The organism is Mycobacterium sp. UM_WGJ (assembly GCF_000455125.1).
Lineage (GTDB): Bacteria > Actinomycetota > Actinomycetes > Mycobacteriales > Mycobacteriaceae > Mycobacterium.
Genome location: NZ_AUWR01000030.1, coordinates 1 through 82,216, shown reverse-complemented (window position 1 = coordinate 82,216; position 82,216 = coordinate 1). Strand labels below are relative to the sequence as shown.

Annotated in this window: 76 protein-coding genes, 3 tRNA genes and 1 pseudogene; 43 read left to right on the top strand and 37 right to left on the bottom strand. The window is 68.2% G+C overall.

Annotation, left to right across the window (positions count from 1 at the left end; translation table 11 throughout):
• Positions 1-399: 399 nt before the first annotated feature.
• Together N416_RS23540 and N416_RS0110950 are read left to right on the top strand one after the other, a co-directional pair.
• Positions 400-1,491 carry a DUF5631 domain-containing protein gene (locus tag N416_RS23540; RefSeq protein WP_231384153.1) on the top strand — a complete coding sequence of 364 codons (1,092 nt, stop codon included), beginning with the start codon at positions 400-402 and terminating at the stop codon, positions 1,489-1,491.
• Positions 1,488-2,444, top strand: coding sequence for a hypothetical protein (locus N416_RS0110950; protein ID WP_024442149.1), 957 nt, complete (start codon positions 1,488-1,490; stop codon positions 2,442-2,444). The genes N416_RS23540 and N416_RS0110950 overlap by 4 nt, the downstream gene beginning before the upstream one ends.
• A 65-nt stretch (positions 2,445-2,509) precedes the next feature.
• Here the strand turns inward: N416_RS0110950 and N416_RS23220 are convergent, their stop codons facing one another.
• Positions 2,510-2,785: a hypothetical protein gene (locus tag N416_RS23220; RefSeq protein ID WP_125079435.1), complete on the bottom strand. Its 276-nt coding sequence runs from the start codon at positions 2,783-2,785 to the stop codon at positions 2,510-2,512.
• Positions 2,786-2,833: 48 nt separating this feature from the next.
• On the bottom strand, positions 2,834-3,778 hold the full coding sequence (locus N416_RS22125) for a DUF4226 domain-containing protein (protein ID WP_024442148.1): 945 nt from the start codon (positions 3,776-3,778) through the stop codon (positions 2,834-2,836).
• Positions 3,779-3,927: 149 nt separating this feature from the next.
• Here N416_RS22125 and eccB point away from each other — a divergent pair, with 149 nt between their 5' ends.
• The 12 genes from eccB to eccA all read left to right on the top strand — a co-directional run bounded on the left by eccB (position 3,928) and on the right by eccA (position 20,715).
• Entirely contained in the window at positions 3,928-5,427 is a 1,500-nt protein-coding gene (gene eccB / locus N416_RS0110940) for a type VII secretion protein EccB (protein ID WP_024442147.1), read from the top strand.
• Between the two features lie 4 nt (positions 5,428-5,431).
• Entirely contained in the window at positions 5,432-9,571 is a 4,140-nt protein-coding gene (locus tag N416_RS0110935) for a type VII secretion protein EccC (protein WP_024442146.1), read from the top strand.
• 99 nt (positions 9,572-9,670) lie between these two features.
• Complete coding sequence (locus tag N416_RS0110930) at positions 9,671-9,976, top strand: PE domain-containing protein (protein ID WP_024442145.1); 306 nt, start codon at positions 9,671-9,673, stop codon at positions 9,974-9,976.
• Positions 9,977-9,979: 3 nt separating this feature from the next.
• Positions 9,980-11,164 (top strand): PPE family protein, encoded by a 1,185-nt coding sequence (locus N416_RS0110925; protein ID WP_024442144.1) that lies wholly within the window; start codon positions 9,980-9,982, stop codon positions 11,162-11,164.
• A gap of 115 nt (positions 11,165-11,279) precedes the next feature.
• Entirely contained in the window at positions 11,280-11,597 is a 318-nt protein-coding gene (locus N416_RS0110920) for a WXG100 family type VII secretion target (protein ID WP_024442143.1), read from the top strand.
• 36 nt (positions 11,598-11,633) lie between these two features.
• A complete protein-coding gene (locus N416_RS0110915; RefSeq protein WP_024442142.1) occupies positions 11,634-11,927 on the top strand; it encodes a WXG100 family type VII secretion target in 294 nt (97 codons plus the stop codon).
• 101 nt (positions 11,928-12,028) lie between these two features.
• Positions 12,029-12,877 (top strand): ESX secretion-associated protein EspG, encoded by an 849-nt coding sequence (locus N416_RS0110910; RefSeq protein ID WP_024442141.1) that lies wholly within the window; start codon positions 12,029-12,031, stop codon positions 12,875-12,877.
• Positions 12,878-12,971: 94 nt separating this feature from the next.
• Positions 12,972-13,988, top strand: a complete 1,017-nt coding sequence (locus N416_RS0110905; RefSeq protein WP_024442140.1) for a MinD/ParA family protein — start codon at positions 12,972-12,974, stop codon at positions 13,986-13,988.
• A 5-nt stretch (positions 13,989-13,993) separates the two neighbouring features.
• Positions 13,994-15,592, top strand: a complete 1,599-nt coding sequence (gene eccD, locus N416_RS0110900) for a type VII secretion integral membrane protein EccD (RefSeq protein ID WP_081654531.1) — start codon at positions 13,994-13,996, stop codon at positions 15,590-15,592.
• Between the two features lie 38 nt (positions 15,593-15,630).
• A complete protein-coding gene (gene mycP / locus N416_RS0110895; RefSeq protein WP_051190242.1) occupies positions 15,631-17,256 on the top strand; it encodes a type VII secretion-associated serine protease mycosin in 1,626 nt (541 codons plus the stop codon).
• Positions 17,253-18,812 carry a type VII secretion protein EccE gene (gene eccE / locus N416_RS0110890; protein ID WP_024442137.1) on the top strand — a complete coding sequence of 520 codons (1,560 nt, stop codon included), beginning with the start codon at positions 17,253-17,255 and terminating at the stop codon, positions 18,810-18,812. Before mycP ends, eccE begins: the two co-directional genes overlap by 4 nt.
• Positions 18,813-18,915: 103 nt before the next feature.
• Positions 18,916-20,715 carry a type VII secretion AAA-ATPase EccA gene (eccA, locus tag N416_RS0110885; protein ID WP_125079035.1) on the top strand — a complete coding sequence of 600 codons (1,800 nt, stop codon included), beginning with the start codon at positions 18,916-18,918 and terminating at the stop codon, positions 20,713-20,715.
• 10 nt (positions 20,716-20,725) lie between these two features.
• Here eccA and N416_RS0110880 read toward each other — a convergent pair whose 3' ends face one another.
• Positions 20,726-21,043 carry a DUF2710 family protein gene (locus N416_RS0110880; protein ID WP_024442135.1) on the bottom strand — a complete coding sequence of 106 codons (318 nt, stop codon included), beginning with the start codon at positions 21,041-21,043 and terminating at the stop codon, positions 20,726-20,728.
• A gap of 50 nt (positions 21,044-21,093) precedes the next feature.
• Positions 21,094-22,530 (bottom strand): DUF5631 domain-containing protein, encoded by a 1,437-nt coding sequence (locus N416_RS0110875; RefSeq protein ID WP_024442134.1) that lies wholly within the window; start codon positions 22,528-22,530, stop codon positions 21,094-21,096.
• A gap of 145 nt (positions 22,531-22,675) precedes the next feature.
• Between N416_RS0110875 and N416_RS23535 the strand changes: the two genes are divergently transcribed.
• Positions 22,676-22,834: a hypothetical protein gene (locus tag N416_RS23535; protein ID WP_196805128.1), complete on the top strand. Its 159-nt coding sequence runs from the start codon at positions 22,676-22,678 to the stop codon at positions 22,832-22,834.
• Here N416_RS23535 and N416_RS0110870 read toward each other — a convergent pair.
• From N416_RS0110870 to N416_RS21540, 5 genes are all read right to left on the bottom strand, one after another.
• The gene (locus N416_RS0110870; RefSeq protein ID WP_024442133.1) at positions 22,831-23,145 is read right to left on the bottom strand and encodes a DUF2694 family protein; all 315 of its coding nucleotides are present in this window, start codon (positions 23,143-23,145) and stop codon (positions 22,831-22,833) included. The two genes, N416_RS23535 and N416_RS0110870, sit on opposite strands and share 4 nt — an antisense overlap.
• Positions 23,142-23,459: a type VII secretion target gene (locus tag N416_RS0110865; RefSeq protein ID WP_024442132.1), complete on the bottom strand. Its 318-nt coding sequence runs from the start codon at positions 23,457-23,459 to the stop codon at positions 23,142-23,144. Before N416_RS0110865 ends, N416_RS0110870 begins: the two co-directional genes overlap by 4 nt.
• Before the next feature lie 15 nt (positions 23,460-23,474).
• Positions 23,475-24,653 (bottom strand): DUF4226 domain-containing protein, encoded by a 1,179-nt coding sequence (locus tag N416_RS0110860; RefSeq protein ID WP_024442131.1) that lies wholly within the window; start codon positions 24,651-24,653, stop codon positions 23,475-23,477.
• Between the two features lie 68 nt (positions 24,654-24,721).
• Positions 24,722-25,555, bottom strand: a complete 834-nt coding sequence (locus N416_RS0110855; protein WP_024442130.1) for a C40 family peptidase — start codon at positions 25,553-25,555, stop codon at positions 24,722-24,724.
• 2 nt (positions 25,556-25,557) lie between these two features.
• Complete coding sequence (locus N416_RS21540; protein ID WP_036457684.1) at positions 25,558-26,328, bottom strand: helix-turn-helix domain-containing protein; 771 nt, start codon at positions 26,326-26,328, stop codon at positions 25,558-25,560.
• Between the two features lie 149 nt (positions 26,329-26,477).
• Here N416_RS21540 and N416_RS0110845 point away from each other — a divergent pair, with 149 nt between their 5' ends.
• Together N416_RS0110845 and N416_RS0110840 are read left to right on the top strand one after the other, a co-directional pair.
• The gene (locus tag N416_RS0110845) at positions 26,478-26,894 is read left to right on the top strand and encodes a WhiB family transcriptional regulator (RefSeq protein ID WP_024442129.1); all 417 of its coding nucleotides are present in this window, start codon (positions 26,478-26,480) and stop codon (positions 26,892-26,894) included.
• A 70-nt stretch (positions 26,895-26,964) separates the two neighbouring features.
• Positions 26,965-27,942 (top strand): pirin family protein, encoded by a 978-nt coding sequence (locus N416_RS0110840; RefSeq protein WP_024442128.1) that lies wholly within the window; start codon positions 26,965-26,967, stop codon positions 27,940-27,942.
• 55 nt (positions 27,943-27,997) lie between these two features.
• Here N416_RS0110840 and N416_RS0110835 read toward each other — a convergent pair whose 3' ends face one another.
• Genes N416_RS0110835 through N416_RS0110815 form a run of 5 tightly spaced genes read right to left on the bottom strand, consistent with a single transcriptional unit; the run spans position 27,998 to position 33,755 of the window.
• Positions 27,998-29,023 carry an alcohol dehydrogenase catalytic domain-containing protein gene (locus N416_RS0110835; RefSeq protein WP_024442127.1) on the bottom strand — a complete coding sequence of 342 codons (1,026 nt, stop codon included), beginning with the start codon at positions 29,021-29,023 and terminating at the stop codon, positions 27,998-28,000.
• A gap of 1 nt (position 29,024) precedes the next feature.
• Positions 29,025-29,861 (bottom strand): SDR family NAD(P)-dependent oxidoreductase, encoded by an 837-nt coding sequence (locus N416_RS0110830; RefSeq protein ID WP_024442126.1) that lies wholly within the window; start codon positions 29,859-29,861, stop codon positions 29,025-29,027.
• On the bottom strand, positions 29,858-31,468 hold the full coding sequence (gene fadD1 / locus N416_RS0110825; RefSeq protein ID WP_024442125.1) for a fatty-acid--CoA ligase FadD1: 1,611 nt from the start codon (positions 31,466-31,468) through the stop codon (positions 29,858-29,860). Before fadD1 ends, N416_RS0110830 begins: the two co-directional genes overlap by 4 nt.
• 8 nt (positions 31,469-31,476) lie before the next feature.
• Positions 31,477-32,394, bottom strand: coding sequence for an alpha/beta hydrolase (locus tag N416_RS0110820; protein ID WP_024442124.1), 918 nt, complete (start codon positions 32,392-32,394; stop codon positions 31,477-31,479).
• Complete coding sequence (locus N416_RS0110815; RefSeq protein ID WP_024442123.1) at positions 32,391-33,755, bottom strand: NAD(P)/FAD-dependent oxidoreductase; 1,365 nt, start codon at positions 33,753-33,755, stop codon at positions 32,391-32,393. The genes N416_RS0110820 and N416_RS0110815 overlap by 4 nt, the downstream gene beginning before the upstream one ends.
• Before the next feature lie 79 nt (positions 33,756-33,834).
• On the opposite strand from N416_RS0110815, the gene N416_RS0110810 reads away from it, so the two are divergent.
• On the top strand, positions 33,835-34,512 hold the full coding sequence (locus tag N416_RS0110810; protein WP_051190240.1) for a TetR/AcrR family transcriptional regulator: 678 nt from the start codon (positions 33,835-33,837) through the stop codon (positions 34,510-34,512).
• A complete protein-coding gene (locus N416_RS0110805; protein ID WP_024442121.1) occupies positions 34,509-35,348 on the top strand; it encodes an LLM class flavin-dependent oxidoreductase in 840 nt (279 codons plus the stop codon). Before N416_RS0110810 ends, N416_RS0110805 begins: the two co-directional genes overlap by 4 nt.
• Before the next feature lie 19 nt (positions 35,349-35,367).
• On the opposite strand, the gene N416_RS0110800 is transcribed toward N416_RS0110805, so the two are convergent.
• Complete coding sequence (locus tag N416_RS0110800; RefSeq protein ID WP_024442120.1) at positions 35,368-35,853, bottom strand: helix-turn-helix domain-containing protein; 486 nt, start codon at positions 35,851-35,853, stop codon at positions 35,368-35,370.
• 95 nt (positions 35,854-35,948) lie between these two features.
• Here N416_RS0110800 and N416_RS0110795 point away from each other — a divergent pair, with 95 nt between their 5' ends.
• Positions 35,949-36,650, top strand: coding sequence for an SDR family oxidoreductase (locus N416_RS0110795; RefSeq protein WP_024442119.1), 702 nt, complete (start codon positions 35,949-35,951; stop codon positions 36,648-36,650).
• A gap of 26 nt (positions 36,651-36,676) precedes the next feature.
• Complete coding sequence (locus N416_RS0110790) at positions 36,677-37,102, top strand: tautomerase family protein (RefSeq protein WP_024442118.1); 426 nt, start codon at positions 36,677-36,679, stop codon at positions 37,100-37,102.
• Between the two features lie 10 nt (positions 37,103-37,112).
• Here N416_RS0110790 and N416_RS0110785 read toward each other — a convergent pair whose 3' ends face one another.
• Complete coding sequence (locus N416_RS0110785; RefSeq protein WP_024442117.1) at positions 37,113-38,060, bottom strand: YafY family protein; 948 nt, start codon at positions 38,058-38,060, stop codon at positions 37,113-37,115.
• 62 nt (positions 38,061-38,122) lie between these two features.
• On the opposite strand from N416_RS0110785, the gene N416_RS0110780 reads away from it, so the two are divergent.
• From N416_RS0110780 to N416_RS0110770, 3 genes and pseudogenes are all read left to right on the top strand, one after another.
• Complete coding sequence (locus tag N416_RS0110780) at positions 38,123-38,767, top strand: TIGR03086 family metal-binding protein (RefSeq protein ID WP_036457683.1); 645 nt, start codon at positions 38,123-38,125, stop codon at positions 38,765-38,767.
• Between the two features lie 220 nt (positions 38,768-38,987).
• Positions 38,988-39,293 (top strand): annotated as a pseudogene (locus N416_RS0110775) (DUF1778 domain-containing protein); the annotation flags it as partial.
• Positions 39,290-39,799, top strand: a complete 510-nt coding sequence (locus tag N416_RS0110770; protein ID WP_024442114.1) for a GNAT family N-acetyltransferase — start codon at positions 39,290-39,292, stop codon at positions 39,797-39,799. The pseudogene N416_RS0110775 and the gene N416_RS0110770, both read left to right, overlap by 4 nt.
• Before the next feature lie 256 nt (positions 39,800-40,055).
• On the opposite strand, the gene N416_RS0110765 is transcribed toward N416_RS0110770, so the two are convergent.
• Positions 40,056-40,138 (bottom strand) — tRNA-Leu (locus N416_RS0110765).
• Between the two features lie 257 nt (positions 40,139-40,395).
• Between N416_RS0110765 and N416_RS0110760 the strand changes: the two genes are divergently transcribed.
• The 7 genes from N416_RS0110760 (at position 40,396) to pknB (ending at position 50,000) form a co-directional block, all read left to right on the top strand.
• On the top strand, positions 40,396-41,874 hold the full coding sequence (locus N416_RS0110760) for a DUF3662 and FHA domain-containing protein (protein WP_024442113.1): 1,479 nt from the start codon (positions 40,396-40,398) through the stop codon (positions 41,872-41,874).
• 154 nt (positions 41,875-42,028) lie between these two features.
• Positions 42,029-42,496 (top strand): FHA domain-containing protein, encoded by a 468-nt coding sequence (locus N416_RS0110755; protein WP_024442112.1) that lies wholly within the window; start codon positions 42,029-42,031, stop codon positions 42,494-42,496.
• Complete coding sequence (locus tag N416_RS0110750) at positions 42,493-43,938, top strand: PP2C family serine/threonine-protein phosphatase (protein ID WP_024442111.1); 1,446 nt, start codon at positions 42,493-42,495, stop codon at positions 43,936-43,938. Before N416_RS0110755 ends, N416_RS0110750 begins: the two co-directional genes overlap by 4 nt.
• A 74-nt stretch (positions 43,939-44,012) precedes the next feature.
• Positions 44,013-45,422 (top strand): FtsW/RodA/SpoVE family cell cycle protein, encoded by a 1,410-nt coding sequence (locus N416_RS0110745; RefSeq protein ID WP_024442110.1) that lies wholly within the window; start codon positions 44,013-44,015, stop codon positions 45,420-45,422.
• Positions 45,419-46,900, top strand: coding sequence for a D,D-transpeptidase PbpA (gene pbpA / locus N416_RS0110740; protein ID WP_024442109.1), 1,482 nt, complete (start codon positions 45,419-45,421; stop codon positions 46,898-46,900). Before N416_RS0110745 ends, pbpA begins: the two co-directional genes overlap by 4 nt.
• Positions 46,897-48,129: a protein kinase gene (locus N416_RS0110735; protein ID WP_024442108.1), complete on the top strand. Its 1,233-nt coding sequence runs from the start codon at positions 46,897-46,899 to the stop codon at positions 48,127-48,129. The genes pbpA and N416_RS0110735 overlap by 4 nt, the downstream gene beginning before the upstream one ends.
• Entirely contained in the window at positions 48,126-50,000 is a 1,875-nt protein-coding gene (gene pknB, locus N416_RS0110730; protein WP_024442107.1) for a Stk1 family PASTA domain-containing Ser/Thr kinase, read from the top strand. The genes N416_RS0110735 and pknB overlap by 4 nt, the downstream gene beginning before the upstream one ends.
• 18 nt (positions 50,001-50,018) lie before the next feature.
• Here the strand turns inward: pknB and N416_RS0110725 are convergent, their stop codons facing one another.
• Together N416_RS0110725 and N416_RS0110720 are read right to left on the bottom strand one after the other, a co-directional pair.
• Positions 50,019-50,699 carry an aminodeoxychorismate/anthranilate synthase component II gene (locus N416_RS0110725; RefSeq protein WP_024442106.1) on the bottom strand — a complete coding sequence of 227 codons (681 nt, stop codon included), beginning with the start codon at positions 50,697-50,699 and terminating at the stop codon, positions 50,019-50,021.
• 48 nt (positions 50,700-50,747) lie between these two features.
• A complete protein-coding gene (locus N416_RS0110720; protein ID WP_036457681.1) occupies positions 50,748-51,500 on the bottom strand; it encodes a DUF881 domain-containing protein in 753 nt (250 codons plus the stop codon).
• A gap of 101 nt (positions 51,501-51,601) precedes the next feature.
• Here N416_RS0110720 and crgA point away from each other — a divergent pair, with 101 nt between their 5' ends.
• Both crgA and N416_RS0110710 read left to right on the top strand, forming a co-directional pair.
• Positions 51,602-51,886: a cell division protein CrgA gene (gene crgA, locus N416_RS0110715; protein WP_024442104.1), complete on the top strand. Its 285-nt coding sequence runs from the start codon at positions 51,602-51,604 to the stop codon at positions 51,884-51,886.
• A gap of 129 nt (positions 51,887-52,015) precedes the next feature.
• On the top strand, positions 52,016-52,459 hold the full coding sequence (locus N416_RS0110710; protein WP_231384144.1) for a PH domain-containing protein: 444 nt from the start codon (positions 52,016-52,018) through the stop codon (positions 52,457-52,459).
• A 19-nt stretch (positions 52,460-52,478) separates the two neighbouring features.
• Here N416_RS0110710 and N416_RS0110705 read toward each other — a convergent pair whose 3' ends face one another.
• On the bottom strand, positions 52,479-53,027 hold the full coding sequence (locus N416_RS0110705) for a peptidylprolyl isomerase (protein ID WP_081654534.1): 549 nt from the start codon (positions 53,025-53,027) through the stop codon (positions 52,479-52,481).
• A gap of 40 nt (positions 53,028-53,067) precedes the next feature.
• On the opposite strand from N416_RS0110705, the gene cwsA reads away from it, so the two are divergent.
• The gene (cwsA, locus tag N416_RS0110700) at positions 53,068-53,493 is read left to right on the top strand and encodes a cell wall synthesis protein CwsA (RefSeq protein WP_024442101.1); all 426 of its coding nucleotides are present in this window, start codon (positions 53,068-53,070) and stop codon (positions 53,491-53,493) included.
• A gap of 32 nt (positions 53,494-53,525) precedes the next feature.
• On the opposite strand, the gene N416_RS0110695 is transcribed toward cwsA, so the two are convergent.
• From N416_RS0110695 to dnaA, 9 genes are all read right to left on the bottom strand, one after another.
• Positions 53,526-53,598, bottom strand: a tRNA-Ala gene (locus N416_RS0110695).
• 12 nt (positions 53,599-53,610) lie between these two features.
• A tRNA-Ile gene (locus N416_RS0110690) sits at positions 53,611-53,684 on the bottom strand.
• Between the two features lie 73 nt (positions 53,685-53,757).
• Positions 53,758-54,606: a DUF3566 domain-containing protein gene (locus N416_RS0110685; protein WP_024442100.1), complete on the bottom strand. Its 849-nt coding sequence runs from the start codon at positions 54,604-54,606 to the stop codon at positions 53,758-53,760.
• Positions 54,607-54,662: 56 nt separating this feature from the next.
• Positions 54,663-57,158, bottom strand: a complete 2,496-nt coding sequence (gene gyrA, locus N416_RS0110680) for a DNA gyrase subunit A (RefSeq protein ID WP_024442099.1) — start codon at positions 57,156-57,158, stop codon at positions 54,663-54,665.
• A gap of 82 nt (positions 57,159-57,240) precedes the next feature.
• Positions 57,241-59,292: a DNA topoisomerase (ATP-hydrolyzing) subunit B gene (gyrB, locus tag N416_RS0110675; RefSeq protein ID WP_125079025.1), complete on the bottom strand. Its 2,052-nt coding sequence runs from the start codon at positions 59,290-59,292 to the stop codon at positions 57,241-57,243.
• A gap of 199 nt (positions 59,293-59,491) precedes the next feature.
• Positions 59,492-60,070 (bottom strand): DUF721 family protein, encoded by a 579-nt coding sequence (locus tag N416_RS0110670; protein WP_024442097.1) that lies wholly within the window; start codon positions 60,068-60,070, stop codon positions 59,492-59,494.
• Positions 60,067-61,227: a DNA replication/repair protein RecF gene (recF, locus tag N416_RS0110665; RefSeq protein WP_024442096.1), complete on the bottom strand. Its 1,161-nt coding sequence runs from the start codon at positions 61,225-61,227 to the stop codon at positions 60,067-60,069. Before recF ends, N416_RS0110670 begins: the two co-directional genes overlap by 4 nt.
• Before the next feature lie 39 nt (positions 61,228-61,266).
• Positions 61,267-62,463 (bottom strand): DNA polymerase III subunit beta, encoded by a 1,197-nt coding sequence (gene dnaN, locus N416_RS0110660; RefSeq protein ID WP_024442095.1) that lies wholly within the window; start codon positions 62,461-62,463, stop codon positions 61,267-61,269.
• Between the two features lie 534 nt (positions 62,464-62,997).
• Complete coding sequence (gene dnaA, locus N416_RS0110655) at positions 62,998-64,467, bottom strand: chromosomal replication initiator protein DnaA (protein ID WP_024442094.1); 1,470 nt, start codon at positions 64,465-64,467, stop codon at positions 62,998-63,000.
• A gap of 628 nt (positions 64,468-65,095) precedes the next feature.
• On the opposite strand from dnaA, the gene rpmH reads away from it, so the two are divergent.
• The 9 genes from rpmH (at position 65,096) to N416_RS0110610 (ending at position 71,520) form a co-directional block, all read left to right on the top strand.
• Positions 65,096-65,239 carry a 50S ribosomal protein L34 gene (gene rpmH, locus N416_RS0110650; RefSeq protein WP_024442093.1) on the top strand — a complete coding sequence of 48 codons (144 nt, stop codon included), beginning with the start codon at positions 65,096-65,098 and terminating at the stop codon, positions 65,237-65,239.
• Between the two features lie 17 nt (positions 65,240-65,256).
• On the top strand, positions 65,257-65,655 hold the full coding sequence (gene rnpA, locus N416_RS0110645) for a ribonuclease P protein component (RefSeq protein ID WP_024442092.1): 399 nt from the start codon (positions 65,257-65,259) through the stop codon (positions 65,653-65,655).
• Entirely contained in the window at positions 65,655-65,969 is a 315-nt protein-coding gene (gene yidD / locus N416_RS0110640; protein WP_036457680.1) for a membrane protein insertion efficiency factor YidD, read from the top strand. The genes rnpA and yidD overlap by 1 nt, the downstream gene beginning before the upstream one ends.
• Positions 65,970-66,012: 43 nt before the next feature.
• Positions 66,013-67,053, top strand: a complete 1,041-nt coding sequence (gene yidC / locus N416_RS0110635) for a membrane protein insertase YidC (RefSeq protein WP_231384164.1) — start codon at positions 66,013-66,015, stop codon at positions 67,051-67,053.
• 73 nt (positions 67,054-67,126) lie between these two features.
• Positions 67,127-67,675, top strand: a complete 549-nt coding sequence (locus tag N416_RS0110630) for a R3H domain-containing nucleic acid-binding protein (RefSeq protein WP_196805130.1) — start codon at positions 67,127-67,129, stop codon at positions 67,673-67,675.
• A gap of 79 nt (positions 67,676-67,754) precedes the next feature.
• Positions 67,755-68,480, top strand: a complete 726-nt coding sequence (rsmG, locus tag N416_RS0110625; RefSeq protein ID WP_369797595.1) for a 16S rRNA (guanine(527)-N(7))-methyltransferase RsmG — start codon at positions 67,755-67,757, stop codon at positions 68,478-68,480.
• Complete coding sequence (locus N416_RS0110620) at positions 68,477-69,475, top strand: ParA family protein (protein ID WP_081654529.1); 999 nt, start codon at positions 68,477-68,479, stop codon at positions 69,473-69,475. The genes rsmG and N416_RS0110620 overlap by 4 nt, the downstream gene beginning before the upstream one ends.
• A gap of 43 nt (positions 69,476-69,518) precedes the next feature.
• On the top strand, positions 69,519-70,520 hold the full coding sequence (locus tag N416_RS0110615) for a ParB/RepB/Spo0J family partition protein (protein WP_024442086.1): 1,002 nt from the start codon (positions 69,519-69,521) through the stop codon (positions 70,518-70,520).
• A 223-nt stretch (positions 70,521-70,743) separates the two neighbouring features.
• On the top strand, positions 70,744-71,520 hold the full coding sequence (locus tag N416_RS0110610) for a hypothetical protein (RefSeq protein ID WP_024442085.1): 777 nt from the start codon (positions 70,744-70,746) through the stop codon (positions 71,518-71,520).
• 68 nt (positions 71,521-71,588) lie between these two features.
• On the opposite strand, the gene N416_RS0110605 is transcribed toward N416_RS0110610, so the two are convergent.
• The 8 genes from N416_RS0110605 to N416_RS0110570 all read right to left on the bottom strand — a co-directional run bounded on the left by N416_RS0110605 (position 71,589) and on the right by N416_RS0110570 (position 82,152).
• Positions 71,589-72,809 carry an N-acetylmuramoyl-L-alanine amidase gene (locus N416_RS0110605; protein WP_024442084.1) on the bottom strand — a complete coding sequence of 407 codons (1,221 nt, stop codon included), beginning with the start codon at positions 72,807-72,809 and terminating at the stop codon, positions 71,589-71,591.
• A gap of 167 nt (positions 72,810-72,976) precedes the next feature.
• Positions 72,977-73,306, bottom strand: coding sequence for a thioredoxin (gene trxA / locus N416_RS0110600; protein ID WP_024442083.1), 330 nt, complete (start codon positions 73,304-73,306; stop codon positions 72,977-72,979).
• Positions 73,303-74,304, bottom strand: coding sequence for a thioredoxin-disulfide reductase (gene trxB, locus N416_RS0110595; protein ID WP_024442082.1), 1,002 nt, complete (start codon positions 74,302-74,304; stop codon positions 73,303-73,305). The genes trxA and trxB overlap by 4 nt, the downstream gene beginning before the upstream one ends.
• Positions 74,305-74,402: 98 nt before the next feature.
• A complete protein-coding gene (locus tag N416_RS0110590) occupies positions 74,403-74,912 on the bottom strand; it encodes a hypothetical protein (RefSeq protein WP_024442081.1) in 510 nt (169 codons plus the stop codon).
• A 28-nt stretch (positions 74,913-74,940) separates the two neighbouring features.
• Positions 74,941-75,564 carry an RNA polymerase sigma factor SigM gene (gene sigM, locus N416_RS0110585; protein WP_024442080.1) on the bottom strand — a complete coding sequence of 208 codons (624 nt, stop codon included), beginning with the start codon at positions 75,562-75,564 and terminating at the stop codon, positions 74,941-74,943.
• A gap of 86 nt (positions 75,565-75,650) precedes the next feature.
• Positions 75,651-79,049: a murein biosynthesis integral membrane protein MurJ gene (gene murJ, locus N416_RS0110580; protein WP_024442079.1), complete on the bottom strand. Its 3,399-nt coding sequence runs from the start codon at positions 79,047-79,049 to the stop codon at positions 75,651-75,653.
• Positions 79,025-81,391, bottom strand: a complete 2,367-nt coding sequence (locus N416_RS0110575) for a hypothetical protein (RefSeq protein ID WP_051190236.1) — start codon at positions 81,389-81,391, stop codon at positions 79,025-79,027. The genes murJ and N416_RS0110575 overlap by 25 nt, the downstream gene beginning before the upstream one ends.
• Complete coding sequence (locus N416_RS0110570) at positions 81,388-82,152, bottom strand: NUDIX hydrolase (RefSeq protein ID WP_196805127.1); 765 nt, start codon at positions 82,150-82,152, stop codon at positions 81,388-81,390. The genes N416_RS0110575 and N416_RS0110570 overlap by 4 nt, the downstream gene beginning before the upstream one ends.
• Positions 82,153-82,216 lie beyond the last annotated feature (64 nt).

Here is an 82,216-nt window from a genome sequence, read left to right as displayed (position 1 = left end):
ACCAACGGCCAAAGCGGATCGCGCGTGACCATCACACCCGCAGCTGCTACGGCCGGCGATACCTTAATCGGCCAGAACGCGGCCTCAAGCGGCGCAGTGGCGCCACCACCCGGAGGTGGCGGAGGTGGCGGCATACCCGGCGGAGTGCCGCCAGTCGGTGGTGGAGGCGGCGTCCCCTCCCCCATGGCCTCCGGCATGTCCGGCCTGGGCAGCCCCGGCGGCGGTGGAATGCCGCCCGGCCTCCCGGGCGGCGGGCCGGCCCAAGCGCTTGCCACGGGCATGCCAGGTGGTGGATCTCCCGGACCGGGCGGACCACCACCGCCTATACCGCCGGGTGGAGCCGGCACCGGAGGATTCGGTCAGCCGTCGCAGATTCCGCCCTCACCGTCGGTGACACCGATGGCGGGCGGTGCGCTCGGCAATATGGCCCAGTTGGCCAGCCCCAACACCGAGATCGCCCCGCCCGCTCCCACGGGTGGCGCGACACCGGCAGCACCCGCGGCACCGCCGGTGACAGCGAGCCCGGCCTCCGTGTCGTCGGGGCCGATCAGCGCCGGTCCGGTGGCCCCGTCGGGCCCCTTGCCCGGCTACGGGACGGATTTGCGCCCGGCCGCTGCCGCCGTCCCGGCCGCACCCACGGCACCCGCAGGTCCTGCGGGCCCGACTCCCCCGCCCGGTGGCACCACCACGCCGACGTCCGGGGGACCAACCGTGGCCTCCACCGGCGATCGTCCGGCACCGGGCAAACCCACACCCGGCGCCGCCAATCAGTCCGGCGCATCGGTGGCCGGCAGCATGGGCGCCGGGAGCACGGCCGGAGCCGGAGCCGGTACGGCCGCCCGGCGCCTTGCCGAACACCAGGATCTGCAGCGCAAAGTCGACGCGGTGGCCCGCCAGGCGCCGGACCTGGCCTGGGCGGCCGGGCTTCGCGACGACGAGACCACCACCGTGCTGGCCACCGACTTGGCCGGCGGCTGGATTCCGCCCACTGTCAAACTCCCGCCCGGGCTGACGTTGCTGGACCCGGCCCACCGTCGCCGCGATACCAGCGCGGTCGATCTGCTGGGTGCGGTGATCGCCGCCGCCGCCCATCAACCGAACACCTATGTCACCGATGCCGGTCCGAACGATCCGATTCCCGGCAGCGGGGAGCGCGCCCGCTATGGGCAGCACGTCGACGAACTCGGTCCCACGCTCATCGACATCACCGGCACCAACGACCGCCTACCGCGGATCGTGCAGACCGTGGCACGCGCCGTGGCCCGCAGATCCGGTGTCGCCGACAACGAAATCGAGCTGTTCCGGCAGGTAGTCACCGCGACACAGGCGCGCGTACTGTCGGCATATCCGCAGCATGCTCCGCGGGATGTCGCCGACTGGATGCTGTTGGCGGCCATCGACGCCCTGATCGATGGAAGCGAAGAGCTCGCCCGCTACCACCTGGCCTGGTATCTGGCAGTGGCCGTACGGCATGGAGGTGTTAGGCCATGACAGACGACTTCGTGAAGCATTACGGTGCGGACTTCTTGCACATCGCGCTCTCACAGCCCCCGACGGCAATCCCTCCGGGACCGGTCCATCCGGGCGGATCCTCCCCGGTCGACGCCACGATGGCCGCCTTCGGCGCCGCAACCAACTTGAACCTGGTCGAGACGAACACCGAACTCGCCAACGATCACCGGGACCGCACCGGCCACGCCGCCGATGCCGTGCGCAAGTTCGCCGAGCACGAGGCGGACGCGGTATCGAAGTTCCAGAACGTCGCCTCGCAGGGCGACGCCCTGATGGCGCAGCAATCACCGCAGGAAGCCATGGGCGGGGCGATGCAGGGCGTCAACGGCGCGATGCAGGGCATCACCAGCGCACTCAGCGGGGCCCTCGGCGCGGTGACCAAGCTGCCCCAGGGCTTGATGCAAGCCGGCCAGGGCGCGTTGTCACCACTGATGAGCGCCGCGTCGTCGCTGGGCAAGGCCGGCCTCGGCGGCACCACGCTGGCCTCAGACATCAGTCCCGACCCCGGCTTGGGCGGTGGAGATTTCGGCTCCGGCGGAAGCGGCGGAGGACTGGGTGTGGGCACCACGCCGGCCAGCAACCTCGGTCCGCCGCCGGTTCCAGGGACCTCAACGCCGACAACGCCCGCCAGCTCCCTGGCCAATACCGGTGCGGCCGGCCCCGCTGGCGGTGCGCCCACCGCGGGTGGGGGCGGCGGCGGGATGATGCCGATGATGCCCGGCGGGGCTGGCGCCGGCGGCAAGGGCGGCAAAGACGACAAGACCGACGCGAAGCGGATCGCCGCTCCGGGCGTGGCCAACGGCCAGCCCGTCAAGGGTCGCACGACGGCCCCGCCCAATGTGCCGGTGACCAAGTCCGTCGCAAAAGATGCCGGGCACCCTGGCATCACGCCGCTCAAGCGCATCGTGGACACGAACGACTCGTCGAAGTGACAGACCCTTCGCCGCGCTGATCGAAGCGGCGACTATGCGCCGCCGTTGTGGCGCACCCGGCCGAATTATTGGTCCACTTCGCGTCGCGAAAGATGAACCCGGACCAGCAGATAGACGCCTCCGAGTAGGCAAGACACCATGCGCAGCGCAGCCAGCCAGACCTTTCCACCCGCCGAAGACAGCTCGATCATGAGGAGAGGAACACAGAGCACCGCAAAAACGAGGAGTGCTACGCCGAACGCTCTTACCCGGCGGGGGTTTTTATCCAGTAACGGCAACGTCCCTGCCGTCACTAACAATGGCAGCAGTACTTGGAACAAATCACGGAACAAATTGATCACCTAGCACTCGAAGGATGTCTAGCTCGACACCAAAGGAAGCCGTCCGCATTACGTTGATCCGCCCAAGCACCGGATAATGTCGCCGATATTCAGCACACCGTCTCCCAGCGCCCCTGCAGCAGCGACAATCGCGATCGGCGGAGCCTCAGCAAGCGGTACCGCGCCGGCGACCCCCAAACCATCCAATCCGAGCGCGAAAAGGCTTCTAGCTGCGTCGTCAACGCTACATTGGCCCGCCTGCGCCGCTTGCAGCACGCGGATCGCCTGCTCCTGCTGACCCTTCGCGTAGCCCGCTCCTAACGTGTCGGACAATGCCTGCGTCCACTCCGCTGGAGTCCGGTTTGGAACATGGCTGTTAACCCATTGGGTCCCTGCTTCTGCGACTTCGGGGGGAACCCAATACGGCCCAAATTTCACCGGTGGAACCTGAGGGGACTCACCCGACGGTCTGCCGCCGAGTTCAGGCGGCAATTCCGAAAGCGGATGCCCGGTAGGGGGTTGCGGCATCGGCGGATCAGACGGGTCTGGCTTGAGCGGAGGTGTCTGCGGATTTCCAATACCGTGCCTAAAGCCGACCATTTGCGCCGACTCGTTCGCGCGGTCCGGGCCTGTTGACCCCTTCGGCCCACTCGACGCCAGATCGTCACGAGCCCGGTATCGCTCGGTCAGCGCCTGCACCTGCGCACTCCGCTGCTGACTGTCCGCTGCGGCATCGGAGATGACTTGGTGGACTTCCCGAGTCTTGCCCACGAGAGGGGTCTGGAACTGACGGGCCCCGGCCGGGGTGTCCAAGCCTGGCCAACTGGCGGCGGCCTGGTGGATCGCGGCCTCGATCGCATCCAAACGCTGCCGCGCCTGCACGTTGTGCTGGTGGGCTCCGCGCAGGATCCCCTCAAAAGACCGGTCGAGCTCAACCGCCATCGCCAACCGTTGCACCAACTGCTCTTCGCGTGCCCGGGCGGCCTCAGCGAACGCCCCCAACTGCTCCGGCATAGCTCAAAAGCTACGCCCGACGGCGTCATCGCGTGTTCCCAAGTGACTGGTTCCCGCTGGCCAAGGCCAGTAATGTCGTCGCGGTGCGCTTTGTCGCCGCAGGGGGCGGCGCAGCATCACCGAGCGTGCGCCGTTAGGGGTAACAGAGCATGCCGCTGAGTCTGTCGAACCGGGACCAGAACTCCGGTCACCTGTTCTACAACCGACGACTGCGCGCCGCCACCACTAAATTCTCGGTGCGCATGAAGCACGACGACCGCAAGCAGACCGCCGCGATCGTGCTCTCGGTCGTGCTGATCTTCATCGGCATGGGCTGGATGCTGTTGCTGAATGTGCTGCGTCCGGCCGGGATCGTGCGGACATCGTCGATCGTCGGCGACCGCGACTCCGGTGCGATCTATGCGCGCATCGACGGGCGACTGTACCCGGCGCTGAACATCACCTCGGCTCGACTGGCGGTCGGCAACGCGCAAGTGCCCACTTGGGTCAAGCCCGCGGAGATCGCCAAGTACCCCACCGGCCCGATGATTGGCATCCCGGGTGCCCCGACCTCATTGGTCGCCAACACCGGCGCCCCCTCGGCCTGGGCGGTCTGCGACACCGCGGGCTCCCCGCGCCGCGCCGAGCCCCCCGTGGTGACCTCGATCGCGGGCCCGTTGAGCACGGCCGGCCGTGCCGCGCCGCTGGCCCCGGGCGCGGCCGTATTGACCCGCTTCCAGGGCGCCACCTACGTCATCTGGGGCGGCAAACGGTCCCAGGTGGATCCCGCCGACCGGGCGGTCACCCTGAGCCTCGGCATCGATCCGGGCATCACCGCTCCGGTGGAGATGTCGCGGGCACTGTTCGACGCGCTGCCCAGCACGGAGCCGCTGCGGGCCCCGGTGATCCCCCTGGCCGGCACGCCGTCGCAGTGGGTGCCCGGCTCCCAGGTCGGGGCGGTGCTGGAGACCCGGACGGCCGGCGGCGGCTCCCAGTTCTATGTACTGGTGCCCGACGGGGTCCAGAAGATCACCAGTTTCGTGGCCGACCTGATCCGCAGCGCGAACTCATTCGGGTCCGTGGCGCCGCTGGTGGTCAGCCCGGACAAGCTGGTCAACATCCCGGAAGTCAGCACGCTGCCCGTGGAGTACTACCCCAACAGCAGGCTCACGTTCGTCGACACCACCGCCGACCCGACCACGTGCGTGGGCTGGGAGAAGGCACCCGGCGACCGGCAGGCACGGATCACCCTGTACAGCGGGCGAGGCCTGCCGGTGTCGCCCGCGATGGACAACCGGATCGTCCGGTTGGTGCGCGATGACCGCAGCCCCACCTCGGTGGTGGCCAACCAGGTCTTGGTGCTGCCGGGCGCAACCAACTTCGTCACCTCGACCAGCGAACTGCTCGACTCCGATTCCCGCGAAACCCTGTTCTGGGTGTCGCCCAACGGTGTCCGGTTCGGCATCGCCGGTGAGAGCGAGACCCTGCGGGGCCTCGGACTGGATCCCGGCTCGGCACAGCAGGCGCCGTGGCCGCTGCTGCGCACCTTCGCGACCGGTCCGGAACTGTCGCGGCATGCCGCGCTGCTGGCCCGCGACACCGTGGCGTCGGCCGGCGCGGTGCAGCCGGTAGTCCCCACCAATCAGCAGGGCGTCCCAGGAGGGCACTGAGGCGATGTCAAAGCGCGCATTCGTTCCGGTCCGTCTGCAGGTCCCCGAGCCCAAGCCGGTGCGGGTCGCGCCCCGCGCGCCGGACGCCCTCCCCGAACGCGAGCCACGCAACCTGTGGGTGATGATCGGCATGCCCGCACTGATCGTCGCGCTGATCGGCACCATCGTCATGCTCTACGTGTCCGGGGTGCGCAGCCTGGGTTCGGGCATGTTCCCGATGGTGGGCATGGCCGGCCTGGGCATGCTGATGTTCTCCGGGCGATTCGGCCGGGCCCGCAAGATCAGCTGGGGTGAGCAGGAGAAGAACCGGCGCAGCTATCTGCGATCCCTCGACAGCGAGCGCGACGAGATCCAGAAAGCGGTCTGCGCCCAACGCAATTCCCAGGAGTTGGTGCACTCCAACCCGCAGGACTTGGGCGCTGTCATCGGCGGACCGCAGATGTGGGAGCGTCGCCGCTCGGATGCGGACTTCCTCGATGTGCGGGTGGGTGTCGGTGTGCAGCACGCCCCGGACTCGGTGTTGTCGGTGCAGTGGCCGGAGATCCCGATCGACGAGGAGCTGGAGCCGGTCACCGGCCAGGCGTTGCGCGACTTCATTCTCGAACAACGCAAGATCCGCGACATCGCGAAAGTGGTCAACCTGCGCGCCCGCCCGGGCTTCAGCTTCGTTGGCGAGGACCTGGACGGGGTCCGCTCGTTGCTGCGTTCGGTGCTGAGTGGGTTGGCGGTGTTTCACAATCCGCTGGACGTCAAGTTGATGGTGGTGACCCGGCACCCCGAGCTGTGGTCGTGGATGGTCTGGCTTCCGCACAACCAGCACGACGAGCTGTTCGATGCCTGCGGGTGGCGGCGCCTGGTGTTCACCAGCCCGACCGAACTCGAGGCGACGCTCGGCGCCGACCTGCACATGAAAGGCAAGCGCGGCGCCTGGCGGCCGCCGTCGACGCCCAGTCCCACCACCATGGGCTCGGCGCTGGAGACCGGCACGGACGGGCACGATCTTGGTCCGCACTGGGTGATCGTCGATGACAACACCGGCAGCCCCGAGGCCTGGGAGAGCGTCGTCGGGCGCGTCGGCAAGGAGGGCATCACGGTGCTGCGGGTCGCCTCCCGGCTCGGCAATGGTGTCGGGTTCGCCCGCGATGAGATCTTCGAGGTCACCGGTAATCCGCCGCGTCCTATGCTGCGCTCCGGCGGCAAGTTCTTCGCCCACGCCGACCAACTGTCGGTGCCGCGCGCCTACCGCTACGCGCGGGCGATGGCGCGCTGGTCCCCGACAGCCAGTGTCGACGTCGCCGACGCGGGCAGCGGCGCCCTGGAACTGTTGCGCGCGCTGGGCATCGAGGACGCGCGCGAGCTGAACGTCGACCGGCTGTGGGCCGAGCGGCGCAGTCGCGGCGACGAACGCTGGGCGGAGATCCCGGTCGGCGCCAAACCCAACGGCGAACTGCAGAACGTCGTACTGCGCGCAAAAGACTTCGGCGGCTTCGGTTTCCACTCGGTGGTGATCGGCACCAGCGGCTCGGGCAAATCGGAGTTCTTCCTTTCCCTGGTGTACGGCATCGCGCTGACCCACTCGCCGGAAACCTTCAACGTGATCTTCGTGGACATGAAGTTCGAGTCCGCGGCCCAGGACATCCTCGGCATCCCGCACGTGTCGGCGGCCCTGTCCAACCTCGGTAAGGACGAGCGGCACCTCGCCGAACGGATGCGCCGGGCCATCGACGGTGAGATCGCCCGGCGCTACCGCCTGTTCAACTCCGTCGGTGCGCGCGACGCCAACGACTACGAGGAGATCCGGCTGGCCGGCCGGGACCTGGAGCCGGTGCCGATCCTGCTGGTGGTGATCGACGAATACCTGGAGTTGTTCCAGAACCACCCCAAGTGGATCGACCTGATCATCCACATCGGTCAAGAAGGCCGCGGCGCCAACGTCTTCTTCATGCTCGGCGGGCAACGACTGGACCTGTCGTCGCTGCAAAAGGTCAAGTCCAACATCGCCTTCCGGGTGGCTCTGCGCGCCGAGTCCGGTGACGACAGCCGCGAGGTAATCGGCTCGGACGCCGCCTATCACCTGCCCTCGAAAGAGAACGGCTTCGGGCTGTTGAAGGTCGGCCCGCGCGACCTGGACCCGTTCCGCTGCTTTTACCTGTCGGCGCCGTTCGTCGTCCCCAAGCGCAAGACGTCGACGGGCAAGACGCTCGACATGACCTTGACCAAACCGCGGCTCTACACCTGGCAGTACCAGCCGCTGGACGAGGCGGACGCGCAAGCGCTGCAGGATATGTCGGCCACCGATGCCGAGCCCGACGAATTCCTTTTGCACGCCGACGGGTTCAAGAAGAAGAAGATCGTCGATGTGCTGCGCGAGTCCCTGATTGCCGCCGACCGCAAGGCACCGCACCTGCCGTGGCTGCCCCCGTTGGAGATCTCCGAGTCGGTCGATCAGCTGGTGGCCCGCTACCGGGGCAAGCCGTGGAACGTCGACTACGGCCGCAACCCGGGACTGGTGTGGCCGCTGGCCGTCAAAGACATCCCCGAGGATGCCCAGCAGTTGGTGCACTGCGTCGACGTGTTGCGCAGCAACGTGATGGTGGTCGGCGCCAAGAGCCGCGGCAAGACGACGACGCTGATGACGCTGATGTGTTCGGCGGCGCTGATGTACACCCCGGCGCGGTTGACGTTCTTCTGTGTCGGCGGCGCCACGCTGGGCTACGCCGAGACGCTGCCGCATGTGGCCGACATCGTCTCGCCGGCCGACCGCGAGGGCGTGGAGCGCACCGTTGCCACCATGGCCGCGCTGATCAGCGCCCGCCAAGACACCTTCCGCCGCGACAAGATCGACATCAACGAATTCCGGGAGCGGCGCTTCGGGTCCGGTGGCGACAGCCTCGCGGGCACCGATCCAGGCGATCCCTACGGCGACGTGTTCCTGGTCATCGATGACTTCTCCGACCTCTACGCCGCCGACACCATGCTCGGCGACCGGATCATCGCGCTCAGCGGTGTCGGTCCCGAGTACGGAGTGCACCTGATGACCAGCGCTTCCGGCTGGATCCACGGCCAGCGTCAGACGTTGCTGCAGAACTCCGACGTACGCATCCAGTTGCGGCTGCAGAACCCGGGCGAGAACGAGATGGGCACGGCGTCGCTGGACGCCCGCGATGCCGCCAAGCGCACCGTGAACCGGCCCGGTTTCGGTCTGACCGAGTCGTTGCACGAGATGCTCATCGGGGTGCCGGAGCTGGCCACCGAAGACGGCGCCCGGATCGGGACCCGGGAACTGGGCGCGCGAGTCGCCGAGGTCGCGGGCGTGACCAAGCACACCACGCTCAAGCGGCTGCCGCCCGCGGTGGCGCTGTCGGAGCTCCTGGCCTACGACGTGGCCCAGCGGCCACCCGCCCGGACCGCTCCGTCGATCGCGTTCATGATCGGCGAGCAGCACGATCTGCTGCCGGTGCCGCTGATGCTGTCCGAACATCCCGGGATGATGATTCTGGGGCGGGCCCTATGCGGCAAGAGCGCCACCCTGGCCGCGATCGGCGAAGCGGTGATGGCGCGGTTCAGCCCGCAGGAAGCCCAGATCACCATCGTCGACCCCAAGACCGGACCGCTGCGTGACCTGCAGGGCGCCGGCTACGTCAATGCCTACGCCTACGACCAGGACGAGATCGACGAGGTGCTGACCACGCTGGCGCAGCAGGTGCTGCTGCCCCGGCTGCCCGCCAAGGGCCTGAGCCAGGAGGAGCTGCGCGCCCTCAAGCCGTGGGAGGGGCCGCGCCATTTCGTGCTGGTCGACGACGTGCAGGATCTGCGTCCGGCGCAGATCCATCCGGCCAAGCCCCCGGTGGGCGCGGCGTTGTGGAAGCTGATGGAGCGGGGCCGCCAGATCGGGCTGCACGTGTTCGCCACCAGGAACTCCTCCAACTTCGGCCAGCTGGAGATGGACCCCTGGGTCAAGACGCAGCGCGCCGCCAAGGTGCCCACTTTGTTCATGGACAACGACCCGCAGAACAAGGTCAATCGGATGGTGCGCGCACAGGCGTTGCCCGCGGGCCGGGGATTACTGGTCAACGATTCCGAAGTGGAAGGTGTGCTGGTCGGAGTGCCCTCGTCGATGATCCACGATTTCGAGCGGCAGTAACCGGTATTTACATCGTGAAGTGACGGGGACCGAATATCGGTTTACGATCGACTCCGACTTGCCAACGTCGGCACATCAGCGATGAGGCATGGGGAGGAAATTATGTTCTCTGTAGAACCGGAAGCGGTCTTGGCGTCATCGGGCGTCGAAGCCGCAATCACCGCCGAGACAGAGGCGGCCGCCTCCGCGGCCAGCCCGGCCCTGCTGGGCGTTCTGCCGATGGGTAACGACCCCGATTCCATCGCGTTCCAGGCCGCCCTGCTGGCATCGGGAACTCAATACCTGGGCATCGTCGCCGAGCATTCGGCGCAGCGCGGGCTGTTCTCCGGTGCGCAGGCCACCGCCTCGGGTGTCTACGGCGCCACCGAAGCGCTGCGAGCCGCCACCGTCGCACTCGGCGGCTAATCAGTGGCCGACCCGGGGTGGGCCGCCCGCACACCGGAGACCAACGACATGTTGATCAAATCCGGCGCGGGCGTTGCGACCATGCTGACCAATGGGGCGGCATGGACATCTCTGGGCGTGGCCCACCACGCGTCGGGAATCGCCTCGGCAGTCAACACCGCATTGACCTCGATCGGTTGGATCGGCGCCGGATCGGAGGGGTCGGTTCTCAACGCGACCCTGCTGAACGTGGCGTTGCACGGGCTGGCGGGCTGGGTGGATGTCAAGGCGCCGATCGTCGCGGCCGCGGTCGAGGCCTACCAATTGGCCTACGGCAGCATGCGCACCACTGCGGAGTGCGAGGAGAACCGGATCGAGACGGCCACCGACTACGGGATCAACCCGTCGGTACTGGGGGCCTTGACGCCGCGCATCACCTCGCTCGAATTCGAGTACTTCGGCCTGTTCTGGCCCAACAACGCCGCGGTAGGCGCCTCCTATGGGGCCGTGCTGACCGCGCTCATCTCCAGCCTGTCGGTCCCGGCACCGGTGGCCGGGATGGGCGCTTCACCCGCGGCTCCGGCGGCGGCGGCCAGCGCGGTCGGCGAAGCGGCATCGCAGGCCGCGGCCGGCGGTGCCATGCGCGCCGCCTACACCGGTACCTCGACGGCAAGCAATGCCGCCGGCCAGGGTGCCAACGCCGCCCAGGGCATGGGCTCGCAGATGAGTTCGATGCTGGGACCGGTTCAGCAGATCGGCTCGACGCTCATGCAAGCGCCGCAGTCGCTGATGCAGATGCCCCAATCGATGATGAGCCCGATGCAGTCTCTGATGGGCATGTTCATGAATCCGAGCATGCTGGGCGGCGCTCTGAATCCGGCCGGGGCCGGCGGGATGCCGGCCACGGCGATGCTGGCCAATGCGACGTCCACACCCGGTGCGGGCGGCTTTGGGGGCGGCGGGGCGGGCGCGCCGATGTCGGCGTTCACCCGACCGGTGAGCGCATTCGAGTCCGGCGGCGGCCGTCCGGTGGGGTTGCGGCCCAGTGGCGCGCTGGGTTCCGTCGAGTCGCAGCGGGTGACCACCACCAGCGCCGGCGGCATGGGCGGCATGCCGATGGCCCACGGCGCCGGAGCGGGCGGAAAAGGCCAAGGCGACCGGACCAATGACCGGACCAACACCGTGCGAGTTGTCGACGACCGGGTTTGACCTGGGCGTTTGCTGAATACAGGGTGAATCGACACATCCGAGAGGAGCAAATACACTACCGCCAGCTACATCCCGCCGAACCCGGGGGGGTTGTTCTACAACCGAGGAGGAACCGATGGCAGCAATTGTCGTCACGCCCGAACTGATGCGGAACACCGCGTCGAAGTTGGCTCAGCACATCGAACACGCGCAGGCGATCGCCAACCAATACCTGGCCGACCACGAGAACATCCTGGGGGCTGGCACGTGGGACGGTGGCGGCTCCAAGGCCTCGTATGCCACCGCCGCGCAGATCCACGAAGACGTCCAGAAAGTCCTCACCGGCGGCCACCGCCTGACCGAGGGCCTCAACCAGGCCGCTGCCCTGATGGAGTCGCACGAGTCCCACTCCGAGCACGCCTTCCACTCGCTCTTCGGCGGACAGTCCGCCTAACCCCCCACCCCCGTACTCGAAAGGACATCGATCCCCATGGCAGACAGTGGCGGTATCACCTACAACCCCGGGCCCGTCTCCGATCACGCCCACAGCGTGGTCACCAGCGCCGGCACCCTCGACCAGATCCACCAGGACTCCCACCAGCTCACCCAGATGCTGACCGAGTACTTCGCCGGCCACGGTGCCACCGGCTTCTTCGAAGCCCAGGCCCAGATGCTGTCCGGCCTGCAGGGCCTGATCGAGACCATCGGACAGCACGGCTCCACCATCGGCTCCGTGCTGGAAGGCGCCATTTCGACCGACCAGACGATCCAGTCCCTTTTCTGATCGCCCCCGATCGTCACCGAGGTGGGGTATCTGCGCGGACGGCGCAGATACCCCACTTCGTGTGTCAGGCCGACCACCGCAACCACTGAGACGAGGGTGACGTGCTGACTACGACGCTCGACGGGCTGTGGGTGCTGCAGGCCGTCACCGGCATCGAAACGCTCTGCCCGGAACTGGGGCTTCGTCCCCTGCTGCCCCGCCTGGACACCGCCGAACGGGCGCTGCGGCACCCGATCGCCGAGGAACTCACCGCGATCGGGGTGCTCGATGAGCAGGGCGAAGTGGACTCGATGGTCCGGGAATGGCTGACGGTGATCCTGCGGCGCGACATCGCGCTGATGCTCAACCTGCAATTCCCCGGGCGGCCCTCCGGCGACCCCCAGCACCTGACCCGCGTCTCGATCAGCCGGTTCGCCTCCTGGTGGGTGGTGCTCGAACGCCATGACCAAGAGGTGCGGCTCTACCCCGCCGGCAGCGCCACCGATCAGGCGGCCGCGAGCGATCTGCTGGTCGGCCAGATCGAGCGGTTGTGTGGCATCACCGAGGCTGCCCAACTGCGACCGGTCACCCTGGACACCAAGGAGCTGCTGGAGCGGGTCCGCGACCAGGACAGTCTGCGCCGCTACCTGGCCGCACAACGACTCGACATCGACCAGCAGCAGATCGTGGCGCTGGCTGCCGACCCACAGCAGTCCGGGCAGGCCAGCATCGTCGCGATCCAGCCCGGCGCCGGACCCGAGGAGCTGGCGCGGATGGCGATCGCGGACACCGCGGTGCTGATCTCAGACACTCCGTCGGGCCGCGTCTGCGTGGAGAACATCGACAACGGCGGCCGCCGCTACCAGATCGTCTCCCCCGGCACGCGTGGCGACGTCGCCAACGCGATCCTGCGGCTCATCGCTCGACTCCCGGCCGGCGCGGACTGGCATTCACACCGGCGGGTTGTGTGACAGTGAATTCACATCTTCACCATTACCGTGCATTACTGTCCACCGTGAGAAACATTGCAAACGTGGAATCAGCAGCCGTGTTAACATCACGCACGTGACGAGCCCATGGAATAGCCAGAATATGCCTGACGAAGGCTCATCCGGGCGGTGGGATCCGGCATCCAGCCACCGCTACCGGGATTCCGTATCGGACTCCATGCGCATTTCCGACCTGGCGACACCACGCAAGATTCCGCCCGGCTCGGGCTGGCGCAAACTGATCTATGTGGTATCAGCGAAAGTTATTAATCCCGGCGAATCTCCGCGCGAACGTCATTACCGTGATTTGCGTAATCGAATTCGCCGGCACATCCGGCGTCAGTACGTGATCACGTTGGTGTCCGGAAAAGGCGGCAACGGTGTGACGACGATGACCGCCGCCATCGGCAGCGTGTTCCGGGAATGCCGACCGGAAAATGTGATCGCGATTGACGCCGTTCCGGGCTTCGGAACACTGTCCGATCGCATCGACGAACACCCGCCCGGCGACTACTCGGCCGTTCTGAGCGACACCGACGTGCAGGGCTATTCCGACATCCGCGAACACCTCGGGCAAAACGCCGTCGGCCTCGACGTCCTGGCCGGCAACCGGACATCGGACCAGCTGCGCCCGCTCGTTCCGGCCATGTTCAGCGGAGTGTTGTCGCGGCTGCGGCGAACGCACAACGTGATCCTGGTGGACACCGCGGCAGACCTGGAGCACCCGGTCATGAAACCGGTGCTGGAGAACACCGACACGCTGGTCTTCGTCTCCGGGATCACCGCAGACCAGTCCCGCCCGGTGCTACGGGCGGTGGACTACCTGGCCTCGCAGGGCTACCACGAGCTGGTGTCGCGGTCCACGGTGATCCTCAACCACTCCGCCCCGGGCGAGGACAGTGCCGCGGTGGCCTATCTGACCGAACGGTTCAGCAAAACCGGCGCCACCGTGGAGGTAATGCCGCATGACGCCCACCTGGCAAAGGGCGGAATCATCGACGTCCACAACGAGGTAAAGAAGAAGACCCGGCTGCGGTTATTCGAAATAACCGCCGGTCTGGCCGACAAGTTCGTGCCCGACACCGAAAGGTAAGCGCGGTGACTTCTCCGACACCAGCTAAAGTCGCGTTTCCGGCACGCTGTGCGGTGAGTCTCGCATACGATAAACACCTCGTGTCGCAGGTCTTCCCGGCCGGTATTCCGGTGGAGGAATTCTTCGAGGGAATGGTCGAGCTGCTCGACGAGGATCTGCGGCACCACGGTTTCGACGGGGTGGCCCTGCCTCCGGGCAGCTACGAACTGCACAAAGTCAACGGCGTCCGGCTCGACATCACTCGAAGCCTCGACGACTTGGGCGTACAAGACGGCGACACCCTGGTTCTGGTCCCGGCGGTAGGCGGCGACTCCTTCGAACCGCAGTACGAATCGCTGTCGAGCGCGCTGGCCGCGACGGCCCGCCGACTGGGCGCCCAACCCGAGATCAAGTGCCAGGAGTGTGGGCACCGAGCCGACGAGCAGACCGTGACACGCCTGCTCAACTCCCGAGTCGATCGGATGTTCGCGCCGGTCACCGCGATGACCGCCGCGCACACCGCGATCGGGCTGATGGCGATGGCGGTGGTCGTGCTGTCGACGCTGGCGGTTCGCGCCCGGATGTTCAGCGACAGTTGGCCGCCCGCGACGGTCCTGGCCGGCCTCGGCGCACTGCTGGCCCTGGGAGCCACGGTGATCCGGCGGAACTGGCCGGCACGCGATGACCTGTTCAGCGGATTCGGCTGGCTGGCCGTGCTCGCGCTGTCCTGCGCCGCACTGTGCGCGGCACCCGGTGCGCTGGGCGCCCCCCACCTGCTGATCGGGGTGACGGTCCTGGCGTTGGGCGCGATCGGTCTGAGCGTGCTGCTGCGTTCGCAGACCGCGGTGGCCACCGCGATCGTGACCGCCGCGGGGATCGGCGGGGCGGTGGCGGCAGCGCGGATGTGGCATCCGGTATCGCCGCAGGTGATCGGCATCTGCATGTTGTTGGGCCTGTTGATCCTGTTGCGCATGTCGCCGACGATCGCGCTGTGGGTGGCGCGGGTGCGGCCACCGTACTTCGGTTCGATCACCGGGCGCGACCTGTTCGCCCGCCGCGCCAATATGCCGATCGACACGGTCTCTCCAGTCGGCCCGGAGGACGGTGACGACGACGAGGACGATCTGGTCGACATCTCCGCGCGCGGTGCCGCGATCGCGGCCTCGGCCCGGTTGATCAACGCCGTGCAGGTCGGGATGTGCCTCGCGATCGCCACGGCGCTGCCGATCGCGGTCTGGATGGTGCTGGATCCGGGCGGGGCCCACCCGCGTGGCGCGCTGGCGCTGTGCGGTCTGGTGGCCGGCCTGTTCATCACCCAGGGCCGCGGCTTCGCCGGCCGCGTCCAAGCGATCGCCCTGGTGGGCGGGGCGTGCGCGGCCGTGCTCGCCGGAATAGTCAAGTACGCACTGGCCAACCCGGGTGACACCGCCGGCGGGTTCTTGTGGCCATCCGCCGCGATCGCGGTCTTCGCCGGACTCGGGGTGGCCGCCGGCCTGCTGGTGCCCGAGACCAAGTTCGTGCCCTGGATCCGGCTGGCCGTCGAATGGCTCGAAGTACTGGCGTTCATTGTGGTGGGGGTGCTTGGCGCTTGGCTGGGAGGACTGTTCGTGTGGGTGCGCAACTGAGCCGCGTGCACGCCCGCACAGCGGCGGTCGCCGCGGTGATGCTGTTGGTGAGTATGTCCAGCGGCCCGCCGATGGCGCAGGCCATCGAGCCGCCGTCCGTCGATCCGGCCCTGGTGCCGGCCGACGGCGTGCCCGGGCCGGACCAGCCGATGCGGCGGTCGAACTCATGCAGTGTGCCGATCACCGTCGCCAACCCCGACGTGGCGCAGCTGGCACCCGGATTCGACATGCTCGGAATCGCCGCGGCGTGGCAGTACTCCACCGGCAACGGCGTTCCGGTGGCCGTCATCGACACCGGCGTGACGCCGAATCCCCGGTTGCCGGCGGTCGCCGGCGGCGACTACATCATGGGCGGCGCCGAGGGCCTTGGCGGTTTGCAGGACTGTGATGCGCACGGCACCATCGCCGCGTCGATCATCGCCGCGGCCCCGCTCGGCGTGCTGCCGATGCCCCGCCCGATGCCGGAAGTTCCGGCGTTCCCCCCACCGGCCGGTCCCCCGCCGAGCATCGGCGAACCGCTGCCGCCGGCTGATCTTCCCGGCCCGCCGGCACCGCCGCCGATCCCGGCACCAGTGACCATCACTCAGGTGACTCCGCCCCCACCCCCACCGCCGCCACCCCCTCCGGAGGGTGCGGTGGCACCGGCCTCGGGGCCGGCCGATCCGCAGACCGAGGACGAGCCGGCGGTCCCCCCGCCCCCGCCCGGCGCCCCGGACGGGGTCGTCGGCGTTGCCCCGCACGCCAGCATCATCTCGATCCGCCAGTCGTCGCGGGCGTTCGAGCCGGTCAACCCGCAACGGTTCGGCTACGACGACGAGCGGGTGAAGGCCGGCACGCTCGCCACGCTGGCCAAGGCCGTCGTCCACGCCGCCGACATGGGCGCCAAGGTCATCAACATTTCGGTGACCTCCTGTGTCCAGGTGGCGGCCGGACTTGACCAACAGGTGCTGGGGGCAGCCCTCTGGTACGCGGCGACGGTCAAAGACGCGGTGATCGTCGCGGCCGCCGGCAATGTCGGCGAAGCCGGCTGCGCCGACAACCCGATGTTCGACCCGCTGAACCCGAGCGATCCGCGGGACTGGAACCAGGTCAAGGTGATCTCGAGCCCGTCGTGGTTCTCTGACTACGTCTTGTCCGTCGGCGGTGTGGACGCCACCGGGGCGCCGATCGACAAGAGCATGACCGGACCCTGGGTGGGGGTGGCCGCACCGGCCACCCACGTGATGGGCCTGTCTCCACAGGGCGGTGTCCCGGTCAACGCCTACCCGCCGATTCGGGTCGGCGAGAAGAACATGCCGTTCTGGGGCACCAGCTTCTCGGCCGCCTACGTCAGCGGCGTCGCTGCCCTGGTCCGGGCCAAATACCCTCAGCTCACCGCGCATCAGGTCATCAACCGGATCATGCAGACCGCACACAATCCGCCCGCCGGCGTCGACAACCGGGTGGGCTACGGACTCATCGACCCGGTCGCGGCGCTGACGTTCAACGTGCCGGCGGGTGACCCGCTGGCGCCGGGCTCGCAGCAGCGGGTGATCACCCCGGCGCCGCCACCACCCCCGCCGGACCACCGGGCCCGGACCGTGGCCCTGGGATTCCTCGGCGTGATCGCCGTGACCGTCCTGGCGGCCGCGATCACCGCGCGGATCCGGCGGGCCACCAAGTGAGTCCGAACCGGGTCCGGCTGACCGGGTTCACGCCGTCGAGCAACCGGCGGCTGCTGTGCGCGACGACGATCGCACTGTGCGGTCTAGCGGGTTGGGCGCTGGGTGGACTGCTCGGTGCCGCGGTGGCGGTCCCGCTGGCGGTGCTGGTGGTGCTGGTGCCGTGGTGGGGGCAGCCGGCGTGGTCGTGGGCGCTGCTGTGGTTACGACGTCCGTCCAAGGCCGCTTGGAGCGAGCCGATCACGGTGGCCAACAACCGCGCCGGCGGCGGGGTTCGCATCTCCGGCGGTGTGGCGGTGGTGGCAGTCCATCTGCTGGGCCGGGCGCATGCGGCCACCGTGGCCACCGGCTCGGTGAACGTGGAGACCGACAACGTCGTCGATGTCGCCGAGCTGCTGCCGATGCTGCGGCACGCACTCGGGCTGGTCCTGGAGTCCATGAGCGTGATCAGCATCGGAGCGCGCCGCGCCACCACCGGCGACTACCCACGGGTCTACGACACCGAGATCGGCACCCCGCCGTACGCCGGCCAGCGCGAGACCTGGCTACTGCTGAGACTGCGAGTCATCGACAACACCGCTGCGCTGCGCTGGCGCACCACACTGGGTGCCACCGCGGTCGCCGTCGCGCAACGGATTGCCGGCCTGCTGCGGTGCGAGGGGCTGCGCACCCGGGTGGCCACCGCCAGCGACCTGGTCGAACTGGATCGGCGCCTCGGCGGTGGCTCGCTGGTGGCCGGCGCCGAGCGCTGGAAGACGCTGCGCACCGAGGGCGGCTGGGTGACGACCTACGCCTATTCGGCCCGCCAGATCAGTGCCCAGCTGCTGGCGCAGGCGTGGACTCTGCCGGTCGATGAGGTGATCCAGAACGTCACGGTGTTTCCGGACGGGAGGTGTACGGCCACCGTGACCCTGCAGACTCCGCAGCCAGCGCCGACTCCCCCGTCGGTGGTGCTGCACCGGCTCAACGGGGAGCAGGCCGCCGCCCTGGAGGCCAACATGTGCGCGCCTCGCCCCCAGCTGCGCGGCCTGCGGCCCGGCCGGTTACCGGCCAGCCTGCCCCTCGAGATCGGTCCGTCGGGCGTGCTGATCGGCAAGCTGGCCAACGGCGATCGGCTGATGGTGCCGCTGACCGACTCCGGTGAGTTGAGCCGGGTGTTCATCGCCGCCGAGGACCTGATCGCCAAGCGCATCGTCATCCGGGCGGCCGGTGCCGGCGAACGGGTCTGCGTGCACACCCGGGACAAGGCCCGCTGGGCCAGCGTCCGAATGCCCGAGGTGGCCGTGGTCGGCGAATCCCGGCCCACCCCGCGCACCACCGTCAGCGTGGTGGACGGGCCGATCGCGCCGTCACCGCGGCCGGCCACCGTGATCACCGTGGCGCCGCCCGGGACACCGCCCCCACCAGCGGACGCGGTCGAGGTGAGTATCGAGCAGATCGACCGGAACGCGGTACGGGTTGCGGCCGGCGGAAAATCTTGGCTGGCTACGGTGGAGTTGTTCCGGGCGGAAAACCGGTACTGCAGCCCGGAGGCGCTGACCCCGATGTCGTCGCGATGACACCGCACCGCATCGGTTGTCAGCGAAGAGAACCTGGACGCGCGACAGAGGACGACAGACATTGAGTGACTTGCTGGCGGCCCGTCGACACTTCGACCGGGCCATGGTGAGCATGGACGGCCGCTACGGCTCCCCCGACGCGTTAGCCGACTTCGTCGCCGCAACCGAGGCTGATCCGTCCATGGCCGACGCCTGGCTGGGCCGTATCGCCTGCGGCGACACCGAGCTGGACACCCTCAAGCGTCTGTACGCCAACAGCGACTGGCTGCACAAGGAGACCACCCGACTGGGCCGGCACCTGGCCGCCCAGATCCCGTTGGGACCGTATCTGTCGATCACGGTGACCGATGCCTCGCATGTGGGTTTGGCCCTGGCATCCGCACTGACCGTTGCCGGTGAGTACGAGCGTGCCGACGCCCTGCTGGCCGACCGGGGCTTGCTGGACAGTTGGATCAACCACCAGTGGCACCAGCTCGGGCGCGCGTACCTGATGTTCGTCACCCAGCGCTGGCCGGATCTGCTGACCGTCGCCGCCGAAGAGCTCCCCGACCGCGCGATCGTCATGCCCGCCGTCACCGCATCGGTGTGCGCCCTGGCCGGCTATGCGGCCGCCCACTTGGGCCAGGGACGGGTGGCACTGGACTGGCTGGATCGCGTCGACATCACCGGACAGACGCGGTCCTCGGAGCGCTTTCCGGCAGGGGTGCTCACCGCGTCGATCAACCCCAGCGAGATCCCTTTGCTGGCCGCGGATCTCGCCTATTTGCGGGGCATGGTGCACCGCCAGCTCGGTGAGGAGGACAAGGCGCAGGTCTGGCTGTCCAAAGCCGCCATCAACGGTGTGTTGACCGAACCGGCCAAGGCTGCGCTGGCCGAACCGAATCTGCGCCTGGTGGTCACCGAGGAACAGATCATCGACAGTCGCACCGACCGTTGGGATGCTGCTTCGGCGATGAGCCGCGCGGAACTCGACGAGCACAACGCGCTGGACCGCCGGGCGGAGCTCTTGGAGCAGGGTCGCGCCGAGCTGGAGAAGCAGGTCGGCCTGGCCGAGGTCAAGCGTGCGGTCAAGGCGTTGGAGGACCAGCTCGAGATCCGGGCCATGCGACTCGAACACGGCCTGCCTGTGGAAGGCCAGACCAACCACATGCTGCTGGTGGGCCCGCCCGGTACCGGCAAGACCACCACAGCCGAGGCGCTGGGCAAGATCTACGCCGGCATGGGCATTGTGCGCAACCCGGAGATCACCGAGGTGCGTCGTTCGGACTTCTGCGGCGAGCACATCGGGTCATCCGGCCCCAAGACCAATGAGCTGATCGAAAAGGCTTTGGGTGGAATACTTTTCATGGACGAGTTTTATTCGCTGGTGGAGCGTCACCAGGACGGGACTCCGGACATGATCGGTATGGAGGCCGTCAACCAGCTGCTGATCGCGCTGGAGAAACACCGCTTCGACTTCTGCTTCCTCGCCGCCGGCTACGAAGACCAGGTCGACGAATTCCTGACCGTCAACCCCGGCCTGGCCAGCCGGTTCAACCGTAAAATCCGGTTCGAGTCCTACAGCCCCGAGGAGATTGTCGAGATCGGTGAGCGCTACGGATCCAGCCGGGCAACCGTACTGAATCCCGCAGCACGCCAGCGGTTCCTGGCGATGGTGACCACTATCCGTGGCTACGTCAGCCCGCGCGGAGAGCACGGCATCAACGTTATGCACAACGGCCGGTTCGCCAGAAACGTGATAGAGGAGGCCGAACTCGCCCGCGATACCCGGGTGGCCGCCCAGAAGCGGTCCGGGCAACCGGTAACGATCGACGACCTCAAGACCATCACTGCCGCTGACATCGACTCCGCCGTGCGCGCCGTGTGCGACACCAAACGCGAGATGGCCGCCCTGAACTGGTAGGACGTCACTGTCAGACCGGGCTGGTGCCGTACCGCGTCTCGAAGTCGGACTGGGCTTCCTCACGCAGCGCGGTGAAGACGAGGTTGAGCCGATCCGCCAACTCGCTGTGGGTGTAGTCGCTGACCACACACGGGTGCAGCGTCAACTCCAGAAGCCGGCCGTCGGCGTTGGCCACGGCACGGATATCACCGAGATCGACGCTGTAGGTTGTGTTCTCGGCCTCCGCGACCAGCGCTTCCCATTTCTCGGCGGCCTCGCGCAGATCCCGCAACACCGACTCCACGAGGTCCTTGTCGCTGAGTTCCGCGTGGCTCTCCGCCCCCGACATTGGCTAAGTATGTCCAGCCGGTGTGAACAGCGTCAATTCATCGACGCTCGTTAAAGCTGTGAATCCCACTGGCTGGCGGCAGGGGCGCTGAGCTTGCGAAACCAGCTGTAGTGGTAGTTGGCCGAAACGGTGTCTCCGGTGGCGATGCCTTCGGTGGCGGCCAACAGCATGCAGTTCAGCGCCACGGCGAGGTCGGAGTCGGGATACTGTGCCAGCAGCTGGTAGCGCGTGGTGTCCAGATGCACACGCAATAAGTCGATTTCGGCGTCGACCACGCCGGTGCCGGCCGCTCCCGCCTTCACCAGGGTGTTGGCCATTCGCGGCAGTCCTTCACGCCAGTGGGTGGCCTCGCTGAGCCGCCAGCCGAGGTCCTCGATGGGCGCCAGCATGCGCGGCTGTACCGAGGTGTGAGTCTCCGCGAAATCACTCGCCCAGCCCAGACGATCGCCGGGACTGTAGCTGGCCGACTCAATCGGGCTGCCCAGCATCTCGGCGGCGGTGCCATTGCGGCGGTCGGGTTCCAGCAGTTGCACCCCGTCTGGCAGCTCGATTCCAGACGGAATCCATCCGTTGGCGATATCGGTGGCCAGTCGGGTGGTGCCGTCGGCGAAGATACCGATCGCCCAGCGCAGTCCGGGCTCCTGACGGGCGACGAAAGCCAGCAAACGTTGCAGCCGCTGCTCGTCGGATTCGGCGACCGGCGGGGCGAGGGGTGGCGGCGGGGCCGGGTCGGGCTGGACCGCCGCGAATGGTTCCGGAGCCACGGGAGCCGGTTCAACCGGCGGTACGAAGACCGGCTCGACCACCGGTGCGACGAAAACCGGCTCGACCGGCGGCACTACGACCGGCTCGGCGGGCTCTGGTTCCACTGCCTGCGGCGCCGCGGCAGCCTCGATGACCTCCGGTACCGGCGGGGGCGGGTCCAGTGGTACCGCCTCAGTCGCGGCGGCGGCGGATTCGGGCAGCCGATGACGCGCCCGTGGGGCAGGTGCCTCCGCAGGCGGCAGGGGCGGTTCGGGCGAGCGAGGCGGCGCGACGGGTTCGGCCGGAACCCCGGCGGCCGCCGACACCGGGGCCGAAGCGGGAGCCGGGGCCGGCGCCGCATTGAGGCTGATGTACTCCCCGCCGAAGTCCAGGGCTTCCTTGTGGAGCTGGCGCACCGTCGACTCCACCCGGAGCACGGCGAAAGCTCTGGCGACGTTGATAACCCGCGTCTCCGCGGCCTGGCGAGCCGGGCCGGTCAGATCTGATCGACTGATGACGTGCAGCTTCTCGTTAGCCGAATGCGCGATGCGCTGCAGATCGGCCTTGAGATAGTCGGCAAGCGGTGCCGTCTCCGGGGTGATCGTCGCCAGCTCGGCGGGCCACAGGCCGCCGAGCACCCAGGAACTACAGTCGACCGGAGCGCTGAAGGCCGGGATCGTCAGCGATTCCCGGGCCGCGTTCCGGAGGCGCTGGCGCGCCGACCGTCGACCGAAGAGTGCCACCGCGCAAGCCTACCGTTGCCGTCCCGGCGCTCTTGTCCGAATTCGTCCGCATCGCGTCGCGTCGTCGACGGCATTCAGGCGGCCCTCCACAGCCACTGCGCGCGGTGAATTGTCAGCCCCCGGCCCGGTGGGTAGCGTGCAAATCGTGGCTGATGTCGGGTCCCCGGGCACGGGGTGTGCAGCGCAGTTGAGCGAGGTACTCGCCTTGCTGGAGCGGGCCCGAAAACTGTTCGGCGACACGGTGATTGATCCCCCGGCAGACATCGCCCCCAACGCGGACGCTGCCGGAAGATGGGTACTCTAGTCCCCTGGATTCGTGCCCGGGTGCAGGTGGTGGGCCAGCAGCCGATCGGTTGCGACCCGCAGATCATCATTGGTGGGTACCGCGGCCGAGGGCACCTGGCCGGTCGTGACGATCTCGCCCCGGATCTCTAACACCGCCTTGAGAAACGAGACGTCCGCGGTGAGGACGATGGCCTCTGCCAGCCGGTGCGCATCGGTGTCCATGACCGATTCAGTGAGCACCACACTGTGCAGATAGCCGCCGCGGCAAGACCGGAACAGCACTTCGCCACTGGGGTGGATCGTGTCGAAAGCCGGATTCGGCTCAGTCATCGGTGCCCATCGGTTAGGCGCCCGAAGGCGGTGGCGGCATCGTCTTCATTCTTGTTCCACGTCGCCACCGCGCGGTGCAGATTGTCGGAGACCATCGAATGCTCGCTGGACTGGTCGTCGTAGCAGTCCTTGCGTGCGTCCAGCAGTGCAGCGGCCGCCTGGCGAAAGTCGCCGTAGATCGGCCCGAGCGAGTTCAGCGTCGCCTGGATTCCCGCGTGCGAGGCCGCGACCGTGGCCAGATAGTCCGACGCCTCTTGATGGTTTCCAGCCGCCTTGGTCAGAACGTCCTGGTTGACGTGGATCTTCTCGGGCATATTTCACCTTCCTGGCTAATCGACGATGACGGTTCGAGCCGCCCTTTTCAAGCTCGCAATGCCCCCGAGCGCGCTCGCCGGCCTGGTCGCAACCGGCTCAGCGGGCGGCGCCGGCTCCTGGACCAGGGCCGGCGGGTGCTGCCAACCCAGAAATCCGGGACCGCGCAGGTTCTCGACCAGGTGGATCTGCCCGTCGAGAAGTGCCTTGCCGGCGCCGACGGCGAGGGCATGGCGGTCGGTGAACACACCGATGTCGCCGGGCCGCAGGCTGACCACATCGACCGCTGCCACCACCGGTGTTCCAGGCGGCGGGATGTGGATGCCCTGACTGCGGAACGCCTCCACGACTGGCTGTCCGTCGGCGACGGCCTGCATCGCCGCAGCCAGTTGCGGATTGGCCACGGTCGTGGTCTCGCCGTCGGGCAGTCGTACGGCGACCGGTCCCGCCTCCCCCGGGTCCTGCGCCGGGGTATCGCCGTCCGCCCCGTCGGCGTCGGCGCCATCGGACGCCTCGGCGGTAGCCGCTTCCTCGGACGGGTAATCGTCATCGGCGGGCAGGCCATCAAGGCCGAGACCAGACGCCGGACCGGTCAGCGGAAATCCGGAGGGCATCGCAGCCGGCATCGCACCGAATCCCGGACCGTCGGCGCCCATGCCCGGAAACATCGGCGTCGCCAACTCCGGCGGCAGCCGTTGGGACGCCGCCAGGTGATCGGCCATCGGCTCGTCATCGGCCAGGAGGTCCGGGTACGCGTCGGTATCGGGATCCACCGAAAGCGACTGGTCGTCCCCGCCGGGCGCCGACTCCTGGCAATCCGATTGCGCCGCGGGGTACAGCCGTGTCAGCGCGGCGGCGAGCGCTTGCTTGGAGGCGTCATCGTCGTTGGCCTCTTCAACCACCCTGATGATCTGCCCGAGCCTGTCGATCAGGAATCTCTGGAACTCGCGCGCGCCGGCGGCGGTGCTCAGGTCCCAGGCCCCTGCCGCGCCGGCGATTTCGGCCTCGATGTCGTCGAGGCGGCGCCGGCCTTCCAGCGTGGTCTTGTGCGCGTGGCGCAGCGCTTCGATGATCTGCCTGTCGAAGTCCGCGGCAGTCGACAGTTGCTGCGCCAGAGCGGCTTCAGCCTGCCTCATGGCTTGCGCCGCCCGGCCCTGCTGTTGCTCGCCGGACGCCGGATAGCCCGAGCGCTCCATGGCAGGTGACTGTACTGAGGGCCACCGATGCCGACAATTCACCCGGGCACCCGCGGGGGACAGCCCGATCACGGCAGCGGACGGCGGATCGCCACATCCGCGCCCAGGGGGCTGATCTGCACGGTTGCCCCGGCGTGCGGGGCTTCGATCACCCGGTTTCCCCCGATCGCCAGCTGCACATGCCCGGTGCTGGGGAAGACCAGGTCGCCCGGGCGAATCTGGGAGCGCGGCACCGGGATTCCTTCGTGGATCTGTGTATAGGTGGTACGTGACAGCGGGACGCCGGCCTGCTGATACGCCCACTGCGTCAGCCCCGAGCAGTCGAACCGGTCGGGGCCGGTCGCACCCCAGACGTAGGGCCTGCCGAGCCGCGACAGTGCGGCCCGGACCGCCAGTCCGGCACGAGTGTTGGGCAACGGCAACCGATCCAGCCCCACTGGCCTGCGCCGCAGCCCCCGGTATCGCAGCCGCCGCAACCGCGCACGGTGGACCAGCGCGCGATGCTGCGCCGACACGACGTGGGCGTGTTGAGCGCGCAGCCGGGCCTCGCGGCGACGCAACGCCTCCCGGTGCGCCATAGGCGTATCCGGGGAGACCACCGAATCGGCTCGGGCGGCGGAAACGACACCGTCGGTCTGCCGGCGCGCGTGAGCGTGGTCGGCGACCACGGCGGCCAGCACCGTCGTGGCCAGCGCATCGGTACGTGCGTTGGCCAGCAACAGGTCCCGTTGCGCAAGCACTGCCATCCGGTAGCGGTCATGCCCAGCGCCGGTATCGGTGTTGGCGTTGCGCTCCAACAACTCGGCGTAGCGTTCCAGCCCGGACTCCAGTGCCGCGGGCCGTGGATTGCCCGCGAACAGATCATTGGCGCGCGTCAGTAGCTCCAATTCACCGTTGCTCACCGTTATCCCCCTTCGTCGCCACCAGCTGTCGCGTCCATGGACCCGTCGGCGAAGGCGCGGACTCGCGCCAGCGCGCCGGGCGGGATCACTCCCCTGTTGCGGATGTCCCACATCTCTTCGGGGCCGACGCCGATCAACGCCGCAATCACCGGTTCGGGCAGTGACGACTGTGCGCACGCCCGGTCGAAGCGAGCGGTCAGGCTGCCGGGCATCCGTTGCAGCAGGTCAGCGCGAATGGCCTCCAGCGCCTGGAGGTGCACCATCAGTCGGGCGGCGTGATCGGCGCCCGCGTTGACCGCCACCCGCCAGGAGCTGGCCGCGAGCATCTCCGCCTTCACGCACTGCGTGATCACGGAAAGAATATACGTCTCGTATTCGTCTGATGCTTCCGACGGCAGTCTCGCGATCACCGAACGCAGGGCATCCAGCTGCGCCTCCGCGTAGCCCTCCAGCACTTCGGTGTCGCTGTGCCGGTCGACGACGATGGCTCCGGCGGGACGGGCGGCCGCCGCCTGCGATCCGGTCGCGGCGATCAATTGAGCCAGCTCCGCCTCGGCGTCGTCGGCGACCAGGAGCCGCGAATAGGTGCCCGGCGGCAGACCGAGCCCATTCTCAACCTTCTGAACTGTGCCTTTGTGGGGCTTCCGGGCGCCGCGCTCAAGGTAGCTCAGCCCCATGATGCTCACGCCGGTGGCCGCGGCGAGGTCGGCCAGCGACCAGTCGCGCGCCTCTCGCAGAGCCCGGATGGCCGCGCCCGCCGCTTCGCGGCTCATTGTTGCGCCCCGGCCATGGACGGATAGTACACAGCCTGGCCCTGCACTACTTACATATATGTTTTTATCACCATCTGTTGCGTCCTTCGTATTCGATCGTATACGTTTCTCTCTACGTTATCCGGTCTGCCCACGAGGAGGTCCTTCCGATGGCACCCCCCTGCTCCGCAAACCCCGAGCTGTGGTTCGGCTACCCCGACGCCGACGGCGCTGACGGGGCCGCCAAGGCGCGGGCCTATGAACAGTCCTCCACCGAGGCGCGGCTGCAATGCCTGCGGCGCTGCCCACTCGCGCAGCAACGCCAATGCGCGGCGCTCGCTGTGGAACGCGGCGAGGAGTACGGCGTGTGGGCCGGCGTGAAGCTCCCCGGCGGCCAGTACCGCAAGCGGGCCGAGCTCGCCCGGGCCCACGCGCTGCTGCGCGCGATCGCCGCCGGCGAGATCAACGCCCGCGAGCTGCCCGACAACCAGACGCTGCTGACCCACCACGAGCGCGACCAGCTGCCGGTGACAGCAACGGTTTTTCATCTGCCCGCCGGGCAACTCGGTCCGCGGTCGGCGGCCTGAGCAGGCCCGTCCACGGCACGAGTCGGTAGGATCGCGCCAGTGGCACGGCAGCCGGCCCGGAGGTGAACCGTTGAGCAACCTGGAGACCACCTCGGCTGAATTCGCCTGTGCGGCAACTCCCGAAGACCACATCGAGGTGCTGCACCCGCGCGAGGTCCCGCTGGGCGGAGCGCGCGCCATCGGGGTACGTCGCACCCTGCCGCAACGAGACCGCTCCCTGATCGGCGCCTGGTGCTTCGTCGACCACTACGGACCGCAGGACGTCGCCGCCGACGGCGGGATGGACGTGCCCCCGCACCCGCACACCGGTCTGCAGACGGCGAGCTGGCTGTTCAGTGGGCGGGTCGAGCACCGCGACAGCGCCGGCGTGCACGCGGTGGTGCACCCCGGCGAGTTGAATCTGATGACCGCCGGCGCCGGAATCTGCCACTCCGAGGTCACGGTTGAGCCGCAGTCGGCTCCCCTGCTGCGCGGCGTGCAGCTGTGGGTGGCCCTGCCCGATACGGCCCGCCATAGCGCCCGCGACTTCAACCACTTTGCCCCCGAACCCGTTTCACTGGCCGGCGCATCGGCGCTGGTGTTCCTCGGTGAGCTGGCCGGGTACCGCTCCCCCGTCCCGTCGTTCACTCCCCTGCTGGGCGCTCAGCTCGACCTGGATCCGCGCACCGAACTGGCGCTCGACGTTGATCCCGCATTCGAACACGGCGTGCTGTGCGACCAGGGCGCAGTCAGGCTGGGCGGCACGGGTCTGGACATCGGGGCGCTCGGCTATCAAGGCCCCGGCCGTTCGGTACTGCTGCTGCGCAACACCGGTGACTCCCCCGCCCGGATCCTGGTGCTGGGCGGGGTGCCGTTCAGCGAGGAACTGGTGCTGTGGTGGAACTTCATCGGTCGCACCCACGAGGAGATCGTCGAGTTCCGGCGCCGCTGGCAAGACGGGGACGACCAGTTCGGACAGGTCAGCGGCTATCAAGGCCGCCTGCAACGGCTGCCCGCCCCAATGATGCCACCGCTGCGGTTACGGCCGCGTCGTCCGCGCACCGGGTAGGCGGCAGCGCTCTCAGCGGAACTTTGGCGATCTCGTCCCCCGCCGTCGCGTCAGGCTACGGCGTGAGCAGTACTTTCACCACGTCGCCGGACCGGGCCGCCACGGCACGGTAGGCGTCGGCCGCGTCGTCCAAGGCCATCTCGGTGGTGAAGATCCCGTCCACCGACAGTCGCCCGGACTGCAACAGCGGCACCAGCTGCGGCCACGTCTGTTGCACGGGTGCGGTGGTCATCCGCAGGGTGACACTGCGCAGTAGTGCCGGCAGCGCCGGGAAGGGGAAGGGCTGCAGGTCGTGCACTCCGACCACCGATACGGTGCCGCCGGGCCGCACCGCGGTCAGCGCGTCGGACATCGTGGTGTCCGAGCCGACGGCGTCGATCACCGCATCCACACCGCGCCCGTCGCTGAGCTCCATGGCCGCGGCCGTGGTCGGCGGCTCTGCCGGGGTCACACCCATCAGGGCAGCCCGCTCCCGGCGCTGACGCACCGGATCGATCCCGAGAACCGTTGCTGCGCCGAGGAACAGCGCGCTGCGTGCCGCACACAGACCGACCGCGCCCAACCCGATGACCGCTACCGTGCCGCCGACCGGGGTGTCGGCCCGCAGCGCCGCCGCCCATCCGGTGGCGAGGTTGTCGGTGAGCAGCAGCGCTTCGGCGTCAAGGATCCCCTCGGGGATACGGGCAAGCTGAAAGTCGGCGCCCGGCACCGCAAGCAGCTCCGACTGCGCACCCCCCAACAGACCTGATCCGAAGATCTGCGGGCCCGAATGGCACCGGATGGGATCGAGGGTGCCGCACCCGGCGCACCGCCCGCAGCCCGCGACCGAGGACACCATGACCCGGTCACCGACCCGCACGGAGTGCACCTGCGACCCGACCTCGACGACGGTGCCGATCGCCTCGTGCCCCAGCGGAACCGGGTCGGCGATCGGGTAGTCGCCTTCGTAGAAGTGCAGATCGGAACCGCAGATCGCGGTCGCGGTCACTTCGACGACGGCGCCGTCGGCTCCCGGCAACTCGGGGTCGGGGCGGGTGTCGACTCGGATCGACCCGGGCCCATCGATGACGACACTGCGCATGTCACGATCCTTCAGCTAGCGCTTGTACTTTGCCGAGCACGTCGGGGTAGCGCTTCAGATGCGCCCCACCGTTGACGTCGAAGGCGGATCCGGTGATCCAGCCGGCACGTTCGGAGGTCAAGAACTCTACGGCCTGCGCGATGTCGTCGGGAATGCCGGAGCGCCCGAGCGGGGTGTTCTCGATGTACTCGTCGGTGAGCCCCGGCACCATCGCCAGGCCGGCGACCAGGGGAGTGTCCACCAGGCCGGGGGAGACCGCGTTGACCCGGATGCCGCGGGCGCCCAGCTCCAGTGCGGCCACCTGGATCAGCATCAACACGCCGGCCTTGGCGCTGCAGTATGCGGCCATGGAGCTGCCGGGCTGGCGCCCGTTGAGCGAGGAGATGGCGACCACGCTGCCGCCGTCTTCGAGGGTGCGGGCCGCATGTTTGATCACCAGCATGGTCCCGGTGAGGCAGACGTCGATGGTGGTCTGCCAGCCGGACAGCTCGATGTCCGCGATCGGACTGATAATCGACAGGCCGGCGCAGCTGACCACCGTGCGGACCGGCCCGAGTTCGCGGGCGGCCACGAATGCCGCTGCGACACTGGCCTCGTCGGTCACGTCTGCGACGACGGCGGTGGCCGTGCCGCCGGGTCCATGCGCCGGTCCCAGCTTCGCCGCTCCTCCGTCGAGCCTCGCTGAACCGGCGATTTCGGCTGCGCGGGCGTGCGCGGCGTCTCCGTTGATGTCGGCGATCACCACATGGTCACCCCGCGCGGCCAGAGTGTGCGCGGTGGCCAACCCGATTCCCGAAGCGCCGCCGACTATCAGGGCCACGGGTTTTTGAGCCGTCATCGCCCCACTCCCGTCATGGTGGTGGTGCGGTAGGTGCACTCTCGTCCGGGCCGCTCCCACAGCGTGTCATCACCGACATCGGTACCGTCGGCGGCCAACACCCGTTTGAGGACTTTGTTGGTTGCCGTCGCGGGCAGCTCTGCGGTCACCCGGACATAGCGCGGCCAGGCCTTGGGGGACAGATCCTCTTGAGCGGCAAGGAAATCAGCCAATGCGCCCTCGGTCAGCCGGGCATCGTCGCGCAAGACCACTGCGGCCATCACCTGATCGCCGACGTTACCGTCCGGCACGGCGTACACCGCGGCCTGGTTGATGTCGGGGTGGCGCATCAGAATCCGCTCGATCGGCGCCGCCGCCAGGTTCTCACCATCGACCCGCATCCAGTCGGCGGTGCGCCCGGCCAGGTAGATCCAGCCGTCGGCATCAGCGTAGGCAAGGTCGCCTGACCAGTACATGCCGTCGCGCATCCGGTCCGCGGTCGCCTGCTCGTTGTTGTAATAGCCCGAGAAGAACCCGGACCCGGCGGTGTTGACCAGTTCCCCGATCGCCTCGTCGGCGTTGAGCAGTGCGCCGTGCTCGTCGAAGACCGCCGGCGGGCACTCGGCATTGGTGTCGCTGTTGTAGATGGCGACGCCGGGGAACCCACGCCCCACCGAACCGGGCGGGGTGCCTTCATCACGGGTGATGGTCACCGCGTTCTCGGTCGAACCGAAGGCGTCGACCACGTGCACACCGAACCGGCGGGCGAATTCACCGATGTCGCGCTCCGAGGCCTCGTTGCCGAACGCGACCCGCAGCGGATTGTCGGCGTCATCGGGCTGCTCGGGATGCGCCAGTAGGTAGGCGAACGGTTTACCGACGTAGTTCATATACGTCCCACCGTAGGCGCGGATGTCGGCCAGGAACCGCGAAGCCGAGAACTTCGCCGGCGCCATCGCCGCACCGGCGGCCACCGCGGGTCCGAAGCCGGCTGCGATCGCATTGGAATGAAACAGCGGCATGGACAGGTAGACGACGTCGTTGGCGCCCAGCTCGAATCGCTCGGTCAGGCTCTGGCCGGCGACCAGCACCATGAAGTGGCTGACCAGAACGGCTTTCGGGTCGCCACTGGTGCCCGAGGTGAAGATCAGCATGAACGGGTCCAGCGGCCCGACATGCCGATGCGGCTGAAGTACCCCGGCTTCGGCGCACTCGCTGGCCCAGGCCGGGTCGTCGACGTCGATGATGGTGACGCCGGGCAGCTCCAATCCCCGCAGCAGCGCGCGGTGTTCGGCGTCGACCAGCAGGATCTGCACATCGGCGGTGCGCAGATCCGCGGCCAGCGCCGAGCCGCGGCGGGTGTCGTTGACCCCGCACAGGACGTAACCCCCCAGCCCGGCGGCGGCGAGCGCGGTGAGCATCGCGGGGTTATTGCCCAGCAGGGCGCCGACGTGCATCGGCCGCCTGGTGTCGGCCCGCGCGAGCACCGCGGCGCCGTGGCGGGCCGCCCGGACGAGGTACTCCCGCCACGACCAGCGGATCTGCCCGCCGTCGACGTCGTTGTAGAGCACCGCCAGGCTGGTGTCGCCGATGCGTTCGGCGAGCAGCTGCTGCATGGTCTCTGCCATCAGGCCTCCTAACCCGTGACCGTAGCGGTCGTGCCGGCCAGGTGCCGGGTCAAAAACGAGATCTGGTGCTCGACAACGTGATCGAACCAGTCGCCACCGGCGAAGACGTCGAAGTGATCGCAGGGGTAGTGCCGCACTTCGGCGCGGGCGGCGAAAGCCGCCTTGGCGGCTGCCTGTGGGGGAGCGCCGCGGTCGAAGTCGGCTATCTGCACCAGGATCGGGCAGGCGATGGCCTCGGCGTGCTTGGCCGCCGGGCGGTAGCCGCCGAGCTGTACACCGACCTGGGCGTCGATCTCGTTGCGCCAGGTCGGGCCGGCCATCGCGGTGTAGGCCGCGTGGTAGCCGTCGGCGGTCAGGGTGGCCAGCTCACCGGGGCGGCCCACCAGGGCGATGGTCGCGGGCGACCCGCCGAAGCGTTGGGCCAGCGCACTGCGCCACCCCGTGGCCGTTGAACGCAGCATTGTTGCCGGGCGATGGTGTGGCAGTGCCGCGATCGCAGCGGCCGGTCCGCTGACCAGGGGTGTCAGCGCGATGGCGGCGGCGACACCGGGCGTGGTGGCGGCCACCTCGAAGACATGCCCGCCGCCCAGCGAGACCCCCCACACCACGATCCGGCGAGCATCCACACCGGTCTGCTCGGCCGCGGCCGAGCATGCCGAGCGAAAGTCGTCGACCTGCTCTTGCATGGAAATCCGTTGGCGCGGGTGTGCTTCTGAAGCGCCGAAGTACCGGTAGTCGAAGGCGAAGGCGGCGAACCCGGCTTCGCTGAGTCGTTCGGCGAACGGGATCAGGCCGGAGTCGACGGTGCCGCCCAGGCCATGTCCGAGCACCACGACCGGGGCTCCGTCGCCGTCATATTGCGCCGCCGGAAAGAACTGCCCGACGCACGTGGCTCCGCCGCTGCCGAATCGGATGGTCGCGCTCATGCGGATGCCTCCATCTCGCACACCCCGGCCCATCCGGGCACACCGAGTTCAGCGGCGCGCCGGGTGCCGCGCGGGATCTCCGCGGTGCGCATGTCGTGTTCGTAAAGGAAGTAGTCCAGTTGCTGGGTGTGGCGCGGGGTGTCGAGCATGTGGCCGGTGTATTTGCGCCGGTCGGCCTCGATCACCCGGCGCATTTCGGCGACCGACGGCAGCCGGTAGCGACCGGCAGCGTAGGCGCCGATGAGGCGGGCCTGGGCTTCGACGAACGGGAACAGGGTCGGGGTGGCTTGGGCGAATCCGGCGAACACCAAGTCGTCGATGCCGGGATAGAACATCCGCTTGTACAGGTCGATTCGATTGCCCGGTGCGCTGATGAACTCCGGGTCGAAGAACGGGAAGGTGATGTTGTAGCCGGTGGCGTAGATGATGACGTCGAATTGGCCGTTGGTGCCATCGATGAAGTGCACGGTGTCGCCGTCGAGCCGGCTGATGTTGGGTTTGGGGATGACGTCGCCGGACCCCAGGCGCAGCGGCAGTTCCACCGATTGGGTGGGGTGCGCTTCGAAGAACTTGTGGTTGGGGGTGGGCAGCCCGAGGTCCTCGGGGCGTCCGGCGATGATCGGCTGTGCCCATTGAGCGACCTTGCGCTGCCAGGAGAACGGCAGATACGGGCTGGTCCGGAAGTACTTGTCGGCGGGCTTTCCGGCCAGATACTTCGGCACGATCCACGCGCCCGACCGGGTGGACAACGTCAGCTCGTTGTCCAGCGCCTTCGACGACAGTTCGACGGCGATATCGGCGGCACTGTTACCCAGGCCGACCACGAGGATCCGCTTTCCGCTGAAGTCCAGCGGTGTCTTGGGGTCGATGTAGTGGTGCGCATGCAATGTGTCGCCGCTGAATTCGCCCGGGAAGTCCGGCAGGCGTGGATCCCAGTGGTGGCCGTTGGCGACGACCAGCAGGTCGAACCGGCGACGCTGCCCGCCGGCCAGTTCCAGCTCCCAGCCACCACCGGGCAACCGGTGCGCATGGGTGACTTCGGTGTCGAACTCGATGTTGCGCTTGAGCTCAAACGCCGCCGCATAGGACTCCAGGTACTCCTTGACCAGCGTGTGGTGCAGGAAGTCGGGGTAGTGCTCCGGCATGGGGAAGTCGCGAAACGACAGCTGGTGCTTGGAGGTGTCGATATGCAGCGACCGGTAGGCACTGGAATGGCCGTTCGGGTTGCCGAAGGCCCAGTTGCCGCCGATCCGGTCGGAGGATTCGAAGCAGCTGTAGTCGATCGCATAGTCGCTCAGCATCTTTCCGGCGGTCAGGCCACTGATACCGGCACCGACGATTGCGGTGCGGGGTACGGGCATGGGGAACCTCCGAGATCCGGGGTAGACAGGTTTGCAGAAGTGTCTACGAGACGCGTCGCTATAGTACACAGATCTACCGATGTGTCTACTCCTTGTTAGGCTTACCGCCCAGGAGGTGGCCGTGAACGAAGCGTCAGCGTCACCCGTGTCCCCGTCGACGACCGATCGGCTTCTCGACGCGACCGAGAAACTATTGGCCGACAAGGGGATTCGGGCAATGACGATGATCGACGTCGCCCAGGCCGCGGGGGTTTCCCGGGCCTGGCTGTACCGCAATTTCCCGGATAAGCCGACGCTGGTCGGTGCGGCGATCATTCGGCTGATCGAAACCAGCTGGGCGCAGACCCGCGCCGAGCTGTCGACGCTCACCGACTTCGAGGACCAGCTGGTGGCCGGCGTCCAGATCGGCCGCCGCGCCTACGACGATCCCGGCACGCTGCTGATGCGGTTGCGCACCGCCGAGCCGGACGAGTTCACCGCCTGCGCCGGCACGGGCGTCCGCGGCCTGGTGCCCGATCTCGCGACATTCTGGCAGCCCTTTGTCGAAGCCGCCGTCGAGAGCGGAGACATCGACCCGGACAACGACATTCCCGAGGCCAGTGAATGGGTCGCTCGGGTGTTGATCAGTTTCGGCAGCGTCCCGGGACACCACATGGACCCCGACGATCCCGTAGCCGTGCGACAGCATGTGCGCCGCTACGTGCTGCCGGGGTTGCGTCAAGCGCCGACTACTGCGGCCCCGAAGGGGAAACGATGACCGAGTGGTTCTTGTACCTGCCGCAGACCAGAATCGGCCTGGGTGACCTGGTGACGCGCGCCCGGGTGGCCGAGGCGTCGGGTTTCGACGGTGTCGCATTCCTCGACCACCTGGACACCCCGATGGCCCCCACCGCGCCGCTGTGGGAGGCGATGACCGTGGCCACCTGGGTCGCCGCCCACACCGAACGGATCAAGGTCGGCCACGTGGTGTTGTGCGACGGATTCCGCCATCCCGCCGTGCTGGCCAAGCAGGCGACGACCTTGGCCGAAGCCTCTGGCGGCCGCTTCGAACTGGGGCTGGGTTCCGGCTCGATGCCCGACGAGCTGGTCAAGTACGGAATCACCACCGCCGGTCCGCGACAACGCGTCGACGCGCTGAGGGAGACGCTGGTGTCGCTCGGCGAATACTGGAGCGCCGAGGGGGAGCGGGCTCAGACTCCCGCTCCGAGCATGCCGATCCCGCTGGTGCTCGGCGGGGTGGGCCCCCGCATGCTTCAGCTGGTACGCCGCTATGCCGATTGGTGGAACCTGCCGGCGACGCATGTGCACAAGTTGCCCGAGCTGCTGCCGTCGATCGGTTCTGCGCGCGCGTCCGTGCAGCAGATGGTCGGTTTCGCCCGACTCGACCAGGACGTGGCGGCGGTGTCAGAGACGGCTCAGCGGCGATTCGGCCGGCTGGGATCGGGCCTGGTGTGCGGTGATGCCGCAGCGCTGGTCAAGCATTTCGGTCGGCTCGAAAGCCAGGGGGCGCAACGGTTCTACGTGTGGTTCGCTGATTTCGCGCCGCCGGAGTCGATTGCCGAGTTCGCCGAGACCGTGATCCGGGGCCGCTGAGCCGGCACTCGGCGGCTGTTCAGCGTGATCGGCGCGGTGCGTTCAAGCGGATCTCGATGTTGTCGGGGTCGGGCGCCGGGGCATCCAACTCGTCAGTGACCCGTACCCCGATTCGGCGCTGGGTGGTGGCGTCGACGAAGGACAGCGGCGGTTTTCCGTCCTGGAGGTACTTGTCACCCCACTGGGTCAACGCCAGCATCACGGGCAGCAGGTCCTCGCCGGCGGGTGTCAGCCGATACTCGTCTCGGACCCGCTGCCCGGCCTCCTGGTAGGGGACCCGGGTGATGATTCCGGCGGACTCGAGCTGCTTGAGTGCCCGCGACACCGCCGGCGCCGAGGCGCCGATGCGTGCCATGAAGTCCTCGAAGCGGCTGGTGCCGTAGAAGCATTCCCGCACCACCAGGAACGCCGTCTTGGTGCTCAGCACATCGAGCAGCCGGACCACCGAACACGCATCGCCGGTGGACCAGCGCGATCGGTCGCGCAACCGGGGTTCGAACTGCATGTGGTCCAGCTTACGTGACTAACCCTTGCGTTATCTAGCATGGCGTGCTTTGCTCTTACTAACGTAGTCGTTAGTCAGCGAGAGAGGATCCGGAGATGGTTGCAGTACAGGGAAAGGTCGCGGTGGTCACCGGCGGACGGCGCGGACTGGGCGCAGCCCTGGTCGACGAGCTTTTGGCGCGCGGAGCCCGCAAGGTCTACTCGACCGCACGCACCACATTCACCGATGAGCGCCCGCAGGTGGTGCCGCTGGCGCTGGAAGTCGGGTCGGACGAGTCGGTGGCGGCCCTGGCCGAAGCGGCCGGCGATGCCGAGCTGGTGTTCAACAACGCGGGCGTGCTGCTGCCCGACGCCCTGCTGACCGGCTCCTTCGAGCGCATCACCGAAACCTTCGACGTCAACGTCTTCGGACCGCTGCGCCTGGCACGGGCGTTCGCGCCGATCCTGGCGGCCAACGGGGGAGGGGCGCTGGTCAACATGCACTCGGTGCTGTCCTGGATGGCCGGCTACGGTGCCTACGGTGCGTCCAAAGCCGCCGCCTGGTCGGCGACCAACTCGCTGCGCATCGAGTTGGCGGCGCAGCACACACAGGTGGTCGGCATCCACGCCGGCTTGATCGACACCGACATGGTCGCCGAGCTGGACGCCCCCAAGGTGACGCCGGGCGAGGTGGCGCGGCGCATCCTCGACGGCGTGGAGTCCGGTGCCGTCGAGGTGCTGGCCGACGACATCAGCGGGCATGTGAAAGCCGCGCTGTCCGGTCCGGTCGAGGACCTGTCCGGCGCCTTGTCGCACTGAGCCGGATCAAGGAGCACCGAACCGCCATGCCCCTGTGGACCATTCATCACTCCCCCGGGCTCTTCAGCGCACCGGACAAGCGCGCGCTGGCGTCCCGCATCACCGACCACTACCAGAAGGCGGGGCTGCCGCGCTTCTACGTGGTCACCCTGTTTCAGGAGACCGCGCCGGAGGACTTCTACGTCGGTGGCGAGCCGACCGGGGTCGGGGTGCGCGTGGTGATCGATCACATCGCCCGGCATGCCGCCGACAGCCAGAACCGCCGGCGGATCACCGAATGGATCAGCCAGATCCTTACTCCGACGCTGGATCAGCACCCCGGCCTGCACTGGGAGTTCCACGTCGACGAGACCAGCGAAGAACTGTGGATGATCAACGGCCTGGTTCCGCCCCCGGGGGGATCGGACGCCGAGAAACGGTGGGCCCAGGAGAACGTGGCGACGGCGTACTGAGGGCCAGCGCTCATCGGTACCGCGCCGCCAGCGCGGTCCCGATGGCGGCCAAGTGATCGCGCACGCCCTGCGGACCGGTGACCTCGAGCCATTCGACGAGCCCGGCGAGTTGGCCGGCGAGGGCGTATTCATTGTGGCCCCGGATCACCACCCCGATCCGGCCGTCGGGCGTGGCGCCGCCCACCTCCAGGCGGCCGCCGAGCATCGCCCGCAGCAGACCGAGGCCGTCGGGCGCGCACACCGCCTGGACCTCCAGCGGGGTGCGCTTGCGGTCGACCTCATCGGCGATCTCCCTCCAGCTCTGCGCAAGGTCGAATCCCCGGGGCCGCCGCACGGGCTCGTCGGTCAACGCGACCGACGACACCCGATCGATACGGAAGGTCCGCCGGCCCACCTCCGTTTCCGACACCAGGTACCACGTCGGGCCCTTGGCGACGATGCCCAGCGGGTGGACCGTCCGCTCGGTCACGGCGCCTTTGCTGTCGACATAGCCGAGCCGCACCTGCACACCCCTGATCACCGCCTCCTGCAGCGCATCGAGGAACCGCGGTGGAGGCGGCGCGGCCGCACTGGCCCCCCAAAGCCGTGGATCGACGACCACGGACGTGGCGGCGGCCTCGGCCTGCGCCCGGAAAGGCTCGGGCAACGCCCGGACGAGCTTGCGCAGGGCTGCCTTGACGTCCGGGGTGGCCGTCGAGGCGGGTCCGGCCACCAGAAACAGCGCCCGAGCCTCGCTCGCGGTCAGCCCCGAAAGGTCGGTGCGCGCGCCGCCCACCAGGCGCCACCCGCCCCCGCGGCCCTGCACCGAGTACACCGGTATCCCGGCGACACTGAGGGCTTCAAGGTCGCGGCGGGCGGTGCGCTCGGACACCTCCAGCTCGCGGGCCACCTCGACGGCGGTCACCTGCTTGCGCTGCTGCAGCAGCAGAAGGGTGGCCACCAGCCGGTCAGCTCGCACCTCAGCAGAATTCCACACAAACTGGCCAATAGGTGACCGGTTATGGTCACCACAATGGCGCCATGACTACACCTACGAGTTCTCCCGCAGCCCCGCTGACCGACCCGCGGCCCCTTCTCGATCGTGCCGTTGCCACCGGCGGGAGCGTGATCGCCGGCATTCGACCCGAGCAGCTCACCGCCCCAACGCCCTGCACCGAGATGAACGTGCAGACCTTGCTGACCCACCTCATCGCCGTGCTGGACCGCATCACCGCCCTGGGTAGCGGCGGTGATCCCTTCACCGTCGCCGCCCCACAGATCTCCGACGGTCGCTGGGTCGATGCTTGGCAGGAATCAGCCCGACGAGCTGCGCAGGCCTGGAGTGACGACGGCGTGCTTGAGCAACCGATGGCGCTGCCGTGGATCCAGGGCAGCGGTGCCGACGTGCTGGCGTCCTACCTCTCCGAGGTCAGCGTGCACACCTGGGACCTGGCTGTGGCGACCGGCCAGCAGCCCGACTGGGACGACGCGGTGATCGCCGCGGCGCTGCAGTCCGCACACCGGATCCTGCCGCCGGCGAACCGTCGCGCGCTGTATGCCGAGATCTCGGCCGCGATGGGCCTGGACGAGGTGGCCATGCCGTTCGCCGAGGCCGTCGCCCTCCCCGACGACGCCCCCGCCATCGACCGGCTCATCGCCTGGAACGGCCGTGATCCGCTCTGGTGATCGGGGGGCGCTCCGCCAGCAGCGACGAAAGTGGCTCAGCAGCATCGCCACGGGCGGCCGCTTTCGGCCTCAGTCCCCCTCACAGGGGTTGAAAGCGACGAGACGACCGTGGCCGTCCCACCGCGACCCGACCGGCCCCGGTACTTCTTGCCGTGAGTCAGCGTGTGTTTTACAGGTAGGAAGTGCATCGCCGCTGTTCAGAGGCGTGATCAAAACCCCGTTGCATTGTCTGCCTGATAGGCACACAATGGGTGGCATGGCCACGAAGACAGAGCGGTTCGCGGTGCGTCTTACTGCCGAGCAGGACGCGCTGATTCGTCGGGCCGCCGAGGTGGAGGGGACCGACCTGACCAACTTCACGGTGACCGCGACGCTGGCTCGTGCCCGTGACGTGCTCGCCGATCGCCGGCTGTTCATGCTCGATGCCTCGGCCTGGTCGGAGTTCGTGTCGGTGCTGGACCGGCCGGTGGCGCACAAGCCGCGGCTGGAGAAGTTGTTCGCGGAGCCGTCGATCTTCGACGAGTGAGCGGCTACAGCGCGCCCCGGCCGATCGGTGAGCACGATGTGGTCGCCGAGTTCGACAGCGGCGAGCCCAGCCTGGACGAATACCTGCGGGGACGCGCCTTGGCCAACCACGTCGAGGGTGCGTCCCGGTGTTTCGTGACGTGCCGGGACGGCCGCGTCGTCGGGTTCTACGCGCTGGCCTCGGCGGCGGTGGAGCGCACCGGCACACCCGGGCGGGTGCGGCGCAACATGCCCGATCCGGTGCCGGTGATCCTGTTGTCCCGGCTGGCGATCGACCGCAAAGAACAGGGCCAGGGCTTGGGCGCCGCACTATTACGGGACGCAATCACCCGCGCGGTGGCGGCCGCGGAGATCATCGGGGTGCGGGCGCTGCTGGTGCACGCGTTGCATGAACAGGCGCGGACGTTCTACGCACATTTCGATTTCGAGCCCTCGCCGACCGACCCGCTGCACCTGCTGCTGATCAAAGACGCCCGTGCACTACTCGGCCCACCGCAGAAGTTGTGATCCGTCAGGGTCTTGGAAGGGCGCCACCTGCGCGTCAACGCCTAAACCCAATTCCCCGTCTGCCAGCTCGTCCACAACGTCCACGTCCGCATCGTCGTCGCCGCCACTGACGAACTACTCCGAGAACTCACCATCGACCCCAACCCGCGACTACCAACCAGCAGGCAAAGACCGCCACGCACACTGGCACCACAACCAAAAACAGGCCGAACCCTGAGGGTTCGGCCTGTCCGGGATCTCCCGAGAGATCACACTGTGGGCGAAGGGGGACTTGAACCCCCACGTCCCGAAGGACACTGGCACCTGAAGCCAGCGCGTCTGCCATTCCGCCACTCGCCCGAGCAACCGGGGGAGCGTATCACGGGCCCCCTGCTCCCCGAAAAATCGGCTCCGGCCCCCGCAATGCGCATCGCCCGGCCCGGAACAAGGCGCCGTGACCCCTTCGTGACCTGGTCTTATCCGATTCTCCGCCGTAGAAGGGTGCCGCCCTGGCACCCCGGGTCGATACCATGTCCAGGGCGGATGCAGCTGAGCGACACGCCGCAGCAGCGTCCCCGATAGGGCTAGTGACGGCGGAGAGTAAGGCGGGTAGCAGCTTGGACAGCCAGCGCGGGCTGGTTCATCGCATCGAGCGCAAACTCGAATCCGCTGTGGAGGATGCGATGGCCCGGGTCTTCGGAGGGGAAGTCCTCCCCGAGGAGATCGAGGCTGCGCTACGCCGTGAAGCCGCCGCCGGGGTGCGCTCCCTGGCCGGAGATCAACTTTTGGCGCCCAACGAATACGTCATTACCCTCGGTATGGACGACTACGACAAGGTGGGCGCCGACCAGGATCTGACGTCGAAGGCCTTCGCCCGGCATCTGGCTGGGCACATCGGCGAACAGGGGTGGCAAACGTATGGTGATGTGGTTGTCCGGTTCCAGCAGTCGCCGAGCCTGCGAACCGGCCAGGTCCGCGCACGGGGCGGCGTCAACCCTGACGCCCGCCCCCACGAGACGCTCAACGAATCCCGCCCGCCACAATCAGTTCATGCGTTTACCGCAGAATCAGGAGTGCCACCGATGACCGATAACCCGAGCTACCGCGGCGCCCACGGGCAGGATCGTCCCGGCGACGAGTATTACGACCCCCGCTACGGGCGGCCCGCCGACGATGCTCGCGGCGGTCAGGACGCCCGTGGCTACGGCCCCGACGGCGACCACTACCAGCAAGAGCAGCGCGGCGGCTATCCCGATCAGGGCCAGGGCGGCGGCTACGCTCCGCCCCGTCGGCCCGAGCAGGGTGGCTACCCCGAGCAGGGTGGCTACCCCGGTCAGGGCGGCTACGGCCAGGGCGGTGGCTACGGCCAGCAGGCCCAGCCGTACGAGCAGCGTCCGCCCAGCGGCTACGGCGCTCCCGCCGGCTACGAGCAGGGCTACCCCCAGCACCAGCCCGCGGCACCGGCCTACCCCGGCGGCGGCCAGCCCGGCTACGGCTACGGCGAGGCACCCCCGGCCCGCCAGGACGACTACGCCTACCCCGAGGGCCAGTACGAGCAGCGCCCCGCCTACGACCAGGGTGGGTATGACCAGGGCGGCCAGTCCTACGGCCGCCAGGACTACGGCCAGCCCGGCTACGGCTACGGCGAGGCCCCCCCGGCTCCCGCCGGCTACGACTACGGCCAGTCCGCGCCCGGCGGCTACGGCGAGGGTCAAGGCACTCAGGGCGGCTACGACTACGGCCAGCAGGCTCAGGGCGGATACGGGGAGGCACCGGGCGGAGGCTACGGCCAGCGCGCCTACTCCGCGCCCGCCTCGGTCACGCTGCAGCTCGACGACGGCAGCGGCCGTACCTACCAGCTGCACGAAGGCGCCAACGTGGTGGGCCGCGGTCAGGACGCCCAGTTCCGGTTGCCCGACACCGGGGTGTCGCGCCGTCACCTCGAAATCCGCTGGGACGGCCGGGTTGCCCTGCTGTCGGACCTGAACTCCACCAACGGCACCACGGTGAACAACGCTCCGGTCCAAGAGTGGCAGCTCGCCGACGGCGATGTCATCCGGCTGGGGCACTCCGAGATCATCGTCCGGGTCCACTAGGCACCGCGGCAGCGTCCACCCGACCGACAAACCCAACCAGCAAAGCGCTGCCGCTTTGCCCTACGGCCCCCCGCGCCCAAGTATCGTGACTTTGCCGAAGTGCTCCGCCGCCGGGAGCACGCCATGGGCTGCGCGACAACGGAGAGGACGCCGGATGCAGGGACTGGTACTGCAGCTGACGCGAGCCGGTTTTTTGACGTTGTTGTGGCTGTTCATCTGGTCCGTGCTGCGGATTTTGCGGACCGACATCTACGCACCGACCGGCGCGGTGATGGTCCGCCGCGGACTGTCGATCCGGGGCGTGCTGCTTCCGCCGCGCCAGCAACGGACCACCGCGCGGCATCTGGTGGTGACCGAAGGACCGCTGACCGGGGCCCGCATCGCGCTCAGCGATCAGCCGGTTCTGGTGGGCCGCGCCGACGACTCCACGCTGGTGCTCACCGACGATTACGCCTCCACCCGGCACGCTCGGCTATCTCAGCGGGGGACGGAATGGTATGTCGAAGATCTGGGTTCGACCAACGGGACCTACCTTGACAGGGTGAAGGTGACCACTGCGGTACGGGTTCCGGTCGGCACGCCGATACGAATCGGCAAGACCGCGATCGAGCTCCGCCGGTGAGCCTGGTTCTGCGGTACGCCGCCCGCAGCGACCGCGGTCTGGTGCGCTCCAACAACGAGGACTCCGTCTACGCCGGAGCCCGGCTGCTGGCGTTGGCCGACGGCATGGGCGGGCACGCGGCCGGTGAAGTCGCGTCGCAGCTTGTGATTGCCGCGCTGGCGCATCTCGACGACGACGAGCCCGGCGGTGACCTGCTGGGGAAGCTGGAAAGCGCCGTGCAAGAGGGCAACTCGGCGATCGCGGCCTACGTCGAAGAGCACCCCGAGCTTGAGGGCATGGGCACCACCCTGACCGCCATCCTGTTCGCCGGCCCCCGGCTGGGGCTGGCCCACATCGGCGACTCGCGCGGCTACCTGCTGCGCGACGGCGAGCTCACTCAGATCACCAAGGACGACACCTTCGTACAGACCCTGGTCGACGAAGGCCGCATCACCTTGGAGGAGGCACACAGCCACCCGCAGCGCTCGCTGATCATGCGCGCGCTGACCGGCCATGAGGTGGAGCCGACGCTGATCATGCGCGAGGCGCAGGCCGGTGATCGCTATCTGCTGTGCTCCGACGGACTGTCGGACCCGGTGAGCACCGAGACCATCCACGAGGCGCTGGAGATCCCGGACGTCAACGACTGCGCGCTGCGGCTCATCGAGCTGGCGTTGCGCGGGGGCGGCCCCGACAACGTCACGGTGGTGGTGGCCGACGTCGTCGACGTCGACTACGGCCAGACCCAGCCGATCCTGGCCGGGGCGGTCTCCGACAGCGACGACGACCATGTGATCGCCCTCAACACCGCCGCCGGGCGGGCATCGGCGATCTCCCCGCGCAAGACGGTCGCCAAGCGCGCGCTGCCGCGTATCGAAACGCCGGACCGGCAGCCCCGCTCCCGGCGACGCAAGTTCATCGCCGCGGCGCTGCTGTTGACGCTGGTGGGCGCCGGGCTGTTGGTCGGACGCGCAGTCGTGCGCACCAACTACTACGTCACCGCCTACGGCGGCACGGTGGCGATCATGCGCGGTGTGCAGGGCTCCCTCCTGGGTGTGCCGCTGCAGGAGCCCTACCTGCTGGGCTGTCTGGACAGCAAGGGCCAGCTGGTGCAGATCAGCTTCAAGCAGTCCGGCGACAAGCTGAGCTGCCGGCTGATGACGCTGCAGGATCTCCGTCCGCCGGCCCGCCAACAGGTCAGCAACGGCCTGCCTGCCGGCACCCTCGACGACGCGATCACCCAACTGCGCAATCTGGCCCGCGACTCACTGCTGCCGCCGTGCCCGCACGGCACCACCACCGGCTCCAGTTCCACGCCGTCGCGCAGCCCCGCTCCCGGGATGGTCCCGACCGGTCCGCGGCCCGGCCCGCCGCCCCCGTCCGGAAAGTCACGTCTGCCCACCCTGACCAACCTGCCGCCGGCCCCTCCAGAACCGGGGACCGACTGCCGGGCAGCCTCATGATCCGCGCCGGCGACGACGCGGTGGCGGGCGATGAGCGGGGCGCACCTCCCGCGGGCGGGGGAGACCACAGCGACGTGAGCACCGCGCCGCAGCCGCCGGTGACGCTGACACCGGCGCTGCCGGATCGGCGTAACGCCGAACTGCTGCTGCTGTGCTTCGCCACCATGATCATCGCGGTGGCGATGCTGATCGTCGAGGCCGGTCACGAGCAGGGCCTGCGCTGGGACCTGGTCGGTTACGGGGTGGCGTTTCTGGTGCTGTTCGGCTTCGCGCACCTGGTCATCCGGCGGTCGGCACGGTACGCCGACCCGCTGCTGCTGCCGGTGGTGGCGCTGCTCAACGGCCTTGGGTTGGTGATGATCCACCGCATCGATCTCGGCGTCGCGATCGACGGCGCCGGCGCGCGTCCCGGCGCCAGCGCGCAGATGCTGTGGACACTGGTCGGCGTCGGCGTCTTCGCCCTGGTGCTGGTGGCCCTCAAAGACCACCGTCAGCTGTCCGGCAGCGGCTACGTCTGCGGCCTGGCCGGCTTGGTGCTGCTGGTGATCCCCGCCCTGCTGCCGGCCTCGTTGTCCGAGCGTCAGGGTGCCAAGATTTGGATTCGATTGCCGGGCTTCACAATTCAGCCTGCCGAGTTCTCCAAGATCTTGTTGCTGATTTTCTTTGCCGCGGTGCTGGTGTCCAAACGCCGGTTGTTCACCAGCGCCGGCAAGCACGTCCTGGGCATGAACCTGCCCCGACCGCGCGACCTGGCGCCGCTGCTGGCCGCCTGGGTGATCTCGGTGGGAGTCATGGCGTTCGAGAAGGACCTCGGCACGTCGTTGCTGCTGTACGCATCGTTCCTGGTGGTGGTGTACCTGGCCACCCGCCGGTTCAGCTGGATGGTGATCGGCATGCTGCTGTTCGCCGCCGGCAGCGTGGCCGCCTACTTCCTGTTCAGCCACGTCCGGGTGCGGGTACAAACCTGGCTGGACCCCTTCGCCGACCCGGAGGGCGCCGGCTATCAGATGGTGCAGTCGCTGTTCAGCTTCGCCACCGGCGGCATCTTCGGCACCGGACTGGGCAACGGACAGCCCGGATATGTGCCCGCGGCGTCGACGGACTTCATCATCGCCGCATTCGGGGAGGAACTGGGTCTGGTCGGGCTGGCCGGCGTGCTCATCCTCTACACCATCGTGATCGTGCGTGGGATGCGGACAGCGATAGCGGTGCGGGACAGCTTCGGCAAGCTGTTGGCCGCAGGCTTGGCCGCCACCCTGGGCATTCAGCTGTTCATCGTGGTCGGCGGGGTGACGAAGCTGATTCCGCTGACCGGGCTCACCACCCCGTGGCTGTCCTACGGCGGATCGTCATTGCTGGCCAACTATGTGCTGCTGGCGATCGTGCTGCGGGTCTCGCACGCCGCCCGCCGGCCGCTGAGCACCCATCCCGTGCGCCCGACTCCGATCGGCGACACCGGCACGGCGGTGATCGAGCGCGTATGAACACCTCCCTGCGCCGCGTCACGATGACCCTGATGGCGCTGATCGTGCTGCTGTTGGGCAACGCCACCCTGACCCAGGTCTTCGCCGCCGACGGGCTGCGCGCCGACCCGCGCAACCAGCGGGTGCTGCTCGACGAATACTCCCGGCAACGCGGTCAGATCACCGCCGCCGGCCAGCTGCTGGCGTACTCGGTCGCCACCGACGACCGCATCAAATACCAGCGCATCTACCCCGACCCGGCGGTGTATGCCCCGGTCACCGGGTTCTACTCGCTGCGGTACTCCAGCAGCGGCCTCGAGCGTGCCGAGGACACCGTGCTCAACGGGTCGGACCCGCGGTTGTTCGGGCTGCGGCTGGCCGACTTCTTCACCGGCCGCAACCCGCGCGGCGGCACCGTGGAAGCCACCATCCGGCCCCGGGTGCAGCAAGCGGGCTGGGAGGCGATGCGCAACGGTTGCACCGGCGGCTGCCGCGGTGCGGTGGTGGCCCTGGAACCGTCCACCGGCAAGGTCTTGGCGATGGTGTCGGCGCCGTCGTATGACCCCAACCTGCTGTCCTCGCACGATTCGGCCCAACAGGGCCAGGCCTGGCAACAGCTGCGCGACGACCCGGCCTCACCACTGACCAACCGCGCCACCAGCGAGACCTACCCGCCGGGCTCGACGTTCAAGGTGATCACGACGGCGGCGGCGCTGCAGGCCGGCGTCAGTGAGAACGAGCCCCTGACCAACGCGGCGCGCATCGCCCTGCCCGACAGCACGGTCACGCTGGAGAACTACGGCGGCAGCACCTGCGATGGCGGCAACGAGCCGACCGTGCCGCTGCGGGTGGCGTTCGCGCGTTCCTGCAACACCGCCTTCGTCCAGTTGGGTATGCGTACCGGTGTGGACGCTCTGCGCAGCACGGCCCAGGGCTTCGGGCTGGATATCACCCCCGAGCCGATACCGCTGCAGGTAGCGGAGTCCACCGTCGGCCGCATCCGCGACGCGGCCGCGCTCGGGATGACCAGCATCGGCCAGAAAGATGTCGCGGTCACTCCGCTGAAGAACGCGGTCATCGCGGCGACCATCGCCAACGGCGGGCTGACCATGCAGCCGTATCTGGTCGACGGCCTGGAGGGTCCGGACCTGGCGGGCATCGCCACCACCCAACCGCGCGAGCAGCGGCGTGCAGTGTCCTCGCAGGTCGCGGCTAAGCTAACTGAACTAATGATCGACGCCGAAAGAATGACCCAGCAGGAGGGGGCCATCCCGGGCGTACAGATCGCGTCGAAGACCGGCACCGCCGAACACGGTGCCGATCCGCGGAACACCCCGCCGCACGCGTGGTACATCGCCTTTGCCCCGGCCAGCGCCCCGAAAGTGGCCGTTGCCGTCCTGGTCGAAGACGGCGGCGACCGCTTGGCCGCCACCGGCGGTGCCCTGGCCGCACCGATCGGACGCGCCGTGATCCAAGCCGCCCTGCAGGGGGGCTCATGAGTCCACAGGTCGGCGCGGCACTGGCCGGGCGTTATCGGTTGCAGCGGCTCATCGCCACCGGCGGCATGGGCCAGGTGTGGGAGGCCGTCGACAACCGGCTGGGGCGCCGCGTCGCGGTCAAGGTGCTCAAGCCGGAGTTCTCCTCGGATCCGGAGTTCATCGAGCGGTTCCGCGCCGAGGCCCGCAACACCGCGATGCTCAACCATCCGGGCATCGCCAGCGTGCACGACTACGGCGAGACCGACCTGGACGGGGAGGGCCGCACCGCGTTCCTGGTCATGGAACTGGTCAACGGTGAGCCGCTGAACTCGGTGCTCAAGCGGACCGGGCGGCTGTCCCTGCGGCATGCCCTGGACATGCTGGAGCAGACCGGGCGCGCCCTGCAGGTGGCGCACAGCACCGGACTGGTCCACCGTGACGTCAAGCCCGGCAACATCATGATCACGCCCACCGGCCAGGTGAAGATCACCGACTTCGGTATCGCCAAGGCCGTCGACGCCGCCCCGGTCACCCAGACCGGGATGGTGATGGGCACCGCCCAGTACATCGCCCCGGAGCAGGCGCTGGGCCAGGACGCCACCGCTGCCAGTGACGTGTACTCGCTGGGGGTGGTCGGCTACGAGGTGCTCTCCGGGCGGCGGCCGTTCACCGGCGACGGCGCGCTGACCGTCGCGATGAAGCACATCAAAGAGCCCCCGCCGCCGCTGCCCGCCGAGTTGCCGCCCAACGTGCGCGAACTGATCGAGATCACGCTGGCCAAGAACCCGGCCATGCGCTACCGCAGTGGCGGCCCGTTCGCCGATGCCGTGGCCGCGGTGCGCTCCGGGCGGCGTCCCACGCGACCCAGTCAGGCGCTGCCGGCCGGGCGCGCCGCCCCGTCGGCCATCCCGTCGGGTGTCGTGACCCGGGCCGCTCCGCCCGTGTCCGCGCGGGCCACCGCGGCGCGCCGGGCCCGGCCCAGCGCCGGCAACCATCGCACGCCCCCGCCGCGGCGCACCTTCACCGCCGGGCAGCGCGCGCTGCTGTGGGCGGCCGGGGTGCTCGGCACGCTGGCGATCATCATCGCGGTGCTGATCGTGGTCAACGCCAAGAGCCCGGGCGGCTCCCTGGCGCCGGCCACCGTCACCGACACCGGGGCTCCGCTGACCAGCTCGTCGAACGCTGAGTCGTCGGCGACGTCTCCGGCCGCGCAATCATCGGGTTGGACCTGGCACAGGACGTCGCAATGACCACGCCGCAACGGCTCTCCGATCGCTACGAGCTCGGCGAGATCCTCGGCTTCGGCGGCATGTCGGAGGTGCACCGCGCTGTCGACACCCGCTTGCACCGCGAGGTCGCGGTGAAGGTGCTGCGTGCCGACCTGGCCCGCGACCCCAGCTTCTACCTGCGCTTCCGGCGCGAGGCACAGAACGCCGCTGCCCTGAACCACCCGGCGATCGTCGCGGTCTACGACACCGGTGAAGCCGAGACCCCGGCCGGTCCGCTGCCCTACATCGTGATGGAGCTCGTCGAGGGCGTCACGCTGCGCGACATCGTGCACAACGACGGCCCGATGCCGCCGATCCGCGCCATCGAGGTGATCGCGGACGCCTGCCAAGCGCTGAACTTCAGCCACCAGCACGGCATCATCCACCGCGACGTCAAGCCGGCCAACATCATGATCGACATGCACAACGCGGTGAAGGTCATGGACTTTGGCATCGCCCGTGCCGTCGCCGACGCCGGCAACAGCGTCACCCAGACCGCCGCCGTGATCGGCACCGCCCAGTACCTGTCACCCGAGCAGGCTCGCGGCGACACCGTCGACGCCCGCTCGGACGTGTACTCGCTGGGCTGTGTGCTTTACGAAATCCTCACCGGCGACCCACCTTTCGTCGGCGACTCCCCGGTTGCGGTGGCCTACCAGCACGTCCGCGAGGATCCGGTGCCCCCGTCGCAGCGGCTCCCGAGCCTGCCCGCCGATCTGGACGCCGTGGTGCTCAAGGCGCTGGCGAAGAATCCGGACAACCGCTACCAGACCGCCGCCGAGATGCGTGCCGATCTGGTGCGGGTCCACAACGGGGAGACGCCCGAAGCCCCCCGGGTGCTCACCGCGGCCGATCGTGCCTCGATCATGACGCCGCGGGCCGGTGACCACACCGGTGCACAGACCGACCCGCTGCCCCGCCAGGAACTCGACTTCGGCCACGAGCGGCCGGGCTCGGTGGGCCGCTGGCTGATCGCCGCGATCGTGCTCGCCGTGCTGACCGTCATCGTCACGGTGTCGATCAACACGTTCGGCGGCCGCACCCACCAGATCCAGGTGCCCGACGTCAGCGGCCGTGCGTCGGTCGACGCGATCGCCGAACTGCAGAACAAGGGCTTCAAGACCCGCACCGAGCAGCGCTCCGATTCCCACGTCCCGCCCGACCATGTGATCGGCACCGACCCGCCCGCCGGCTCCCCGGCGAACAAGGGCGACAAGATCACCGTTGACGTGTCCTACGGGCCGGAGCAGCGTCAGCTTCCCGATGTCGCGACCCTGAGCTACGCCGACGCGGTCAAGAAGCTGACCGCCGCCGGGTTCGGCAAGTTCAAGCAGGTCAACTCGCCGTCCACCCCGGAACTCAAGGACAAGGTGGTCGGCACCAACCCGCCGGCGAATCAGACCACGGCTGTCACCAACGAGATCATCATCGTGATCGGCAGCGGCCCGGCCACCAAGCCCGTTCCTGACGTCACCGGCCAGACCGTGGATCTGGCGCAGAAGAACCTGACCGTCTACGGCTTCACCAAGATCACCGAGGTGGCGGTGGACAGTCCGCGACCCGCCGGCGAGGTGATCGCCACCAGCCCGCCCAGCGGTGAGACGGTGCCCGTCGACGCGGTGATCGAGCTGCGGGTGTCGCGGGGCAACCAGTTTGTGATGCCGGATCTGGCCGGCATGTTCTGGACCGACGCCGAACCGCAGCTGCGGGCCCTGGGCTGGACCGGGATGCTGGTCAAGGGCGCCGACGTCGATGCCGGCGGATCCGGGCACAACCGGGTGCTCTACCAGAGCCCGGCGGCCGGACAGGGTGTGAACACCGATGGCAACATCACGCTGCGCTTCGGTCAGTAACGCGGCGCTGGCGAACGGCTACGGAACAGGGGCGGGCGGCCGGGCGGTCTGGACCGTCGCGGCGATCTCCTCCTCCAGCCGGCGCACCAAGGCTTCGAGGTCATCCGGGTCGCAGCTGTAGCCGCAATAGCCCAGCCAGTTGGCCAGCATCCGGTGACCGCCCTCGGTGAGGATGGACTCCGGGTGAAACTGCACCCCGTGGATGGGCAGCTCCGTGTGCCGCACCGCCATGATCACTCCGCCGCGGGTGCGCGCCGTCGCCTCCAGAACGGGCGGCAGCGTCTCGGGCAGGATCGTCAACGAGTGGTAGCGGGTGGCCGTGAACGGATCCGGCAAACCCTTGAGCACCCCCGCACCGGAGTGAAAGACCGTGCTGGTCTTGCCGTGCAGCAACTCCGGCGCCCGGCCCACGGTGCCGCCGAAGGCGACGCCGATCGCCTGGTGCCCCAGGCAGACCCCCAGCACCGGGATTCCGGCAGCCGCGCACGCCCCGACCAGGGCGATCGAGGCGCCGGCGCGTTCGGGCGTGCCCGGTCCGGGGCTCAGCAACACCCCGTCGAAGTCGGCCACCGCAGCGGCCGGGTCGCTCAGGCGCGCGTCGTCGTTACGCCAGACGGCAGCCTGCACACCCAACTGGCCCAGATACTGGACCAGGTTGAACACAAAGCTGTCGTAATTGTCGACGACGAGGATCCGCACGACCAACAGGCTACCGCCGCGTTGACGGCGACGGCCCGCTGCGCCCAATCAGTAGTCGACCGGGCCGACCGGCACGGCGTAGCGCATCCGGGCGACGGCCGGTGTCTCGACGACCTCCAGGTCCGCACTGACCTGCTCGCTGTAACCCAGGCCGAACCGGATCACGTACTGCTTGTAGAGAGTGATCAGGGGATCGTCGGCCAGCGCGGCCTGCATCGCGGCCGGGTCACCGATCGCGGTCACCACGTACGGCGGGCTGTAGGTCCGGCCGTCCAGCAGCAGAGTGTTACCCACGCACCGCGGCGCCGACGCCGCGGTGATCCGCTGGTCCTGCATCTGCACAGCTTCGGCGCCGGCGCTCCACAAAGCGTTGAGCACGGCGGAGATGTCCTGTTGGTGCACCACCAGGTCGTCGGGGGAGGCGTCGCGTGGGAACCGGCCGTTGGCATCACGCTGGGCGTCGGCGAGCGTCACGACCAGGCCCGGCCCGTACATCGCCTCCAGCCCGCCGGTCGATGCGAGTTGCTCGCTGCGTTTGCGCATCGCCGACAGGGCGATGCCGGAGCTTCGGCCGTGTACTGAACCCACCCCGGCTGCCAGCGTGTCACGCTGCGCGGTGAGTTCTTCCACCGTGGCCTGGGTCGCGCGGACCAGATCGACCAGTCGGGGGGCGTCGCCACGCCGGATCTCCTTACCGCCGGAGACCCCGTGAGTGGCCGCCAGCAGCAGGCCCGCCAGCAGGCAGACCAGCGGAACTCCGATCCGCCACGGGGAACGGCGGCCGGAGGACGACAGTCCCATCTGCGGCATCGGCTCTCCCGTTCTCGGCTGGACTATCCTGCTGGGCTAATCTCGTACCGACCCATACTCGCAGCTTCACGCCGCACTTTCCCGAGGTACCGATGCCCAAGTCCAAGGTTCGCAAGAAGACCACCAGCTTCACCCCTTCGTCGGTGAGCCGTACCCCGGTCAAGGTCAAAGGCGGCCCATCGAGCACATGGTTCGTCGCACTGTTCCTGGGGCTGATGCTCCTCGGACTGGTGTGGCTGATGGTGTATCAGCTGGGGGCCACCGGGCTGGATGCCCCCGCCGCGCTCAACTGGATGGCCGAACTGGGCCCGTGGAACTATGCCATCGCGTTTGCCTTCATGATCACCGGGCTATTACTCACCATGCGCTGGCACTGAGCTGCACGGACGCGGTATTTCGGTTATGTCGGACCGCCGCCGATGCCGGCTCAGCAACCGTGTCCTGGGTCAATCACATCGATGTGATTTATCCCCACTGTGGACAACTCCTGTAGATAACCTCGAAACGTGCAGGTCGACGTGAGTCAGCCCGGGCATGCGCAGACGGAGTGGTCGCCACCGGCCGGCGGAATCGTTGCGTGCGCGCTCGTCGGGGCCGCGTTGGCCATCAGCGCTACGACGATCGCCACCGATACCCCCGGGCGGGTGCTGGGCAGCATTGCCGGAGTGGGATTGCTGGTGTTCTCCGGGTTGTCCTGGCGGGCCCGGCCCAAGCTCGCGCTGACATTCGACGGCCTCGCGGTGCGGGGTTGGTGGCGCACCAAAGTGCTCACCCCGGACAGCCTCACCCGGCTTCGTGTCACCGAGTACCAGCGCATCGGGCGCAAGCATCGGCTACTGGAGATCGAAACCGTCGATGACGAGTTACTGATCCTGTCGCGGTGGGATTTGGGAACCGACCCGCGCGAGGTGTTCGAAGTACTGTCAACGGCCGGCTACACCGGCCGCTGACCACGGCCACGCGTCGCCGCTAGGCGACCGTGATGGACTCGATGACGACCGGCTCGGTGGGCCGGTCGGCACGGTCGGTCGCGGTGGTGGCGATGGCGTCCACAACCGCCTGCGAGTCCGCGTCCACGACCTCACCGAAGATGGTGTGCCTGCGGTTCAGGTGCGGGGTCTGGCCCACGGTGATGAAGAACTGCGAGCCGTTGGTGCCCGGTCCGGCGTTGGCCATCGCCAGCAGGTAGGGCTTGTCGAACACCAGCTCCGGGTGGAACTCGTCCTCGAACTTGTAGCCGGGGCCGCCGCGACCGGTACCGGTCGGGTCGCCGCCCTGGATCATGAATCCGCCGATCACCCGGTGGAACACCGCGCCGTCGTAGAACGGCCCCGAGGAGCCGCCGGAGGCGTTGGTGGTCGAGTACTCCTTGGTGCCCTGGGCCAGGCCGACGAAGTTGGCCACGGTCTTAGGAGCGTGGTTGCCGAACAGCGCGATCTTGATGTCGCCGCGGTTGGTGTGCAGCGTGGCAGTTGCGGTGGCAATGGAGCTGGAGGTCATGGGATCACAGTCTGCCATTCGCGCCGTGGTGGGCTGCGTCACGGGTAGCGTTGTGCCCATGCGCCTGGCGACCGAGACCCCGCTGACCCACCGAGAGCGCCTGACTCGCGGTCTCGCCCACACCGCTGCCGGGCCGGTGGACGTGGCGCTTGGCGCCGCGGGTCTCAGCGGCGCCGCTGTGCGCCGCGGGGCGGTCGAATTACGCCGGCGCTATCGGGACAGCCAACTGTCCGACCGCGTCTCCGAGGCCGCCGAAGCCGCGGCCCGGGAACTGGCCGCCGCCCAAGAGGCCGTCGCCGGCTTCCCGGAGCTGTTGGAAGGTCGTGCCCCTCGCCGTCATGTTCGCCGGTCCTGGGTGCTCGCGGCGGCCGCCGGTGCGGCACTGCTGGCGGGCGGGGTGGTGGCGGTGTTGATCCGCCGCTCGAACCGGCCGCAGGAGTCGTCGCCGCGCCCACCGAGCGTGGACGCACAGCACAAGATTTAGCGCACCGGGGCGACGCCTGCGCGTTCGCATTGTGGAGCCTAGGAGATTCGAACTCCTGACATCTGCCTTGCAAAGGCAGCGCTCTACCAACTGAGCTAAGGCCCCTGGTGGGACTCGTGGGCCTAGGAGGACTCGAACCTCCGACCTCTTCGTTATCAGCGAAGCGCTCTAACCGCCTGAGCTATAGGCCCGTAGTCGTCTGCGACCGAGCGAGATTACCGCACTGGGTGCCCGCTCACCAAAATGCCGTGAGCGCCCGGCCCGTCAGTCCCGGTCAGCCAGGGTTACCTCTACGCCGCCGACGACGTCGGTGCTGAGGTTGTAGATCACCACGCCAAGGGTGGCCATCGCGGTCAGCACCACGATATTCACCAGCCCGATCAGCGCAGCGCCGCCGAAAATCGAACCGGCGGAAACCAGTTCGGCGGCACTGTTGTTGGTCAACAGGTCGCCCACGTTGCTGTTCAGCTTGTTCCAGACGCCCATTGCGCCCAAAGCGACGTACAGCACTGCCACCGCGATCATCCAGACGAAGAACAGCGCCGTCGACAGCAGCAAGGACACCTTGAGCGCGCTCCAGGGGTCGATCCGGCGAATCTGCATGCTTGCCCGCAGCGGCCCGCGCGGGCCCGCCGACACCTGCGGGCGGCGGGCCGGAGACCGCCGCTGCGCCGGTTCGGACAGATCCGGCAACTCGCTGACGTAGGCGTCGTCGGGTTGGGCGGGCTTCACCGGCGGCGCGGGCTTGGCGGCCGGCTTGGCCGGTTGACCCGGCGGCTTGGCAGGCTGAGCGGGCGGCTTGGTCGCCGCCGGGGGCTTGGCCGGGGCCTGCTGCGGCGCGCCGGGCGCGGGAGGCGCTGTCGGGGCAGCCGTCCCGGACACGAAACGGCGTATCCGCTCGTCAACGCCGGGGGAGTGCGCCCCGCCGTCTGCGGGCCGGGCCGGTGCGGCCGGGCGGGCCTGACCGCCGCGCTGCCACGGCGGGGCTTCCCCGGTCTCGGTGATCCGGCCGGGACGGCCCGCGGGCCGCTGACCCGGCTCGCCCGGACCGTTGCCGGCCGAGTCCGCCTTGCCCCCGTTGCCCGGGTGCCCCGGCTCGTTCGGTGCGCTCACCCACGACTCCTTACCTGCGTGTCCCCACCGCGCCGCGGCCGGGTCTGGCGTCGGGTTCAGCTACCCGAGTCCTCGTCGACCGCCTCTTCATCGGCGTTCCGCGCAATCGCTATCAGTGTGTCGCCCTCGCCCAAGTTCATCAAGCGAACGCCCTTGGTCTGACGTCCGGCCTTACGAACCTGCCGTGCCGCGGTGCGAATCACACCGCCACCGGAGGTGATCGCGTAGAGCTCACTGTCATCGTCGACGATCAGTGCCCCGACCAGCCGGCCTCGCCGCGAATCGTACTGAATGGTCAAGATTCCCTTGCCGCCGCGACCCTGCGCGGTGTACTCCTCGATCGCCGTGCGTTTGGCGTACCCGCCGGCGGTGGCCACCAGCAGATAGGTGTCCTCGCGGACCACATTGAGCGAGAGCAGCCGGTCGTCGGCGTTGAATCGCATGCCCTGCACACCGGAGGTGGCGCGGCCCATCGGCCGTAGCGCTTCGTCGGTGGCCGAGAACCGGATGGACTGACCGTTCGCCGACACCAGCAGCAGGTCTTCCTCGGCCGAGCACAGCACCGCGCCCACCAGTTCGTCCCCGTCGCGCAGGTTGATCGCGACGATGCCGCCGGATCGGTTCGAGTCGAAGTCGGTCAGCTTGGACTTCTTGACCAGACCGTTGCGGGTGGCTAACACCAGATACGGCGCGTCTTCGTAACTCTTGATCTGGATGACCTGAGCGATGCGCTCCTCGGGCTGGAAGGCCAGCAGGTTGGCGACGTGCTGACCGCGTGCGGTGCGCAACGCCTCCGGCAGGTCGTAGGCCTTGGCTCGGTACACCCGGCCCTGGGTGGTGAAGAACAGGATCCAGTCATGAGTCGAGCACACGAAGAAGTGCGCGACGATGTCGTCCTGCTTGAGACCGGCGCCCTGTACGCCCTTACCGCCCCGCTTCTGGCTGCGGTACAGGTCGGTCTTGGTGCGCTTGGCGTAGCCGGTCTCGGTGATGGTGACGACGACGTCCTCGCGGGCGATCAGATCCTCGTCGGCGACGTCGCCGTCGGCGGGGATGATCCGGGTGCGGCGGTCGTCGCCGTACTTCTCGATGAGCTCAGCCAGTTCGTCATGCACGATCGCACGCTGCCGTTCCGGCTTTTCCAGAATGTCCTTGAGGTCTGCGATCTCGGCTTCGATCTTGGCCAATTCATCGATGATCTTCTGGCGTTCCAGCGCGGCCAGCCGGCGCAGCTGCATGTCCAAAATCGCTTGCGCCTGAATGTCATCGATGTCGAGCAGCTCGATCAGGCCCTGGCGGGCGATGTCGACGGTCTGCGATGCCCGGATCAGGGCGATCACCTCATCGAGGGCATCGAGTGCTTTGACCAGACCACGCAGGATGTGGGCCCGCTCTTCGGCTTTGCGTAGCCGGTAGCGGGTGCGCCGAACGATGACGTCCAGCTGATGAGCCACGTAGTAGCGGATCATCTGATCCAGCCGGAGGGTGCGCGGCACTCCGTCGACGATCGAGAGCATGTTGGCGCCGAAGCTGGTCTGCAGCTGGGTGTGCTTGTAAAGGTTGTTCAGCACCACCTTGGCAACCGCGTCGCGCTTGATCTCGACGACGATGCGCAGTCCCACCCGGTCACTGCTCTGGTCTTCAATGTTGGCGATTCCCACCAACTTCCCGTCGCGCACCTGCTCGGCGATCGACGTGATGAAGTTGTCGTGGTTGACCTGATAGGGCAGCTCGGTGATGACCAGCAGGGCCCGCCCGCGCGAGTCCTCCTCGATCTCGACAACGCCGCGCATCCGGATGGAGCCGCGCCCGGTTCGGTAGGCGTCGTTGATGCCCTGCGAACCGACGATCAGGCCGGAGGTGGGGAAGTCCGGGCCCTTGACCCGCTCCATGACCGCTTCCAGGGTGGTTTCTTCGTCGGCCTCGTGGTTATCCAGGCACCAGAACACCGCTTCGGCGAGTTCGCGCAGGTTGTGCGGCGGGATGTTGGTCGCCATACCGACCGCGATACCGCCGGAACCGTTGGCCAGCAGGTTCGGGAACCGGCTCGGCAGCACCGTCGGCTCTTGTACCCGGCCGTCGTAGTTCGGGACGAAATCGACTGTTTCCTCGTCGATTTCGCGCAGCATCTCCATGGCCAGCGGAGTCAGCCGGGCCTCGGTGTAACGCATGGCGGCCGCGGGGTCGTTGCCCGGCGAACCGAAGTTGCCCTGGCCGTCGACCAGCGGGTAGCGCAACGACCACGGCTGAGCCATCCGGACCAGGGTGTCGTAGATCGAGGCGTCGCCGTGCGGGTGGTAGTTGCCCATCGTCTCGGCGACCGACCGTGCGGACTTCGCGTGGCTGCGGTCCGGACGGAACCCGGAGTCATACATCGCGTAGAGCACGCGGCGGTGCACCGGCTTGAGACCGTCACGCACCTCGGGCAGTGCACGGCCCACGATCACGCTCATGGCGTAGTCGATGTAGCTGCGCTGCATCTCCTGCTGGATATCGACCGGTTCGATCCGGTCCACCGAGTCGTCCCCGGGTGGCAGCGTGGTGTCTGTCATCTATTCCTCGTTCTGTGAAGAAGTCCGTCCGGTCAGATGTCGCGATGTCACGTCAAGGTCGGTTCGACGTCGCAATACATCTCTAAACGTCCAAGAAGCGAACGTCTTTCGCGTTGCGCGTGATGAAGCTGCGGCGGGCCTCAACGTCCTCGCCCATCAGGATCGAGAACAACTCGTCCGCGGCGGCCGCGTCGTCGAGCGTGATCTGGCGCAGCACCCGCACACTGGGATCCATCGTGGTCTCCCACAGCTCCTTGGCATCCATCTCACCGAGGCCCTTGTACCGCTGAATGCCGTCATCCATGTTGATCTTCTTGCCGGCGGCCTTGCCGGCTTCCAGCAGGCCATCACGTTCGCGGTCGGAGTAGGCGAATTCGGCGTCGTTACCGCGCTGCCACTTGAGCTTGTACAGCGGTGGCTGCGCCAAGAACACGTGCCCGTGCTCCACCAGCGGCCGCATGAAACGGAACAACAGGGTGAGCAGCAGCGTTGAGATGTGCTGGCCGTCGACGTCGGCGTCGGCCATCAGCACGATCTTGTGGTAGCGCAGTTTGGAGATGTCGAATTCGTCGTGAATACCGGTGCCCAGTGCGGTGATGATGGCCTGGACCTCGTTGTTCTTCAGGACGCGATCGATGCGCGCCTTCTCGACGTTGATGATCTTGCCGCGCAGCGGCAGGATCGCCTGGAACATCGAGTCGCGGCCGCTCTTCGCCGAGCCGCCGGCCGAATCACCCTCCACCACATACAGTTCGGACTTACTCGGGTCATTCGAGCGGCAGTCGGCCAGCTTTCCGGGCAGGCCGCCCAGATCCGTTGCGCTCTTGCGCCGCACCAATTCTCGGGCTTTGCGGGCGGCCATGCGGGCCTGCGCCGAAGAGACCGCCTTGTTGATGATGGTCTTGGCTTCGGCGGGGTTGGCCTCGAACCAGTGGCCCAGCTGCTCATTGCAGACTTTCTGCACGAACGACTTGACCTCGGTGTTGCCCAGCTTGGTCTTGGTCTGGCCCTCGAACTGCGGCTGGGACACCTTCACGGAGATGACAGCGGCCAAGCCCTCGCGGATGTCGTCACCGGTGAGGTTTGGGTCCTTGTCCTTGAGCAGCTTCTTGTCCTTGGCGTATTTGTTGACCACGCTGGTCAATGCCGACCGGAAACCCTCTTCGTGAGTGCCGCCCTCGGCGGTGTTGATGGTGTTGGCGAAGGTGTGCACCGACTCGGAGTATCCGCCGTTCCACTGCATGGCAATCTCGACTTCATGTCCGGTTCCCTTGCCGTCGAAGTCGACGATGGTCGGGTGGATCGCGGTCTTGCTGCGGTTGATGTGCGCGACGAAATCGCGCAGACCGCCGGGGTAGCAGAAGACGCGGTGCTTGACCTTGTGTGGAGCTACGGCCTCGGCGGCCTGTTCCTCCGCGGTCTTGGGTGCTTCGGCGGTGTCGCTGACAACCTCGTCGACGACCTCTTCGACGCGCACCCGCTCATCGGTGAGGTCGATGGTCAGGCCCTTGTTGAGGAATGCCATCTCCTGCAGGCGCCGCGCCACAGTCTCGAAGTCATAGGTGGTGGTTTCGAAGATGTCCGGGTCGGCCCAGAACCGGATGGTGGTGCCGGTCTTCTTGGTCTTCTCGCCCTTGCGCAGGGTCCCGGGAACGGATTTGTCGTAGGACTGGAACCACTGGTAGCCGTCGACGCAGATGTCGGCCTCCAGTCGGGTGGACAGCGCGTTGACCACCGAGACGCCGACGCCGTGCAGACCGCCGGAGACGCTGTAGGCGCCCTCTTCGAACTTTCCGCCGGCGTGCAGCACGGTCATGACCACATCGACGGTCGGGATGCCGGTGGCGTGCATGGCGACCGGGATACCTCGACCGTCGTCGGTCACCTCGACGCCACCGTCTTCGAGGATGCGCACGGTCACCTGCGAGGCGAACCCGGCCATGGCCTCGTCGACCGCGTTGTCGACAACCTCCCAGATCAGGTGGTGGAGACCGCGTTCACCGGTGGAGCCGATGTACATACCGGGTCTTTTACGGACTGCTTCGAGGCCTTCGAGAACCTTGATCGAATCGGCACCATATTTGTTTTGGGCAGCCACGGTCGGGGAGCTCTCCTCAGGTTCGCAAGTCAGCATTCGACGCAGCACTCGGGTGCATGCGCGGGATACTGAGCCAGTCTACCTTGAGGCCCCGACGGCGAGCATTTTCTTGTGGTGTTTCTGCCTACCTGATTGCGCCGTGGCGTCGATATCGCGGTTTGCCTCGTGTCCGGCCGCTGGCCGGAACGATTTTCCTGCTCGTAGCGCCACACAGGCGCCGGATTCCGGCGGCGACTCAACCGTAGGTATCGCGCGGGCCCCGACCGGAGACGTGTAACGGCCCTTTGCGCCAGGACGGGGCCGTCGGGCCGGTGATCTTCAGCGTCTTGACCACGCCGTCACCGACGGCGGCGGCGATCTTGGCCAGCAATTGGGCTTGGACCAGGCGTAACTGGGTGGCCCAGGCGGTCGATTCAGCCGCCACGCTGAGCACCCCGTCGGAGAGCCGGGTCGGTGTTGCGTGCGAGGCGATGTCGTCACCGACCACCGAGCGCCATTGACCCAGCACCGTGCCCTCGGCCACCTGGGCAGACCAGCCCCGAGACTGCGCCAGGTCGCGGGTTGCCGCGCCCAGGCTCTGGGGATCGCGACGATCCGGTCCCGGCCCCGACCAGCTGCGGCGACCGCCGCCGGTGCCCGGGGTACGGCGGCGCAACGGCGCCCGGCGGCCTTGCCCGACGTCCTTGCCCTGGCTGCGAGCGGCTTCGCGCGCTTCGGCCAGGGTGCGGCGGACGAGGTCCATGCCGGCCAGGCCGGCCAGGTGCGCCGGTGGCTGCAGCACCGGTTCGTCGTGCGAGTCCTCGAAGTCGGTCACGAGGCATCGTCCATCAATTCCGACACCCTGCCCTCGTCACCTTCGGTGACCGCGATACGAATGTGGCGGGCCTGCCAGTCGGCGGGGATGTCGTCGGGCACGGCGGCGGTGATCAAGACCTGCTCGGCGGACGCCGCGACGCCGGCCAGCGCCCGGCGCCGGGCGGCGTCCAGTTCAGCGAAGACGTCGTCGAGCAACAGCACAGGCTCGGCGCCTTCGCTGCGGAGCAGTTCATAGGAAGCCAGTCGCAGCGCCAGCGCCATCGACCATGACTCGCCGTGGCTGGCAAACCCTTTCACCGGCCGGTCGCCGAGCTGCAACTCCAACTCGTCGCGGTGCGGGCCGACCAGGCATATCCCGCGGTCCAATTCCGCACCGCGGCGGCGGGTCAACTCCGCAATCAGGGCTTCTTGAAGTTCGGCCGCGCCCTGGTTCTCGATACCGGCGGGGATCTCGAGTTTCGGTCGATAGGCCACGGCGGCGGTTCTGGTGCCCGGCGCCAGCAGTTGATAAGCCTTCTCGACTTCCGGCGCCAACTGATTGACCAGGTCGATACGGGCGGCCATCAGCTCGGCGCCGTGCAACGCCAATTGGGAATCCCACACATCGAGGGTGTCGAGCACCGAACGGTCACCGCGGTGCAGTGCGCCCGGGGCACTTTTGAGCAGCGCTGTGCGCTGTCGCAGCACGTGAGCGTAGTCGGCGCGCACGCCCGCGATCCGCGGACGGCGCACACTGGCCAATTCGTCGAGGTAACGGCGGCGCTCGCCGGGATCACCGCGCACCAGCGCCAGGTCTTCGGGGGCGAACAACACCGCACGCAGTACCCCTACGACTTCGCGGGCGTGCCGCACCGGTGCGCGGTTCAGGCGCACCTTGTTGGCCCGGCCTGCGGCGATCTCCAGATCGACGGCGAGTTCGCGGCCCTCATTGACCACGATTGTCGAAACCACGGCGCGGGTGGCACCCGAGCGAATAAGTGGCGCGTCCGTGGCCACCCGGTGTGATCCCAAAGTGGACGAATACCACAGTGCCTCAACAAGATTGGTTTTACCGAAGCCGTTCGGTCCGACCAGCACCGTCGCGCCGGGCTCCAGTTCCAGATCGACGTGCGCCCAGGACCGGAAATCCCGCAGGCCCACGTGGCGGACATACACCGAGAAACCAACCCCTCCCGTCGTCGCTGCTGCGCCGATTTAGCCGGGCAGGCGAACCGGCATCAACAGGTAGACGTAATCCGACGGCACCGCCGGGAACGGACCATCACCGATCAGCGCCGGGTCTTCTGCGCTGGCGGGGCGCAGCACCGCCGGCTTCTTCGGATCGGTGAAACCCATCGACACCTTCTCGCTGTGCAGCGATCCCAACCCATCCGTGAGGTAGGTCGGGTTGAACGCGATGGTCAACGGCTCCCCGACGAAGTCGATCGGCAGATCCTCCTCGGCACGACCGACGTCTTCGGCACCGGCCGACAGTCGCAGAGTGCCCTCGGACAACTCCATGCGCACCTGGGCGCCCCGGTCGGCCACCAATGCCACACGTTTGATCGCCTCGGTGAGCTCAGCGACACCGATCGTGGCGACGGCAAGATGCTCGCTGGGCAGCAGTTGCCGGAATTTCGGGAATTCGGCATCCAACAGTCGAGTGGTGCTGCGCTTTCCAGCGCTGGTGATGCCCAGCAGGCCCTCATTGCCGACTGAAGCCCCAGCGCCCAGAGCCAGATGCACCTCGTTGCCGTCGCTGCTGGCCTTGGCCGCTTCAGCGAGGGTCTTCGCCGGGACCAATACCGCAGCTTCGGTACCTGGTGCGGCAGACCAACTCAGCTCTCGGACAGCCAGGCGGAAACGATCTGTGGCAGCCAAAACCACTGTGTTACCCGAGATTTCGACACGTATGCCGGTCAACATGGGCAGCGTGTCGTCACGGCCGGCGGCCACCGCCACCTGGCTGATGGCCTCGGCGAACACATCCGAGGACAGCACGCCAGTTTCGTCGGGCAGAGTCGGCAGAGTGGGGTAATCCTCGACCGTCATGGTCGGCAGCGAGAATCGTGAATTCCCACAGGTCAACGAGACCCGAGTGGATTCGACCTGGACTTCGACCGGCTTGGCCGGCAATGCCCGGGTAATATCCGAGAGCAGTCGACCGGATACCAAAACGCTTCCCGGAGAAGCGATCTCAGCAGCAAGCTGAACCTCGGCGGAGACTTCGTAATCGAATCCGGACACGGTCAGACCGTTGTCGGAACCCGTCAGCAGCACTCCGGCCAACAGGGGCACCGTGGGCCGGGCCGGCAGCGACTTGGCCACCCACGCCACCGCGTCAGCGAAGTCGTCCCGGTCCAGGCGGAACTTCAAGTCGGTCAGACCCGCGTTCGTGGTCGCCGCGTCCATAACGTCCTCTCGTCACCCCGATATCGAGCTCTACCCTGCGGCGACTGGTGAACCTCCCCACCCGCGGCCGTGTAACGCCCCACGCCGAAGTGTAGGAGCGGTCGGTCACCAACCGTAGAGCCTGGACGGCCTTCTTGAAAGTTAAACCTCAACACCGAGCGGCCCCACATGGCCTTGGACGGGGACCAGGCAGGCGGGTTGTGAACAGGCTCGGTTGACCCGAATCCCCAACGACCTGCTTTTAAAAAGAATCGAGGGATAACTCCCAGTATTAGTAGTAAGTCCTGTGGATGCTGGGCACAACGTGGCATCGTCGCTGCTGAGCGGGGGCACGGGGCTGGGGAAGAACAGTGCATGACACGCCCGGACCGGCCGGCGCGGCTGTGTATGAAGCAGGTGGTGTGGATCGACTGACGATTCGCCACCGGATCGTGGACAGGTTGTCCGCAGCGGTATCCACAGGGTCCAGCCGTGACGGGTGGTACGAGTGGGTCCAAAGTTTTTTGCAAGAAGGACGGACTTCCGAGCCGGGAATCAGCGCTTGGCGCGCTGCCGGATCCGGGTGGTGAGCTCTTTGACTTGATCGAAGACCTCGCGACGTTCGGCCATCTCGCCGCGGATCTTGCGCTCGGCATACATCACCGTGGTGTGGTCGCGACCGAATGCCTGGCCGATCTTGGGCAGCGACAGGTCGGTCAGCTCCCGGCACAGATACATGGCGATCTGGCGGGACTGCGCCAGCGGCCGTGTCTTGCCGGGCCCGCGTAGTTCCTCGACGGAGGTGTCGAAGTATTCGGCGATGACCGCCATGATGATCGCGGCGCTGATCTGCATAGTGCTGGCGTCGGCGATCAGGTCACGCAGCACGATCTCGGCCAACGCCCGGTCGATCGGGGTCTTGTTGAGTGAGGCGAATGCGGTTACGCGGATGAGCGCGCCCTCGAGTTCGCGGATGTTGCGTTCGATGCTGGTGGCGATGAGCTCCAGCACATCGGCCGGCACATCGAGGCGTTCCATCTGCGCCTTCTTGCGCAGAATGGCGATCCTGGTCTCTAGATCCGGCGGCTGAACATCGGTGATCAAGCCCCACTCGAAACGAGTTCGAAGCCGATCCTCAAGGGTGGCAAGCTGTTTCGGCGACCGATCGGAAGTGATCACGATCTGCTTGTTGGCGTTGTGCAGCGTGTTGAAGGTATGGAAGAACTCTTCCTGGATACCTTCCTTACCCTCGATGAACTGGATGTCATCGACCAGTAGCACATCGATGTCGCGATAGCTCCGCTTGAACGCCACCTTGCGGTCGTCGCGAAGAGAGTTGATGAAGTCGTTGGTGAACTCTTCAGTGGAGACGTACTTGACGCGCATCCCGGGGAAGAGCCGCTGGGTGTAGTTGCCGGCCGCATGCAGCAGGTGGGTCTTACCCAGACCGGACTCACCCCATATAAAGAGCGGGTTGTAAGCGCGAGCCGGTGCTTCGGCGATGGCCAGTGCGGCGGCGTGGGCGAACCGGTTGGAGGTGCCGATGACGAAGGTGTCAAAGGTGTAGCGCCGGTTGAGGCTTGCACCGTCGGCGGTCGGCGAGTCCTCACTGGGCCGCTCGGTGAAGTAGTTGGGCCAGTCGTATTCGACGTCGGTGGTCTCGTCGTCTTCGTCCTCGACGCGCACCTCTACACCGGTGTCGGCGCTGGAAGTGGCGGGCGGGTCTTCAGCGACCTGCGGTGAGATCCGAACGCCGAGTTCGATGGCGTGGCCGAGGCGCCGGCTGAGCGCATCGGTGATCTGGGTCCGCAGATGCCGTTCGATCTCGTTCTGGACGAAACTGCTCGGGACCGCCAACAGCGCGAAGCCCTCGACGATGGCCAGCGGGTGGACTAGCTTGAGCCAGGCCTTCTGCTGGGGAGTCAGGGCTGGCGCGTCGCCGTTGGCTCCCGCGGATTCGCCGTTGAGTTCGGCGACTACCTCGTCCCAGAGACCGAGGAACGCAGTGCCGGGGTCCTCATTCACAGCCCCATCCCCCTGGTTCGACGCCGTCCGGCCTGGCACCGCAGCGCACGCGTGCCGTCAGGGGACATGCTATCCACACACTTATCCACAGATGTGGATGAGGTGCGCATTCCGCGATGAGGCCCTCCGGGCCGGGTGCTCAGCAACGGATACTCCAGACAAAAGACGCCATATCTGAAGCGCCAGCCGCTTCGTGATCTTCGGTTCGTGGTCGAGAAACCGCTCCGGTTCCGAAACGGCGCTGGCAAGGAAGCTAACAGGTTTCTGCCTAGACGACTACTCATTTCAGCGAGATGAAGCGAATGAAAACGAAGGTCGTTAGCGGGACCGATACGGGTGTGAACAGTGTGAATAGTGGGTCGATTTCGTAGGCCGATGGGTAGCGTGCAGTGCGGCAACTACACCGGGGTTTGACCCGGCGAACGTGCATCAGTACCCTCGAACAGTCGCCCGAACGTTGGCGATACGGCTGCGACCGGCCTAAAGGCCGGAGCCCGCGCCGGTTACGAGCAAGACAGCAAGACGCAGAAGTTCACCGAGCTTACCGAGTGCGTCGCGTGCGACAGGCACAACGGGCTTCCGGTGTGTCGGGCTTATGCGACGCAAGATGCAATAAGGAGAGTGTGCCGTGGCCAAGGGCAAGCGGACCTTCCAGCCCAACAACCGTCGTCGGGCCCGCGTGCACGGGTTCCGGCTGCGGATGCGTACCCGTGCCGGCCGTGCCATCGTCACCGCCCGGCGCAGCAAGGGCCGACGCTCGCTGACCGCCTGAGCACAGGCAGCTCGGCGGTGCTCCCGGCTCAATACCGGATGAGACGATCGGCCGACTTCGGTGCAACGGTCAAGCATGGCCGAAGGGCGGTGCAGCCGGACGTCATCGTGTACAGCCGGGTCGCAGTCGACCAACGGACGGACTCGTCCGAAGAGTCGGCGTCCGACGGCGCGACGAGAACTCCGCCGCGGGTAGGTCTGATCATTGCCAAGTCGGTCGGTACTGCTGTCGACCGACATCGGGTGGCTCGGCGACTGCGCCATGTGGCCCGCGGCGTGTTGGCCGACCTGGAACCGCGAGAGCAACTCGTGATTCGGGCGCTGCCCGGCAGCAACGGCGCGAGCTCGGACAAGCTCAGCGCTCAGTTGCGGACAGGACTGCGGTCGATCCGCCGGGGTGCGGGGGCGGTGCGCTGATGCACGCGGTCGCGGTAGCACCGGTACGCGGGTTGATCTTCGTCATCGAGCTCTATCGGAACATGATCTCGCCACTGCGTCTGCCCAGCTGCCGCTTCATGCCGACCTGTAGCCAGTACGCGGTCGAGGCATTGACCGAGTACGGGTTGATCCGGGGCAGCTGGTTGGCGGCGCTACGGCTGGCCAAGTGCGGACCGTGGCATCAAGGCGGATGGGACCCGATTCCCGAACGGTCCCAGGGGGCTGCTGACTGCGGCTGCCCGTCCGAGAACAACTCGGGCAATCGAGCGGAGGGTGAATACCGTGTCCTTTGATCCGGGCAGCCTGGACTACGTGTACTACCCGGTGTCGGGCATTATGTGGTTGTGGTACAAGGCTTTTGGCCTCCTCCTGGGACCCGCGAGCTTCTTCACCTGGGCGCTGTCGGTGGTGTTCCTGGTGTTCACTCTGCGGGCGCTGCTGTACAAGCCGTTCGTTAAGCAGATCCGGACCACCCGGCAGATGCAGGAGCTGCAGCCGCAGATCAAGGCGTTGCAGAAGAAGTACGGCAAGGACCGCCAGAAGATGGCGCTGGAGATGCAGAAGCTCCAGCGGGAACACGGCTTCAACCCGATCCTGGGGTGTTTGCCGATGCTCGCGCAGGTTCCCGTCTTCCTGGGGCTGTTCCACGTGCTGCGGTCGTTCAACCGGACCAGTACCGGGATCGGTCAGCTTGGCCTGTCGCCCGATCTGAACCGGCAGCTGGGCAACTACTTCTTCAGCGCGGCCGACGTCGGAAACTTCCTGGACGCGAATCTGTTCGGTGCCCCGCTGGGCGCGACCATGATCCAACGCACCGGGCTGGACGCCTTCACCGAGTTCAACCGGCTGTCGGTGATCGTGGTCGGGGTGCCGATCATGATCGCGGCCGGTATCGCGACGTACTTCAACAGCCGGGCGTCGGTAGCGCGGCAGAGTCCTGAGGCCGCCGCCAACCCGCAGACCGCGATGATGAACAAGCTGGCGCTCTACGTCTTCCCGCTGGGCGTGGTGGTCGGTGGGCCGTTCCTGCCGCTGGCGATCATCCTGTACTGGTTCTCCAACAACATCTGGACCTTCGGCCAGCAGCACTACGTGTTCGGGCTGATCGCCAAGGAGGAAGAGGACAAGAAGGAAGAGGCGCTGCGGCGCCGCGCGGCCAACGCGCCGGCCCCCGGGGTTAAGCCCAAGCGGGGTAGCCGAGCGGTCGCAACCGATGCAGCCGGGGATACCGATGCTGCCGCCGAGGAGGCGGGCGCGATCGAGGCGGAGGCCGGTGAGGCCGGGAACCCTGAGGCCACCAAGCGGAACCCGAATCGGCCCGCTGCCCGCGGCGGCCGGCCGGGCGCCGGGGCGAAGCCGAAGAAACGTAAGCGGTGACGTAACCGCGACAAGCCAGCCGGCGCGCGAGCCGCCGGGCACGGAGGGAGACGACATGACCGACACGACTGACATGAACGACGCCGGGACCACGGAGCGCGAGCCCGTGGCCTCCGAGGGCGAGGCCCAGGAGAACCAAGCCGCCCCCGCGGTGGACCTGGAAGACCGACTGGTTGCCGAGGGCGAGATCGCCGGCGACTACTTGGAGGAGTTGCTCGACCTGCTGGACTTCGACGGCGACATCGACCTCGATGTCGAGGGCCGCCGCGCGGTGGTGAGCATCGACGGCGGCACGGACCTGACCAAGCTGGTCGGCCGCAAGGGCGAGGTGCTCGATGCGCTGCAGGAGCTGACCCGTTTGGCGGTGCACCAGAAGACGGGCGAACGCAGCCGGTTGATGCTCGACATCGCCGGGTGGCGCCGTCGGCGGCGCGACGACTTGACCGCGCTGGGCGACGAGGTGGCCCGGCGGGTGCTGGAAAGCGGTGCCGACGAGGAACTGGCCCCGATGAGCCCGTTCGAACGTAAGATCGTCCACGATGCGGTGGCCGCCGTCGCCGGTGTGCACAGTGAGAGCCAGGGCGTCGAGCCGTCACGCCGCGTAGTGGTACGGCGGGACTGACCAAGACTCAGCGGGGGGAATCACAACAGTGTGATTCCCCGCCACGGTCCGTTCCCGGGAAGCCGGAGGAATGTTTCACGTGAAACATGTCGAGGGAGCACCGGCACCCGAGCCACCCCCGGAGGCGACGGAAGTATTCGGCGACCGCCTTCCCATGGCTCGCTGCTACGCGGCCTTGTTGGCCGGACCCGGTGTAGAGCGTGGCCTGATCGGCCCCCGAGAAGTCGAACGGCTCTGGGAGCGGCACCTGCTCAACTGTGCTGCAGTCGCCGAACTGCTGGAGCCCGGCGAGCGGGTGGCGGACATCGGTAGTGGGGCCGGCCTGCCGGGAATACCCCTGGCGATCGTCCGCCCGGATGTATCGATGATCCTCGTGGAGCCACTGCTGCGCCGCAGCGAGTTCCTGCATGAGGCGGTCGCGGAACTGGGCCTCGCGGGGGTGGAGGTGTTGCGTGGCCGTGCCGAAGATGCTGTCGTGCGGGACACGGCCGGCGGCTGCGATGCCGTCACGTCGCGTGCCGTGGCAAGCCTGGACAAGATCGGCCGGTGGAGCCTGCCGCTGCTACGAACGGGCGGCCGGATGCTGGCGATGAAGGGGGAGCGGGCGCAGGCCGAGGTTGATGAGCATCGCGCTGTGATGGCCAGACTAGGCGCCAACGAGGTAAGGGTGGTGAGATGTGGCGTGGACTATTTGACCCCGCCCGCGACCGTGGTGCTGGCGCTGCGGGGAGACCCCGCGGTGAAGCGCGCACGCGCTCGGGCGGCGAGCAGCACGGCACGACGGTCGAGCAGGAGGCAGGCATGAGTAGAGCAGTCCCCCCGGGCGTTACGCCACGGTCGTCGGCCGCGAAGTCCGCAGCGTCCGCTGCGGCTGTTTCACGTGAAACATCGTCGGGCTCGGTTTCACGTGAAACATCGTCGGACTTTGTCGACACCCCGATCGGAGCGGCGGCCGAGCGCGCAATGCAAGTGCTGCACACCAACAACCGGTTGCCCCGCCCCACCCGCCGCCGCGTCTTCACCGTGGCCAATCAGAAGGGCGGCGTCGGCAAGACCACCACCGCGGTCAACCTCGCCGCCGCCCTCGCGGTGCAGGGCATCAAGACCCTGGTGATCGATCTCGATCCGCAGGGCAACGCGAGCACCGCCTTAGGTATCGCCGACCGCAAATCGGGCACCCCGTCGTCGTACGAAGTGTTGATCGGGGCGATCCCGGTGACCGAAGCGCTACAGCAGAGCCCGCACAACGAACGGCTGTACTGCATTCCCGCCACCATCGATCTGGCCGGCGCCGAGATCGAATTGGTGAGCATGGTGGCGCGGGAGAACCGGCTGCGTAATGCGCTGGCAGACTTGGACGACTTCGACTTCGACTACGTCTTCATCGACTGCCCGCCCTCACTCGGACTGCTGACGGTCAACGCGTTGGTTGCCGCACCGGAGGTGCTGATTCCGATCCAGTGCGAGTACTACGCCCTGGAGGGCGTGTCCCAGTTGATGCGCAACATCGAGATGGTCAAGGCGCACCTCAACCCGCGGCTGGAGGTCACCACGGTGCTGCTGACGATGTATGACGGGCGCACCAAGCTGGCCGATCAAGTCGCCGACGAGGTCCGGCGCTACTTCGGTGACCGGGTACTGCGGACGGTGATCCCGCGCAGCGTCAAGGTGTCGGAGGCGCCTGGCTACAGCATGACGATCATCGACTACGACCCAGGTTCGCGCGGGGCGATGAGCTACCTCGATGCCAGCCGGGAGCTCGTCGAGCGAGACCTGGCCGACGGTGGGGGACAGCAGTGACCGCCGATGTACGACGACCCGGAGAAGAACAGGAGCGCCCCAGATGACCGGACCGTCGCGTAAGAAGGGCGGCTTGGGCCGCGGCCTGGCCTCGCTGATCCCGACGGGACCCGGCGAGGGGAACGAGGGCCCGGGTGACCGTCGTGCCGGCTTGGGCCCGCGCATGGGGGATGCCGCTGCGGATGTCGTTCTCGGTGGCGGTAGCAGCGCGGCCGCCCCTGCGCCCACCGCCGACGTGGGCGCGGTGTACCGGGAGATCAGGCCGGCCGACATCGATCCCAACCCGCGCCAGCCCCGGCAGGTTTTCGACGACGAGGCGCTGGCCGAGCTGGTGCACTCGATCCGGGAGTTCGGGCTCATGCAGCCCATCGTGGTGCGTGCCGTACCCGGTTCGTCGCGATACCAGTTGGTCATGGGGGAGCGGCGTTGGCGGGCTTCCCAGCAGGCCGGCCTGGAGACCATCCCGGCGATCGTGCGGGAGACCGAGGACGACAACCTGTTGCGCGATGCGCTGCTGGAGAACATCCACCGGGTACAGCTGAACCCGTTGGAAGAGGCGGCCGCCTACCAGCAACTGCTGGACGAGTTCGGGGTGACCCACGACGAACTGGCCACCCGCATCGGTCGCTCTCGTCCATTGGTGACCAACATGATCCGGTTGCTGCGCCTGCCGATTGCCGTGCAGCGCAGGGTCGCCGCCGGCGTGTTATCGGCCGGCCATGCCCGTGCCCTGCTGTCGCTGGAGGCCGGATCGGAGGCCCAGGAGGAGCTGGCGGCGCGGATCGTGGCCGAGGGACTGTCGGTGCGAGCCACCGAGGAAGCGGTCACCCTGGCCAACCGAGGGGGCACCCCGACACCGGTCGCGCCGCGGCGTAAGCCGATCCAGATGCCCGGTCTGCAGGACGTCGCAGAGCGGTTGTCGACCACCTTCGACACCCGCGTGACGGTCAGTCTCGGCAAGCGCAAAGGCAAGATCGTGGTCGAGTTCGGCTCTGTCGACGATTTGCAGCGCATCGTCGCGATGATGGACTCGACAACCTCCTGAGGCGTTGTTCGCCCAGGTCCAGGGCCACACGGCCGTTACGTCACTGTGACGGTACGGTGACCCGGCCCCGGCGGGAGTGCTGAAACATGTTGATTAACAGCAGCTTTCATTTTTCGGAGGAACCGACCCACCGAATGGCACCGAGGGTGGCATCCGGCGCCTCGACCCTCCTATTCTTAAGGGGCCGTCGTCGGCGGCAGCACGGGTTGAGACCGGGAGTCCAGTGTCTGTCCGAATCGCACCCCTGAAGCTCGAGGGCTTCGAGCAGCTTCCCAAGCACGCGCGCCGCTGTGTCTTCTGGGAGGTCGATCCAGCCACCCTCGGCGGCGACGATCACCTCTCGGACCCGGAGTTCGAAAAGGAAGCTTGGCTGTCGATGGTGATGCTGGAGTGGGGGACCTGCGGCCAGGTCGCCACCCCGTCGGCCGCCGCGCGAGGAGTCGGGGATCCACAGTGCCTCGGCTATGTGCTCTACGCACCCCCGCGAGCCGTGCCGCGGGCCCACCGGTTTCCCACCGGGCCGGTCTCGGCCGACGCTGTGCTGCTGACTTCGATCGGGGTCGATCCGGCTCCGATGGCCGACGGTCTGCCACGGGAACTGATCTCGCGGGTAGTCGAAGAACTGATGCGGCGCGGCGTACGCGCGCTCGAGGCCTTCGGCCGCACGACTGCGGTCTCCGAACTACTCGATCTCGGCACCGTCCCGCCTGACGTCGCACCGGTGTTGGAGGCGGTCGGCGACTGCTCGGTCGAGCATTGCATCATCGCCGCAGATTTCCTGACCGACGTCGGGTTCACCGTGGTGGCGCCGCACCAGTATTTCCCGCGGCTGCGCCTGGAACTCGACAAGGGCCTGGGGTGGAAGGCAGAGGTGGAGGCCGCACTAGAGCGCCTGCTGGAGAGCTCGCGGTTGGAGCAACCGATAGGGGTGGGCGCCCCCGCGGTGTCCGGCTCTGCGATTGCGTCCCAGCGGCGTCTCTCCTGCGTCGAGTCTTGCTGAACCGCCGGGTCTTTGCGGCGGTCCCAGCGGCGTCTCTCCTGCGTCGAGTCTTGCTGAACCGCCGGCGGTCAGGAGCCGCCGAGATGGCCGGTTCGCTCGACCGAAAGCTCGTGGGCCAGCAGTTCGGCGAACGTGAAGGTCCCGGTGGGCCGGTCGTTCTTGCCGAGCAGATAGAGCCGTTTGACCGCGGCGAGCATTCCTTCGGCGATGGCGTCGCGATTGGCGGGAGAGGCCAGCATCCCGCGATCACGCGGGCTGGTGATGTAGCCGACGTCGACCTCGACGGTGGGCATGCGGGTCAGCCGCAGCAGATCCCAGGTTCGGCCGTGCGCCCGACAGTCCTGTAATCCGGTGCGCGCCACTATCTCTCGCTGAATAAAGTCGGCAAGGTTGCGGCCGATGGTGGACACCGAGCCATGCGAGTTGCCGAAGTGGAAGGACGCCACGCCGTTGGCTGCCGGGCTGACGTGGGTGGCACAGCGCAGACTGATCATCAGGTCGGCGCCCACGGCGTTTGCGGTCGCGGCGCGCTCGGCGTCCGACGGGCTGCGACCGCTGGGACGGGACAGGAAAGTGTCCATCCCGATGGCCGTCATCCGGCCTTCCAAACGACTTGCCAAGTCCCACAAGATGTCTGCTTCGCTGATCGGTCCCGACGGAGTCTGGAGGATCAGGCCGTGGTCGCGGCCCCCGCGGCCCGGGTCGATGACGATCCGCTTGCCGGAGAGGCGGGGTCCCGAGCGCCGTACCAGTTCCTCCTCGCGGATCGCGTGCGGCGAACCGCCGGTCACCCGTGAGGCCAGGAAGTTCAAGGAGCGCAACGTTTCCGGCCCGCAGATACCATCGGCGTACAAACCGTACTCACGCTGATAGGACGCCAACGCGTTGTGCGTCTGGATGCCGAAGTAGCCGTCGACCAGACCGGTGTAGAAACCCAGATCCTGCAGGCGCGCCTGCAGGGTGGCGACGTCGTCGCCGTACATCGGCGCCCCGAACTGGTGGTTGAGAATACGGGCGCCCAGTCGGTAGGAGGCCTCCTTGAGCGCACGGTAGGTGGCCTCGCCGATCACGCCGTCGACGAGTAGGCCCCGCTGCTGCTGAAAGGCCCGCACCGCCTGGTCCAAGTCCTCGTCGAAGACGTCCAGGGCGACGTGTTTGCCAGTGCTCAGATCCGCGTCTGGGCTGTCCACCAGCCCCAGCGCAGCCAGCGCTGCCCGGATCTCCACCACGGCACCACTGCGGTCGCCACGACGCAGGCCCTGCTCGGTGCCGCGATGCCGACCCGACATTACTGAGCCCCTCCGGTTGTCGCTGTTGGCAGTGGAACCGTGCTGGTGGTTGCCAGCAGATTAGCCAGAATTGTCTCAGATCCCCGGCCAATTTTCGAAAACGGCGAGGCAATAAAAGGCACCTGAGAGCCGAGGCTCACAAGCGCGTCGGACAGTGCCCGGAATCGCTAGGTCGCGTCTGCGAGCTCCCGCAACAGCGCCGCTTTGCCCTTGGCGCCGACGATCCGCTTCACCGGCTGGCCGTCCTTGAACAGGATCAAGGTGGGGATCGACACCACGTTGAAGTCCCGGGCGGTGTCCGGGTTGGCATCCACGTCGAGCTTGGCGACGGTGAGCTGGTCAGCCTGCTCGGCGGCGATCTCCTCGAGGACCGGGGCCACCATCTTGCAGGGGCCGCACCAGGTCGCCCAGAAGTCCACCAGCACGGGCTTGCTGCTGGCCAATACGTCGGCGGCGAAGGTGGCGTCGGAGACGTTCACGGTGGCGTGCTCGGTCATCGGGGTGCTCCCATCAGGGTTTGGGTACCGGTGTCGTGGGCTTCGGCGGTATCGGCCGCTTCTTCGGATTCTGCCAGCCAGCGTTCGGCGTCGATGGCGGCCGCGCAGCCGGTTCCGGCCGCGGTGATCGCCTGCCGGTAGGTGCGGTCCACCAGGTCGCCGGCGGCGAACACCCCCTCCAAGGAAGTGCGTGACCCCGGTTGCTGGACCAGCACGTAGCCGTCCGGGTCCAGGTCGACGGCGCCACGCACCAGCGCCGAGCGGGGGTCGTGGCCGATCGCGACGAACACGCCGGTCACCGGCAGGGTGGTTTCCGTGCCGGTCTCGGTGTCGCGCACCCGCAGCCCGGTCACGGTCGTCTCACCCTCCACGGCCACCGGCACGCTGTTGGTGAGGAACCGGATCTTGTCGTTCTCGCGGGCCCGGTTGAGCATGATCTTCGAGGCGCGGAACTCTTCGCGGCGGTGTACCAGGGTCACGCTGCGGGCGAAGCGGGTCAAGAAGGTGGCCTCCTCCATCGCGGAGTCGCCGCCGCCGATCACCGCGATGTCCTGGTCGCGGAAGAAGAATCCGTCGCAGGTGGCACACGAGCTCACCCCGCGGCCGAGCAGTTCCTGCTCACCGGGGATGTTCAGGTAGCGGGCGGCAGCACCCATGGCCAAGATGACCGCACGGGCCCGGTGCGTCTCGCCGTCGGCGGTGACGACGGTCTTGACCGGCCCGTCCAGCTCCACCGATTCGATGTCCTCCATGCGCAGGTCAGCGCCGAAGCGCAGCGCCTGCTCGCGCATCTCGTCCATCAGCTCAGGGCCCATGATGCCGTTGCGGAAGCCGGGGAAGTTCTCCACCTCGGTGGTGGTCATCAGCGCGCCGCCGAAGGCGGTCCCCTCGAAGACCAGCGGGGCCAGTTGTGCCCGGGCGGCGTAGATCGCGGCGGTGTACCCGGCCGGGCCGGAACCGATGATGATCACATCGTGGGTGGATGGTGTCTCAGACATCGAGGGCCTTTCCGCGCGGGAGATCTGGTTACTGGGCTAGCAACGTCAGCGTAGGCGGCGATGTTCCCCGGTTCGCTACTGCCGGGTCCGGCCGGCGGCTAGGGGCGCCGCACAGTGGTGTCGGCCAGCAGCCCGGTGTCGGCGGAACTGCAGTGCGGAGCCACCGCCAACGCGATGATCGTGCCCTCTGGCGTGCCCGGCAGCAGCAGCACCACGCCGCGGTGACCGTTGATGGTGACCTCGCGGGCGCCGAGCACCTGTGTCGAGGCGGGGTAGCCCAGTCCGGCCAGGCAGCCGGTCCGGCGGGCCGGATCGGTCAGCGGGCCGTAATCGGGGCGACGGTCCAAGAGCTCGAGGATCTCCGGCTCGGTCAGCGGCAGCACCGCGGTGGGAGCGGAAGCCACCGTTATGGCGTCCAGGGAGCGCGGGCCGCTGGGGGTGTCGCCGGGGAACCGGATCAGCGCGGCGGTACCGACCCCGATAGCGATCAACGCGGCGGCGCCTCCGGCCCAGGCGGCGATCCGGCGCAACGGGGGCAGGGGACGGCTCGAGTGCGCCGGTGGCCTGGTGCGGGCCCGGGACTGTGCGCCGCCTTCATCGCTTGGCATGCTGCCGCTTCCGCTCGCTCTGGTGTCGTCACGCGCAGTCGTCGATCCGACCTGGAAACCCGCCCTTCGGCGCCAAGGCTATCCGGCCGCCGGCCGGCGCACCCGCGGCGCCGGGCGTCCGGTGGTCGGCTGGTCTGAGCAGGACGGCCAGCCGAGCGCGACCGCGGGCGCAGCGACTCTTGACGGTGCCCGGTGCCACGCCGAAGGCGTGGGCGGCATCAGCGACCGAATAGCCCTGCATGTCGACGGCGACCACCGCAGCCCGTTGGTCGGCGGGCAACCGGGACAACGCGGCGCGCACTTCCAGCGCCGTCTCTACCGCGGCGGTGTGATCATCGACAACGGCGTGCGTGACGTGCAGTTCGGTGTAGGAGATCTTGTTGCGGCGCAGGCGATCCAAGCAGGCATTGAGTACGATCCGGTGCAGCCAGCTGCCGACCGCGGCGTTGTAACGAAACGATCCCGCCGCCCGATGCGCCGACAACATCGCCTCCTGCAGCGCGTCCTCGGCGTCTTCCGGACACCCGGTGGTGAGCCGGGCCAACCGGTGTAGCCGGCGGTGGTGGCGGCCGTAGAGCTCGCCGAAGGCGAAGCGGTCACCGGCGACGTGCGCGGCCAACAGCTCGGCGTCGCTGCGGTCCCGGTGCCCCATGGGCGGACAGTAACCAGCGGCGGCCCCGTGGGCACTTCACCCGACCGAGCTGTGCACAGGCCCGCTGCGCCGGCACGGCGACCCGCCTAGGAAGCCGCCTGCACGGTGATCTCGGAGATCTGGGTGCGGCTCTCGCCCGCGGTGTTGCCCATCGTGGAGATCCACACCAGCAGGTTCGAAGTCGGAGCCGCCGAGTCGGCGCTGATCTTGTTCGAACCGGGCTGAAGCGACTTCGCCGGGGCCAGCAAGGTGGTGTCTTCGAGCCGCGACGGCTTCGGCGTCGAAGAAGAGCGCAGCTCCACCCGGGTGCCGGTGCTGGACACGTTGAGGGTGACGGTGCCGATCACCGTGGGCTTGGGCAGTTGCAGCATCAGCCCGACGCCGTTCTTGAAGTTCGGGAACGGCACCGGATCGGAGTAGGTGTCCGTCGACCAGGCGGTGGCCGGATTGCCGTCGATAGCCAGGCCGGCGTCCTGCGGCCGGTCCGCCTCGCCCCCGGGCGAGAAGACCGTCGCCTGGACCGGCTTCACGATGCCGCTGGGTCCGGTGGTGCCCGGCTGCGACGACGCCGAAGGACTGCTCAACCCCAGCTCGGTCTTGTCGAGCCCGTTGACGTCCCCGAAGATCCGGTTCAGCACCGAAGCCAGCACCAGCAGCGCGACCAAGATGACGGCCCCGCCGATGCCCAGGCCGATCAGCACCCGGCGGCGCCGCTCGGCCCGCGTCTCGTCGTCCGGTGGTGCCGGGGCCGGACGGGGCGCGGGCGCCTCGGCGCCGACCGTCCCCAACAGCTCGGTCTGCTCGTGCAGGGCCGTGGCCTGCTGCAGCAGGTTCGACAGCGTCGACGCGCCGCGGATCCCGCCGTCTGGCTGGATCGCGTGGCTGGCCGCCGCGGCGATCTGGAACGGGATGTCCGGGTTGATCGCGTCGGGTTTGACCGGGTTGCCGGCCTCGTCGCGGTCCGCGGGCTCCAGCCCCACGTCGGCCCCGGCATCGGCCAACGGCCACCGGTTGACCAGCAGCGCATACAAGGTGGCGCCGATCCCGCGGATGTCGTCCTCGGGCTTGGTATCCGGCAGCGTGGCGGGGAAGGCCAGGGTGACGTCGCCGTCGATGCTGACCCGGACCCGGGCCGGATGGTCGATCGATAGCGCCACGCCACTTTGGTGGGCGGACTCGGCCGCGGTGGCCAACGACCGGATCGCGCGGGCGGCACCGATCGGCGAGGGCGCGGTGCCGGCCACCTCCTGCAGCGAGGCGCCACGCACCCATTCAGAGACCACCAGGCCGCCCGCACCGACACGCACCACGTCGAGCACCCGGGCGATTCCGGGCAGGCTGATCTGGCTGAGCCGCTGGGTGCGCGACAGCACGCCGGTGAGCTGGTCATCGGCCAGGGTCTGGTTCGGATCGACGAACGTCAACGCGACTTGGCGGTCCAGTGCGGTGTCCAGCGCCTGCCAGAACTGCAGCACCGGGGTGCCGCCGTGGCGTACCAGCAGCCGGTAGCGGCCGCCGGCGATGCTCAGGCCGGGCGTCAGCAAGCTCTCGTTGCCGGCCGACTTGGGGGCGTCGGTCGCCCGCGGAGACGGCTGCGGAGCAACGGTCCGCGACGCGGCGCGAGGCCCGGTGCCTTCGGAAGGAATGTTGGCCACCTCCGCGCCTTTCGGTGTCCAGCCACCGGTGATGTGCTCCGGCGGCGTGTGCGCGGCGGGATCGTTCGGGACGTCCCCGCCGTCTGTGGGCAAACGGTTGTGCTCAGCGTACGGGACGCTCGTATCGGGAGAAGGCGGGTTCGCCACGCCGATCGGGGCTTCTCCGGCACCGATTCTTCGACGCACCGCGGCCAGCGCGGCAACCGCCTCGGGCACCTCGGCGCGCACCATGACCGCCCCGATGATCGGCAGCATCACCAGCGTCATCACTAGCAGGCGCAGCATCGATCCCGCCGCACCGCGGTCGGTCAGCGTGCCCAGGCCCAGCACTCGATCCAGCACCTCGGCGACCAGCCCGGCCAGCAGCGACGCCGTCAACGTCACCAGCACGGTGCGGATCACGTCCGGCCCCACCAGCCCGCCTACCGGGCGCAGTGAGCGCCGCAGCAGCACGTGCCCGACGATCGCGCCAGCGAGAAAGCCCAAGCCGTTGGCCAGACCGAGGTAGGCCGCCACCAGATCGGGGTTGTCGGTCAGGTGCGGGGCTGCCAGCGACGCGACGATCTTGACCGCCGTGATCACCACGATGATGGCGATGGGCGTCCAAGGTTGTTCCCGGGCGTAGAACACCCGCAGCTGCAGCAGCACCAGGGCGTAGGGAATCAACGTGAAAGCCGACATCGCGACCGCAGCGCCGAGGAATCCCGCGTCGACGTTGCCGAAGTTGCCGTAGGCGAACAGCGCGCTGCCGATCGCCGGGCCGCCGAGGGTCATCAGTGCGACGATCGGAATGAGGGTGATCATCATCAGCCGGGTGGCCAGGGACAGATCGGCCAGCACCGCGGGGTCGTCGCCGGCGGCGGCGTTGCGGCTCAGCCGGGGCATCACCACGGTCAGCACCGTTACGCCGATCATGCCGAACGGCAGCTGCAGCAACAGCCAGGTGTAGTAGTAGATCGCCGGGCCGGACGCGGCAGCGGTGCTGGCGATCTGATTGGTCACCACCAGGCCCACCTGGCTGATCAAGACGTAGAGCACCATCGCCGAGGCCATCGTGCCGAATCGCTTGAGCCGGTCGTCGATTCCCCACAGCGGGCGCAGGCTGATCCGTTCCCGACGAATCGCCACCAGCAGGACGGCGGTCTGGGCGACCACGCCGGCCGTGGTGCCCAGGCCCAGTACCAGCAGCTTGGCGTTGCCCATCCGCACCGGGTCAACCGACAGTTCCCCCGGCACCAGCAGGTAGGCCACCAGGGTGGCGATCGCGACGACGTTGTTGACCACAGGCGCCCAGGCCGGGGCCCCGAAGATGTTGCGGGTGTTCAGGATTGCCATGAACACCGAGGACAGCCCGTAGCAGATCACCTGGGGCAGCAGCAGATAGGCGAACGCGATGGTCAGCGGTTCGTTGACCTGCGGGTCGCCGCCCAACATCAACCGCACCAGCATCGGTGCCGCCGCCACCGAGATGACGGTGGTGGCCAGCAGCAGGGCGGTGGCCAGCGTGACCAGCCGACGTACGAACGCGGCACCGCCGTCGGCGTCGTCGCGTTCGGCGCGGGCCAGCACCGGCACGAAGATCGCGGTGAACGTCGCCTCCAGCACCAGGGCGGCGATCTGGTTCGGCAGCTGGTTGGCCACCGAGAAGGCGCTCGACAGGGCGGCCCCCAGGATCGCCGCCAAGAGCACCACCCGGATGAACCCGGTGATGCGGCTTACCAGGGTCGCCAACGCCATCCCCCAGGAGCGCGACACCACTGCGGCGTCGGTCAGCTCGGGGCGTGCGGGTTGCCGGGCCGGCGTGCTCACCGCTCTCCGCCCGGACCGGATGGGGGAGCGGGCAGGTCGGCGCGGTCGGGCTGGCCGCGGAAGCGGTGCCAGAGCCGGCGCCCGGTCAGCACCGTCAGTGCCGCCGCCGCGGTCATGGTGATCAAGAACAGCACCATGCCGTAGGCGTTGGAGTGCACCGACAAGCGGACGGACTCACCCAGCGGCAGACCGTCCGGCGTCTGCAGCGCGGCGTCGACGACGAAGTGCTGGTTGACCCGCACCTCGACCGGGACTCGCAGCGGTAGGAACCCCGGCGGCAGCTCCAATTCCCCGACATCGGTCACCGTCATCCCCGGTGGGGCGTCGACGTGTAGCCGCACCCGGATCGGGACCGCCAGGTCGTTGCGCAGCGCCAGCGGCAGCGGGCTGTGCTCGGTGGCCAGCGTGTAGGAGTCGGCGGGGTTGACGATGGTGACCGCGCCAATCAGGTCGTTGACGGTGTCGCCGATGATCGCCAGGCGCTGCGTCGCCAGGCCGTTGCGGACATCGACCGGCTCGGACTGGGTCAGTGCGCGCAGCATGCCCTCGGCGAGCGGCGCGGTGTACTGGTCACCGGTCAGGCCGGTGCGGACGTCGGTGGTCAACGCCGCGGTCAGGCCCGTCAGCCTGCCGATGTCGTTGGCCACCGCGCCGATGACGTCCGGGCTGAAGCCGCCCGCCGGTTGTTGGGTCGGCAGCGGATGCTCGGGCGGGACTGTCACGTCGCGCGCTTCGGCGATCACCGCGGTCAGCGGCCGGGGCACGGCCAGCCCGGAGCGCAGCGCGGTGGCCAAGGTGGTCAACACGGCCTGCGCGTCGTCGGCGCGGGGCTTCCAGTACGCCGGCGGCATCAGGATCTCGTCGCGTGGCGCGCGGGGGCTCTCCGGGAATTCCAGTCCGCGCCACAGCATCGAGCCCAGGGCGTCCTGGCGACGGGCCAGCGCGGAGTCGTGGCGAAGCCGGACCGCCAGCGAGGTGTCCTGGTAGCTGGGTGCGACCGGATCGGTGCCCATCGCCGCCAGCGCGGCGCCGACGGCGGGGTCGTACGGCACCGACACCAACTGTGGGGACACCCGCCGTGGGGTGACGTCGGCGGTGGCCGAGGCGCCGGACGCCGAGTCCTGCGCCGCACAGTCACCGGCGGTGATCACGACCGTTGGGCCCTCTGAGCTTTGGGCACTGATCAGGTCCGCGGCGCCGGCCGTGAGCCGGCCATCGCCGAGCAGGACCGCACCACGGGTCGAACTCACCTCGAGGATGCGGTCGACGATGTCGGCGGGCTTGCGTACCGCGATCTCGTCGAGCCTCCCGTCGCCCACCCGCGCGAGCGCATCCAGGTCGGCCTGCGCGTAGGGGGTCGCGGTGACGCAGGTGTGGTGAGCCAGCCGCCGCAGCCGCTCCAGCCAGGTCCGGGCTGCGTCACGGCCGGTGCCCGGGTGCGAGGTAGCACTCTCGGGGGAGTCGGCGACGACGTAACCGTTGGTCATCGCGTTGACGGTGACCACCAGGTCGGGGTCGACGGCCAGGCACAGCGCCTGGTTGACCACCCCGTCGGCGTCGACTGCGGGGCTGGTGGCGAACTCGGCGGCCGACAGCAGCGCATCGAGGCGCCCGCCCGGGGCCAGCGATGTCGCCAGGTCGTCATCGGTGAGCCGAACCGGCAGGGTGCCGCCGGGTGCGCCGGGTGTCAGCCGGGGCCGATCGGCCAGCGGCCAGAACATGGTGAGTCGCACCGGTTGGGAGATGTCGGGTGCGACGGTGCCGGTCGACAGGTCGGCGTCCGGATCGGGTTTGGGCAGGCCGGTCACCGGCAGCAGGAACCGGGCGTCGTCCAGCCGGGTCGGCTCGCCGTAGTCGGGCGTGCCATTGACGTTGACCAGCACCGGATAGATGCCGGGGTGCTCAATGTTCAAGGCCGGTTGGCTCGCTGAGCGCAGTGGTGCCGCCAGCGTGAAGCGGGCTTCCTGCCCGCGTTGCAGTTCGGCGGCCACCGTGGCGAACGCGCCGACCGCGCGGTACTGGTCATTGGCGCCGCTGAGGTTGGTGCGCAGCCCGGCAGAGGAGGCGACCGCGCCGGCCTGCTCGAGGCGCACCATCACATCGCGCACCGGGCGGTCGCCCACATTGCTCACCGTGCCGGCGACGGTGACGAGCGGGACGCTGGAGGTGGTGACGACTTCCGGGGTGACGCGGTCGATGCGGATCTGTACGAACGGCGCCACATCGGGCTCCCCGGCGGGGACATGCGGGGCGGCGCCGCCCAGTGCCGTGCCGAGAGTGATCAGGAGGGCGGTCACCACCGCCGGTAGGGCCGCCAACCGCCTCGGCGAGGGGCCCCCACCGCTTCGTCGCGTGCGGGTCACGGGTCCAGCCTGCGACCGTTCTTCGGGTCCGGCGAGTCCTCGCCCGCGCGAGTACGGCGGGCGCGAGAATGCGTCTGCTCGCGTCGCCAGGGTGCGGTCACCGGCAGGGGCGGCAGGGCGGCCGGGCCGTCGGCCTGCAACCGGTCGATCAACTCGTCGGCGACCTGCGCCAACCGGCGCTCGTCCGCGTACGCCAGGCGGGACGGCAGTTCCCGGATCGGCACCCACGCCACCTCGGCGACCTCGACGTCGTCGTCGCACAGCTCTCCACTGGAGAACCGCATCAGATAGTGGTGCACGGTCTTGTGCACCCGGCGACCGTCGGTCACGAACCAGTAGTCGATGCTGCCCAGCGCAGCCAGCACGCTGCCCTGCACGCCGGTTTCTTCGGCGACCTCGCGGATCGCGGTCTGCTCGGCGGTCTCGCCGACTTCGATATGTCCTTTGGGCAGTGACCACAGCATCCGGCCCCGCCGGTCGACCCGGCCGATCAGAGCCGCGACCTGCTCTTCGCGCGGGCCGTCGATGCCATCGACGACCAGCCCGCCGGCGGAGGTCTCGTGCACGGTGCGCAACCGGTCCGGCCCGTGCCGCGCGGTGCGGGGCCGGCGCTGGGCGGCACGACTCGGCGTCGCGCTCGGGCTGGGGCTGGCTTCGGTGGCCGGTGATTCGGCGTGGTTGATTTTCGGACCAGACGTGCGTCGACCACGACGCCGCCTGCGGCGCCGTCCCGAATTGGCTTCTCCGCCGTCGGCCGACACCCATGCGATAGTAGCTGGCACGGTCGGGCGGATCTGCCTCCCTCGCCGGTGGCCCGCTTCGCCC

Excerpts from the sequence above, each read along its gene's own strand:
- N416_RS0110755 (WP_024442112.1), top strand. The coding sequence starts at position 42,029 with ATGCAGGGACTGGTACTGCAGCTGACGCGAGCCGGTTTTTTGACGTTG.
- eccA (WP_125079035.1), top strand. The coding sequence starts at position 18,916 with ATGGTGAGCATGGACGGCCGCTACGGCTCCCCCGACGCGTTAGCCGAC.
- yidD (WP_036457680.1), top strand. The coding sequence starts at position 65,655 with ATGCACGCGGTCGCGGTAGCACCGGTACGCGGGTTGATCTTCGTCATC.
- N416_RS0110810 (WP_051190240.1), top strand. The coding sequence starts at position 33,835 with ATGTGTCTACTCCTTGTTAGGCTTACCGCCCAGGAGGTGGCCGTGAAC.
- trxA (WP_024442083.1), bottom strand. The coding sequence starts at position 73,306 with ATGACCGAGCACGCCACCGTGAACGTCTCCGACGCCACCTTCGCCGCC.
- N416_RS0110590 (WP_024442081.1), bottom strand. The coding sequence starts at position 74,912 with ATGCCAAGCGATGAAGGCGGCGCACAGTCCCGGGCCCGCACCAGGCCA.
- N416_RS21540 (WP_036457684.1), bottom strand. The coding sequence starts at position 26,328 with ATGAGCCGCGAAGCGGCGGGCGCGGCCATCCGGGCTCTGCGAGAGGCG.
- N416_RS0110720 (WP_036457681.1), bottom strand. The coding sequence starts at position 51,500 with ATGGGACTGTCGTCCTCCGGCCGCCGTTCCCCGTGGCGGATCGGAGTT.
- N416_RS0110835 (WP_024442127.1), bottom strand. The coding sequence starts at position 29,023 with ATGCGCAGTGTCGTCATCGATGGGCCCGGGTCGATCCGAGTCGACACC.
- N416_RS22125 (WP_024442148.1), bottom strand. The coding sequence starts at position 3,778 with ATGCCGGAGCAGTTGGGGGCGTTCGCTGAGGCCGCCCGGGCACGCGAA.
- N416_RS0110870 (WP_024442133.1), bottom strand. The coding sequence starts at position 23,145 with ATGACTGAGCCGAATCCGGCTTTCGACACGATCCACCCCAGTGGCGAA.
- N416_RS0110860 (WP_024442131.1), bottom strand. The coding sequence starts at position 24,653 with ATGGAGCGCTCGGGCTATCCGGCGTCCGGCGAGCAACAGCAGGGCCGG.
- N416_RS0110800 (WP_024442120.1), bottom strand. The coding sequence starts at position 35,853 with ATGCAGTTCGAACCCCGGTTGCGCGACCGATCGCGCTGGTCCACCGGC.
- N416_RS23540 (WP_231384153.1), top strand. The coding sequence starts at position 400 with ATGGCGGGCGGTGCGCTCGGCAATATGGCCCAGTTGGCCAGCCCCAAC.
- N416_RS0110915 (WP_024442142.1), top strand. The coding sequence starts at position 11,634 with ATGGCAGACAGTGGCGGTATCACCTACAACCCCGGGCCCGTCTCCGAT.
- N416_RS0110865 (WP_024442132.1), bottom strand. The coding sequence starts at position 23,459 with ATGCCCGAGAAGATCCACGTCAACCAGGACGTTCTGACCAAGGCGGCT.
- N416_RS0110920 (WP_024442143.1), top strand. The coding sequence starts at position 11,280 with ATGGCAGCAATTGTCGTCACGCCCGAACTGATGCGGAACACCGCGTCG.
- fadD1 (WP_024442125.1), bottom strand. The coding sequence starts at position 31,468 with ATGGCAGAGACCATGCAGCAGCTGCTCGCCGAACGCATCGGCGACACC.
- pbpA (WP_024442109.1), top strand. The coding sequence starts at position 45,419 with ATGAACACCTCCCTGCGCCGCGTCACGATGACCCTGATGGCGCTGATC.
- N416_RS0110735 (WP_024442108.1), top strand. The coding sequence starts at position 46,897 with ATGAGTCCACAGGTCGGCGCGGCACTGGCCGGGCGTTATCGGTTGCAG.
- dnaN (WP_024442095.1), bottom strand. The coding sequence starts at position 62,463 with ATGGACGCGGCGACCACGAACGCGGGTCTGACCGACTTGAAGTTCCGC.
- N416_RS0110620 (WP_081654529.1), top strand. The coding sequence starts at position 68,477 with ATGAGTAGAGCAGTCCCCCCGGGCGTTACGCCACGGTCGTCGGCCGCG.
- N416_RS0110950 (WP_024442149.1), top strand. The coding sequence starts at position 1,488 with ATGACAGACGACTTCGTGAAGCATTACGGTGCGGACTTCTTGCACATC.
- N416_RS0110830 (WP_024442126.1), bottom strand. The coding sequence starts at position 29,861 with ATGACGGCTCAAAAACCCGTGGCCCTGATAGTCGGCGGCGCTTCGGGA.
- trxB (WP_024442082.1), bottom strand. The coding sequence starts at position 74,304 with ATGTCTGAGACACCATCCACCCACGATGTGATCATCATCGGTTCCGGC.
- crgA (WP_024442104.1), top strand. The coding sequence starts at position 51,602 with ATGCCCAAGTCCAAGGTTCGCAAGAAGACCACCAGCTTCACCCCTTCG.
- pknB (WP_024442107.1), top strand. The coding sequence starts at position 48,126 with ATGACCACGCCGCAACGGCTCTCCGATCGCTACGAGCTCGGCGAGATC.
- yidC (WP_231384164.1), top strand. The coding sequence starts at position 66,013 with ATGTGGTTGTGGTACAAGGCTTTTGGCCTCCTCCTGGGACCCGCGAGC.
- N416_RS0110790 (WP_024442118.1), top strand. The coding sequence starts at position 36,677 with ATGCCCCTGTGGACCATTCATCACTCCCCCGGGCTCTTCAGCGCACCG.
- N416_RS0110630 (WP_196805130.1), top strand. The coding sequence starts at position 67,127 with ATGAACGACGCCGGGACCACGGAGCGCGAGCCCGTGGCCTCCGAGGGC.
- cwsA (WP_024442101.1), top strand. The coding sequence starts at position 53,068 with ATGCGCCTGGCGACCGAGACCCCGCTGACCCACCGAGAGCGCCTGACT.
- N416_RS0110935 (WP_024442146.1), top strand. The coding sequence starts at position 5,432 with ATGTCAAAGCGCGCATTCGTTCCGGTCCGTCTGCAGGTCCCCGAGCCC.
- N416_RS0110815 (WP_024442123.1), bottom strand. The coding sequence starts at position 33,755 with ATGCCCGTACCCCGCACCGCAATCGTCGGTGCCGGTATCAGTGGCCTG.
- N416_RS0110880 (WP_024442135.1), bottom strand. The coding sequence starts at position 21,043 with ATGTCGGGGGCGGAGAGCCACGCGGAACTCAGCGACAAGGACCTCGTG.
- mycP (WP_051190242.1), top strand. The coding sequence starts at position 15,631 with ATGCTGTTGGTGAGTATGTCCAGCGGCCCGCCGATGGCGCAGGCCATC.
- gyrA (WP_024442099.1), bottom strand. The coding sequence starts at position 57,158 with ATGACAGACACCACGCTGCCACCCGGGGACGACTCGGTGGACCGGATC.
- gyrB (WP_125079025.1), bottom strand. The coding sequence starts at position 59,292 with ATGCTGACTTGCGAACCTGAGGAGAGCTCCCCGACCGTGGCTGCCCAA.
- eccB (WP_024442147.1), top strand. The coding sequence starts at position 3,928 with ATGCCGCTGAGTCTGTCGAACCGGGACCAGAACTCCGGTCACCTGTTC.
- N416_RS0110820 (WP_024442124.1), bottom strand. The coding sequence starts at position 32,394 with ATGAGCGCGACCATCCGATTCGGCAGCGGCGGAGCCACGTGCGTCGGG.
- sigM (WP_024442080.1), bottom strand. The coding sequence starts at position 75,564 with ATGGGGCACCGGGACCGCAGCGACGCCGAGCTGTTGGCCGCGCACGTC.
- N416_RS0110605 (WP_024442084.1), bottom strand. The coding sequence starts at position 72,809 with ATGTCGGGTCGGCATCGCGGCACCGAGCAGGGCCTGCGTCGTGGCGAC.
- N416_RS0110705 (WP_081654534.1), bottom strand. The coding sequence starts at position 53,027 with ATGGCAGACTGTGATCCCATGACCTCCAGCTCCATTGCCACCGCAACT.
- N416_RS0110780 (WP_036457683.1), top strand. The coding sequence starts at position 38,123 with ATGACTACACCTACGAGTTCTCCCGCAGCCCCGCTGACCGACCCGCGG.
- N416_RS0110615 (WP_024442086.1), top strand. The coding sequence starts at position 69,519 with ATGACCGGACCGTCGCGTAAGAAGGGCGGCTTGGGCCGCGGCCTGGCC.
- N416_RS0110795 (WP_024442119.1), top strand. The coding sequence starts at position 35,949 with ATGGTTGCAGTACAGGGAAAGGTCGCGGTGGTCACCGGCGGACGGCGC.
- N416_RS0110845 (WP_024442129.1), top strand. The coding sequence starts at position 26,478 with ATGGCACCCCCCTGCTCCGCAAACCCCGAGCTGTGGTTCGGCTACCCC.
- N416_RS0110805 (WP_024442121.1), top strand. The coding sequence starts at position 34,509 with ATGACCGAGTGGTTCTTGTACCTGCCGCAGACCAGAATCGGCCTGGGT.